General features: G+C 64.5%; 106 protein-coding genes and 1 pseudogene (2 of these 107 running past the window's edge). 50 read left to right on the forward strand and 57 right to left on the reverse strand.

All coding sequences use genetic code 11. The features are described from left to right. The 3 genes in view from P5W99_RS20855 to P5W99_RS20865 are tightly spaced (each overlapping or abutting the next) and all read left to right on the forward strand, a layout consistent with a single transcriptional unit that may run on beyond the window. Positions 1 to 1,617, forward strand: partial view of a xanthine dehydrogenase family protein molybdopterin-binding subunit gene (locus tag P5W99_RS20855; RefSeq protein WP_421025313.1) — the 3' portion only. Its footprint begins 1,248 nt before the window's first position; the window shows 1,617 of its 2,865 coding nt (coding positions 1,249-2,865); its start codon lies beyond the left edge, outside the window; the stop codon is at positions 1,615 to 1,617. Beyond that, the gene (locus tag P5W99_RS20860) at positions 1,614 to 2,327 is read left to right on the forward strand and encodes a (2Fe-2S)-binding protein (protein WP_421025314.1); all 714 of its coding nucleotides are present in this window, start codon (positions 1,614 to 1,616) and stop codon (positions 2,325 to 2,327) included. Before P5W99_RS20855 ends, P5W99_RS20860 begins: the two co-directional genes overlap by 4 nt. Then, positions 2,324 to 3,583: a cytochrome c gene (locus P5W99_RS20865; RefSeq protein ID WP_434662743.1), complete on the forward strand. Its 1,260-nt coding sequence runs from the start codon at positions 2,324 to 2,326 to the stop codon at positions 3,581 to 3,583. The genes P5W99_RS20860 and P5W99_RS20865 overlap by 4 nt, the downstream gene beginning before the upstream one ends. A 76-nt stretch (positions 3,584 to 3,659) precedes the next feature. Here the strand turns inward: P5W99_RS20865 and P5W99_RS20870 are convergent, their stop codons facing one another. From P5W99_RS20870 to P5W99_RS20885, 4 genes are read right to left on the reverse strand one after another with little or no spacing between them, the layout of a single operon-like run. Then, positions 3,660 to 4,412, reverse strand: coding sequence for an aspartate/glutamate racemase family protein (locus P5W99_RS20870; RefSeq protein ID WP_421025316.1), 753 nt, complete (start codon positions 4,410 to 4,412; stop codon positions 3,660 to 3,662). A 28-nt stretch (positions 4,413 to 4,440) separates the two neighbouring features. Next, a complete protein-coding gene (gene hydA, locus P5W99_RS20875; protein ID WP_421025317.1) occupies positions 4,441 to 5,856 on the reverse strand; it encodes a dihydropyrimidinase in 1,416 nt (471 codons plus the stop codon). A 20-nt stretch (positions 5,857 to 5,876) separates the two neighbouring features. Then, on the reverse strand, positions 5,877 to 6,605 hold the full coding sequence (locus P5W99_RS20880) for a maleate cis-trans isomerase family protein (protein WP_421025318.1): 729 nt from the start codon (positions 6,603 to 6,605) through the stop codon (positions 5,877 to 5,879). Positions 6,606 to 6,646: 41 nt separating this feature from the next. After that, positions 6,647 to 7,942 (reverse strand): MFS transporter, encoded by a 1,296-nt coding sequence (locus P5W99_RS20885; RefSeq protein WP_421025319.1) that lies wholly within the window; start codon positions 7,940 to 7,942, stop codon positions 6,647 to 6,649. A gap of 234 nt (positions 7,943 to 8,176) precedes the next feature. On the opposite strand from P5W99_RS20885, the gene P5W99_RS20890 reads away from it, so the two are divergent. After that, positions 8,177 to 8,887 (forward strand): GntR family transcriptional regulator, encoded by a 711-nt coding sequence (locus P5W99_RS20890; RefSeq protein ID WP_421025320.1) that lies wholly within the window; start codon positions 8,177 to 8,179, stop codon positions 8,885 to 8,887. A 7-nt stretch (positions 8,888 to 8,894) separates the two neighbouring features. Here the strand turns inward: P5W99_RS20890 and P5W99_RS20895 are convergent, their stop codons facing one another. Beyond that, positions 8,895 to 9,323 carry a DUF3830 family protein gene (locus tag P5W99_RS20895; RefSeq protein WP_421025321.1) on the reverse strand — a complete coding sequence of 143 codons (429 nt, stop codon included), beginning with the start codon at positions 9,321 to 9,323 and terminating at the stop codon, positions 8,895 to 8,897. Between the two features lie 158 nt (positions 9,324 to 9,481). Between P5W99_RS20895 and P5W99_RS20900 the strand changes: the two genes are divergently transcribed. Then, entirely contained in the window at positions 9,482 to 10,186 is a 705-nt protein-coding gene (locus tag P5W99_RS20900; RefSeq protein ID WP_421025322.1) for an NnrU family protein, read from the forward strand. A 71-nt stretch (positions 10,187 to 10,257) separates the two neighbouring features. On the opposite strand, the gene P5W99_RS20905 is transcribed toward P5W99_RS20900, so the two are convergent. From P5W99_RS20905 to P5W99_RS20920, 4 genes are all read right to left on the reverse strand, one after another. Further along, entirely contained in the window at positions 10,258 to 11,454 is a 1,197-nt protein-coding gene (locus P5W99_RS20905; protein ID WP_434664456.1) for a serine hydrolase domain-containing protein, read from the reverse strand. Positions 11,455 to 11,558: 104 nt separating this feature from the next. Then, positions 11,559 to 12,767, reverse strand: coding sequence for a serine hydrolase domain-containing protein (locus P5W99_RS20910; protein ID WP_421025323.1), 1,209 nt, complete (start codon positions 12,765 to 12,767; stop codon positions 11,559 to 11,561). 51 nt (positions 12,768 to 12,818) lie between these two features. After that, on the reverse strand, positions 12,819 to 13,547 hold the full coding sequence (locus P5W99_RS20915) for a maleate cis-trans isomerase family protein (protein ID WP_434662752.1): 729 nt from the start codon (positions 13,545 to 13,547) through the stop codon (positions 12,819 to 12,821). Positions 13,548 to 13,602: 55 nt separating this feature from the next. Then, the gene (locus tag P5W99_RS20920) at positions 13,603 to 14,901 is read right to left on the reverse strand and encodes an MFS transporter (RefSeq protein ID WP_421025325.1); all 1,299 of its coding nucleotides are present in this window, start codon (positions 14,899 to 14,901) and stop codon (positions 13,603 to 13,605) included. Between the two features lie 207 nt (positions 14,902 to 15,108). Between P5W99_RS20920 and P5W99_RS20925 the strand changes: the two genes are divergently transcribed. Continuing rightward, the gene (locus tag P5W99_RS20925) at positions 15,109 to 15,786 is read left to right on the forward strand and encodes a GntR family transcriptional regulator (RefSeq protein WP_421025326.1); all 678 of its coding nucleotides are present in this window, start codon (positions 15,109 to 15,111) and stop codon (positions 15,784 to 15,786) included. On the opposite strand, the gene P5W99_RS20930 is transcribed toward P5W99_RS20925, so the two are convergent. Continuing rightward, on the reverse strand, positions 15,767 to 16,021 hold the full coding sequence (locus tag P5W99_RS20930) for a hypothetical protein (RefSeq protein ID WP_421025327.1): 255 nt from the start codon (positions 16,019 to 16,021) through the stop codon (positions 15,767 to 15,769). The two genes, P5W99_RS20925 and P5W99_RS20930, sit on opposite strands and share 20 nt — an antisense overlap. 198 nt (positions 16,022 to 16,219) lie before the next feature. Here P5W99_RS20930 and P5W99_RS20935 point away from each other — a divergent pair, with 198 nt between their 5' ends. Both P5W99_RS20935 and P5W99_RS20940 read left to right on the forward strand, forming a co-directional pair. Beyond that, positions 16,220 to 16,489 carry a MoaD/ThiS family protein gene (locus tag P5W99_RS20935; protein WP_421025328.1) on the forward strand — a complete coding sequence of 90 codons (270 nt, stop codon included), beginning with the start codon at positions 16,220 to 16,222 and terminating at the stop codon, positions 16,487 to 16,489. Between the two features lie 24 nt (positions 16,490 to 16,513). Beyond that, positions 16,514 to 17,641: a WD40/YVTN/BNR-like repeat-containing protein gene (locus P5W99_RS20940; RefSeq protein WP_421025329.1), complete on the forward strand. Its 1,128-nt coding sequence runs from the start codon at positions 16,514 to 16,516 to the stop codon at positions 17,639 to 17,641. A gap of 120 nt (positions 17,642 to 17,761) precedes the next feature. On the opposite strand, the gene P5W99_RS20945 is transcribed toward P5W99_RS20940, so the two are convergent. The 3 genes from P5W99_RS20945 to P5W99_RS20955 form a co-directional block, all read right to left on the reverse strand. Then, positions 17,762 to 18,859, reverse strand: coding sequence for a branched-chain amino acid aminotransferase (locus P5W99_RS20945; protein ID WP_421025330.1), 1,098 nt, complete (start codon positions 18,857 to 18,859; stop codon positions 17,762 to 17,764). Positions 18,860 to 19,029: 170 nt separating this feature from the next. Continuing rightward, the gene (locus P5W99_RS20950; protein WP_421025331.1) at positions 19,030 to 20,310 is read right to left on the reverse strand and encodes an MFS transporter; all 1,281 of its coding nucleotides are present in this window, start codon (positions 20,308 to 20,310) and stop codon (positions 19,030 to 19,032) included. A gap of 17 nt (positions 20,311 to 20,327) precedes the next feature. After that, entirely contained in the window at positions 20,328 to 21,794 is a 1,467-nt protein-coding gene (locus P5W99_RS20955) for a M20 family metallopeptidase (RefSeq protein ID WP_421025332.1), read from the reverse strand. Positions 21,795 to 21,948: 154 nt separating this feature from the next. Here P5W99_RS20955 and P5W99_RS20960 point away from each other — a divergent pair, with 154 nt between their 5' ends. The 4 genes from P5W99_RS20960 (at position 21,949) to P5W99_RS20975 (ending at position 25,281) form a co-directional block, all read left to right on the forward strand. After that, positions 21,949 to 22,854 (forward strand): LysR family transcriptional regulator, encoded by a 906-nt coding sequence (locus tag P5W99_RS20960; protein WP_421025333.1) that lies wholly within the window; start codon positions 21,949 to 21,951, stop codon positions 22,852 to 22,854. A gap of 81 nt (positions 22,855 to 22,935) precedes the next feature. Beyond that, the gene (locus P5W99_RS20965; RefSeq protein ID WP_421025334.1) at positions 22,936 to 23,640 is read left to right on the forward strand and encodes an SDR family oxidoreductase; all 705 of its coding nucleotides are present in this window, start codon (positions 22,936 to 22,938) and stop codon (positions 23,638 to 23,640) included. A 199-nt stretch (positions 23,641 to 23,839) separates the two neighbouring features. After that, positions 23,840 to 24,484 (forward strand): DUF1326 domain-containing protein, encoded by a 645-nt coding sequence (locus P5W99_RS20970; RefSeq protein WP_421025335.1) that lies wholly within the window; start codon positions 23,840 to 23,842, stop codon positions 24,482 to 24,484. Continuing rightward, complete coding sequence (locus P5W99_RS20975) at positions 24,481 to 25,281, forward strand: DUF2182 domain-containing protein (protein ID WP_421025336.1); 801 nt, start codon at positions 24,481 to 24,483, stop codon at positions 25,279 to 25,281. Before P5W99_RS20970 ends, P5W99_RS20975 begins: the two co-directional genes overlap by 4 nt. An 18-nt stretch (positions 25,282 to 25,299) precedes the next feature. Here P5W99_RS20975 and P5W99_RS20980 read toward each other — a convergent pair whose 3' ends face one another. Both P5W99_RS20980 and P5W99_RS20985 read right to left on the reverse strand, forming a co-directional pair. Continuing rightward, positions 25,300 to 25,710: a response regulator gene (locus tag P5W99_RS20980; RefSeq protein WP_421025337.1), complete on the reverse strand. Its 411-nt coding sequence runs from the start codon at positions 25,708 to 25,710 to the stop codon at positions 25,300 to 25,302. 128 nt (positions 25,711 to 25,838) lie between these two features. Next, positions 25,839 to 26,486 (reverse strand): response regulator, encoded by a 648-nt coding sequence (locus P5W99_RS20985; RefSeq protein ID WP_421025338.1) that lies wholly within the window; start codon positions 26,484 to 26,486, stop codon positions 25,839 to 25,841. Between the two features lie 179 nt (positions 26,487 to 26,665). Here P5W99_RS20985 and P5W99_RS20990 point away from each other — a divergent pair, with 179 nt between their 5' ends. Then, on the forward strand, positions 26,666 to 28,270 hold the full coding sequence (locus tag P5W99_RS20990; protein WP_421025339.1) for a sensor histidine kinase: 1,605 nt from the start codon (positions 26,666 to 26,668) through the stop codon (positions 28,268 to 28,270). On the opposite strand, the gene flhC is transcribed toward P5W99_RS20990, so the two are convergent. From flhC to P5W99_RS21005, 3 genes are all read right to left on the reverse strand, one after another. Then, on the reverse strand, positions 28,227 to 28,799 hold the full coding sequence (flhC, locus tag P5W99_RS20995; RefSeq protein ID WP_421025340.1) for a flagellar transcriptional regulator FlhC: 573 nt from the start codon (positions 28,797 to 28,799) through the stop codon (positions 28,227 to 28,229). The two genes, P5W99_RS20990 and flhC, sit on opposite strands and share 44 nt — an antisense overlap. A 17-nt stretch (positions 28,800 to 28,816) precedes the next feature. Then, positions 28,817 to 29,149 carry a flagellar transcriptional regulator FlhD gene (flhD, locus tag P5W99_RS21000; protein ID WP_421026992.1) on the reverse strand — a complete coding sequence of 111 codons (333 nt, stop codon included), beginning with the start codon at positions 29,147 to 29,149 and terminating at the stop codon, positions 28,817 to 28,819. A gap of 181 nt (positions 29,150 to 29,330) precedes the next feature. Beyond that, positions 29,331 to 31,268, reverse strand: a complete 1,938-nt coding sequence (locus tag P5W99_RS21005) for an SMP-30/gluconolactonase/LRE family protein (protein WP_434662763.1) — start codon at positions 31,266 to 31,268, stop codon at positions 29,331 to 29,333. Positions 31,269 to 31,679: 411 nt separating this feature from the next. On the opposite strand from P5W99_RS21005, the gene P5W99_RS21010 reads away from it, so the two are divergent. Continuing rightward, positions 31,680 to 31,970, forward strand: coding sequence for a hypothetical protein (locus P5W99_RS21010; protein WP_421074000.1), 291 nt, complete (start codon positions 31,680 to 31,682; stop codon positions 31,968 to 31,970). Positions 31,971 to 32,058: 88 nt separating this feature from the next. Here P5W99_RS21010 and P5W99_RS21015 read toward each other — a convergent pair. The 3 genes and pseudogenes from P5W99_RS21015 to P5W99_RS21025 all read right to left on the reverse strand — a co-directional run. Next, positions 32,059 to 33,343 (reverse strand): annotated as a pseudogene (locus tag P5W99_RS21015) (SUMF1/EgtB/PvdO family nonheme iron enzyme); the annotation flags it as partial. A gap of 160 nt (positions 33,344 to 33,503) precedes the next feature. Then, entirely contained in the window at positions 33,504 to 34,259 is a 756-nt protein-coding gene (locus tag P5W99_RS21020) for a helix-turn-helix domain-containing protein (RefSeq protein ID WP_421025343.1), read from the reverse strand. Between the two features lie 224 nt (positions 34,260 to 34,483). Beyond that, on the reverse strand, positions 34,484 to 34,954 hold the full coding sequence (locus P5W99_RS21025; RefSeq protein WP_421025344.1) for a universal stress protein: 471 nt from the start codon (positions 34,952 to 34,954) through the stop codon (positions 34,484 to 34,486). A gap of 357 nt (positions 34,955 to 35,311) precedes the next feature. On the opposite strand from P5W99_RS21025, the gene P5W99_RS21030 reads away from it, so the two are divergent. Further along, positions 35,312 to 36,862 (forward strand): MFS transporter, encoded by a 1,551-nt coding sequence (locus P5W99_RS21030; RefSeq protein ID WP_421026993.1) that lies wholly within the window; start codon positions 35,312 to 35,314, stop codon positions 36,860 to 36,862. Between the two features lie 132 nt (positions 36,863 to 36,994). Here P5W99_RS21030 and P5W99_RS21035 read toward each other — a convergent pair whose 3' ends face one another. After that, complete coding sequence (locus P5W99_RS21035) at positions 36,995 to 37,585, reverse strand: acyl-homoserine-lactone synthase (RefSeq protein ID WP_421025345.1); 591 nt, start codon at positions 37,583 to 37,585, stop codon at positions 36,995 to 36,997. A 169-nt stretch (positions 37,586 to 37,754) separates the two neighbouring features. Between P5W99_RS21035 and P5W99_RS21040 the strand changes: the two genes are divergently transcribed. Further along, positions 37,755 to 38,072 (forward strand): XRE family transcriptional regulator, encoded by a 318-nt coding sequence (locus tag P5W99_RS21040; RefSeq protein ID WP_421025346.1) that lies wholly within the window; start codon positions 37,755 to 37,757, stop codon positions 38,070 to 38,072. On the opposite strand, the gene P5W99_RS21045 is transcribed toward P5W99_RS21040, so the two are convergent. Both P5W99_RS21045 and P5W99_RS21050 read right to left on the reverse strand, forming a co-directional pair. After that, positions 38,056 to 38,760: a helix-turn-helix transcriptional regulator gene (locus P5W99_RS21045; RefSeq protein WP_421026994.1), complete on the reverse strand. Its 705-nt coding sequence runs from the start codon at positions 38,758 to 38,760 to the stop codon at positions 38,056 to 38,058. The genes P5W99_RS21040 and P5W99_RS21045 overlap by 17 nt on opposite strands. A 528-nt stretch (positions 38,761 to 39,288) precedes the next feature. Continuing rightward, complete coding sequence (locus tag P5W99_RS21050) at positions 39,289 to 39,603, reverse strand: DUF3005 domain-containing protein (RefSeq protein WP_421025347.1); 315 nt, start codon at positions 39,601 to 39,603, stop codon at positions 39,289 to 39,291. Between the two features lie 320 nt (positions 39,604 to 39,923). Between P5W99_RS21050 and P5W99_RS21055 the strand changes: the two genes are divergently transcribed. Further along, a complete protein-coding gene (locus P5W99_RS21055; RefSeq protein WP_028222781.1) occupies positions 39,924 to 40,157 on the forward strand; it encodes a hypothetical protein in 234 nt (77 codons plus the stop codon). A gap of 92 nt (positions 40,158 to 40,249) precedes the next feature. After that, positions 40,250 to 41,173, forward strand: a complete 924-nt coding sequence (gene epsC / locus P5W99_RS21060) for a serine O-acetyltransferase EpsC (protein ID WP_421025348.1) — start codon at positions 40,250 to 40,252, stop codon at positions 41,171 to 41,173. 57 nt (positions 41,174 to 41,230) lie between these two features. Here the strand turns inward: epsC and folE are convergent, their stop codons facing one another. After that, positions 41,231 to 41,881 (reverse strand): GTP cyclohydrolase I FolE, encoded by a 651-nt coding sequence (gene folE, locus P5W99_RS21065; RefSeq protein ID WP_421025349.1) that lies wholly within the window; start codon positions 41,879 to 41,881, stop codon positions 41,231 to 41,233. A 133-nt stretch (positions 41,882 to 42,014) separates the two neighbouring features. Continuing rightward, positions 42,015 to 42,938 carry a LysR family transcriptional regulator gene (locus tag P5W99_RS21070; protein ID WP_421025350.1) on the reverse strand — a complete coding sequence of 308 codons (924 nt, stop codon included), beginning with the start codon at positions 42,936 to 42,938 and terminating at the stop codon, positions 42,015 to 42,017. A 258-nt stretch (positions 42,939 to 43,196) separates the two neighbouring features. Here P5W99_RS21070 and P5W99_RS21075 point away from each other — a divergent pair, with 258 nt between their 5' ends. The 5 genes from P5W99_RS21075 to pcaC all read left to right on the forward strand — a co-directional run bounded on the left by P5W99_RS21075 (position 43,197) and on the right by pcaC (position 47,294). Further along, the gene (locus tag P5W99_RS21075) at positions 43,197 to 43,898 is read left to right on the forward strand and encodes a 3-oxoacid CoA-transferase subunit A (protein ID WP_434662771.1); all 702 of its coding nucleotides are present in this window, start codon (positions 43,197 to 43,199) and stop codon (positions 43,896 to 43,898) included. Between the two features lie 15 nt (positions 43,899 to 43,913). Further along, the gene (locus P5W99_RS21080) at positions 43,914 to 44,573 is read left to right on the forward strand and encodes a 3-oxoacid CoA-transferase subunit B (protein WP_421045994.1); all 660 of its coding nucleotides are present in this window, start codon (positions 43,914 to 43,916) and stop codon (positions 44,571 to 44,573) included. A gap of 117 nt (positions 44,574 to 44,690) precedes the next feature. Next, the gene (locus P5W99_RS21085; protein WP_421025353.1) at positions 44,691 to 46,070 is read left to right on the forward strand and encodes a 3-carboxy-cis,cis-muconate cycloisomerase; all 1,380 of its coding nucleotides are present in this window, start codon (positions 44,691 to 44,693) and stop codon (positions 46,068 to 46,070) included. 4 nt (positions 46,071 to 46,074) lie between these two features. Continuing rightward, a complete protein-coding gene (gene pcaD, locus P5W99_RS21090; protein ID WP_434662774.1) occupies positions 46,075 to 46,866 on the forward strand; it encodes a 3-oxoadipate enol-lactonase in 792 nt (263 codons plus the stop codon). Beyond that, positions 46,863 to 47,294, forward strand: a complete 432-nt coding sequence (gene pcaC, locus P5W99_RS21095) for a 4-carboxymuconolactone decarboxylase (protein ID WP_434662776.1) — start codon at positions 46,863 to 46,865, stop codon at positions 47,292 to 47,294. The genes pcaD and pcaC overlap by 4 nt, the downstream gene beginning before the upstream one ends. A 44-nt stretch (positions 47,295 to 47,338) precedes the next feature. Here the strand turns inward: pcaC and P5W99_RS21100 are convergent, their stop codons facing one another. After that, a complete protein-coding gene (locus P5W99_RS21100; RefSeq protein ID WP_421025356.1) occupies positions 47,339 to 47,587 on the reverse strand; it encodes a hypothetical protein in 249 nt (82 codons plus the stop codon). A 192-nt stretch (positions 47,588 to 47,779) separates the two neighbouring features. Next, the gene (locus P5W99_RS21105) at positions 47,780 to 49,108 is read right to left on the reverse strand and encodes an aspartate aminotransferase family protein (RefSeq protein WP_434662779.1); all 1,329 of its coding nucleotides are present in this window, start codon (positions 49,106 to 49,108) and stop codon (positions 47,780 to 47,782) included. A gap of 196 nt (positions 49,109 to 49,304) precedes the next feature. Here P5W99_RS21105 and P5W99_RS21110 point away from each other — a divergent pair, with 196 nt between their 5' ends. Beyond that, positions 49,305 to 50,717, forward strand: coding sequence for a PLP-dependent aminotransferase family protein (locus P5W99_RS21110; protein ID WP_421025358.1), 1,413 nt, complete (start codon positions 49,305 to 49,307; stop codon positions 50,715 to 50,717). Here the strand turns inward: P5W99_RS21110 and P5W99_RS21115 are convergent. The 3 genes from P5W99_RS21115 to P5W99_RS21125 form a co-directional block, all read right to left on the reverse strand. Further along, the gene (locus P5W99_RS21115) at positions 50,686 to 50,988 is read right to left on the reverse strand and encodes a hypothetical protein (RefSeq protein ID WP_421025359.1); all 303 of its coding nucleotides are present in this window, start codon (positions 50,986 to 50,988) and stop codon (positions 50,686 to 50,688) included. The genes P5W99_RS21110 and P5W99_RS21115 overlap by 32 nt on opposite strands. 55 nt (positions 50,989 to 51,043) lie before the next feature. Continuing rightward, entirely contained in the window at positions 51,044 to 51,661 is a 618-nt protein-coding gene (locus P5W99_RS21120; protein WP_421025360.1) for a LysE family translocator, read from the reverse strand. Between the two features lie 241 nt (positions 51,662 to 51,902). After that, complete coding sequence (locus P5W99_RS21125) at positions 51,903 to 52,781, reverse strand: hypothetical protein (RefSeq protein ID WP_421026995.1); 879 nt, start codon at positions 52,779 to 52,781, stop codon at positions 51,903 to 51,905. A 359-nt stretch (positions 52,782 to 53,140) separates the two neighbouring features. Between P5W99_RS21125 and P5W99_RS21130 the strand changes: the two genes are divergently transcribed. After that, positions 53,141 to 54,217 (forward strand): M23 family metallopeptidase, encoded by a 1,077-nt coding sequence (locus tag P5W99_RS21130; protein WP_434662783.1) that lies wholly within the window; start codon positions 53,141 to 53,143, stop codon positions 54,215 to 54,217. Positions 54,218 to 54,341: 124 nt separating this feature from the next. Continuing rightward, positions 54,342 to 54,746, forward strand: a complete 405-nt coding sequence (locus tag P5W99_RS21135) for a DUF302 domain-containing protein (protein WP_421025362.1) — start codon at positions 54,342 to 54,344, stop codon at positions 54,744 to 54,746. A gap of 125 nt (positions 54,747 to 54,871) precedes the next feature. On the opposite strand, the gene P5W99_RS21140 is transcribed toward P5W99_RS21135, so the two are convergent. Beyond that, positions 54,872 to 55,138 carry a hypothetical protein gene (locus P5W99_RS21140; protein ID WP_434662786.1) on the reverse strand — a complete coding sequence of 89 codons (267 nt, stop codon included), beginning with the start codon at positions 55,136 to 55,138 and terminating at the stop codon, positions 54,872 to 54,874. A gap of 437 nt (positions 55,139 to 55,575) precedes the next feature. Between P5W99_RS21140 and P5W99_RS21145 the strand changes: the two genes are divergently transcribed. Next, a complete protein-coding gene (locus P5W99_RS21145; RefSeq protein WP_434664460.1) occupies positions 55,576 to 57,249 on the forward strand; it encodes a phospholipase C in 1,674 nt (557 codons plus the stop codon). Positions 57,250 to 57,361: 112 nt separating this feature from the next. Continuing rightward, entirely contained in the window at positions 57,362 to 58,810 is a 1,449-nt protein-coding gene (locus tag P5W99_RS21150; protein ID WP_434662788.1) for a cytochrome-c peroxidase, read from the forward strand. Here P5W99_RS21150 and P5W99_RS21155 read toward each other — a convergent pair. The 8 genes from P5W99_RS21155 to P5W99_RS21190 form a co-directional block, all read right to left on the reverse strand. After that, the gene (locus P5W99_RS21155) at positions 58,782 to 60,377 is read right to left on the reverse strand and encodes a diguanylate cyclase (RefSeq protein WP_434662790.1); all 1,596 of its coding nucleotides are present in this window, start codon (positions 60,375 to 60,377) and stop codon (positions 58,782 to 58,784) included. The two genes, P5W99_RS21150 and P5W99_RS21155, sit on opposite strands and share 29 nt — an antisense overlap. Positions 60,378 to 60,412: 35 nt before the next feature. After that, positions 60,413 to 60,787, reverse strand: coding sequence for a cupin domain-containing protein (locus P5W99_RS21160; protein WP_434662793.1), 375 nt, complete (start codon positions 60,785 to 60,787; stop codon positions 60,413 to 60,415). 87 nt (positions 60,788 to 60,874) lie between these two features. Continuing rightward, positions 60,875 to 61,663: a c-type cytochrome gene (locus tag P5W99_RS21165; protein ID WP_434662795.1), complete on the reverse strand. Its 789-nt coding sequence runs from the start codon at positions 61,661 to 61,663 to the stop codon at positions 60,875 to 60,877. Beyond that, a complete protein-coding gene (locus P5W99_RS21170) occupies positions 61,660 to 63,285 on the reverse strand; it encodes a b(o/a)3-type cytochrome-c oxidase subunit 1 (RefSeq protein WP_434662797.1) in 1,626 nt (541 codons plus the stop codon). Before P5W99_RS21170 ends, P5W99_RS21165 begins: the two co-directional genes overlap by 4 nt. Beyond that, on the reverse strand, positions 63,275 to 63,853 hold the full coding sequence (locus P5W99_RS21175) for a cytochrome C oxidase subunit II (RefSeq protein WP_421025369.1): 579 nt from the start codon (positions 63,851 to 63,853) through the stop codon (positions 63,275 to 63,277). The genes P5W99_RS21170 and P5W99_RS21175 overlap by 11 nt, the downstream gene beginning before the upstream one ends. A 77-nt stretch (positions 63,854 to 63,930) precedes the next feature. Then, positions 63,931 to 64,113: a hypothetical protein gene (locus tag P5W99_RS21180; protein ID WP_245004715.1), complete on the reverse strand. Its 183-nt coding sequence runs from the start codon at positions 64,111 to 64,113 to the stop codon at positions 63,931 to 63,933. 43 nt (positions 64,114 to 64,156) lie between these two features. After that, the gene (locus tag P5W99_RS21185; protein WP_434664461.1) at positions 64,157 to 65,521 is read right to left on the reverse strand and encodes a c-type cytochrome; all 1,365 of its coding nucleotides are present in this window, start codon (positions 65,519 to 65,521) and stop codon (positions 64,157 to 64,159) included. Between the two features lie 52 nt (positions 65,522 to 65,573). Then, the gene (locus P5W99_RS21190; RefSeq protein ID WP_421026998.1) at positions 65,574 to 66,245 is read right to left on the reverse strand and encodes a c-type cytochrome; all 672 of its coding nucleotides are present in this window, start codon (positions 66,243 to 66,245) and stop codon (positions 65,574 to 65,576) included. A 510-nt stretch (positions 66,246 to 66,755) separates the two neighbouring features. On the opposite strand from P5W99_RS21190, the gene P5W99_RS21195 reads away from it, so the two are divergent. The 3 genes from P5W99_RS21195 to gudD all read left to right on the forward strand — a co-directional run bounded on the left by P5W99_RS21195 (position 66,756) and on the right by gudD (position 70,594). After that, the gene (locus tag P5W99_RS21195) at positions 66,756 to 67,484 is read left to right on the forward strand and encodes a FadR/GntR family transcriptional regulator (protein WP_434662800.1); all 729 of its coding nucleotides are present in this window, start codon (positions 66,756 to 66,758) and stop codon (positions 67,482 to 67,484) included. A gap of 279 nt (positions 67,485 to 67,763) precedes the next feature. Further along, on the forward strand, positions 67,764 to 69,098 hold the full coding sequence (locus P5W99_RS21200; RefSeq protein WP_421025371.1) for an MFS transporter: 1,335 nt from the start codon (positions 67,764 to 67,766) through the stop codon (positions 69,096 to 69,098). 134 nt (positions 69,099 to 69,232) lie between these two features. Continuing rightward, positions 69,233 to 70,594, forward strand: coding sequence for a glucarate dehydratase (gene gudD, locus P5W99_RS21205; RefSeq protein WP_421025372.1), 1,362 nt, complete (start codon positions 69,233 to 69,235; stop codon positions 70,592 to 70,594). Positions 70,595 to 70,619: 25 nt separating this feature from the next. On the opposite strand, the gene P5W99_RS21210 is transcribed toward gudD, so the two are convergent. Continuing rightward, the gene (locus P5W99_RS21210) at positions 70,620 to 70,895 is read right to left on the reverse strand and encodes an H-NS histone family protein (protein ID WP_421025373.1); all 276 of its coding nucleotides are present in this window, start codon (positions 70,893 to 70,895) and stop codon (positions 70,620 to 70,622) included. A gap of 133 nt (positions 70,896 to 71,028) precedes the next feature. Between P5W99_RS21210 and P5W99_RS21215 the strand changes: the two genes are divergently transcribed. Further along, positions 71,029 to 72,102: a hypothetical protein gene (locus P5W99_RS21215; RefSeq protein WP_421026999.1), complete on the forward strand. Its 1,074-nt coding sequence runs from the start codon at positions 71,029 to 71,031 to the stop codon at positions 72,100 to 72,102. Positions 72,103 to 72,137: 35 nt separating this feature from the next. Here the strand turns inward: P5W99_RS21215 and P5W99_RS21220 are convergent, their stop codons facing one another. Next, on the reverse strand, positions 72,138 to 72,833 hold the full coding sequence (locus tag P5W99_RS21220) for a cytochrome b/b6 domain-containing protein (protein ID WP_421025374.1): 696 nt from the start codon (positions 72,831 to 72,833) through the stop codon (positions 72,138 to 72,140). An 87-nt stretch (positions 72,834 to 72,920) separates the two neighbouring features. Here P5W99_RS21220 and P5W99_RS21225 point away from each other — a divergent pair, with 87 nt between their 5' ends. After that, positions 72,921 to 73,520, forward strand: coding sequence for a TMEM175 family protein (locus P5W99_RS21225; RefSeq protein WP_421025375.1), 600 nt, complete (start codon positions 72,921 to 72,923; stop codon positions 73,518 to 73,520). A 58-nt stretch (positions 73,521 to 73,578) separates the two neighbouring features. Here the strand turns inward: P5W99_RS21225 and P5W99_RS21230 are convergent, their stop codons facing one another. The 4 genes from P5W99_RS21230 to tssJ form a co-directional block, all read right to left on the reverse strand. Next, positions 73,579 to 74,211 (reverse strand): DUF4142 domain-containing protein, encoded by a 633-nt coding sequence (locus P5W99_RS21230; RefSeq protein WP_421025376.1) that lies wholly within the window; start codon positions 74,209 to 74,211, stop codon positions 73,579 to 73,581. A gap of 283 nt (positions 74,212 to 74,494) precedes the next feature. Further along, positions 74,495 to 75,289 (reverse strand): type IVB secretion system protein IcmH/DotU, encoded by a 795-nt coding sequence (icmH, locus tag P5W99_RS21235; RefSeq protein WP_421025377.1) that lies wholly within the window; start codon positions 75,287 to 75,289, stop codon positions 74,495 to 74,497. Next, positions 75,286 to 76,632: a type VI secretion system baseplate subunit TssK gene (gene tssK / locus P5W99_RS21240; protein ID WP_421025378.1), complete on the reverse strand. Its 1,347-nt coding sequence runs from the start codon at positions 76,630 to 76,632 to the stop codon at positions 75,286 to 75,288. Before tssK ends, icmH begins: the two co-directional genes overlap by 4 nt. Positions 76,633 to 76,801: 169 nt before the next feature. After that, entirely contained in the window at positions 76,802 to 77,428 is a 627-nt protein-coding gene (gene tssJ, locus P5W99_RS21245) for a type VI secretion system lipoprotein TssJ (protein ID WP_421027000.1), read from the reverse strand. Positions 77,429 to 77,790: 362 nt separating this feature from the next. On the opposite strand from tssJ, the gene P5W99_RS21250 reads away from it, so the two are divergent. The 9 genes from P5W99_RS21250 to tssA all read left to right on the forward strand — a co-directional run bounded on the left by P5W99_RS21250 (position 77,791) and on the right by tssA (position 88,601). Beyond that, a complete protein-coding gene (locus P5W99_RS21250; protein WP_421025379.1) occupies positions 77,791 to 78,450 on the forward strand; it encodes a hypothetical protein in 660 nt (219 codons plus the stop codon). A 66-nt stretch (positions 78,451 to 78,516) separates the two neighbouring features. Continuing rightward, a complete protein-coding gene (gene tssB, locus P5W99_RS21255; protein ID WP_434662808.1) occupies positions 78,517 to 79,047 on the forward strand; it encodes a type VI secretion system contractile sheath small subunit in 531 nt (176 codons plus the stop codon). Positions 79,048 to 79,060: 13 nt separating this feature from the next. After that, on the forward strand, positions 79,061 to 80,560 hold the full coding sequence (tssC, locus tag P5W99_RS21260; RefSeq protein ID WP_421025381.1) for a type VI secretion system contractile sheath large subunit: 1,500 nt from the start codon (positions 79,061 to 79,063) through the stop codon (positions 80,558 to 80,560). A gap of 81 nt (positions 80,561 to 80,641) precedes the next feature. Next, entirely contained in the window at positions 80,642 to 81,145 is a 504-nt protein-coding gene (locus P5W99_RS21265) for an Hcp family type VI secretion system effector (protein WP_175196036.1), read from the forward strand. 107 nt (positions 81,146 to 81,252) lie between these two features. Then, positions 81,253 to 81,732 (forward strand): type VI secretion system baseplate subunit TssE, encoded by a 480-nt coding sequence (tssE, locus tag P5W99_RS21270; protein ID WP_421025382.1) that lies wholly within the window; start codon positions 81,253 to 81,255, stop codon positions 81,730 to 81,732. A 63-nt stretch (positions 81,733 to 81,795) separates the two neighbouring features. Next, positions 81,796 to 83,634, forward strand: a complete 1,839-nt coding sequence (gene tssF, locus P5W99_RS21275) for a type VI secretion system baseplate subunit TssF (RefSeq protein WP_434662813.1) — start codon at positions 81,796 to 81,798, stop codon at positions 83,632 to 83,634. Next, on the forward strand, positions 83,598 to 84,692 hold the full coding sequence (gene tssG, locus P5W99_RS21280; protein WP_421025384.1) for a type VI secretion system baseplate subunit TssG: 1,095 nt from the start codon (positions 83,598 to 83,600) through the stop codon (positions 84,690 to 84,692). The genes tssF and tssG overlap by 37 nt, the downstream gene beginning before the upstream one ends. 37 nt (positions 84,693 to 84,729) lie before the next feature. Further along, positions 84,730 to 87,429 (forward strand): type VI secretion system ATPase TssH, encoded by a 2,700-nt coding sequence (tssH, locus tag P5W99_RS21285; protein ID WP_421025385.1) that lies wholly within the window; start codon positions 84,730 to 84,732, stop codon positions 87,427 to 87,429. A gap of 2 nt (positions 87,430 to 87,431) precedes the next feature. Next, positions 87,432 to 88,601, forward strand: a complete 1,170-nt coding sequence (gene tssA / locus P5W99_RS21290; protein ID WP_421042688.1) for a type VI secretion system protein TssA — start codon at positions 87,432 to 87,434, stop codon at positions 88,599 to 88,601. A gap of 81 nt (positions 88,602 to 88,682) precedes the next feature. Here tssA and P5W99_RS21295 read toward each other — a convergent pair whose 3' ends face one another. Genes P5W99_RS21295 through P5W99_RS21315 form a run of 5 tightly spaced genes read right to left on the reverse strand, consistent with a single transcriptional unit; the run spans position 88,683 to position 95,647 of the window. Beyond that, entirely contained in the window at positions 88,683 to 89,672 is a 990-nt protein-coding gene (locus P5W99_RS21295; protein ID WP_421027001.1) for an OmpA family protein, read from the reverse strand. Position 89,673: 1 nt separating this feature from the next. After that, on the reverse strand, positions 89,674 to 90,684 hold the full coding sequence (tagF, locus tag P5W99_RS21300) for a type VI secretion system-associated protein TagF (RefSeq protein WP_421025387.1): 1,011 nt from the start codon (positions 90,682 to 90,684) through the stop codon (positions 89,674 to 89,676). Then, entirely contained in the window at positions 90,681 to 94,574 is a 3,894-nt protein-coding gene (tssM, locus tag P5W99_RS21305) for a type VI secretion system membrane subunit TssM (RefSeq protein WP_434662818.1), read from the reverse strand. The genes tagF and tssM overlap by 4 nt, the downstream gene beginning before the upstream one ends. 7 nt (positions 94,575 to 94,581) lie before the next feature. Beyond that, entirely contained in the window at positions 94,582 to 94,773 is a 192-nt protein-coding gene (locus tag P5W99_RS21310; protein WP_434662821.1) for a hypothetical protein, read from the reverse strand. 7 nt (positions 94,774 to 94,780) lie between these two features. Beyond that, positions 94,781 to 95,647, reverse strand: a complete 867-nt coding sequence (locus P5W99_RS21315; protein WP_434662823.1) for a M15 family metallopeptidase — start codon at positions 95,645 to 95,647, stop codon at positions 94,781 to 94,783. Positions 95,648 to 95,784: 137 nt separating this feature from the next. Here P5W99_RS21315 and P5W99_RS21320 point away from each other — a divergent pair, with 137 nt between their 5' ends. Further along, a complete protein-coding gene (locus tag P5W99_RS21320) occupies positions 95,785 to 96,747 on the forward strand; it encodes a hypothetical protein (RefSeq protein WP_434662826.1) in 963 nt (320 codons plus the stop codon). Positions 96,748 to 96,779: 32 nt separating this feature from the next. On the opposite strand, the gene P5W99_RS21325 is transcribed toward P5W99_RS21320, so the two are convergent. The 4 genes from P5W99_RS21325 to P5W99_RS21340 all read right to left on the reverse strand — a co-directional run bounded on the left by P5W99_RS21325 (position 96,780) and on the right by P5W99_RS21340 (position 101,430). Continuing rightward, positions 96,780 to 97,952, reverse strand: a complete 1,173-nt coding sequence (locus P5W99_RS21325) for an alpha-hydroxy acid oxidase (protein ID WP_434662829.1) — start codon at positions 97,950 to 97,952, stop codon at positions 96,780 to 96,782. A 39-nt stretch (positions 97,953 to 97,991) separates the two neighbouring features. After that, entirely contained in the window at positions 97,992 to 99,416 is a 1,425-nt protein-coding gene (locus tag P5W99_RS21330) for an FAD-binding oxidoreductase (RefSeq protein WP_421025393.1), read from the reverse strand. 3 nt (positions 99,417 to 99,419) lie between these two features. Continuing rightward, positions 99,420 to 100,199: an ABC transporter substrate-binding protein gene (locus P5W99_RS21335; RefSeq protein WP_434662833.1), complete on the reverse strand. Its 780-nt coding sequence runs from the start codon at positions 100,197 to 100,199 to the stop codon at positions 99,420 to 99,422. Between the two features lie 76 nt (positions 100,200 to 100,275). Further along, on the reverse strand, positions 100,276 to 101,430 hold the full coding sequence (locus P5W99_RS21340) for a pyridoxal phosphate-dependent aminotransferase (RefSeq protein WP_421025395.1): 1,155 nt from the start codon (positions 101,428 to 101,430) through the stop codon (positions 100,276 to 100,278). Between the two features lie 343 nt (positions 101,431 to 101,773). On the opposite strand from P5W99_RS21340, the gene P5W99_RS21345 reads away from it, so the two are divergent. Then, entirely contained in the window at positions 101,774 to 103,084 is a 1,311-nt protein-coding gene (locus tag P5W99_RS21345; RefSeq protein WP_434662836.1) for a tyrosine-type recombinase/integrase, read from the forward strand. Positions 103,085 to 103,172: 88 nt separating this feature from the next. Here P5W99_RS21345 and P5W99_RS21350 read toward each other — a convergent pair whose 3' ends face one another. Beyond that, on the reverse strand, positions 103,173 to 103,934 hold the full coding sequence (locus tag P5W99_RS21350) for an ABC transporter substrate-binding protein (RefSeq protein ID WP_434662839.1): 762 nt from the start codon (positions 103,932 to 103,934) through the stop codon (positions 103,173 to 103,175). A 110-nt stretch (positions 103,935 to 104,044) separates the two neighbouring features. Next, entirely contained in the window at positions 104,045 to 104,848 is an 804-nt protein-coding gene (locus P5W99_RS21355; protein WP_421025398.1) for an aspartate/glutamate racemase family protein, read from the reverse strand. Positions 104,849 to 104,963: 115 nt separating this feature from the next. Between P5W99_RS21355 and P5W99_RS21360 the strand changes: the two genes are divergently transcribed. From P5W99_RS21360 to gsiD, 6 genes are all read left to right on the forward strand, one after another. Then, entirely contained in the window at positions 104,964 to 105,839 is an 876-nt protein-coding gene (locus tag P5W99_RS21360; protein ID WP_421025399.1) for a MurR/RpiR family transcriptional regulator, read from the forward strand. After that, positions 105,836 to 106,867, forward strand: coding sequence for an isoaspartyl peptidase/L-asparaginase family protein (locus tag P5W99_RS21365; RefSeq protein ID WP_421025400.1), 1,032 nt, complete (start codon positions 105,836 to 105,838; stop codon positions 106,865 to 106,867). The genes P5W99_RS21360 and P5W99_RS21365 overlap by 4 nt, the downstream gene beginning before the upstream one ends. A 50-nt stretch (positions 106,868 to 106,917) precedes the next feature. Continuing rightward, positions 106,918 to 108,855 (forward strand): dipeptide ABC transporter ATP-binding protein, encoded by a 1,938-nt coding sequence (locus P5W99_RS21370; RefSeq protein WP_421025401.1) that lies wholly within the window; start codon positions 106,918 to 106,920, stop codon positions 108,853 to 108,855. Positions 108,856 to 108,885: 30 nt separating this feature from the next. Continuing rightward, positions 108,886 to 110,433 (forward strand): glutathione ABC transporter substrate-binding protein GsiB, encoded by a 1,548-nt coding sequence (gsiB, locus tag P5W99_RS21375; RefSeq protein WP_421025402.1) that lies wholly within the window; start codon positions 108,886 to 108,888, stop codon positions 110,431 to 110,433. Between the two features lie 70 nt (positions 110,434 to 110,503). Then, positions 110,504 to 111,424, forward strand: a complete 921-nt coding sequence (gsiC, locus tag P5W99_RS21380) for a glutathione ABC transporter permease GsiC (protein WP_421025403.1) — start codon at positions 110,504 to 110,506, stop codon at positions 111,422 to 111,424. A gap of 11 nt (positions 111,425 to 111,435) precedes the next feature. After that, on the forward strand, positions 111,436 to 112,300 hold the 5' portion of the coding sequence (gsiD, locus tag P5W99_RS21385) for a glutathione ABC transporter permease GsiD (protein WP_421025404.1). It continues 35 nt past the right edge of the window; the window shows 865 of its 900 coding nt (coding positions 1-865); the start codon lies at positions 111,436 to 111,438; its stop codon lies off the right edge, out of view.

Genomic DNA, 112,300 nt, shown 5'->3' on the forward strand with positions numbered 1-112,300 from the left:
GTGGGCGCGACGGCCGCGCAATCGATCTACTACTTCCCGAAGAACGACTTCGCCTCGGTGGCGATCGCCTCGCGCGCGATCGACGCGGGCTCGGCGCGCGGCTACGGCACGCTGCAGAGCATGGCGGCGACCGAGATGGCCATCGACGAAATCGCTGCGCAGCTCGGCGTCGATCCGATCGATTTCCGTTTGAAGAATGCGCTGCGCTCGGGCATGAAGAACACCCAGGGCGCGATTCCCGCCGGCGCGATCCGCGTGGACGAGGTGCTGGAGCGCGCGAAGGTGCATCCGCTGTGGACGCAGCGCGCGAAGCGCAAGGCCGAATACGAGGCTGCGAACCCGGGCAAGCGCTATGGCGTGGGCTTCGCCTGCGTGCAGAAGGACTTTGGTACGGGCTCCGAAGCATCGTTCGCAAAGGTCGAAATCGACGAGAATGGCGTCATCACGCTCCATCATACGGGCGCGGAGATCGGCACGGGCATGTCGACCACCCAGGCCGTGGCCGTGGCGAAGTGGCTCGGCAAGCCGGCGGCGGATATCCGCGTGGCCGTGACCGACTGGCCCGATCTGGCGATGGTCTCGAGCGGCGACCCCTACCTCATGAGCCAGGCCGATCAGGACCGCCTGAGCGCGAACCCGCGCTGGACGCCGAACATCGCGTCGCCGTCGAGCGCTACGAACTCGGCGTTCTACTTCACGCACAGCACGCGCGAAGCCGCGCGCGCGGTGTTCCGCTACGGCCTGTGGCCGGCGGCCATGTCGATCTGGACGCAAGGTCTGGGCGGCGGGCAGGCCGCGCCGCTCGTCGTGCGCATCGAGGATGCGCGCTGGGTGGACGGCAAGCTGACCGCAGCGGGCCTCGAGCCGCTGCCGCTCGAACGGCTCGCAAAGCAGGCGCATGCGATGGGCCTCGCGACCGGCGCGGTCGTGCACGTGTTCAATCGCTGGCAATGGGCCGAAGCCGAATTCGATGTGGGCGGCGCGGTCGAGCGTCTGCCGATCGACGGTCTCTCGCTGCGCTATGCCAAGGCCAGCGCGGGCGAGAACGGCAAGCCCGCGGCGTCGCTGACGCCGGCTGCGCACGCCGCGCTGCCGTCGACGGCGAACGGCTATCGCGTGCTGGACCGCAAGCGCGCGTTCATCCCGCCGATGAGCCGCAACAATGCGGCGGTGACCTATTACAGCGCGGTCGGCACACTGGTCGAGCTGGCCGTGCATGAAGCCACCGGCAAGGTGGAGCTGCTCACGCACCACTCGATCATGGAGTGCGGCAACCAGATCTCGCCGCAGCTCGTCTCGGGCCAGTTGCAGGGCGGCCTTGCGATGGGCATCGGCCATGCGCTGCACGAGTATCTGCCGCTCTACGAGGATGGCCCGGGCAACGGCACGTGGAACTTCAACCGTTACCACCTGCCGCGCGCGTCCGATGTCGCCGTCTGGACGCAAACCGGCGAAGTGCTGCCGGCGCTTTCGGAAACCGATCCGCCCAAGGGCATCGCCGAAGTGGTGATGATTCCCGTGGTGGGCGCGGTCGTGAACGGCGTCGCGCACGCCATCGGCCATCGCTTCACCGACTTGCCGGTGACCCCGCAAAAAATCCTGGAGGTGCTCGCATGACGCTCGCCCAATCTGCTGCATCCGCGGCCAGCGCCAGCGCCGCCGTGGCTGCTTCGCAGTCAAGTTCACAGCCGGCTTCACAACCGACCGCGCAGCCGACTTCGCAGCAGACCTCGCGGCAGACCTCGCGGCAGCCCGCACCCGTCGAGCGCCCGCTCGTGCAGTACAAGCCGAAAGCGCTCTCGCTCACCATCAACGGCAAGGCCGTCGGTCCGATGCAGGTGCCCGAGGGCATCATGATGATCGAGTTCCTGCACGAGTACGCGGGCCTGACGGGCTCGCGCCTCGGCTGCGGGCAGGGCGTGTGCCACGCGTGCGTGGTGATCCTCGACAAGCCGGACGGTTCGAGCGAGGAAATGCGCACCTGCATCACCGGCGCGCACTTCTTCAACGGCCGCACGATCCGCACGGTCGAAGGCCACGCTAAGCGCAACGAGGCCGGCGAGGTGGTGGAGCTGTCGCCCATCCAGCAGAAGTTCCTCGATCACTTCAGCTTCCAGTGCGGCTACTGCACGCCGGGCTTCGTCAACGCGGCCACGGTGCTGCTCGAGCGCCTCAAGCGCGAGCCCATCAAGAAGGCCGATGTGGAAAGCACGATCATGGCCGCGCTCGACGGCCACATTTGCCGCTGCACGGGCTACGTGCGCTACTACGAAGCGGTCAAGGACGTGGTGATGAGCACGCCCGGTCTCGTGAAGGACGCGGCATGAAGCGCGCGTTCCTGAACCGCCTCGCGCACGGCGTGTTGCTCGCCGCCTGTGCGCTCACGCTCGCGGCCTGCGGCCGCGAAGAATCGTCCACTTCGGGCGCGGCGTTCACGCCCACGCCCGGGCAGGTCGCGCGTGGCCGCTACCTCGTGAAGGCCGCCGACTGCGCCGCGTGCCACACCGCCAAGGACGGCGCGCCGTTCGCGGGCGGCGCGCCGCTGGCCTCGCCGTACGGCACCTTCTACGGCTCGAACGTCACGCCCGACAAGGATCACGGCATCGGCAAGTGGAGTGCCGACGACTTCTACGCCGCACTGCACGACGGCAACGCGCGCGGCAAGCGGCTCTATCCGTCGATGCCGTATACGTCGTACCGTCAGTTGTCGCGTGCCGACGCCGACGCGATGTACGCCTACCTGATGACCGTGAAGCCGGTCGCGGCAGACCCGCCGGCCAACGATCTGAAGTTCCCGTACAGCATGCGCTTCGGCATGGCGCTGTGGGACATGCTGTTCCTGAAAGACACGTTGCCCGACGCCTCCGCGGGGCAATCGGCCGATTGGCAGCGCGGCCGCTATCTCGCCAACGCGCTCGGTCACTGCGCCGAATGCCATACGCCGCGCGACTTGTTCGGCAGGCTCGTGGGTGCGAAGCCGCTCTCGGGCGCAGCACTGGGCCGCGTGGTCGCGCCGGACATCACGCCTGCGGGTCTTGCTGGCCGCGGCTGGAACGGCGCCGACCTGCAGACGTTCTTCAGCGTCGGCATTGGGCCGCAAGGCTCGGCGTTCGGCGAGATGTATCCGGTCGTGCACCTGAGCACGCAGTACCTGAACAAGGACGATGCGCGCGCGCTGTCCGTCTATCTGCTCGGCGACACGCCGCCCGCACCGCAGCCGGTGAAGACCGTGGCCGCTGACGCCGCGCAGCTGGCGGCGGGCCGCTCGGTCTATGTGGCCGTGTGCGCGGGTTGTCACGGGCTGGCGGGCGAGGGCAAGCCGCACGTGGCGGTGCCGATGAACGGCAACTCGACGGTGCGTCAGGCCGATCCGCACAATCTGCTCGTGGCGATGCTCGACGGCATCGACACGCAGCACTTCGCGGGTCTCGAAAGCATGCAGGCGATGCCGGCGTTCGCGTCGACGCTGAGCGACGACGAGCTCTCGCAACTGTCGAACTACCTGCGCGCGACGTGGGGCGGGCAGAGTGCCAATGTGACCGCTACTGATGTGAAGGCGCTGCGCGAGCTGTCGCCACATTAAGCGCGGTACAGGCGCTGCACGCGCCAGCCGAAAAAAAGCGGGCCTCGAAATTTCGAGGCCCGCTTTTTTGTGCGCGTCAGTCCGTGTTCCTTGCGCTCAACAACCGCTCCAGCGGTTCAGGCAGGCCACGGTTCGGCTTGACCGGCGGCCGGGCGAAACTGCCGTTGGTCGCCTTTTTCGGGTTCAGGCGGACCAGGCCCTCAAGCTGGGTAATCGAGCTCGACACGCCATCGACCACCGGCACCGGCAGTTCGTGGCGGATCTCGCGCGCGAGCCCTGCGAGCGGCGCACCCGCGATGATGATGACATCGGCGCCGTCGTTCTCGACCACCTCGTTGCACAGCGCCTTCAGTCGCTGCGCGTAGTCCTCCTGCACGCTGCCGATATCGCGCAGCGGCTCCTCGAGCGAGCGGATGCTGGCGAGCCGGCTGCCCAGATGGCTGCGTTCAACCGTCTCGCGATACCACGCCTTGATGCGCGGCGAAATCGCGATGATCGAGAAGCGCTGCCCCAGCGTGGCGGCGGTCATCAGCGAGGCTTCGGTCAGCCCGACCACTGGCACGTCGAGCAGCTCCTTGATGCCCTGCAGGCCCGGGTCGCCGAATGCCGCGACCACGACGCCATCGTAAGTGCCCGCACGCTCGGCCGCCACGCACGAGGTCGCGTACGCGCCCACCAGCGACTCGAAGCGCGTCTCGATGTACGCGACGCCGAACGGCGCGGTCGCCACTTCGATCTCGGTGCCGGGCGAGGCGCTGCGTTGCGCCTCTGCCTCGATCAGCGACGAAACGCTCTCGGAAATATTGGGGTTGATCACGAGGATCTTCATGGCGAGCTCCAGGTTCAGAGGCCGAGATTCAGAGGTCTAGATACTGCGGCTTGCCGGCCGGGAGAAACTGGCCGCGGCCCGCTGCGGGCTCGAGATAGCGGCCGTCCTCGACCAGCAGTTCGCCGCGCGACAGACAGTGCTTCGGCCAGCCATGCACGGTGCGGCCTTCGTACGGCGTGTAGTCGACGTTGTGGTGCAGGGCGTCGTTCGCGATAGCGACTTGCTTGTTCGGGTCCCATAGCACGATGTCGGCGTCGGCGCCCACCGCGATGGTGCCCTTGCGCGGATACAGGCCGTACAGCTTCGCGGGATTCAGCGACGTTAGCTCGACGAACTTGTGCAGCGATAGCTTGCCGTGGCTCACGCCGTCGAACAGCAGCGCGAGCCGGGTCTCGATGCCAGGGATGCCGTTCGGAATGTGCTCGAACGAGACTTCTTCGCCGCCGGGCTTCTTGCCCTGGGGATCGTCGAACGAGAACGGTGCGTGGTCGGACGAGAACACGCTGAAAGTGCCGCGCTTCAGCGCGCCCCACACGGCCTTCTGGCTCGACGTGTCGCGCGGCGGCGGGCTGCAAACGCACTTTGCGCCGTGATAGCCGTCGTCATGGCCGAGGTCTTCGGCAGTCAGATACAGATACTGCGGGCAGGTCTCGGCGTAGATGTGGAGGCCGCGCCGCTGCGCCCATTCGATCTGCTCGATCGCATCCTGGCCCGACACGTGAACGATCAGGATCGGCACGTCGACGAGTTCGGAGAAGGCAATCGCGCGATGCGTCGCTTCGCGCTCGACGGCGGCGGGGCGCGAGAGCGCGTGATACTTCGGCGCGTGCTTGCCCGCTTCGGTGAGCTTGTCGGTCAGCCACGCTATGCAGTCCGAATTTTCTGCGTGCACCATGACCAGCGCCTGGTTGCGGCGCGCCACGTCCATCACTTCGAGGATCTCGCGGTCGCTGAGCTTGAGGTCGTCGTAGGTCATATAGATCTTGAACGACGTATAGCCGGCGGCGATCAGTTCCGGCAGCTCGCGCTCCAGCACCTCGGGCGTGGGATCGGAGACGATCAGGTGGAACGCGTAGTCGGCGACCGCGCGGCCGTCGGCGCGGCGGTGATAGTCGGCCACCGCGGCCTTCAGCGATTGGCCCTTTTCCTGCGCGGCGAACGGGATCACCGTGGTGGTGCCGCCGCACACGGCGGCGCGCGTGCCGCTCAGGAAGTCGTCGGCCATCTTCAGCCCTTCGGGCATGGGCTGATCGAGATGGCAGTGCGCGTCGATGCCGCCGGGCAGCGCCAGCAGGCCGGTCGCGTCGATCTCGCGCGCGCCTGCGCCCAGCTCGCGGGCCAGCGCCACGACGACGCCGTTCTTCACGCCGATATCGCAGTTGAAACGCTCGGACGCGGTCACCACGTCGGCATTGCGGATGACGAGGTCGTATCCGGTTGTCATGGTTGATGTCATGGAATCCCTCACGCAACTTCGGTAAACAGGCGGCCCCAGCCCTCGAGCCGGGTCGTGTCGTAGCCCGCGAGCTTCAGCGACTTCCACACCACGGTGGAGATCGTGTCATAGAGCGGAATGCCGTGCTGCCGCTCCACTTCGTCGGCCAGATGCGCGGCGTGCAGATTGGTGCAGTAGGTGACGATCGCATCGGGGCCCTGGGCCGCGACTTCGCGAATCTGCGCGAGCAGGGTTTCTTGAGTGACTTCGGAGAACTGGAAATTCACCTTCAGCCCGAGATGGCTTTCGGACGAGCAGTCGATGCCATTCTCGCGGTAATTGGCCACAATCTTCTGCTGGACTTCCTCGATATACGGGCTGACCAGGCCGAACTTGTTCACGCCGGTCTGCACCAGAATTTCGTTCAGCGCCAGAATCGAAGTGGTCGCGGGAACGCCGGTCGCTTCTTCGATTTCGCGGCACAGGCGGCGATCGCTCTCGAAGCCGAGCCAGCCCGACGAGGTGCCGTTCCATGCGATCACATCGACCTTGGCGTCGGCCAGCAGGCGCGCGGCCTGAATGATGTTGGTGGTGTCGAACTGACCGAGCGCCTGCTCGGACAGCGAAATCTCGGTCACGGTGAAGCGCGAGAAATGGGCGCTGACGCCGGGCAGTTGGGCCACCATCGCGCTTGTAATGGGTTCGAGCGCGGTGTTGGACGACGGGGTCAGCATGCCGAGCAGGACGCGTTTGCTCATGATGAAGTCTGCAATCAGTCAGTTACTAAATTAGGGAAAGCTCAAACAGGCAGCTTGCGTTCGTAGTCGATCAGGGTCGAGCAGACGAACAGGCCAGCGCCCGCGGCGGCGAAGAACATCAGGGCCAGGAAGTAGGAGCCGGTCGTCTGCACGATCAGGCCGACGATGATCGGCACGAGCACGCCGCCGATATTGCCGCCGAGATTCATGAAGCCGCCGAGAAAGCCGACCTTGTTGCGGGTGCCGAGGATCGAGGGCAGGCACCAGTACAGGCCGCACCAGCGCAGGAAAAACAGCGTGGAGGCGAGCAGCACCACCACCGTGACCGGATCGCGCACATAGGCGACCGAGAAGATCGACGCGGTGGCCAACACAGCGGCAATGCCGAACAGCGTGCGCATCACGCGATTGGGCGAGCCGCCCGCGGCCTTCCATTTGTCGGCGATCCAGCCGCCCACGAGTTCACCCACGAAGCCGCTGAAGAAGATCGCGAAGCTCGCGCCGCCCATCTGCTGGATGTTGAAGCCGTACGACTTGTTCAGATAGTTCGGCATCCAGGTGAGCAGGCCGTAGAACAGCGAATTGAAGCACATCCAGCCGAAGAACATGCCCCACACCGAGCGGTAGCGGAAAAAGTCGAGGCTGCGGCCGCTCGCATCGATCGGCTCTTCCGCATGCTCTTCCCGCAGCGCCGCTTCGAGATAGTCGGCTTCGGCCTCGTTCACGGCCGGATGCTCGCGCGGGTTGTTGCGAATGTAGTACCACGCGAACAGGCCGGCCAGCATGGTGCCCACACCGGCCACCACAAACGAGGTGCGCCACGAGCCGAACTCGCTGATCAAGCCGGAAATGATCACTGCGCCAAGCGCCGCGCCCAGCGGCGCGCCGCCGTCGAGCAGGGTCGCGCCGCGGCCGCGTTCGTGGCGCGTCATCCACATGGTGTTGAGCTTGCCGCCGGCCGGGTAGATCGGCGCTTCCGCCGCGCCCAGGCCCAGACGGGTGAGGATCAGCGCAGGGGCCGTCGTGCAGATGGCAGCGATGCCCTGGAAAAAGCCCCAGAACAGCGTGGCGAACGCGATCACGATGCGCGGCTTGAAACGGTCAGCGAGCATGCCGCCGGGAATCTGCATGAACGCGTAGGTCCAGAAGAACGAGCTGAGAATCAGCCCCTGCACGCCAGGGGCGATGTTGAATTCCTTGGCGATCAGCGGCATGGCGACGGACAGCGAGGCCCGGTCCACATAGTTGATCGAAATAAGCATCAACATGATCAGAAAGATTCGCCAGCGTACGCCGGTCTTCGCCTCGGCCTGGACGGCCGCATTTGCGGTTCGCATCGATGTCTCCTCCGTACGCCTGGTCACGGCCTTCGGGTTTCATGTGTGTGGCCGGACCGCTTCCGGCCCGGTGCGCTGTCTGCGCAAACGCAGTATATGATTTCTAATTATAAATTACAAGCGACGTAAGTTTATGATTTTATTGTGTTTTAATTTTTGTGGATAGTCGATTGGGAGTGTAGGAAAATTAAGCAAAGACGGAAGACACACGCAAGCAAGCGAGACGCAAACAACATGGACACGAAGTCACTACCGGCGGACACACGCAAGCGCATCAGCCTGCGCGGCACGGGGATGTACGCGGCGATCGCGGAGCGGTTGCGCGAGATGATTCTGGAAGGGGAGTTGCCGCCAGGCGAACATATCGACGAGAAAGCGCTATGCGAGCAGTTCGACATCTCCAGAACGCCGTTGCGCGAAGCGCTCAAGACCCTCGTGACCGAGGGGCACGTGACGCACCGGCAGCACATGGGCTTTCAGGTCGCGCCGATCAACAAGGACGAGATCGCCGCGATCTTCGAAGTCCTGCACGGGCTGGAGGAGATCGCTGGGCGGCTCGCCGCGCAGCGCATCGACGACAAGCAGATGAAGGTGCTGCTGGAGCGCCATCACGCGATGGAAGCGTTTCACCGCGAAGGCAAACGCACGGCTTACTATCGCGCCAACCAGAAAGTGCACCAGCAGATCGTCGATGTCGCGAGTAATCCAGTGCTATCCGATTTGTACGCTTCGCTGATGAGCAAGATTCACCGCGCGCGCGGCGCGGCCAACGCCGATGTGTTCCGCTGGGCCGAATCGCTCGGCGAACACGGCGCGATCCTGGAAGCGCTCGGCAAGCGCGACGGCGCGAGCCTCGCGCGGCTGCTGCGCGAGCATTCCGAGCACACGGCAGCGGAAGTCATGAAAGTGCTGCAGCCCGCGGGCGAGACGGGCCGGCGCCGGTAATCGTCAGTCATTGGTCGTTCGCGTCGGCAAGCGTAAGCTCGATGTCCTGCGCACCTTCCCACAGCACGAGTTTGCCGAACGCCTCGAGATGCTCGTGGCCTTCGAGCAGGGTAAAGAAGTGGTTGCCGGCAAGTTGCCCCATCTTGCTCGCAAAGCTCGAACTGCCATAGACGAACAGGAATTCGGTTTCGCTGAAGCCGCCGGGGTACAGCAGAATATCGCCGCGCGATGCGTGGCTGGTGTGGTTCTCGAACGTGAGGCCGGTATCGAAGTCGCCCAGCGGGATCCACACGGCTTCGCCGCTCCAGCGCGAATGGATGACCTTGTTCCTGAGTGGCAGCAATTGGAGGAAGCGCTCGCAGGTGCGCGGCGCGCGTTCTTCTTCCAGCCGGCCGACGAAGCGGTACGGGCCGGCGTTCACGATGATCTTTTTCATGTTGTCCTCGAAAGTTGGGAGTAGTCTTCGATACGCCACGTGAGGGCGCTAATCTTGCCGGGTCTGCGCACGCGCATACGTTCGCGTACGTTCGTATGCGCGTGCATCGAACCCTGACGAATTGCTGACGATATGACCTGACCTGAGGAGCCACGCTCATGCCAAGCCCTGACGGAAGCATCACCGCAGTCGTGGCGGCGGCCGCCGCCTTCGTGGGCAGCCACTTCATCCTGTCCCATCCATTGCGCAAGCCATTGGTGGGCGCGCTCGGCGAGACCGTGTTCCAGGGCATCTACTCGCTGGTCTCGTTCGCGACGCTCGGCTGGATGATCGTGGCCTACCGGCGCGCGCCGCTGACCGAGCCGCTCTGGGCGGTCGGCAACGGCCTCTGGGCCGTGGTGACGGTGCTGATGCTGATCGCCTCGATCCTGCTGATGGGCTCGCTGGTCCGCAATCCCGCGCTGCCCACGGGCGGCCGGCCCGGCGCGTTTCCCGAGGCGGCGCGCGGCGTCTACGCGGTCACGCGGCATCCGATGATGTGGGCGTTCGCCCTCTGGGGGCTGTGTCATATCGCGGTGTATCCGGTCGGGAAGAACATCGTGGTTGCAGTGGCGATGATCGTGCTCGCGCTCGTGGGTTCCGCCTTGCAGGACCGCAAGAAGGAGCGCCTGCAGCCCGAGCAATGGCCCGCCTGGGAAGCGAAAACGAGCTACTTGCCGTTCGCGGCCATCGTGGCGGGCCGTGCGCGGCTGGGCGGCTTCGGCATGCACGCGCTGGCGGGCGGCCTCGTCGTCTGGCTCGTCGCTACCTGGGCCCATAGGCCGATTGCCGGCATGGCTGCGGGCATCTGGCGCTGGTTCTAGCACTCGCGCCAGCGCTAGCGCGAGTTCCAGCGTGGCCGCGCGAGCGCGTCGCGCGGCGGTGCGTCAGCAACTTATAGCTTCGGCTTGTCGGTCGGGTCCATCGAAGTGCCCGGAATGCCTTGCGTGCGCGCGCTCACCTCGATCTCTTGCGCGAGCGCCGCGCGTCGCGCGTCGCTGGGCTTCGCGTGCTGCGTATTGTCGAGCGCCGGCACGATATAGCCGCTTACCATCTGCCGGAACATTTGCACGTTCTTCGCGTCGCGCAGGCCGCCCTCGATCGGCAGCATGCTCGTCATCACGATCACCGTGTTGCGCTTGGGCAGCACCGTGATGAATTGCCCCTTGAAGCCCATCGCGTCATATTCGGGCTCGTTCTGCACGATGTTGTTGACCCACCAGTAGTAGCCGAAGTGAGGCGACACCGCCGGCGTCGTCATCTGCGCGATCCACTGCTGCGGCACCACCTGGCGGCCCTGCCATCGGCCGTGATCGAGCACGAGCATGCCGATCTTCGCCATGTCCACCGCGCGCAGCCGCAAGCCCCATCCTGCCGAGACCAGCTCCTTCTGGTCGGCGCGTTCCCACGCCGCGTGCTGCATGCCGAGCGGCTCGAACAGGTGCGCCTGGGCATACCGTTCGACCGGCTCGCGCGCCGCTGCGCTCAACATGGCCGAAGTCAGGATCGGATTGATGTCCGTGTATTCGAACGCCGTGCCGGGCGCGGCCTTCGGACTTGTTGTGGCCGCAAGCTTCAGGCGGTCGGGCGCCGTGTAGTAGATGGGATCGTCCTTGGGGCGGAAGTCGTAGTGCAGGCCGCTCGACATCGACAGCACATGGCGCAGCTCGATGTCGCGCTTGTCTGCGAAATCCGCGCGCAAGTCGGGACGCCATGCGCTCAGCTTGTCGCCCACCGAATCGTCCAGGCCGATCTTGCCCTCGTCGATCAGGATGCCCGCGACCAGCGACGTCACCGACTTGGTCACGGAATACAGTTCGTAGTTGGCGTTGCGCGACGCGCCCGCGCCATAGCGCTCGAAAATCAGCTTGCCGTCTTTCACCACGAGCAGGCTGTAGACGTCGAGCTTCTGATCGCGGATCCATTGCGAGAGCCGCACGAGTTCGCTCGAATCGACGCCCACGTCCTCGGGCATCGCGGCTTCGATGCCGGCTTCGTGGAGCGGGGCGCTCGTGGTGCTTGTGGCACTCGCTTGCTGTGCGCTAGCCGCGAACGGCACGAGCGCGCATACGCCGAACACGAGCGGCGCCATGCGCGCGAGCAGCGCGCACAGGACCGGCGATGCGCGCCGCGAGCGGGGCGGCGAAAACACGGGGAGCGGCGGGACCGGCAGGGTTGTCATCGTCGCGGTTTCCTTCATGTTTCAGGGGCGTCGTTGAATGCGGCGGCCGTGCCAGGAATCCCCTGGGTCCGGCGGCTCTTTTCGAGTTCCTCGTGCAGCGCCTGGGTTTTCGCGGCGGTCTGCGCCGGTTTGCTCGCGGGCGAGAGCGCGGGAAGAATGTAGTCGTTGACTATGCGCCGATACTGCTGGAGGTAGGTCGCGTCGCGCAGCCCGCCTTCGGTCGGCAGCAGGCTCGTCATCACGACCACCGCGTGCTGCGCGGGCAGCACCGTGATGAATTGCCCCTTGAAGCCCATCGCGCCGTATTCGGGCTGGCCCTTCTCGACCACGTGCTGAATCCAGCAGTAATAGCCGTAGTCGGCGGCAGCGGGCGAGGGCGTCGCCATCTGCTTGATCCATGCGGCGGGCACGATCTGCTTGCCGCGCCAGCGTCCGCCGTCGAGCAGCAGCATGCCGATCTTGGCCATGTCCACGGCGCGCAGGCGCAGTCCCCAGCCACCCGAAACCGCGCCGGTTTTGTCCGCGCCGCTCCAGCGGTAATGCGACATGCCGAGCGGCCCGAACAGCTTCTCGCGCGCGAACTGGTCCTCGGGCGCTTGCGCGGCGATCGAGACGGCCGTGCCGGTGAGCACGGGATTCACGTCGATATAGTCGAAGCGCGTTCCGGGCAGCGCATCGGTGGCGTGGCTCGTGACCGCGACGCGCAGCCGGTCGGGCGCTTCGTAGTAGAGCGGGTCCGTGCCTTCGCGGGTCTGATAGCTGAGGCCGCTCGACATCGACATCAGGTGGCGCAGCTCGATGTTCTGCTTGTCGGTGAGTTCGCCCGCGAGGTCGGGCCGCGCCTGCGCGATCATAGGCGCGACTTTCGTCGAGGGGTTGAGCTTGCCTTCGCCCACCAGGATGCCGGTGAGCAGCGCGGTAATCGTCTTCGTGACCGAGTACAGCTCGTAGTTGTTCTCGCGCGTGAGGCCGTCGCCATAGCGCTCGAACACGATCTTGCCGTCCTTCACGACCACGAGGCTGCGCACGTCCATCTTGTCGTTGCGCAGCCATTGCGACATGCGCACGAGCGGCGCCGAATCGACGCCGACTGATTCCGGCACGACGGCAGGCATGTCTGGCGATGCCGCACTGGCGGCGCCGGCAGCATGCACAGCGTGCGCCGCCGAGCCGGCGACGATCGCTGCAGCGGCCATTCTGCACAACGTATGAGGCACTCTCATCGATTGCTCCTTGTTCGTTTTGCTGGATAACGCAGCGCGTTTGCCCGGTCCTTAAACGACTTCGCTGAACAACCGCCCCCAACCCTTGACCTGGCGGGTGTCATAGCCCGCGATCTGAAGCGACTTCCAGACCACCGTGGAGATCGTGTCGTAGACGGGAATGCCGGTCTCTTCCTCAAGCGCCCGCACGAGATGCGCAGCCTTGAGATTCGTGCAGAACGTCGTGATCGCGCGCGGCTTGGCCGCCGCCACCGCGAGCACCATCTCGCGGATCTGGTCGGCCGTGACCTCGGAAAACGAAAAATTGACCTTCAGGTCCAGGTGCTGCTCGGCGATGCAGTTCAGGCCTTCGCTGCGGTAGTTGGCGACGATCTTTTCCTGCACCTCTTCGAGGTAGGGCGTGACGAGGCCGAAATTTTCGGCGCCGGTCTTGCGGAGGATCTCGTTGAGCGCGAGCACGGAGGTCGTGGCGGGGATGCCGGTGGCCTCGGTGATGCGGCGGCACAGGCGCTCGTCGGCTTCGAAGCCGAGCCAGCCCGAGGACGTGCCGTTCCAGCCGATCACATCGACTTTGGCGTCGGCGAGCAATTCGGCGGCTTGCAGGATTTTCGTGTCGTCGAACTGGCCGAGTGCCTGGTCCGAGAGTGAAATCTCCGTCACGGGAAAGCGTGCGAAGTGTGCGGAGACATCGGGCAGGCCCCCGACCATCGCGCTCGTGAGCGGCTCGAGCGCGGTATTGGACGACGGCGTGAGCATGCCGAGAAGAGTGCGCTTGTTCATGTCGATATCTAAAGATGAATGGCTGAATAAATGAAGCGGCATGCAGCGGATCGCGTCAGACCGGAATCTTCTTTTCGTAGTCGATCACGCTCGAGCACACCAGCAAGCCGACACCGGCCGCCGCGAAGAACATCAGCGCGAGGAAGTACGAGTGCGTGAGCTGGACGATCGCGCCGACGATGATCGGCACCGAAATGCCGCCGATATTGCCGCCGAGATTCATGAAGCCGCCGAGGAAGCCGATCTTGCTGCGCGTGCCGAGCGAAGACGGGATGCACCAGTAAAGACCGCACCAGCGCAGGAAGAACAGCGTGGTCGAGAGCAGCGCGACCACCGCGACCGCATTGGTCACGTAGGCGACCGAAAAGATCGACACGGTGGCGATCACCGCCGCGACGCCGAACAGCGTGCGCATCACGACATTCGGACGGCCGCCCGCCGCCTTCCACTTGTCGGCGATCCAGCCGCCGATCAGCTCGCCGATGAAGCCGCTGAAAAAGATGATGAAGCTCGAACCGCCCATCTGCTTGATGTCGAAGCCGTGCACCATGTGCAGATAGTTTGGCATCCAGGTCAGGAGTCCGTAGAAAACCGTATTGAAGCACATCCAGCCGAAGAACATGCCCCACACCGAGCGGTATTTGAAGAAGTCGCTCGTGCGGCCCGAGAGCGAGGCCGGTTCGAGCGCCGCGTCTTGTGCGTGCGATTCCTCGATATAGGCGGCTTCCAGTTCGTTCACGCCCGGATGTTCGCGCGGCGTGTTGCGCACATAGAACCACGCGAGGATGCCGGCGAGCACGGTGCCGATGCCCGCGACCGCGAAGGCCAGACGCCACGAGCCGAGCATGGCGATGAGCCCGGTGATCAGGATCGCGCCGAGCGCCGCGCCAAGCGGCGCGCCGCCGTCGAGCAGGGTGGCGCCGCGGCCGCGTTCGGTCTGCGTCATCCAGATGGCGTTGAGCTTGCCGCCCGCGGGCATGATCGGCGCTTCGGATGCGCCAAGGCCCAGACGCGTGAGCAGCAGGGCCGGGGCGTTCGTGCAGAGCGCGGCGATGGCCTGGAAGAAGCCCCAGAAGACCGTGGCGCAGGCGATCACGATGCGCGGCTTGAAACGGTCGGCCAGCATGCCGCCCGGAATCTGCATGAACGCATAGGTCCAGAAAAACGAGCTGAGGATGAGGCCCTCCATGGCCGGTCCGACGTCGAACTCCTTCGAGATCAGCGGCATGGCAACCGACAGCGACGCGCGGTCGATGTAGTTGATCGAAATGAGGCTCAGCATGACCAGAAAAATCTTCCAGCGCACGCTGGACTTGTGGGCCGCCATGGCGGCCACACCGGATGTTGTTGACATGAACAGCTCCTGGGAGAGGCGGATGTTTTCATGGCGTCGCGCAACGTCCGACAGAGTATAGGATTAAGAATCTATAATTACAAATACACTAACGTATTGATTTATATAAGATTGATTAGATATTCAGGGTATGTACCAGGGGCATGTTAAGCTATTGCCATGAATAGTCAGTCGAATAGCTCCCCCCTGTTGTTGCGCACCCGCGGCATGGCTGCGGAGGTCGCTGCGCGCTTGCGCGTCATGATCGATGAAGGCGAGATGCCGCCGGGCGCGCGCATCGACGAAAAGGAAATGTGCCAGGCATTCGACGTGTCGAAAACGCCCTTGCGCGAGGCGCTCAAGGTGCTGGTGTCGGAAGGGCGCGTGACGCACCGGCAGTACATCGGTTACCGCGTGGCGGCGATCGACCTCGAGGACCTTGCCAGCACCTTCGAGATGCTGCACGGGCTCGAAGCGATGGCGGGGGCGTTGTTGCAGCAGCGCATGAGCATCACCCAGGTGGCCGCCATCGGCGCGAAGCACCGGCGCATGGTGGAGTGCCACCATGCGGGCAAGCGGCTGGAGTATTTCCGGCTGAATCAGCAGGTGCATCAGATGATCGTGGATGCGGCCGGGAATCCGGTGCTTTCGAATATCTACGCGACGCTGATGTCGAAAGTGCATCGCGCGCGTGGCGCGGCGAATACCGACGTATTGCGCTGGTCCGAATCGATGGATGAGCACGACGCGATTCTGGCTGCGCTTGAAGATCCTGCGCACGCTGATTTACCGCGGATTTTGCGCGAGCATTCGGAGAATACGGCGAGCGAGGTGCTCGCGGTGTTGAATCGGGCGCGCGCCAGTGCGCCTGCTGCGCGGGATGAAGTCATCGCCTCATGCGCTTGAGCACGAGCAGGCATAGCGCCGGCACGTGAACGATGCCCATGCCGCATGCGATCACGGCCCACGGCGGCGCAGCCGGGCCAGTCAGCATCGCGCTGACTACACCGAACCCCAAACCCACGAGCAGCAGCGATGCATGCGCGATGAGCCGCTTCGGCCCTCGGGGCGTGACGCGAGGAAGGCTCACGTGGACAAAGACGACGATCAATAGAGCGAGTGTGGCGACCAGCGGGGCCATGGGGGTCCTGGGTTTGGGGCGTTTCTTGAGCTTGCGGTGATGAACCGTTCGTGAGTGCGTACATCATGTGTGATTGTGCCAGGTTTGGCGGCGGGCGCGTACCGCGCATGCTTCACGGGTTGCCTGCATGGACTCGCCCGGCAAATCGCCTAAACTACAAAACCGGCGGCGACGGCCTTTCCGCGCCGCCGGTCCGCCATGGCCCATATATTCTTCGCTGCCTCGATTCAGCGGCACGTCGCAACGCCCGAGCGTGAGATCGACGCGCGCACGCTGGGCGAAGCGTTCGCGGCCGTTTTCGCCGCGCAGCCGAGGCTGCGCGGTTACATTCTCGACGATCAAGGCGCACTGCGGCGGCATCTGTCCGTGTTCGTGGATGGCCACCCCGTGCGCGACCGGCAACATCTTTCCGACACCTTGAGCGAGGCAAGCCGCGTCTACGTCGTTCAAGCGTTGTCGGGCGGGTAGCTATCCGCCCAGGAGACATTCCACATGAGCGATCGATTATTTGTCGCCACGCGCAAGGGTCTATTCATACTGCAACACGATGGCGCGGGCGGCTGGACGTACGGCGCGCCGCATTTCGCGGGCGAGCCGGTGAGCATGGTGCTACCGGACTCGCGCGACGGGACGCTTTACGCCGCGCTCAATCTCGGTCATTTCGGCGTGAAGCTGCACCGGATGCGCGCGGGCATGACCGAATGGGAAGAATGCGCGGTTCCGGTCTACCCGCCGCAGCCGCCCGAGGAGGCGCGCGCGAGCAACGGCGCGAGCGACGCAGAGCCCCGCCCGCCATCGCCACCCTGGACGCTGCAGCAAATCTGGTCGCTAGAGACGGGGGGCCCGGACGAGCGGGGCGTGCTGTGGGCCGGCACGATTCCCGGAGGACTGTTCCGCTCCGGCGACGGCGGCGACAGCTGGGAACTCAACCGCGCGCTGTGGGAGCGTCCGGAGCGTCCCGAATGGTTCGGCGGCGGCTACGACGCGCCGGGCATCCATTCCGTGATGGTCGATCCGCGCGACAGCCGTCACGTGACAATCGGCATCTCGTGTGGCGGCGTCTGGCAGACCGTCGATGGCGGCGCGAACTGGCAACTGAGTTCCGAGGGCATGGAAGCCGACTACATGCCGCCCGAGCGGCGCGGCGAAGCCAATGTGCAGGACCCCCACCGCGTCGTGCAATGTGCGTCGAACCCCGATGTGCTGTGGACTCAGCATCACTGCGCGATCTTCCGCTCGACCGATGGCGCCGAGCACTGGCAGCGCATCGAAGCGCAGCCGTCGAGCTTTGGCTTCGCGGTGGCCGTGCATCCGCGCGAGCCCGACATCGCATGGTTCGTGCCGGCCGTGAAGGACGCCTGCCGGATCCCGGTCGACGGCAAGTTCGTGGTCACGCGCACGCGCGATGGTGGCCGCACGTTCGAGCGTTTCTCCAACGGTTTGCCGCCCGCGCCGGCCTATGACCTCGTGTATCGGCACGGCCTCGTCGTGGACGACTCGGGCACGCGTCTCGCGATGGGGTCCACCACCGGCGCACTCTGGACTTCCAGCGATAGTGGCGAAAACTGGCACCAGGTTTCCGCGCATTTTCCGCCGATTTATTGCGTGCGGTTTGGGTGAGGATTCCTGATCAAAATCCTGATGCGATGGCCGTAATGGACATGCGTGTGATGCAGTTGCGTGCTTGATCGAGCAGGGGCGTTCGGCAATTCGGTGTGCACGAGCGCCCCCGAAAAGGGATTACCCCTTCACATTCCACACCCAGCCCGCCGGATCCGCGACCTTGCCGCGCTGAATCCCCGTAAGCAGCGTGCGCAGCTTGCGCGTGACTTCGCCTTCGCCGCCGTCCCCGATCGAGAACTCGCCGCCCGCATGGCGCACCGTGCCGATCGCCGTGACGACCGCCGCCGTGCCGCACGCGAACGTTTCCTTGACGCGGCCCGATGCGGCGCCGTCGCGCCAGTCATCGAACGAAATGGGCGTTTCGTTGACGGTCAGACCTTCCTTGCGTGCCAGCTCGATGATCGACGCGCGCGTGATGCCCGGCAGGATCGTGCCGGAAAGCGGCGGCGTGACGAGCGAGCCGTCGTCTAGCACGAAGAACACGTTCATGCCGCCGAGTTCTTCGATCCAGCGATGCTGCGCGGCATCGAGGAAGACCACCTGATCGCAGCCATGCGCCGACGCCTCGGTCTGCGCGATCAAGCTGGCCGCATAGTTGCCGCCGCACTTGGCTGCGCCTGTGCCGCCCGGCGCCGCGCGCGTGTACTGGTCCGAAACCCAGACCGTGACCGCCGATTTGCCCGACTTGAAATAGGGACCGACCGGGCAGGCGATCACGCAGAAGATGTATTCGCTGGCGGCGCGCACGCCGAGGAAGCTCTCGTTGGCGAACATGAAGGGGCGCAGGTAGAGGCTGCCGTCGCCGCCCGGCACCCAGGCGCGGTCGATGTCGACAAGTGCCTCGACGGCGCGCAGGAACAGCTCTTCGGGCAAGTCGGCCATCGACATGCGCGCGGCCGAGTTGCGGAAGCGCTTGGCGTTTTCCTGCGGGCGGAACAGCGAAATCTGGCCATTTTCGCCGCGATATGCCTTCATGCCTTCGAAAATTTCCTGTGCATAGTGCAGCACCGCGCAGGCCGGGTCGATCTGGAACGGGCGGCGCGCTTCCACCTTGGCGTCGTGCCAGCCAATGCCTTCCGTCCAGCGGATCGTGACCATGTGATCCGTGAAAACGCGTCCGAACACCGGATTGGTCAGCCGGGCGGCGATTTCATCGGCCGGCGTGGGATTCGGGTGCCGTTCCACGGCGATTTCAAGGGGACGGGGGGTGTTCATTTGCGTCGTCTCTCGCGGTTATTGATCGAAAAAGCCCAGGCCGATGTTCTACCAGATATCGCGGGGTTCGGCGAATATTCGGCAGTCCGGCGTCTGGGTTTCCCGCAATTATCGCAGTTCGAGCGATGCCGGCTCCGCGGGGCGGGCACGGTAAGCGCCCTCGAGCGCTTTTAAGCTGCCGCCTGCGGCGAGACCGGGGCCGCGACGCTCACCCGGCTCACGTAGGCCAGCGCGGCGAGGCTGATCATGGCGGTGACGATCAGCCAGTAGCCCGGCGCGCTCTTGTCGCCCGTCGCGCTGAGCATCCATGTGACGATGGCCGGCGTAAAGCCGCCGAACACGGTAACGCCGATGTTGTAGCCGATCGACATGCCCGTCGCACGCGTCGCGGCCGGGAAGATCTCGGCCATGAGCGCGGGCAGCGCGCCGAAATAGATCGATTTCAAAAGCGCGAGCCATGCGATCAGCACGAACAGCGGCAGCGCGCTCGAATAGCTCGTCGCCCACGCAAAGCCGGGGTACGCACTGACGAGTAACAGCACCGCCACGCAGGTCATTTGCGTGCGGCGGCCGATGCGGTCCGACAAATGCCCCGCGAACGGCGTGACGACCGTGAGAATCACGCCGCCCACCATGGTCGCCGCGAAACCGGTCGCCGCCGGCAGATGGAGCTGGCGGATCGCGAAGGTCGGAATGTACTGGAGCAGGTAGTTGACTGCCGTGGAGACGGTCAGCAGGCCGATGGCCGTGAGCAGGAGGCGCTTTTGCCTGGCCATCACGTCGCGCACGGGTGTCTCGGTGCGCTCGGCGCGCTTGAAGTCCTCGGCGTCGTCGATGTAGCTGCGCAGATAGAGACCCACCGGACCAATCAGCAATCCGAAGAAAAACGGCAGACGCCAGCCCCATGCCGCGAGATCGGCGGGCGTCAGGATGCGCGCGAGCCCAAAGCCGAACGAGGCCGCGAGCAGCGTCGCGAGGCCCTGAGTCGCGAACTGCCAGCTCGCGAAGAAGCCGCGCCGATGCGGGGCGTGCTCGATCAGCATGGCGGTGGACGCGCCGAACTCGCCGCCCGCCGAAAAGCCCTGGATGAGCCGCGCGGCGAACACCGCGAGCGGCGCGGCTACGCCGATCGCCGCGTAGTCGGGAATCAGCGCGATGATCGCCGTGCCCACCATCATGAGGACCACCGAGAGCATCATCGCCGCCTTGCGTCCGCGCCGGTCGGCATAGGCGCCCAGCACCGCGCCGCCGATCGGCCGCACGAGATATGACGCGCCGAAGGTGCCGAACGTGAGCAGCATCGAAACGGTTTCGTTGACGGCCGGAAAGAAGTGCTTGCCGATGTACACCGCGAAAAACCCGTAAATGGCGATGTCGAACCATTCGAGCGCGTTGCCGGCGGAGGTGGCGATGACAAGCCTGACGAGGCTCACGGGTTTCCTGGCGGACATGTTGGCGGGCCTTTTTCTCAGAGCAGGGCGCCGGAGGATTGCGGCGCTTGCGGTTTCGTTTTTGCTTGCGGACTTGTTGCGGTTGTACCGGCGGCGAGGCGCGCGGCGTCGTCGCCGAGGTCCCACCAGAGTCCTGCCATCACGGCGAGCGCTTCGCGCGCGACCGAGCCGAGCAGATGCTCGTTCGGCGCGTGCTGCGCGCAAGCGGGATACGAGTGCGGGACCCAGAGCGTCGGCAGGCCGAGCGTGTACGCGAATACGTCGTTGGGCACGGTGCCGCCGAGGTTCGGCAGCAGCGCGGGCTTCTTGCCCGTGGATGTGCGCAGCGATTCGAGCGCCCAGCGCACCCAGGCGTCGTCGGGGTCGAGGCGCGTGGCCGCCGAAGTCTGCGTGACGCGCACTTGCACGTCGCTGAAGCCGAGCCGCGCAAAATGCGCTTCGAGGTGTTCGCCCGCGCGCGCGGCGTCCGTGCCGACCACGAAGCGCAGCTGGCAGGTCGCTTTGGCCATGGGCGGAATCGCGTTGACGGGCGCGTCGGGATTGCCGGACTTGAACGCGAGCACTTCGAGCGTGTTCCAGGCGATCACGCGCTCGGTGGGCGTGAGGCCGGGCTCGCCCCAGTCCGGGTCGATCGCGGGGGCGTCTTCGTCGCCGCCGAGCACGATGTCGGAGAGTGCCTCGCGCACGCTCGCCGGAATCGGCGGCGGGCGCAGGCCGTCCACGGCGATGGCGCCGCGCTTGTCGACGACGCTCGCGATCGCGTGCGCGAGCACGATGGCCGGATTGCGCAGCGCGCCGCCCCAGTTGCCCGAGTGATGCGCGCCTTTGCGCAGGTCGACGAGCAGCTCGAAAGTCACGCCGCCGCGCGAGCCGAGGAACAGCGTGGGCCGCTCGGCCAGCACGCGTGGGCCGTCCGAGGCGATGAACACGTCCGCCGCGAGGGCGTCCCGGTGCGCGGCGCAAACGTCGTCGAGGCCCGGCGAGCCGATTTCCTCGCCGGTTTCGAAGATCAGCTTCACGTTGTAGCCGAGCTTGCCGCCGCGTGCGCCGAGCACGGCGGCGAGCGCCGCGAAGTTCACGGAGTGCTGCCCCTTGTTGTCGGCGGTGCCGCGTCCGTACCAGCGGTCGCCTTCCACGGTGATCGTCCATGGCGCGAGGCCTTCGCGCCACTGTTCGTCGTAGCCGCGCACGACGTCGCCGTGGCCGTAGGTCAGCACGGTCGGCAAGGCCGGGTCTTCGATGCGTTCCGCGATCAGCATCGGCGCGCGCGCGGCTGCCGGATTTTCGACGATGCGGCTCGTGAAGCCGAGCGGGGCGAGTGCGGGCGTGACCTCTTCGGCGAGATAGGCGCGCACGGCGGCGGCCTGCGCGGGATTCTGGCTTTCCGTGCGAAAACCGATACGGCGCTGGAGATCGGCGAGAAACGCGCCGCTGTCATAGATGCGCAGCGCGCGGTCGATGGCGATTTGTCGGGATTCGGTCAAAGGGGCTCCTCTCTGGCGCTCGCGCGGGAAACTGCAATAAATTGCACGCAATGCAGCCAGTCTAGGAAGATCAAAAATTCGCAACAATTTCAATATTTGCAGTTAGCATTGCCGAAATGGCAACGCGCTCGATGCGCATTGAACGGATCAGCCCATGCTTCATGGAATTGCTTTGCGCTACTTCGTCGAGGTCGCGCGCACGGGGTCGCTGGCGGCGGCGTCGGAAAACCTGCACGTGGCCGTCTCGGCCATCAGCCGGCAGATCAGCAAGCTTGAGGAGGACGTGGGCACGGCGCTGTTCGAGCGCATGCCGCGCGGCATGGTGTTGACCGAGTCAGGCGAGCGGCTGGCCGGGCACGCGCGGCGCGCGCTGCTCGAAGGCGACGCGGTGCTCGCCGAGATCGCCACGGCGCAAGCGCTAGGGAGCGGCATCGTGCGCATCGGCTGCACGGAGGGGTTCACGCGCTCGTTCCTGCCGCATGTGCTGGCCGAGCATCATGCCGTTGCGCCGCAGGTGCATTTCCATATGCGCTCGGGCACCCCTTCGCAGGTCGAGCAGTGGGTGGCCACCGGCGAAGTCGATCTGGGGCTGTCGTTTTCGAGCGGAGACCCCGCGAAGGTCCATGTGGAATACAGCGCCGAGTCGCCAGTTTGCGCGCTGGTCGCGCCGGGGCATCCGCTGGCGCGCCACGCGTCGATCACGCTTGCGGATCTGCGCGACTATCCGATCGCGCTGCTAGCGCGCGGCAATACTGCTCGCCAGTTGTTCGACGAGTGCTGTGCGCGCCATGGCATTACGCTCGAACCCATCCTCACGAGCAACAGTTCGAGCGCCTTGCATGCATTTGCTTCGCTGGCCGGCGCGATCACGCTGGGCAGCAAGCTCTCGCTCGCGGGGCTCGGCAGCGATCTCTCGCTGATCGCAAAGCGCTTCGACGAACCGCTGCTCAATCAGCGCAATCTCTGCGTGACGACGATGCGCGAACGGCGGCTTTCCCGGCCGATCGAGGGGGTGCTGAAGGCGTTGATCGCGGAGATCGAAAGCGCGTCATTGGCGTGACCAGATTTTGGGTTCTTTTCGGTACGCAGCGCATTGTGTGCGCATATTCTGGGCGTGGTCCAACATTCGGAGATCAACACCATGACAGTAGAAAAAGTGGCAGTGGTTACCGCGGGCGGCAGTGGCATGGGCGCGGCCGCCGCGCGGCGCCTGGCTGCCGACGGCTTCAAGATTGCGATTCTTTCGTCCTCGGGCAAGGGCGAGGCGCTGGCGGCGGAACTCGGCGGCGTGGGCGTGACGGGCTCGAATCAGTCGAACGACGACCTTCGCAAGCTCGTCGACCTGACCGTGTCGCGCTGGGGCCGCGTCGACGTGCTGGTGAACAGCGCGGGCCATGGTCCGCGCGGCCCGCTTCTCGATATCTCCGACGAAGACTGGCATCGCGGCATGGACACCTACCTGATGAACGTGATTCGGCCGACGCGGCTCGTTGCGCCCATCATGCAGAAGCAGCACGGCGGCGTCGTGATCAATATCTCCACCGCCTGGGCCTTCGAGCCGAGCGAGATGTTTCCCACCTCGACTGTGTTCCGCGCCGGCCTGGCGTCGTACACAAAGCTCTTCGCGGATACGCAGGCCAAGTACAACATTCGCATGAATAATGTGCTGCCGGGCTGGATCGACAGCCTGCCCGCGCAGGAAGCGCGCCGCGAAACCGTGCCGCTGCAGCGCTATGGAACGAGCGAGGAAATCGCTGCCACTGTTGCGTTCCTGGCCTCCGATGGCGCGGCCTACATTACCGGCCAGAATATCCGCGTCGATGGCGGCGTGACCAAATCGGTTTGAAAACGTCGGTTTGAAAACGTCGGTTTGAAAACGTCGGTCTGAACCCGTCGGTTTGAACTCGTGGCGCGTGGAAAATAACCGCGCGCCACGGCTTTGACTTTGCCTGGGGCGTCCACTAGATTCAAATCACGCAGCCCGGCGTGCCGAGGTTTTCATCAAGCAAATCAAAGGGCAAGGCGCCGATGACAGGAGAACGACCGTGATTTCCTGGGAAATCCAGGGCACCGAGTTGATCAGTTGCAATTGCTCATATGGTTGCCCTTGCCAGTTCAATGCGCTGCCGACTCGTGGCTGGTGCGAGGCCATGGGAGCGATATCCATCGCCCAGGGCTTCTACGGCGACGTGCGGCTCGACGGCATCAATATCGCAGTGGTATTTCAATGGCCCGGAGCGGTTCACGAAGGCAGGGGAAAGTGCCAGCCGATCGTCGACGAGCGGGCCAGCCCTGAACAACGCGACGCTATCCTGAAGATCATGACAGGTCAGGATACCGAACCATTCGCCACGATGTTCGCAGTCTACTCATCGACGATCGAGCAGGCGTTCGAGCCGATCTTCACGAAGATCGATTTCGAAGCCGATGTCGATGCGAGGCGCGGCCGGGTTCATGTCGAAGGTGTCTTCGACGTCGTCGGCGAGCCGATTCGCAATCCGGCGACCGGCGCCGAGCATCGCGTGCGCATCGACCTGCCGAACGGTTTCGAATACGAGCTTGCCGAAATCGGCTCCGGCTCGGGCAGCTCGCAAGGCAACATCGCGCTGCAACTGGACGGCACCTATGCGCAGTTCGCGCGCCTGCATCTGAACAACCAGGGGCCGATCCGGCATCGCGCCGCGGTATGAACACGGTCGTTCGCTGGCGTGGTCATGCGCTGACGGCGCCCGGCATTGCTGGCTGTGCCGGCGTTGCCGGCGTGGTGGCGGCGTCGTGGTATTACGTGTGGACAGGGGCGGGAACCGGCATGTCGGCGCTGGCCATGACAGCGGCGGCGCTGTTCCCGCATCGGCTCGCCAGCGGCGGCGGCATGGCGATGTCGCTGCCCGCCGTGATCGTCATGTGGTGGATCATGATGATCGCGATGATGACGCCCAGCGCGTTGCCGCTGATCCTGCTGTATCGCCGTGTCATCCGGCATCGCGGCGCATCGGAATCGTATGCCGCAGTGCTTTCGCTAGGGCTTCTGGCCGGCTATCTCTGCGCGTGGCTCGCGTTTTCGATTGGCGCGTCGTGGTTGCAGATGACCCTGCAACCACGCGGTCTCATTTCGGCAATGATGCTGTGGTCGAAGAGTGCGGCGCTTTCCGCGATCATTCTCGCGGCGGCCGGCATCTATCAGTTCACGCCGCTCAAGCGCGCTTGTCTCCACCAGTGCCGCTCGCCGGTCAATTTCCTGATCGGGCATGGGCGCTCCGGTGTCGCGGGTGGTTTCCTGCTCGGCGTGCGGCACGGGATGTACTGCGTCGGCTGCTGCTGGCTGCTGATGGCGCTGCTATTTGTCGGCGGTGTCATGAACGTGCTGTGGATCGCGGCGCTTTCGCTGATCGTTTTCGTGGAAAAGATCCTGCCCGGCGGCGAGCGCATCGGTCACGCGCTGGGCGTGGTATTGATCGTGTGGGCGGGCGCGACGCTGCTCGTGTAAGCGATGCGCGGAGCGAGGCTACAGCACCGCACGCCGGCGGTGCGCCTCGGCCAGGCGCTCGATGGCCCTGCGGGCCTTGTCGATCTCCTGGGTTTTGTCGAAGAAGTAATGTGCGCCAGCCGCCTGGCAGGCTTCGCGAAAGGGCTGGCTCGACTGATTGGTCAGCACCATCGTGACCACCGGCGGTCCGCGGCGGGCGAGTGCCGATATCAATTCGAGCCCGCTTGCGCCGGGCAAGCGCAAGTCGGTAATCACGACAGCGGGGCGGCACGCGGCGATGCACCTTAGTGCAGTCTGGATGTCCTCCGCTTCGCCGACCACGCGGACGCCGTCGACCATATGGAGCAATGCCGCGATCCGGCGCCGCAACGATGCCGAGTCTTCGACGAGGAAGACGGTCAATTCAGTCAATTTGGCGTTCGCGTCCATGTGCCGAAGTATCGGGCCCGCCGTCGCGCAAGGGAATCGGCGACGGTTGAACTTCGGGTAGGCGAAACGGAAGCCGTGTAGGCGGATTCCTACCCAATCGGCATGGAGGCGCGCCAGACCGGGTCGCGCTAGACCTCGTCGTTATCTTCGAAGAGCTTGTGGCGCATCGCATAGCGCACGAGCGCGGCCTCGTGCGGTACACGCATTTTTTCCAGGATGCGCGTTTTGTAAGTGCTGACCGTTTTCGCACTCACGCAGAGCGCCTGGGCGATTTCGGTGATGGTCTCGCCGGCGGCCAGGCGCCGGAACACGTCGAACTCGCGGTCGGAGAGACGCTGGTGAGGCAGTGCGTCGGCCGGTTCGTTCAGGCTCTGCGCGAACTGCTCGGCCATTGCCAGGCTCACGTACACGCCGCCCGCCGCCACCTTGGTGACGGCCGAGACCAGTTCCGCGCCAGCGCTTTCCTTGGTCAGGTAGCCGGATGCGCCGGCCTTGAACGCCCGCACTGCGTATTGCTGCTCGGCGTGCATGGTCAGCACGAGGATGCGCAGTTCGGGCTTTTCCTCCTTGATCTGCTTGATCAACTCAACGCCGTTGCGTCCCGGCATCGACAGATCGAGCAGCAGCACGCGCGCCGGCGTCGAGCGGATCAGCGCGATTGTGCTCGCGCCGTCGCGCGCCTCGCCGACCACGTCGAATCCGCTGGCGTTCTGCAGGATATGGCGTAGACCGTCACGCACGAGCGCGTGGTCGTCGGCGATCAAAACTTGGATCATGAGTGAGTGTCCTCCAGCTGTGCCGCTGGTCGCGGGAAAGTCATGCGATGGCTACGGCGAGTCGCTGTGGGTCATCCCGCTGCGGGTAATCCTGTTGCCAGGAGCCAGTATGCAATAGTTGCCTTCGACATGCATCCTCTGCTCAAATGCCTTTTCCCGATTCTTTTCCAGGCAGGCGCATGGGTCGCGATCGAGACGACGGCAACCAGATGTTTCTTTCGACCTTGCCCGCGGGGCGCAGCGAGCGGCGGCTCGCGCTCACGGTCATTCTCGCGAGTTGCGCGCTATTCGCGGTATTTGCGCCGTTTGCGAAGCGTCCGCTGCCGGTGGTGGGGGCATTCATCCCGATCTACGAATCGGCGCTGGTGATGAACGACCTGATTACGGCCATGCTGCTGTTCGGCCAGTTCAGTTCGCTGCGCTCGCGTGCGCTGCTCGCGCTCGGCAGCGGCTATCTCTTCACCGCCGGCATGACCATTGTGCATGGCCTCACGTTCCCGGGCTTGTTCGCGCCCGCCGGCTTGCTAGGCGCCGGCTCGCAGAGCACCGCGTGGATCTATATGTTCTGGCACGCCGGTTTTCCCTGCTTCGTCACGGCCTATGTGCTGCTCGGCAAGGCCGCTCACGGTGAACGTCGCGCCATGCCGCGGCGTTCCGCGCGCGCATCGATCGCATGGTGCGTGCTGGCTGCGGCGGCGCTCGTCTGCGTCCTGACCGCCTTCGCCACGATGGGCAAGGCGCTGCTGCCCGATCTGCTCGTGAACGGGCGCTTTACCTGGGCGTACCGCTGGGTGATCGGCGCGGTGTGGCTGGCGAGCCCGTTCGCGCTCGCCATGCTGTGGCGGCACGGCAAGCGCACGGCGCTCGACATGTGGCTGATGGTCGTGATGGTGGCGTGGATGATCGACATCGCGCTCGCCGCGATGCTCAACCATGGCCGCTTCGATCTCGGGTTTTATGCGGGGCGGATATATGGCCTGCTGGCGGCGAGCTTCGTGCTGATCGTGCTGCTGGTCGAGAGCGGCACGCTCTATGCGCGGCTCGTCGCGCTCACGCGCCGCGACATGCGCCGGGACATGCGCGAGCGCATGCGCGTGAAGGAACTCGAGCATCTGGGGCATCTCTCGGCGGGTATCCAGGCGGCGCGCGAGGAGGAGCAAAAGCGCATCGCGCGCGAGCTGCACGACGATCTCGGTCAGCGGCTGACCGCGCTGAAGATCGACCTGACGATGCTCGAAAGCGATCTCGACGACCGCACGATGGCGCCCGCGCTGCGCGGCCGGGCGCGCTCGATGATGACGCTGATCGACGAAACCGTGAGATCGGTGCGCCATATCGCGGCGGGGCTGCGCCCGACCGTGCTCGACGACCTCGGGCTTGTGCCGGCGCTCGAATGGCTCGCCGGCGATTTCGAAAGCCGCAATGGGATCGTGGTGGATCTGCTCATCGACATCGACGATCTGAATATCGATTCGGCGGCGGCCACGGCGGTGTACCGGATCGTCCAAGAGGCGCTCACGAACATTGCCAAGCATTCGGAAGCCACCGAAGTGCAGGTCGAGGTCGTGCTGGACGGCGATGCGTGCCGGGTCGGGGTGGCCGACAACGGGCGCGGTTCGGCGGTTAGCGCGATGCACAAGGAGCAGTCGTTCGGTTTGCTCGGCATTCGCGAGCGGGTCCGGCAATTGAACGGCGCGGTGTCGGTCGATACGGCGCCGGGTGAGGGATTCCGCTTGTCGGTCAGCCTGCCGGCGAGCGCTCTGAATCGAGAGGAACCGGTGTAGGGAGGGGCCGCTTGGCCTTCGCGGGCTTGCCCGCGCGTGAAGGCGGCTGGCAAATCGCACAGACCTTGCCCTCCGGTGCATCGTATTTGTGGATCACGAACTTGCCCGCGCAGCGGCGGCATGAAGTTAACTGCAGGATTCCGCCGTTGAAGAAGCGCACCAGCGTCCAGGCGCGGGTCAGATCGAGCTGCATCTCGAGACTGTTGTGCATGCAGTGTTCCCGATACAGGCGAAATCCCTTGGTGAGTGCGTCGAGATGCGAGCAGCCCGCCGAGTCCTTGAGGAACACATACGTGTTGTAGAACAGCGAGGCGTGGATGTTGGCCTGCCACGTCATGTACCAGTCGGCGGAAGACGGCAGCATGCCTTTTGGCGGCGACTCCCCTTTGATCTCGTGGTAGAGCCGGATCAACCGGTCGCGCGGCAGTGCCAGCTCGCTTTCGAGCACCTGCATCCGTGCGCCGAGTTCGATCAATGCGCTTGCGCGCACCACTTCCCTTGCGTCTTCGATAATGCTGATCCTGGCCATGGCTCGCCTCAGTCCGGTCACGCGAATTGTTCGGCGGGCTGGCCCGCGAGCAGCACGGCTGCATGTGTGTGAGCAATATCGATGTGCTTGTTGGCGTCCTTTCCGGGCGTCGCCAGCACGGACAGCATTTGATGGTCGTTGATCCGGAAGAAGCACAGCAACTGATTGCAGGCCGAGAGCTTGACGATTTGCGCCAGCGTCAGCCCGGCCAGCAGGTCGGCCACCTGCTCGGACAGGCCGAGCCGGAACATGCCCGCCGGGCGGTCGTCGCGCAGCAGGCGCTGCGCAAGCGCGAGGTAGGACAGATTGAGTTCCTGAATGGACTGCAGAGTGTCGGCGCTATTCATGATGTTCCCCCGCTCAAGGGCCACTTCGATGTTTCCCGGCGACCGGCTGGCGCTGGCGCGATCGTGTGTCGCTCGAGTGACGGAAGTATTGCTTTGGCGGGGGGTAAATGAAATCAGCGGCCAGCGAACTTGATGTAGTCGCAACAGTAGGGCTGTCAGCGTTTTCCTACATAGCCAGACGAATTCAGGGCGTCCAGCGATACACCGTGACGCTGTTACCCTTGACATTGTTCTTCGTGACGACGTACTCGCCGGTCGAGCGAAGGTAGGCCCGGATGCCGTACATCGAATCGATGGCGCTGCTGGCGTCCACGGTCGTGGGACGGGGGTTGACCAGCGTGGCGTCGAGCTTGCCGGTCGTCAGGCTGAAGGCGTCGATGTTTGGCCTGGCCGGTCCGCTGATGCTGCTGAACCAATAGCCGACGAACAGATAGTTGCCGGCCGCATCGATCGCCTTGGCGCCGGTGCTGGGCAGCTCGATCACTGGATTGGGCACGGTGGTGTTGCCCGCGAGCCAGCCGTGATACACCTCGATGCGCGTGCCGATCGCCGTCCAGTCGGTGCTGCCGATGATGCCCTGGGCGAGGATCATGGTGTCGCTGTCGGCGAGGTAGACGATGCGCGTGAGCGGCTCGACGCTGGCGGGAATGCGAAAGGGGACGCCGGCTCGCCAACTGGGCTTGCCGCTGGCGTCGAAGCCGGCGAGCGGATAGTGGTAGATATTGCCGGTCTTGTCCAGGCCGGCCCACACGCCGCCTTTGCTGTCGAGGCTGAAGCCGTGGGTGACCCGCAGGCTGGTCTGGAACACCGGGCCGGGAATCGATGCATCGGGAATGGCGATATAGCCGTTCGCCGCGTTGAAGTGGAAAAAGTAGAAAATCGGCGGATTCTGGCCGGACGCCACGAGAATCCGGTTCGCACCGACGGCGACGAGCTGGCCGAAATGCTCGTCGCGCTGGGTGTCGTTGACGTTGATGCGCGGATCCGACGGATACGCAACGGGATCGACCGTGTTCGCGACGAAGGTGCCTCCCGCGCTGCCCGAATAAATGTTGGTGCCGCCATAGAACAGGGCGCCGTCCGTGGCCGGGTCCGGGGCCGCGACGCCCTCGAAGTTCAGCGACTGGAGCGTCCAGCGCAGGGCGCCGGCCGGGTCATACGCATGAACGTCGGTGCCGCCGTCGCGGCCCAGATCCCAACTGCCGCCCCACGGGTTGTTGAGCACATAGAGGTTGCCCGCAGTGTCCTTGCCGATGCCTGCAACGCGGGTGAAGCGCTGCGCGCCGACTTGGCCCTTGATGCCCTTCGTGGTGTCGAGATAGCCGCCCCGCACGCCGAAAGTGCCCGCCAGCGTGGGCGTGCGCGAAAGGGTGTAGCGCTTGATGTTCATGTCGGGGCCTTCGTCCCCGACCATGAGTTGCCCCAACGACGCATCGAAATAGAGCGCCGACGGCCGCGAACCGCTCGGCAACCGGATGGTGTTCAGTAGCGCGCCGGATGGGCTGAAGCCGACGACCGCGCCTTCGCTTTTCTGTGCGACCCAGACATTGCCGGCGCGATCGAGCGCGAGCGCGCCTGGACTTTGGACCGAGATGTCCCGCTGCCAGACCCCGTTGGTGGTGAAGACCCGCACGCGATTGCCATAGAAGTCGCTTGCATAGAGGAGCGAGCCCGCCGTGGCGAGCCCGGTGACTACATCGACCCGGGGCTGGTTGTTCGCTGCGCTGACCTGAATGAGCAGGTCGCGCGTCTTGGTGGCGCGGTTGTATCGTCCGACCGCGCCGCTTCCGTACGACTTGCTGTATTGCAGCGCCGCGAAGATCGAAGTGGCGTTGCCCGTGATCGCGGTGCCCTGGAATTCGCCATGCGAGCCGATCGAGCCGAAGCTCTTGCCATCCTGATAGATCGCCACGCCACCCTCGTACTCGTCCCACATGGACGACGTATAGATGACACCTTCGGGCGCAACCCACATGGAACGCGCGGTGTTACCCACATGGGCGGCGAGGGTGCCATAGGTATTGGCAATCCAGTCAATGGCGTTTTGCGCCTGGGCGGAAGGCGCGACGGCCGCGATCGTAGCGACGAAGAGCGCAGCATGAATGCGTGTTCTTTCGAGCATGAGCATGCTCTCCTGAATAGGGCAGCCCTTGGCTATGCGCTGGAGCTTCGCACGGGCACGGTGACGCAGTTATGAACATAGGCAGCGCATTACGTCTTTACAAGCCACGCAATTTTTTTATGCCGCCTGGATTCGAATAAAAATAAGGATAACGAATAATTAGCCTTGCAATTAAATGAAGAGGAAATCTTCGCGCGTGCGATACTTTCGTCTAAATTTCATATTATGAAATGATGTCGCGTATGCCAGAAAAATCTGCGGCGATGCAATATGTGTGCATTGCATATGGGCGAATGTAATTTCACATTGCAATATATTTTTCCTATCTCATTGAAATTAATGAATTTTATTTCTACTAATTTCTGTCGGATATGGAGCCGCGAGCGATGTTTATCCCGATACGCTTTAGCCATGGCGAACGTTCGCGCGTTCCGGAATTTTCTAAACCTGTGGAGAGACGAGATGTTGCATGTTTATATAGAACCCGTGCCGAAGGGCCAGTGGGGCCCCATCGATGGATACCGCATTGAAACCCAGGATGGGACGAAGCTCTCGGCGGAACTGCTCCGTTCCGAGAGACTGGCGGTGAGCGAAGCAAGGCTGCATGGCTACGTGCCGCTGCTTGCCACGGTGCGCATACCTGACAAGGCCGTTGCGGAGCACTGGAAACCCGCCGTCGATAAAACATTCGTATCGGTTTGATCTTCGATGCGGACACGACTTACTCGCGCGCACTGCCCGCCCGCATGGGTGCGAAGTGCGCGTTTCGCGTCAACCTATGTTTTCATGGCTACACGTTGCGTGCACAACGAAATCCCGCATAAACATACTGATAGTGCGGCTGAAACCAGTTGCGGAACGTAGGGCGCATCATGCAGCCCGCGGTGCGCGCGGAACCGCCTTTCATCGAATAATGCTGGCCGTCGAAGAAATTCGCCGAATAGCCTTCGTAGAACGGAAATGCCTCGAATCCGGGCAGCGGGCCGAATGGCGTCGAGGTCCATTCCCAGCCGTTGCCGTATAGCCCTTCCACGCCCCATGTGCTCGCGCTGTCCGGTGTCGCGTCCACGGCGACAGGGTTCCAGTTCCGGAAGTCGAAGTTGTCGGTGGCGCCTGGCAATGCGCCGTGCGCCGCGCGCTGCCATTCGGCCTCGGTCGGCAACCGGGCGCCGCGCCAGCGCGCGAACGCGCTGGCTTCCGCGTGGCTCACATAGACCGGCCATGCACGCGGCAGCGCAACATCCTCGAACATCGTGCGCAGGCGCCAGCCGTCGTCGGTGCGCACCCAGAAGACCGGGTGTTCGATGCCTTCGGCTTCCCTCCACGCCCAATCGTCGTCGTTCCACAACGCCTTGTGCCGATAGCCGCCATCGACGATGAATTCGAGCCACGCGCCGTTGGTCACCATGTAGCGATCGATCTCGAACGCAGCCACCTCCACCTGCTCCTCGCCGAACTCGTTGTCCCAGCCGAAGACACCGCGCTCATGCGTCATGCCGAGCTCGATGCGGCCCGCCGGCACGCGCACCATCGACGGCGTCGCAACGTAGAGGTGATCGGCGATTTCGCGTGCCGAGGCGGGGGCGACCTTCTGCGCGAACGGCAATTGATGAAGCATGTAGGAGAGGGTTTCGACGTGCATCAGGCGATGCTCGATGGCCACATTCAGCAATTGAGCGCCGATATCGTGCTGGGACACAGTGGGCGGCAAGTCGAGCGTGGCGAGCTGCGCATCGATGCGCGCGCGAGCGTCGCGAGCATAGTCGCGCACTTCGGCACGGCTGGGCCAATCTGCGGGGGTGTCGGTGGGCAGCGCGCCGTCGACGGGGTCGATGCCGAACGCGAATAACTGGTCCAGGCGCGGATCGGCGGACGGCAGGTCGAACAGGCGTTTGTCGAACAGATTACGGTCGAACGCCTCGAGATGGCCGATGTAAAACACGATGCGGTGGCGCTCGCGGATCGGGCGTTCGTAGAGGAATTCGGGCTTGACGACGGCAAAGAGCGCGTCGCTGGCGGCGCGCGCTTGGGCGAGCCGTGCGGCGAGTGTGGGCGGGGACGGGAGCTGCATTGCGGCGAGTCTCCTGACTGGGGCGGTGAACGAACTTTACCGCTGCGCAGGAGCCGTGCCAACGCTGTTACACGCGCCCGGGCGGGGGCGCGTAAATGGGAGATTCTGGAGACGTAACCGGCCACACGCCGCAAACCGGGGCGGCGCGCGTGAGGGACCTTCGTTTACAGATGGCGCAGGCCTTCGATGTCGATGATGCGGATGAGCTTGCCCTGCGTGTCGATCAGGCCACGCTTTTGAAATCTTGACAGGGTTCGGCTGACCGTTTCGAGCGTCATGCCGAGATAGCTGCCCATGTCTTCCCGCGTCATGCGCAGGTTGAATTCCGCGTGCGAGTAGCCGCGCTGGCCGTTGCGCTCTGAGACGTCGAGCAGGAAGGCTGCCACGCGTTCGTCGGCGGAAAGCGAGCCCAGCACCATCATCTGCGACGATTCTCGAATGAGTTGCTCGCTCATGAGCCGGTGCAGGCGGTCCTGCATGGCGCCGGTTTCGCGGCACAGGTGCTTGAGCGCCGAATAGGGGATGATGCACACCGAACTGTCTTCGAGCGCCACGGCACTGCAAGTGTGGAAATCGGTGCTGATGCCGTCGATGCCTAGCGGGTCGCCGGCCAGGCGCAGGCCCGTGACCTGCTCGCGGCCGTCGCGGTGTGCCATGACGGTTTTCAGCGATCCGGAGCGAACCGCATAGAGTGTGTCGAACGGGTCGCCGGCGCGATAGAGCGCTTCGCCGCGCCGCACACTGCGCGCATTGCAGATGAGCGCTTCGAGCTTCGGCAGATCATCGGCGGCTAGCCCTTGAGGCATACACAGATGACGCATGGCGCAACTCGAGCAACGCGCGGAAGTGCGAGGGCTCGTTGGGGAATTACGGCTGGCACGGCGCACAGTGGTGTGCGATACGACGGTAGGGGTCAGCATTGGCTTGCTCCTGTAATCGATTTTTGGAGCATTGTCACACCGCGCTTAAATCTTAAAATGGCGGCAAAACGCCGCGCATATGAGATAGATCCGCTTGCGCCTTGTCAGAAGCCGGTTTCGCGGCAAGTGATCGGGCTCAAGCGGATTCAAAAAGGTGGGAATTCGAGCGTTATCTTTTAATTCGTGGCCATTCGGCGCTTCCTATCCGGATGGCTATCCAGTGGCTATTCGGTATCCGTCGCGGATACACCTGCGGCAGAAGGAATCAACAGGACCGGCAGGGTCGATTGGCGCACGCAGCGCTCGGCCACGCTGCCGAGAATCAGCCGCTGAAAACCGCGCCGCCCATGCGTGCCCATCACGATCAGGTCGGCGCCGTTCGCCTTCGCCGCGTTGAGCACGAGCGTGGGCACGTCGTCGAGCGAGGATGCCTCGCCGGTCAGCATCTCGCCCTGCACGCCGCGCTCGCGCAGCACCTTGTTCATGTGGTCCGCGAGTTCCTTGCCCTGAGCGATCATTTGATTGCGCAGGATGGAAGGATCGTAGCCCGGCGCATCGAAATACATCGGCGTGTTTTCGATCACGTAGAACGGTTGCAGCGTCGACCCCATAGCCTTCGCCAGTTCGAGCGCGGCGTCGAATGCGCGGCGCGACGTTTCGCTGCCGTCGACCGCTACCAGAATGCGTTGATACATGGAGCCTCCGCTAGAGTGGGACTGCACGGATTCGGGGCATGCCCGCCCGTGATCTTGTGCTGTGTCTCGTTAACTCTAAAAAGCTTAAATGATTGCTCAGAAAATTGCAGTGCCGCAGTATGAAAAATGGAATGTGCCAGAAGGAATATCAAAAAAATCGCGTCGGAGTGTGGCGTGTTGTCCGTCTTGGGTCGCTTCGGCGCTGTCAGTAGGTAGGACGGTGCTCTGCCATCTGCCCGGTTGCGCATGTCCTGCCAGCCCGTTATCTTTGCCTCTCTTTCGTACCGGCGCGCCGCAGCATTCCAATCAGTGACTTCCGCACACACCCCCTTGCCGTTTCGCGACGCGCTATTGGCCATGCTCGGCATCGGCCTCGTGAACATGCTGGTCGCGCTCGATCAAACCGTTGTCAGTACCGCATTGCCGTCGATCGTCGCCGAATTGCACGGCTTCGAGTATTACGCGTGGATCGCGAGCGCCTATTTGCTGGCGTCGGTCGTGACCGTGCCGGTGTTCGGGCGTCTGGGCGACTACTTCGGGCGCAAGCGTTTCGTGATTGCCGCCGTGATCGTGTTTACCGTCGCCTCGACGCTATGCGGGCTCGCCACCGACATGCGATTTCTGGCAGCGGCACGCGCGTTGCAAGGGGTGGGCGGGGGGATGATGGTAGGCACCGCGTTCGCCTCGATTCCCGATCTCTTTCCCGACCCGCGTGCGCGGGTGCGCTGGCAGGTGGTCATGGCGGCGGCTTACGGCATCGGCACGGCAGCGGGGCCTTCGTCGGGCGGCTGGCTCTCCGAGCATTTCGGATGGCGCTCCACCTTCATGGTGAATCTGCCGGTCGGTGTACTGGCACTTTATTTCATTTGGGCGCATCTGCCCGCGTACCGCCATGGGCGGACCGGCGAAGTCCGCATCGATTGGACTGGTGCGGCGCTGGTCGCGCTTGTGCTGGGCGCGTTCCAGGCCGTCATCGAGGCCGTGCCGAAAGACGGCCCCACACCCACCAATCTCGCGCTGATTGCTGTCGTGGCGGTTGGGGCCGTGGCCCTGCTGGTTTGCGAGCGGCGCGCGACGCATCCGATCATTCCGCTCGATCTCTTCCGCGATCCGCAACTGGTCACGCTGTTTACCCTCTCGACGCTCTCGGGCTTCGTGATGTTCTCGCTGATCTTTTTCGCACCGTTGCTGCTGCAGGGCGGGTTCGGTCTTTCGCCTCAGGAGGCCGGCCTGCTGGCGACGCCGATCGCGGCGTGCATTGCGCTCGGCAGTCTCGTCAACACGCGCATCGTGATCCATCTGAAGAAGCCGACGGGCATTTTGAGCGTCGGTTTTGGGCTGCTCGTGTGTGCTTCGTCGGGGCTCGCATTCGCTACGCGCGCGACGCCGCATCCGTGGCTGGAGCTTGCGATGGCGGCGGTGGGCATCGGGCTCGGTTTCATCCTCAACAATCTCAATGTGTTCGCGCAGGAGATTGCCGGGCGCGAGCGCTTCGGCATCACGACGGCGTTGCTGCAATCCACGCGCATGGTGGGCGGCATGCTCGGCACGAGCATCGTGGCGACGATCGTGAACCATCGCTATGCGTCGGGCGTCGGCGACGCGCTCGCGGTACTGGGGGCGCCCGGCGCCGCGCGCTGGCAGCCGCAACTCGCGGATCCGCGTGTGCTGATCGACCCGGCGCTGCACCGCGCGCTGACGACCCACATGAAGGACGCTGGCCTTGACGGTGCCGCGCTCATCGAAGCTGTGCGGCACGTGCTGGTTGACGCCATTCATCTAGGCATCGGCCTGACCGGTTTCGCGGCGCTGGTGGCGGCGCTGTGCGTGCGCCGCATCGCGCATATTCGCTTTAGCCGCGTCGCCGCGGTAGCCGCTGCACCGGCATCGGTTCGGGTGAGTGAGTGACAGCGTCGCCGGACTGGACCTGACATTTGCTTGGGCGGCTCGCCCAATGCAGCGGCGTTTGGCCACCCTTCGCGTTATTCGTCAGACAAAATAAAAAATCGTCTGACTCGATGCCGTAAGCCGTGGCGGATCTCAGGCTGCGGCGGCCATCGGCCCGAAAAGGGCATTGCGGGTCTGTGCGCCCACGGCGATTTCCAGCGCGACAGCGTTTTCGACGCCAATGCGCACGGGCGCGCCGAGCCGCGCGACCTCGATGCCGGTGCGGCGCAGGAGCCGCTCGATCGGCGTGGTGGTGACGGTCACATAGCGCGAAATGCCCATGCGGTCGGCAAACGAGACCAGCGAATGGATCGCATGCATGGTGACGTCGGCAAAGCCAAACGCGTGGTCATTGCCCGACTCGATGGCAAACCGGCTGAGCTCCCAGATATGCCGGCCCGCCGGCGCCGCCTGGCCGTGCAGCAGCTGCGGGAACGTGTCGCGCAGCATGTTTGGCCCTTCGGTCGGCATCAGGCGCCAGCAGCCGCGCACCTTGCCGTCATTGTCCTGGATCAGCATATAGTGGGGCCCGAGCGCGTCGTATCCGTCGATTTCCATTCCCGCGATGGTGGGAATATCCCAGCCCATGCGGTCGCGAAATACGCGCGCGCGCAGCCGGTACATCTCGTTGATATCTTCGTTGTCGAATTCTTGGCGTAGTCCGATCCGAATCGCAGCTTGCATGACAACTCTCCCGTTTGCGTGTGGGGGTAGCGGTATGGATCGAAGCTATGCGTTATGAATATAAAAAAACACCTATCAAGATAGGTAGGTGCGCGGGGAGGGTCAGTTCTGGAGAATGGCTGGGCGGCAGTCACTCATCAGGCATATCTCTGACACAGCGAGAGTCAAAATGGAACTTCTGGACAATCATCAATGGCAGGCGGGCGCGAATTCCTCTCACACTGGAGGGGACCTGTCGTCGGTAATCGACCGTGTCCTGATCATCGCGTATCGGAAGAAGAAGAAAGAGAGCCAGCGCCGCTTCTGGGCGCGGTTCGGCGTGACGCAGTCACGCGGCAGCCGGTTTGAGTCGGGCGCGGAGATTCCGCCGCCGGTATCGATCCTGCTGGGTCTGTACTTCAACAAAACGATTTCGGATGGCGATCTGGGCCGTGCGGAACGTGTGCTTCGACGCACCGATACGCCCATGCTCAGCCCGGGTCAATAAGGCCCATCTGGGTTGCAATCACGGCTGCCGCCCGCCGTGAATTTACGCCGAACTTCCCGCGAATGTTCTTCATGTGGAAGTTCACCACGGCTTCGGAGCAATTCAGGATGTGAGAAATCTCCCAAGTGGACTTGCCCAGCGCGGTCCACTTGAGGCATTCCTTTTCGCGCGGCGTAAGCTTGGGAATCAGCGACTGGGCGTGATCGTTCAGGTGCCGCTGGCTCGTGTCGAGCACGAGATCCCGAAGCAACACGAGATTCGGCAGCGCACGGTCCACGTCCTGCCAGAACGAGTCAGACGGATTGGCGTCGTTGACGAAGCACAGCATGCCCGACTCCTGACGCGGGCCATGGATCGGCAATGTAATGCCGGCACGTAGCCCGTGCGAGCGCGCCTCTTCATACATCGATTGCTGCTGTTCGGTGGCGAAGAGTTCAGGTGACCAGATAAGCGGCGCCGAGCGCGTCGTGCAATGCGCGACCACCGGGTCGAAATATGCCATGCCGTGGTCGTTATAGGCTTGCCGCCAGACGGCGGAGTAATTGGTCCGGATGAACGCGTCCTCGAGCCGCATGCCCGGACGCGGCAGGATGGCCAGCATGACTTGGCCGAAACCCCATGAGGCGGCGAGCCGAGACACCGCCTCGAACCACGCCGCATCTTCGGGCGCGTCGAGCACGGATGACATCTGCTCAATGTAATGTAGAGGCACGTCAACACTCTCCATCGGCGGTGGGCCAGACCGCAAGCGGCGCCTGGGCAGGCTGCCGCCTTGCTTCTTCTGATGTAACAATTTATCACTAAATTCCGCAGGGCTCGTCTTTTTCTCCCCGCAGCAAAGGTCTTCCGCCTTGAGTTTCCGCTCGCGCATCGCGCGCGTCCGCGTGCTTATTCTGCAAATACAGAACAAAAACTACTGTTTTTTCGCCATAAAATTCCGGCGGCAGGCGCGCAGAATAGGTTTTTGCGGTTTATTGCTTATTCGATAGATGACTTGATCTAAATGAGCAATAACGCTGGGCAATATGCGTCGCGTGAACTTGAAAGATTGTTAATGCGCATGAGCGAATTTTTGTGCCTGCAATATTGAACCGGCGTTGTAGCGACGCACTGCACCTGGGATATGCAGATCGAATGACCTGACAAGTTCACGGGCACGTTGCGGCTCGCCTGGCGAGACGCGTCCGCCAGGCGTTTCAGTGCATGTTTGGGCAGCTCAGGGTTTGCGATGCAGTTCGACCACGCGCGTCGGGCGCATATGGTTGATGGCGAAGTGAATGCGTCCCGGGCTGCGGCGCTGGCCCAGCTCGCGCGGGTCGTCGAACTGTCCGTCGAGGTCGTACGCCGGCGGCGCGGCCATGCCCATGTCGACGGCCTCGAAGCCTGTTTGGAGCGCAAACGGCATGCGATGCGCGAGGCTGCGGCTATCGAAGCCCGCGAAACCGTCGGGCGCTTCCGGCACGCTGTTGTCGAGCGACGCGTTGCTGGTAGTGGCTTCGTCGGGGTGATTGCTGCGGTCGGAGCCGTTCATGGTGTGTCCTCCGTAGGAAAGCCAATGAAGAACCGGATGCACCAAACAGATGCATCAAACTGCATCACGAAGTGTTCCAAAAATACTGGAAGCGAACCCGGAATCCAGCGGAAATGCAAGTCTGTGCGCCAGGAGAACGCCTCCAGCGATCCAGGATTTTTTTCGTTGGATCGGCGTATTTACTGGGAGTATGATCCTCTTTCAACGAGTTGGCGCGCATAAGAATTAACGGCTTAAGCGATAGCCGGGCTGTGGCTTTGCCGCACGATCCTGTACGCGCTCACAAAAACGGACAAAGCAGTCAGGGGCGGATGAGACACATGCACTTCGACGCTGCATTCACGCATCGCGGTTATTTGCTCAATTGTGCGCCGGCGCGTGCCGGCGACGGCACATATCAGCCTTATGTGGTGATCTCGCGCTCGAGCGATGGCGAACTCGTTGCCAATCGTTTCTTTCCAGCCGACTTGCGCTTCTCCGACGAAGCCGCCGCCATTGCCCATGCGCGCGACTGGGCGGTGCGTTGGATCGACGCTAGCAGCGTCACTCTCTGAGGCGGCGCTCGGGACGCCCGGCGGACTATCGCGAAAAGCGGTAATCTCTGGGGTCGATACACTTACTGGCGGCGCCGTCCCGCAGCTTCATCATGTCCAATGCCGCTTACCCCGACTGGGGCCTCGAACAGATCGTCACCGATCTGCGCGCTTCGCGCGAAGAGCTTCACCGCACCCGCCACCCGCTCGGCATTCGCGAACTGCCGTCGCGTGACGGCGTGATCAACATTGTCGCCGGCCTGCGTGCCGCGCTGTTCCCCACGCACTATGGTGCGCCCGATTTGACGGACGAAAGCGTCGACTATTACGTCGGTCATACGCTCGAAAGCACGCTGCGCCTGCTTGCCGAGCAGATTCGCCGCGCGCTGCGCTTTTTGCCCGAAAACGCCGGAGCCGGCGACGAGGTGCTGCGCAAGCGCGCCTTCGACATTGCCCGCGAATTCGGTCACCAGCTCCCCGGCATTCGCGCGCTGCTCGTGAGCGACATTCAGGCCGCGTTCACGGGCGACCCGGCTGCGCAGCACATCACCGAAATCCTGCTCTGCTATCCCGGCGTCTGGGCCATGACGCATCATCGGCTTGCGCATGCATTGCACCGGCTCGGTGTGCCGCTGCTCGCGCGTTTCATCAACGAAATCGCGCACTCGGCAACAGGCATCGACATTCACCCGGGCGCGCAGATCGGTCCGAGCTTCTTCATCGACCACGGCACGGGCGTCGTGATCGGCGAGACGGCGATCATCGGCGAGCGCGTGCGTGTGTACCAGGCGGTGACGCTGGGTGCGAAGAGCTTCGCTGCCGATATCGATGGCACGCTCGTGAAGGGCAATGCGCGCCATCCGATCGTCGAGGACGACGTGGTGATCTACGCCGGCGCGACCATTCTGGGCCGGGTGACGATCGGGCGGGGCTCGGTGATCGGCGGCAATGTATGGCTCACGCACAGCGTGCCACCGGGCAGCAGCGTGCGCCAGGGCAAGATCCGCGAAATCGCCAGTGACAGCGGCGCGTCCTGAGTGCCGCTGAAGCGCCACTGAACGTCTGTCGGCGCCGGCCCGGGCGTGTCTAGGGCCTCAGGTATTGGGCACGCTCATTACGCCCGGATTGCCGACGATGGCCAGGAATTCCCGGCGCGTGGACGGGTCGCTGCGGAACGTGCCGAGCATGCGCGACGTCACCATCGTCACGCCCGCCTTGTGCACGCCGCGCGTCGACATGCATTGGTGTGCCGCTTCGAGAATCACGCCCACGCCTTTGGGTTGGAGTACCTCGTTGAGCGTGTCGGCAATCTGCGCGGTCATCTTTTCCTGAATCTGCAGGCGCTTGGCGAAAGCGTCGACGAGCCGCGCAAGCTTCGAAATGCCCACTACGCGATGCTCGGGCAGATACGCCACGTGCGCGCGGCCGATGATCGGCACCATGTGGTGTTCACAGTAGCTCTCGAAGCGAATGTCCTTCAGCACGATCATTTCGTCGTAGCCGTCCACTTCCGAGAAGGTGCGCGACAGGATCTCGCGCGGGTCGTGGTTGTAGCCCGCGAAGAATTCCTCATAGGCGCGCACGACGCGCGCCGGCGTATCGATCAGGCCTTCGCGTGCGGGGTCGTCGCCGGCCCAGCGCAGCAGCACGCGCACGGCTTCTTCCGCCTGCTCGCGCGATGGCCGGCCCGCGCCGGTCTTCGGTTTTTTTCGAGTGTTTTTTTCTGCGTTCTTTGCGTCGCTCATGCATTGGCTCCTGTCATGTGGGCCACGCCGCGGCGACGCGTACCACCGGCGACCATTGTTTCATGATTCGCGCGCATCCGTGCATGATGGCGCATATTGCAATGGCTTGCGCCGTCGTGTGCGGGTGCGCGCTTCATTTGGGCCATTCGTCCATCGCGTCATTGAACAGTTCGGCCACCACGCCGCGCAGCCATTCTCCGCGCGGTGCATTGTGATACTTGCGGTGCCAGTGCTGCTTGAGGTCGAAGCGGGGCAAGGGCAGCGGCGGCTCCACCAGCGCGATCGAGGCGTGCTCCGAGACATAGGCGAAGCCGATTGCATGCGGCACGGTGGCGATCAGGTCGGTGCGCGTGAGAATGAACGGCAGGCTCATGAAGTGAGGGGTTTCGAGCACGGCGCGCCGGTGCAGGCGCTTCTTCTCCAGGAAGCGTTCGAGCACTTCCTGGCTGCGGCCCTCGGCGCGCACGACGGCGTGGCCGAGTGCAAGAAACTGCTCGAGGGTCAGGGGCTTGCCGGCGAGCGGATGGCTGCTGCGCATCAGGCAGATGAACCGATGCGTAAAAAGGCGCTGCTGGAAAAAGTTGTTGCCGCCGAGGTCGGGGAAGTAGCCGACGGCCAAATCGATGTCGCCCGACTCGAGGCCGCGCTCCACCTGGTTGTGCGGTAGCGAAACTGAACGCAGATTCGCGTTGGGCGCCCGTTCGGCAAACATTTGCAACAGGCGCGGCAGGAACACGATCTCGCCCACGTCCGAGAGCGCGATCGAAAACGTATGTGTGCTGGTGGCCGGGTCGAAGTCGTGGGCCTCGAGCATGCCTTTCTCGATCCGGATGAGGGCGTCGCGCGCGGCGGGGATGAGGCCGAGCGCGCGCGGCGTGGGCTCCATGCCGTGCGAGGTGCGCACGAACAGCGGGTCGCCGAAATATTCCCGCAGCTTGCCGAGCGCCGTGCTTACGCGCGGCTGGCTAACGCCCAGCCGCTCGGCGGCGCGGCTCACGTTGCGGGTTTCGTCCATCGCCACGAGGTAGGGGATTAGATTGAGGTCGAGCTCTTGCATGGGGCGGGCGCGCGTAGGCAGTCAGATGCACTATATCGAAATCGAATAAACATAAGTACAAGAATTTGATTGCGCGATACTCGCGCGTCCCGACATGCACTCGACTGCCGCGTCAGGAACTCCCGCCTTGACAAGTCCACATTTAGGCTCCGATAATGCGCTGAACGTTCGCTAAACGAATCAGTGTTCGTATATAGAACTTTTTCGCGATCAAGTGGCGTGGACTCTCCGCGGTGCGCATCGCTTTCAGGAACAGGCATGATCAACAAGATTTTCGATTCGCTTCAAGCCGCCGTCGCCGACGTGCACGACGGCGCCACGGTGATGATCGGCGGCTTCGGCACGGCCGGCATGCCCGCGGAACTGATCGACGCGCTGATCGCGCAAGGTGCGCGCGAGCTCACGATCGTGAACAACAACGCGGGCAATGGCGATACCGGCCTTGCCGCGCTGCTCAAGGCCAAACGGGTGCGCAAGATCATTTGCTCGTTCCCGCGCCAGACCGACTCGTATGTGTTCGACGCGCTTTATCGCGCCGGCGAAATCGAACTCGAACTCGTGCCGCAGGGCAATCTGGCCGAGCGCATCCGCGCGGCGGGCGCCGGCATCGGCGGTTTCTTCACGCCCACGGGCTATGGCACGAAACTGGCCGACGGCAAGGAAACGCGCCTCATCGACGGCCGTCATTACGTGCTGGAGTCGCCGCTGCATGCCGACTTCGCGCTCATCAAGGCTTATAAGGGCGATCGCTGGGGCAACCTGGTCTATCGCAAGACCGCGCGCAATTTCGGCCCGATCATGGCGAGTGCGGCCAAGGTCGCTATTGCGCAGGTTTCGGAGGTCGTCGAACTCGGCGCGCTCGATCCGGAAAACATCGTGACGCCCGGCATTTTCGTGCAGCGCGTCGTGGCAGTGCCGCAGACGGCGCATCAATCGCTGCAAGCCGGCCAGGCCGCCTGAGTGAGGAGTCAAGAAATGAAACGGTTGAATCGCGACGAAATGGCTCAACGCGTGGCTCAGGACATTCCTGAGGGCGCTTATGTGAATCTCGGCATTGGCGTGCCGACGCTGGTGGCCAACCACCTCGACCCGAGCAAGGAAATTTTCCTGCACAGCGAAAACGGTCTGCTCGGCATGGGCCCCGCGCCTGCGCCCGGCCAGGAAGACGACGAACTCATCAACGCCGGCAAGCAGCACGTCACGCTGCTTACGGGCGGCGCATTTTTCCATCACGCGGATTCGTTCGCGATGATGCGCGGCGGCCATCTCGACTACTGCGTGCTCGGTGCGTTCCAGGTGTCGGTGAAGGGCGATCTCGCGAACTGGCACACCGGCGCGCCCGATGCCATTCCGGCCGTGGGCGGCGCGATGGACCTCGCGCTCGGCGCGAAGCAAGTGTTCGTCATGATGGAGTTGCTCACGAAGCAGGGTGAAAGCAAGCTCGTGAGCGAATGCTCGTACCCGGTGACGGGCGTGGGCTGCGTGGGCCGCATCTATACGGATCTCGCCGCGTTCGATGTGACGCCCGAAGGCCTCGCGGTGCGCGAGATCTATTCGGATATCGACTTCGATGCACTGCAAAAGCTCGCCGGGGTGCCGTTGATCGACGCGACGCAGAATCGCCGCGCGGCTTAAACTGCTGCAATGCAGTTTATTGCATGAAGCCCCGCGTGGCGCGATGTCCGGCTGCATAGTGGCCAAGCGTCGCGCCATCTGTGTTTGCGCGCATTCCTAATCGATTCATACCGATCCATGATTGAACGCTTGACGAGCCTGATCTGCGGCACCGAGCCGATGAACGCCGTGTGGTCTCCCGCAGCCACGCTGCAGCGCATGCTCGACGTGGAGGCGGCGCTGGCGCGGGCGTCGGCCACGCACGGCGTGATTCCGCGCACTGCCATTGCGGCAATTGTCGCGGCGTGCGAGGCGAACCAGCTCGATGCCGATGCGCTGGCGCGCGACGCCGCCTTGGGCGGCAATCTGGCGATTCCGCTCGTCAAGCAACTGACTGCGCGCGTGAAGGCCGCCGACCCCGAAGCTGCGAAATACGTGCATTGGGGCGCGACGAGCCAGGACATCATCGATACGGCGACCGTGCTGCAATTGCGCGATGCACTCGCGCTGATCGAAACCGGCATCGACGCGACCTGCGCGAAGCTCGCCGATCTGGCGCGCGTGCATCGCGCGACGCCCGCAGTGGGACGCACCTGGCTTCAGCAAGCGCTGCCGATCACGCTCGGCCTGAAGTTCGCGCAATGGCTCGACGCGATGCTGCGTCACCGCGAACGTCTGGCGGCGTTGCGCGAACGCGCGCTCGTGCTGCAATTCGGCGGCGCGGCGGGCACGCTCGCGAGCCTGCGCGAAGCGGCGCCTCAGGTGAGCGCGGAGCTCGCGAGGGAGCTCGGGCTTGCCGCGCCCGCGCTGCCCTGGCATACGCAACGCGACCGCATTGCCGAGGCCGCTTCTTTCTTCGGCATGCTGATCGGCACGCTCGGAAAAATCGCGCGCGACATCTCGCTGCAGATGCAAACCGAGGTCGGCGAACTGGGCGAGCCCGCGGCGGCGGGCAAGGGCGGTTCCTCGACCATGCCGCACAAGCGCAATCCCGTGGGTTGTGCAGCAGTCCTGACGGCTGCCGCGCGCGCGCCGGGTCTTGTCGCCACGGTTTTTTCGGGCATGGTTCAGGAGCACGAACGCGCGCTCGGCGGCTGGCAGGCCGAGTGGGATGCGCTGCCGGATCTTGCGCGTCTCGCGGGCGGTGCGCTCGCGCAGATCGAGCAGATCGCCGGCGGCCTGGAAGTGCGGCCCGAGCGTCTCGCCGCCAACCTGGGCGTCACGCACGGCCTGATTCTAGGCGAGGCGGTGATGCTCGCGCTCGGCGATCACATCGGCCGGCTCGATGCGCACCATCTCGTTGAGCACGCATCGAAAGCGGCGGTGCAAACCGGGCGTACGCTTTACGACGTACTCGCGGCCGACCCCGCCGTTACCCAACATCTGGACCAAGCGCGCCTGAGAGCGCTGCTCGATCCCGCCAATTATGTGGGGCAGGCGCATGCCTTTGTCGATGCGGTGCTCGCGTCGTATGTGCAGCGCGCTTCCCATTCACCATCGCAGATTCATCAGGAGTAACCGCATGCCTCATGCAGCCGTCAACGACACCCAGTTGTTTTACCGCATCGACGGTGCGTGGAACGCCACCGCGCCGTGGCTCGTTCTGTCGAATTCGCTTGGCAGCGACGTGTCGATGTGGACGCCCCAGCTTGCTGCATTTTCGAAGCATTTCCGCGTGCTGCGCTACGATACGCGTGGCCACGGCCATTCGGCGGCGCCGGCGGGCCCGTACACCATCGAGCAACTGACCGGCGACGTGATCGGCCTGCTCGATCACCTCGGTATCGAACGCGCGCATTTCGCTGGCGTTTCGATGGGCGGCCTCACGGGCGTGGGTCTCGGCGCGCGCTTTGGCAATCGCATTGACCGCCTCGCGCTGTGCAACACCGCGGCGAAGATCGGCACGCCCGAAGTGTGGCTGCCGCGCGCGGCGAAGGCACGCAACGAAGGCATGCGCGCGCTCGCCGATGCTGTGTTGCCGCGCTGGTACACGGCCGAATTCATGGCGCGCAATCCGCTCGTGATCGACCAGGCTCGCGACGTGTTCGTGCATACCGACGCGGATGGCTATGCTTCGAACTGCGAAGCGATCAATGCCGCCGATCTGCGTGGCGAGGCGGCGTCGATCAAGGCGCCGACGCTCGTGATCTCGGGCACCCACGACGTGGCCGCCACGCCCGCGCAAGGCCACGAACTCGCGGAATCGGTGCCGGGCGCGTGTTACGTCGAACTGAACGCGTCGCACATTTCGAACGTCGAACTGGCGGACGAGTTCAACCAGACCGTGCTGGGCTTCCTGCAGGAGTCGAAATGAACGAAGACGAGCGCTACGAAGCGGGGATGAAGGTGCGTCGCGCGGTGCTGGGCGACGCGCACGTCGACCGTTCCATCGCCAACCGCAATGAGGTGACCGAGGAGTTCCAGAAGTTCATCACGCGCTATGCGTGGGGCGAGATCTGGACGCGCGAGGACTTGCCGCGCCACACGCGCAGCCTGCTTACGATCGCCATGATGGTGGCGCTCAATCGCAGCGAGGAGTTGGCGCTTCATCTGCGCGCCGCGAAGAACAATGGCGTGACGCGCGATGAGATCAAGGAGGTCTTGCTGCAGACGGCCATATACTGCGGCGTGCCTGCCGCCAATTCGGCGTTCCATCTCGCCGATCGCATCTTCCGCGAGGAAGACGGAGCGCCCTCCGGCGGCGCGCCCTCCGGCGGAGCGCCCTCCGGCGGCGCGGGCTGATTCCGCATCACGTGGCGCGCAGCATGCGCGCCACACTCATCTCCTCACTCTTCGGCATTGAGTTCGGCCACATAGCGCCGCAGGATTGCGAGCACGGCAGCGTCTTCGGCACGGCTCGCTTCATCGCTGGCCGATCCCGCATCGTCCTCTTCACCCAGCAGTGCGGCCGGCGCGGAGAACGTGTCGATTTCGCGGCCATCGCGGAACACACGGATTTCATGCGTCGATGCGAGATATTCCGCCACCCAGTGGACGCCTTCGATATGCGCGCCCATACGGATCGGTGTCTTCATTGCCCTTCCTCCGGCCGCCGCCCGCGAGCGGCATCGCAGTGTCGATATACAAACGATACGCCGATGCCGCACGCCGTGCGCGTGCGCGTAAAAAAAGCAAACTGAAAGGTCAGGCGAAAAAAACGGCCCGCGAGGGTCATGCCGCGGGCCGTCTGGCTGCACGCATGGTTTGCGCGCGCGAGTTGCCTTTCGTTACTGGACCTTCGCCAGCACTTCGCGCACCGTGCCGAAGAGACGCTCGATCTCTTCTTCGGTGACGATGAGCGGCGGCGAGAACGCGAGGATGTCGCCCGTGAAGCGGATCAGCACGCCCGCCTCGAAGCACTTCACGAACACTTCATAGGCGCGCGCGCCCGGTGCGCCGTCGCGCGAATCGAGTTCGATGCCCGCGACGAGGCCGAGATTGCGGATGTCCTTCACATGCTTCGCATCGCGCAGCGCGTGGGCCGCCGCTTCGAACTTCGGCGCGAGGCTGTGCGCGCGCTCGAAGAGCCCCTCGCGGCGATACAGGTCCTGCGTTGCGATCAGGGATGCGGCGGCGAGCGGGTGCGCCGAATAGGTGTAGCCGTGGAACAGTTCGATTGCGCCAGGCGCGCCGCTGTTCACCACCGTGTCGTGGATCGTGCGGCTCACGGCGACGCCGCCCATCGGCACGGCTGCGTTGTTGATCGCCTTGGCCATCGTGATGATGTCGGGCGTCACGCCGAAATATTCGCTCGCCGTGGCCTTGCCGAGGCGGCCGAAGCCCGTGATGACCTCGTCGAAAATCAGCAGGATGCCGTGCTTGGTGCAGATGTCGCGCAGGCGTTGCAAATAACCTTGCGGAGGAATCAGCACGCCGGTTGAACCCGCCACCGGCTCCACGATGACGGCCGCGATGGTCGAGGCGTCGTGCAGCGCCACGATGCGTTCGAGGTCGTCGGCGAGATGGGCACCCCATGCCGGCTGGCCCTTCGAGAACGCGTTGTGTTCGAGGTCGTGGGTGTGCGGCAGATGATCGACAGCGGGGAGCAACTGGCTCGACCAGGTCTTGCGGTTGCCGCCGATGCCGCCCACCGAAATGCCGCCGAAGCCCACGCCGTGATAGCCGCGCTCCCGGCCGATGAGCTTGGTGCGCTGGCCTTCGCCGCGCGAGCGATGGTAGGCGAGGGCGATCTTGAGCGCCGTGTCGACGGACTCCGAGCCCGAGTTCGTGAAGAAGATGCGGTCGAGCCCGGCAGGCATGATGTCGGCGATCCGGCGCGCGGCTTCGAAGGCAAGCGGGTGGCCCATCTGGAAGGTGGGCGCGTAGTCGAGCGTGCTGGCTTGCTGCGTAATGGCAGCGACGATTTCGTCGCGCGCATGGCCGGCGTTCACGCACCACAGGCCCGCGCTGCCGTCGAGCACCTCGCGGCCGTCGCTCGTGCGGTAGTACATGCCCTTGGCTGATTCGAGCAGGCGCGGCGCGGCCTTGTACTGGCGGTTGGCGGTGAACGGCATCCAGAACGACGACAGGTCGTCGATGACGGGGCGCGAAGTCATTGTTTCCTCCAGTGTCGACCGGCGTTGGCGCGTGTGCGCATGCTCCGGTTCCATGCAACAGGGTTGCGGTTGTGATTTCACAAACTCTAGCCTCCGGATTTGGACGACGGCATATACAGTCTCTATACTGCGCTGATAACCGTGCTGGACAATTTGCCGCAACTGTATTGGTCGGCGTGCGCCACCCCCTTTCCCGATGATCGAACTTGAACTGCAACGCGGCCGCGCCGCTCCCACGCTCGTCGAGCAGATCGTGCACGGTTTTGCTCACGCCATCGAAGCGAATGCACTGCGCTCGGGCGCGCTGCTGCCTTCGGTGCGGCAACTGGCGCAGTCGCATGCGCTTTCCACCTATACGGTGACCGAGGCGTACAACCGGCTCGTCTCGATGGGGCTCGTGGTGGCGCGGCGCGGCTCGGGCTACCGCGTGGCGCCGCGCGAGACCGCGCCGCGCCCGAGCGCGGCGGTCTGGCAGCCGCCCACGCTCACGGCCAACTGGCTGCTCTCGGATGTGTTCGCCGATCATTCCGTGCCGATCAAGGCGGGCTGCGGCTGGATGCCGAGCGAGTGGATCAACGAGACGGGGCTGCATCACGCGCTACGCGCGACGAGCCGCGTGCCGGCGGTGCGGCTGGGCGACTATGGGCACCCATACGGCTTCGCGCCGCTGCGCGAGCGCATTGCCGCGCAACTGGATCGCCAGGGGCTGCCGGTGGAGGTCGGCAACGTGCTGCTCACGCAGGGCGCGACCCAGGGGCTCGATCTGATCGTGCGCACTTTGCTGCGTACGGGCGACGCGGTGCTGGTGGAGGATCCGGGCTACTGCAATTTATTGCAGATTCTCAAGCTCGCAGGGCTCACGGTGCATGGCGTGCCGCGCACGCCGGCCGGGATCGATCTCGAGGTGCTGGAGCAGCAGGTGGCGGCGCATCGACCCAAGGCGATTTTCGTAAACACGACGCTGCAAAATCCTACCGGCGCGACCTACTCAATGGCGAATGCATTCCGCTTGCTGCAGATCGCCGAGCGCGAGCGCATCTGGGTAGTGGAAGACGACGTGAGCCGCGAACTCGCGCCGCCCGGCGCACCGCTGCTGGCGGCAATGGAAGGGTTGCGGCGCGTGGTCTACGTGGGCGGCTTTTCCAAAACGGTGACGCCTTCGCTGCGCTGCGGCTACGTGGTTGCCGAGCGCGACGTGCTGCGCGAGCTGGCGCGCGCGAAGATGGCGGTGGGGCTCACGTCGTCGGAGACGATCGAGCGCATCGTCGACAAGGTGCTGGTCGAAGGGCGTTACGCGCATCACGTCGAGATCGTGAACGAGCGCCTGAAGGTCGCGCATGCAACGCTGGAGGATCGGCTCGACGCGCTGGGGCTGGAATCGTTCTGCCGGCCGCGCGCGGGGCTGTTCATATGGGTGCGCCTGCCGGTGGAGGCCGCGCGCGCCGGCGCGATTGCCACGGCGGCGCTGGCCGACGGCATCTGGCTCGCGCCCGGCTCCTATTTCCGCGCCGATGACGCGGCCAGCGCCTGGTTCCGCTTCAACGCGCCGTATTCGCTCGACGACGCGCTGTGGCGCTTCATCGAGCGGGTGGACCATCACGCGTCGTAAAGCGCCATGCGCCCCACGCAGCACCCAACCCTGGATCGTCCCGAATAGCTCCGGTGGCCGGTCGCGCAGCGTGCGCGCGAGTATCTGCAAGGCCGTGCGCCAACTGCTCGCGCGAACTCGCGTCGGCGCGCTTGATGCGCACGCCGTGCCAGGTGGTCGAGCGATCGACGGCAACCGCCGCGGCGGGCATCGTGCTCGCGTCGCGCGCCTGAGTGGTGGCGGCAAAATCGTTGAAGCGATACGGCCCGGGCACGCGCAACCAGACGAACATGCACGTGGGGTCGCTGTTGAGCAGTTCCTGCAGCCGCGTTCAGCGCCAGACCGCCTCAGCGCTGCAGCAGGTGCGCGAACAGCGGATACATCGAAGCGACGAGCGCCAGCGCCATGGCGATATTGAACAGGCGCAGGCGGCGTGAGTCGCCGAGAAAGCGGCGCATGCCGGTGCCGAAGGCGGCCCACACGCAAATGCAGGGCAGGCCGATTACATAGAACAGCGCGGCCATCACGACGGTGTTGACGCCGAAGTCCGCCGAGAGGCGGATCGTGGTGGCGGCAGTGAGCACCATCATCCACGCCTTCGGGTTGATCCACTGGAACGCGATGGCTTCGTGAAAGCGCATGGGGCGGCGTTCGCCGCCCCTTTCCTTGAGCATGCCCGAGGTGCCGATCTTCCATGCGAGCCACAGCAGATAGGCGACGCTCGCGGCTTCGAGCGCCGTGTAAAGCCAGGGCACGTGACGGAAGATTTCGCCGAGGCCGAATCCCACTGACAGCATCAGTACGACGACGCCCGCGCTGATGCCTAGAATGTGCGGCACCGTGCGCTTGAAGCCGAAGTTGACGCCGGAGGCGAGCAGCATGGTGTTGTTGGGGCCGGGCGTGATGGTTGTGACCACCACGAAGAGCATGCCGGCGGGCAAGGCGCTGAGCATTTCGGGCAGCATGGTGCGATGGCTCCAGGGGCAGGGCGGCGACCGCTGATCGTTGTCAGCGATCGCCGCAATTGACTGGCAGCCAGTTTAGCGGGGGCAATCGGTACAGTACCGATACAGATGCGCGCACGAAAACCGGTACGGAACGCCCTGATAACCCGCCGACACGCTCCTGACGGCGGCGCGATCGTGTCCGGCCGCGTGAACGGCGATGTCCCCATGGCGCCGCCGCGCCGGCGGACGACCTGGCAGACTACTGGGCCGTTTGCTGACGCAGATATTCGTCGTGCTTCATTTGCATATAGTCGGCGCGGCTGACCTCGTGCAATTGCCGCGGATACTGCTCCGTCGCGTCGAACCAGTCAGCGAGCCGTTTGTCGAGCCGGGCGTTGGATGGGCTGGAGAGCGCGCCAAGATAAGCCTCGATGGCGAGGTAATAGCGCATGGTATTGCGCTCCACCAGGCCGCGCATCCCCCCGATGTATCGCGGCTCGTTCGTCGATGGATCGCTGGTGGAGGAGAATCCAACCTTGTCGCTCGCGATCGTCCCCAGATAGGCTTTCATCGCGATCCGTCCCGCCGTGCCATAACCGTAGGCGTAGGTCAGATGGATAAAGGTACGGCTATTGTCCACGGGTATCGCCTCGAGCACGATCCGGTAATCTTTCGTGCCAAATGGCCCCGTGGCGGCGGTGAGTTCCACGCGAAAATAATCTGTCGTGCTGACTACCGGGCGATAGTCGAATTGCACCCGGTAGGACGAGGAAAGCGATTCCGCGGTTTTCTTGCCGATATTCACGGCCAGAACCGTACCGTTGGCGCCGGTCGACGCGTGGCAGTACTTGGTGTTCAGGTGCAGGATCAATACGTCGCACCAGTTGGCGGGGCCTTGAGCCGGGTCGTTGAGCGTGCCGTCGACCGTCGTGAAAGGATAATTGACCACGCCGTAAATCTCGCCGTTGAGTGCTGACGGCAACTCCTTGGATTCGAGGTACAAGGGCCGCTGAAACGGGTTGTGTGCGAGTTGTTGCGTCAGGCTCCGATATTTGCTGCGCAGGCTCGCGGCGCGGCCATCTGCCTCGGCGAAGGCGCTCTGACACAGAAAGCAGATCACCACCGTCATCACGATCATCCACCACGGTCGGATTCGCCGGTTGTCCGCTGAAAGTTGGGCGCGCTTGTTCATGGCCCCCATCCTACCTCGACCGGGGTTCCGGCGCGCCGAACGCGGGGCCGGCCGGGTCGAACCGCGCGCCATGCAATGAACCGGGTTCGAGTCGTCTACAGCGTGCAATTGCCATCGAATTACTGCGAACCATCCGTTAAAAATGGGGAATTGATACTATTTGTTATTTTTAAGATTCGTTTAAGAAATCTGTCATACGCTCGCCCACTCGCCCATCGGTGCTGCAATGGCGCCGATGTCGTTGCGAAAGCGGCGCGTCGCGCGCGGCTTTCCGCCAGCCATCCGTACTCAGTTTGTTTCCGTAGATGTCCAAATTCGTATCGACGACGCCGCAGGGAGTCGCGGGCAAAGCGATGCTCGTGGCTGCGCTCAGCACCGCGTGCACGGCGTGGCTGTCGCATCAGTTGCCCCGGCCGGCCGCCGAGGTTTCGCTGCACGCGTCGGACGAAATCCCCGATCGCGCCGAGCGCGAACCGGCCCCGACCCTGGCCCCGGCCGCCGCCGCGCCGGTGTTTGTCGGCCCGCCGGTTCCCGCTTTCCGTGTCGCATCCGCCGAGGTTACGCAGAACTTCGCGGCGACGGCGGACCAGTTGGGCGTCGGCGCTGCCGTGGCCGCGCGGCTCGCCCACGCGCTCTCGGGGCAACTCGATGTCGAACACGATCTGAAGCCGGGCAGCGAGATGCGCCTCGTGTTCCGCAACGGCGCGGCGAACGCCGTGCACACATTCACCGAAGCCGCGCCGGCCGCCGGCCCCGCGACCCAGGGCGCGGCGGCCGACTCCGCCGCGCAGGACGACCGGCCTGTTGCTGTGCGCATTGCCAGCGGCCACGACACGCACGATGTGTTCCTCTATCGCAAGCTGGACGGCAAGGCGTTCTACTACAACGCCGACGGCCAGCCGGCGTCGCCGACCTTCCTGCGCTACCCGGTTGAGTACACACGCATCTCGTCGGACTTTTCGCCGGATCGGCTCGATCCTGTCACGCACCGTTGGGCGCCGCACGAAGGCGTCGATTTCGCTGCGCCCATGGGCACGCCCGTGCATGCGACTGCGCAGGGCACCGTGACGTTCGTGGGCTGGCAGACCGGCTATGGCCGCGTTATCCAGATCAAGAATTTCGGCGATTTTTCGACGACCTTCGCGCATCTCTCGCGCTTCGCGAAAGCGTTGCGCGTGGGCAGCGAAATCCGCCAGGGCCAGGTGATCGGGTACGTGGGCAGGACGGGCTGGGCGACCGGTCCGCATCTGCACTATGAGGTCCACGTGGCCGACGTGCCGCAAGACCCGCTCACGGTCGATCTGCCGACCCGCACGGCTTTGAACGGCGAAGACATGGTGCACTTCGCGCAGCAGGTCCAGAAACTGACGCCGATGCTGTGAGCGCCCCGGGGCGGCCCTGGCGGGCCGCGTTCATGCTGGGCCCGGAGCGTGCGTCTTATGGGCTACAGTTCGAGCTCAAGCCGAGTTAAAACCGACACGCGGTTTCGTTCCCCGGAGTCTCGCCATGACCGAACATGGGCAGCATCCCTCATCCGTTCTGACTTACACGAGCGCGCACGATTTCGACACCACGATCGCACGCCTCAAGGCGGTGCTCGAGCGCGCAGGCGCCAGAGTGTTCGCCGATGTGGACCAGCGCGAGGCCGCGGTGCTCGCGGGGCTCGAGTTGCGTCGAACGCGGCTCCTCATGTTCGGCAACCCGACGGCGGGCACGCCGGTTATGCTGGCCAATCCGCACACGGCGCTCGAATTGCCGCTGCGGCTCGTGGTTTGGGAGGACGACGAAGGCCGCGTGCAGGTCGACTATCGCGACGTCGCGCAAACCCTCGGCCCGCTCTACGGCATCGCGCCCGAACTGCTTGTGCCGCTGCAGCGCGTGGCGGAACTGCTGCGGGCCACGGTGCAGTGAAGCGCGCCGCGCGGGCGCGTGCAGGAAAAGCCGGCACCCCAGCAGCGGCGGCGCTAACCGATATTCGAAGGCGCAGCCGCAGGGCGGCTCGGGCGGCACGCGCGCCGGCTGCGCGTCAGCACGGCTCAATGGCCGGAAAATAGATCGCACTCCGAACGGGTCAAGCAGGCTTTACCGGTGCGATGGCCGGCGGCGCTGTGCGTGTCGGGCGTGCCGCCGTACGACATGTCGGTGGCGGCCTGTGCCGAAGCATCCGCGTCACGGATCATCATTTGATGCGCGCGCTGCTGCGAGGTGGGCTCGTCGTTCGTCTGCGCCGTGGCAGGCGCGCCAGCCGCGAGGGCCGCAAGGGCGGTCAAGCAGGCGGCGATCGACGCCAAACGGATCTTCATCTCCACACTCCTTCCTGAACGCGATGTCAGGACGGCCCGGCGCGCACACGGCGCTGCGCCATGCGCGCTTCGAGCATAAGCCGGGATGCCGGCGCTGGGACCGGGCTGCCGGACGTGTTATCGAACCTGTCATCGACGGGAACAGGTCCTGACTGCCTTGCTCGGCAGGCAAGCCTCCGCGGGCTCGGGAGGCGGCGCAGCGTGGCGCGGCGCAACAAGGAGGAGAAGGCGGGCGCGCAGAGAACATCCGCGCTGCACTTTCTGTTATAGCTCGCGCGCGAAAGAGTGCAACGGCAGCGGCGATGCTTTCAGTATCGAAATGAAACGAAAGCTTGAAGAAATGAGATGGTCGTTTTGGGGTCATGTTCGGGTGGTGTAATGCGCACGCCGAAGCAAACTCAATTCAGAATTCGATAGAGCCCCACACCATGGATCGCATGTACCGCCGGGCATTACTCGCCGCGCCGTGCGTTGGACTTGCCGCCACCCTGTTCGCCTGCGGCAGCAGCAATTCGTCGAACTCGCCGGCCGTGTCCGCGCAGGACGCGCTCGCGACGGCCACGCCGATCAAGCACCTCGTAGTGATCTACGGCGAAAACGTTTCGTTCGACCACTATTTTGCGACCTATCCGAGCGCCACGAATCCGGCGGGCGAACCGGCTTTCACGGCTGCCGCGGGCACGCCGGCAGTCAACAGCCTCACGGGCGCGCTGCTTACGGCTAACCCCAACTTCACGAACACCGCCAACGGCGCGGACGCCGCGAACCCGTTCCGCCTCGACCGCACCCAGGCGGCCACCGCCGACCAGAACCATGCCTACACGGCCGAGCAGCAAGCCGCCGACAACGGCGCGCTCGACCTGTTCCCGAAGTACACCGGCCACGCCACGAGCGGCGGCGCGGGCGCGTTCGGCACGAAGGGCCAGGTGATGGGCTACTTCGACGGCAACACGGTCACGGCGCTATGGAACTATGCGCAGAAGTTCGCGATGAGCGACAACGCGTGGACCACGACGTATGGCCCGTCCACGCCCGGCGCGCTCGAAGTGGTGGCGGGCCAGACCAACGGGTTCCAGATCGTGGTCTCGTCGAAGCAGCCGGCCACGGCAACTACTTCGTCCTACTACATTAACGACGGCGCGGGCGGGCTCACCATGATCAACGACGTCGACCCCGGCTACGACGTGTGCTCCAGCACCACCGACACGGGCATGATCAACGCGAAGAACATCGGTGATCTGCTGAACGCGAAGCAGATCACCTGGGGCGGCTTCATGGGCGGCTTCAATCTGCAGACGGCCAACCCGAACGGCACTACGGGCTGCAAGCGCAGCACGGTCGCAACCGCCGTGAATGCCGCCGCGGCCGACTACATTCCGCACCACAACTGGTTCCAATACTTCAAATCGACCTCGAACCCGCAGCACACGCGCCCGAGCTCGACGGCCGCGATCGGCTCGAGCCTGGAAACGGACGGCAAGACGGCCGAGCCTGCGAACCACCAGTACGACACCGACGACTTCTTCGCCGCCGTGAAAGCCGGCAACTATCCGTCGGTGAGCTTCCTGAAGGCACCGGCCGCACAGGACGCGCACGCGGGCTACTCGGACCCGCTCGACGAGCAGCAGTTCGTCACGAAGGTCGTGAACTTTCTGATGCAGCAGCCCGACTGGCAGAACACCGCCGTGGTCGTGACCTATGACGACTCGGATGGCTGGTACGACCATCAATACATGCCGCCGGTGCATTCGTCGATGGCCTCGGCCGACCAGCTCAACGGCAATGGCGTGTGCGGCAGCGGCACCCAGCCCACGGGCGTCGCGGGCGCGCCGGTCAATGGCCGCTGCGGCCCTGGCACGCGCATTCCGTTCGTGGTGATTTCGCCGTGGGCAAAGGCGAACTACGTGGATCACACCTTCATCGACCAGGCCTCGGTGGTGCGCTTCATCGAAGACAACTGGCTGGGCGGCGCGCGTCTTGGCGGCGGATCGTTCGATGCCGTGGCGGGCGACATGCGCGGCATGTTCGATTTCGCGGGCAAGGGCATCCTGCCGGTTCTGTATCTCGACGGCACGCAAGGCACGCAATTGAGCGCCGCGCCGGCGATGTAACCGGCGCTCGAAGTCCGCAAGGGCGTGCGCAGCGCGCCCTGACGCCGTGTGGCGCATCCTCGCGATCGCCCACGGCTTTTTGGTTTTCTGGTTCCGTAAGGAACAAGGCAATATGTCCGAGTTTTCGTCGTCTGCTTCTTCGTCTGCTTCTTCCGCATCGTCGTCGGCCAGCGTCAAGGCGAAGCCCGCGCGCCGTGGGCTCACACTACCGCGCGCCGCTGCCGCTTTAGCGGTTACCGCACTCGGCTTCGGTGCTTACGCCGTCGTCTTTCCCGCCAATGTGCCCGCGCCCGTGGGCGTCATCGTCGAGAACCTCACCGGCGTCAATCCGCATCCGGTCGTGTTGCAGCGTCCGCCCGTGGCGCCGCTTTCGGCCATGGCGCAGCTCGGCAAGCAGCTCTTTTTCGATCCGGCGCTGTCGGCCTCGGGCAAACAGTCGTGCGCCTCGTGCCACAGTCCCGCGCATGCCTATAGCCCGCCCAACGGGCTCGACGTGCAGCAAGGCGGACTCGCGATGACGCAGCAGGGCTATCGTCCGCCCCCGTCGCTCATGTATCTGTATCGCCAGCCGAATTTCAGCATCGGGCCCGATGCGGGCGAAAGCGACGATGCGCCCACGGTCGCCGAGCAGGCCGCGGCCGCCGCGGGCGTGGTCAAGTCGCAAAAGACCGCGGGCGGTCCGTCGACCTCCACGGAGAAGGTGCCGCAAGGCGGCCTGTTCTGGGACGGCCGCGCCGATACGCTGCAACAACAGGCCTACGGCCCGCTGCTCAACCCGGTGGAAATGGGGAACACGAGCGTCGATCAGGTGGCCGGAAAACTCGATCAGGCGCCATACGCGAAGCGCTTCACGGAATTATTCGGACCACGAATTTTCAGCAACGGCAAGCTGCTGGTTTCCGAAGCGATGTTCGCGATCTCGCGCTACCAGGTGGAGGATCCGTCGTTCCATCCGTACAACAGCAAGTACGACCGCTGGCTCGAAGGACGCGCGCGTCTCACACGCGCCGAACTGCGCGGTCTGCGCCTCTTCAACGATCCGGGCCGGGCGAACTGCGCGGGCTGCCACCTCTCGAAGCCGGGCAGGGATGGCCTGCCGCCGATGTTCACCGACTACCAGTACGAGGCGCTCGGCGTGCCGCGCAACCGCAAGCTTGCGCAGAACCGCGATCCGCGCTTTTACGATCTGGGCGTGTGCGGGCCGTTCCGTGCGGATTTGCGAGACCAGACGCAGTACTGCGGGATGTTCCTCACGCCCACATTGCGTAATGCGGCCACGCGCACGGTGTTCTTCCACAACGGCATCTATCACGACCTCGACCACGTCATGGCGTTCTACAACGAGCGCAACACCGACCCGGGCAAGTTCTATCCGCGCGATGCGAAGGGCAAGATCGACAAATACGACGATATCCCGCCGCAATACCGAAACAATGTGGACGTGACCGACGCGCCATTCGACCGCAAGTTCGGCGACAAGCCCGCGATGTCCGGCGATGAGATCCGCGACATCGTCGCGTTCCTGAAGACCCTCAACGACGATCCGCTGCCGTCGAACTAGCCGGGCCGACAGGGGCCGCCCGCGGCGCGCCGTCGTCGGCCAGCGCGTGGCGCGGATCGGGCGGCGGCCCGTCGAAGGCCTTCGCCTTGACCTGATTGCGGCCGGCCTGCTTCGCCGCGTATAGCTCCTCGTCGGCGGCGCGCAGCAGTGCATGCGCGCCGGTGCCTTCGCGCGGCATGCAGGTTGCGCAGCCCACGCTCACCGTGACCGAGCCGTGTTCGCTGTGCCCGTGCGCGATGCCGAGGCGCTGCACGTTCGCGCGGATCTGCTCCGCGATATGCAGCGCACCATCGGGCGGCGTGTTTGCGAGCACCACCGCGAATTCTTCGCCGCCGTAGCGCGCCACCATGTCTGTCGTGCGATGCACGGCGGCCTGGATCGCGTGCGCCACGGCAGCGAGCACTTCGTCGCCCACGGCATGCCCATAGAAGTCGTTGAAGAGCTTGAAGCGGTCGATGTCGATGAACAGCACCGAAAGCGGCTCGTTTGCGCGGCGCGCGCGGTTCCATTCGTTGACGATATGCAGGTCGAGCGCGCGGCGGTTCGCGAGGCCCGTGAGTGCGTCCGTGACCGATAGCCGTTCGAGCTCCGACTCGGCGCGCAGGCGTGCGCGCAGCCCGAACGCGAGCAGCCATGAGGACAGCGCGACCACCGCGCCGAACACGAGCGACATCGGCCTGTAGATCGACACGCGCTCGTGCCAGGCCGCGAGCGCGTCGTCGAGCGCGGGCGCCACGGCCACGATCAGCGAGGTGTGCGGTACGCGCCGCCAGGTGTGGATGCGCGCCGTGCCGTCCTCGTCGTCGCGCGCGACGAAGGTGCCCGCACTCGATTTGAGCATCGGCGCGATTTGCCGCTGCGAGGCGAAGTTCATGCCCACGTCGTAGTCGGAGAACGGCTTGCGGGCGAGCAGCGTGCCGTCATCGAGCATGATGAAGAGGGCGCCGCGACTGCCCACGTCGATGCGCTCGAACAAGCGCTGAAAATACGCGAGCCGCAACGTGAGCAGTACCACGCCGCCGAACGCGCCGTCGTAGGTGCTCACGCGGCGCGAGAGGCCGATTGCGTACTGGCCTGCGTTCACGCGCGAGCGGAATGGATCGGAGATGTACATGCCCACCGAGGGGCTGCGCTCCTGGGCGCGGAAATAGTCGCGGTCGGCGAGATCCACGTTCGGGTAGTCGGCGCCGTCCAGCGATTCGACGATCTTGCCGCCGGCGTCGATATAGAGCGCGCCGTCGAGATAGGCCGCGCCCGCCACCCGGCTGAACATGAGCTGGCGGCGCAGGTCGCGCGGCAGCGCAGCCGCGCGCGGGTCGCGAATCGATTCGAGTGCTTCGGTCAGGATCAGGTCGTAGACGCCGAAACTCTCTTCGAGATGCGCGGACATCAGCGAGACGAGCGTTTCCGAGGTTTGCCGCGCGTGCGCGAGCGCCTGCTCGCGCTGCTGCGCGAAGCCCGCGAGCGCAAGCGCGACGATGGCGATGCCCACGAGCGTGCCCGCACACCCAGGCACGAACGGATGGCGCACGATCCAGCGGAACGGCGCAGCGCAGGCGTCGCGCACGGAACGCGTAAAGCGGAGGTGCAACGGTCTGGACGTTATGGGTGGACTGATGGGGCGCTCGCGGGTTTGCCGTCGCTCGCGGGATGAGCGAGATGAATCGTGACGATGACCGAGGCGTCGTCAAGCGCTTCGAGCGCATGCGGCTCGCCCGCGCCGAGCAGCATCATCTGACCCGCCTGTATCGCGCGCGGCTCGCCACGCACGAAAAAGCGGACTACCCCCTCGACGCACAGCACCGTGATCTCGCCGGGCACGCTGTGTTCGGGCAAGCGTTTGCCGGCTGGCAGCACGAGACGGATCACCTCGAGCTGCGCCGCGCGGATCAGCGTGGTCGACTTCGCGTCCTTGAGCGCGCCGCCGAGCGCACGCACGTCGAAGACTTCGCCAGGCTTGGCGTGAGCAAGGGCCATGATGTCTCCAGGCAAGAGTGTGGGGGAACGCGCGGAGCGTGCAGGCGGCGTGCCGCGCTCCGCGTGTGTCCCGTCGCGGCGGATGCGCTACGGACGCACACCGCCCGCGTACCAGGCCGCCGCGGCGTCGATTTCCGCGGGGGTCATGTTGCGCGCGATATTGCGCATCTGCTCGGAAATGTCGTTGTGCCGCGTGCCGTCCGCGAAGGCCGTGAGCTGCACCTTGGTGTAGGCCGCCGGCATGCCGTCGAGCCAGGGGGTGCCCACCTTGTGGTCGACGCCGCCATGGCACGAGGCACACGCCGGGATATTGCGCATCGGCGCGCCGAGCGCGACGATTCCCGGCGGCGTGCCGCCCACGCGCGCCGCGGGCGGCAGCGAGGCGTAGTAGGCCGCGAGATCGCGCATGTCCTGGTCGGCGAGATTTTGCGCCATCGGCGTCATGACCGCGTTCTTGCGCGCGCCGCTCTGAAAGTCGAGCAGCTCCTTGTACACCACGCTCGCGAACTGGCCCGCGAGATTCGGCAAATTGGCCTGGCTCATGCCCTGCGGGCCGTGGCACATCGTGCAGCGCAGCGAGAGCGTGGCGCCGCGCCCGATCGACAGGGTGCTGGCGCTCTCGAGCATGTGCGGCGTGAGCTCGACCGTGCTGACCTTGTAGCCCGGCGTGATGGTGGCGCCCGCCTGAGACCATTGGCGCGGCACGCCGGCCGCGCTGCAGATGGCGTTCCAGATGCCCTGGAACTGCGCATCGCGTTGCGCGGAAGGCAGCCAGACGAAGCCGATCAACGCGGCGCCGACGAACGCGAGTATCGTCGCGCCCACGCTCGCGCGGAACCACACATTGCGTAAGGTGAACAGGCGTTCTTCGCTCATCGCGGCGCTCCAATCGGAATCGCGGGCACGGCCGTGTTGGGTGCCGCGAGCAGTTGGGCGATGGGGTAGCCGTAGTTGGTGATCGTGAGCGCGATCATCAGCACGACCCACAGCGCGAAACCGTTGAGCGCGCGCGGCAACACCGGCGATTCATGCACGGGTGCGCTGAAGCGGTATTCCTCGGGCGCCTGCGCCGGACTGCGATGGCCTTGCAGCAGCACCACGAAAAACAGGATCGCGGAGATCACGAGAATCAGCCCGCCCACCGCCGAGGCGGTCACGAGGCTTGCCTGGGCGGCCAGCGCGGGGTCGCTGTAATCGAAGTAGGCCATGCGGCGCGGCATGCCCATGATGCCGACCAGGTGCCACGGAAAGGTCGTCACGATCATGCCGATGAACCAAAGCCAGAGCTGCCAGCGCATGAGCCGCCAGTTCGTGAGTGCGCGGCCCGTGAGCTGCGGCCACAGATCGTAGGCAATCGCGAAGTACATGATGACGATCGCGCCGCCGAAGATCAGGTGGAAGTGGCCCGTGATCCATTGGGTGTTGTGGACCGGCTGGTCGAGCTGGTAGCTCATGTTGATGAGCCCGCCCGCGCCGCCGAAGCCGAGCATCACGAACGAGAACGCCACGGCGAGCATCTGCGGGTTCTGCCACGGCAGCTTGGCGATCCAGCCGAACACGCCCTTGCCGCCGCGCAGCCGCCCCGCGATCTCGACCGAGGCGCAGATCGTGAAGACCGTGAGCAGCGTGGGCACCGACACCAGCGCCGTGAACACCGACTGCACGAATTTGAAGCCCGAGCCCACCTGCGGATCGGTGAAGAGATGGTGCAGGCCGATCGGCATGGCCACCACGAGGAACAGGATGAACGAGATGCGCGCCATCGAATCGCTATAGAGCCGGCCGCCGATCGCGCGCGGAATGATCGTGTAGTAGCAGATGTACGCGGGCATCAGCCAGAAGTAGACGATGGCATGCAGCGTCCATGAGAAGAACACGCGTGCGAGGCCCGCGTCGATGGTGTTGCGCCAGCCGAGCGCGACAGGCAGGATCTGGAACAGCACTTCTATGGCCGCGCCCACGGCGGTCCAGCCCCACAGATACGCGCCCGCGGTGGTCGCGAACATCGCGAGCGGCACCGGCTTGCCGGGGTTCGCGCGCTTCCACGCGGCGAAGTTCACGCCCATCAGCGCGACCCATACCCACGAGCCCACCACCACGAACACGACGCCGATGTAATAGAACGCATTGGCGATCATCGGCGGATAGAAGGTGTAGAGCACCGAGGCGCGGCCGAGCGCGACCGGTGCGGAGGCGGTGACGGCGCCGAGCGCGAGCAGGATGAACCCGAGCCACGCCCAGCGCGCACCGATGAGCGGGCGCTTGAGCGAGAGCTCGGTCACCGCGTAGCCGAAGCCCATGGCGATGAGGGTGGGGAATGCGTAGCCCATCACGGTGCCGTGCTCGGTCACCGAACGATAGTAGAGCTCGGGATCGCGCAGCCACGGATGCAGCGGGCTGCGCACGAGCATCTGCCACGCGCCGAGCAGCAGCGCGACCCCGAACAGGATGAACGCGAGCCAGAAGTGGGCGAGCACGAGTCGCTTGTTATTTAACACAGCTCAGTCTCCGCGAATGGTTCTCCGGAAGGGCGGCCATCTGCATGAAGGCGTCGCGGTCGACGACCTTCACATGCGCCCACATGCCCTGATGACCTGTCCCGCAGTACTCGTGGCACGGCATCAGATGGTCGCCGGGCTTGTCGAAGGTCGTGCGGAAGGTGGAGACATAGCCCGGCTCGACCATCGAATTGAGGTTCGTGTCGGTCACGAGAAAGCCGTGCACGACGTCGGCGCTGGTGGCGCGGAAGGTGATGGGCGCGCCCGCCGGCACCACGATGCATTGCGGGGTGAACGAGTACTGCTGCGCGATCACGCGCACCGTGACCGAGCCGTCCGGCTCGAGCGCGCTGCCGAGATTGGTTTCGACGAATTCGCCGGAGACGTGCAGCGTTTCGGGGTCGATGGTCTCGACGCGCGAAGGCGGCATCATCGCCCAGTGCAGGCCGGTGTAGACGGTCATCGCCACCAGCACGAGAACGAGCGCCACCATGAGCGTGGCCCAGCGGCGCTCCACGCGCGCGGCCACTTCGGCGCTGGCATGGGGATCGGTTGGATGCGTGGACATGAGGGCGGTTGGCGCGAGATGGAGTGGAAGGGTTGCCGGCGGATGGTCCGGTTATTCGTGGTGGTTATGCGTCGCGGTTATTGAATGACACCGCGAGGCAGAAACACCAGGAAGTAGAACGCAAACCAGATCGCGGCCACGATGGCCGTGGCAATGCCGGCGAGCGCGAGCGCGCCGCATGGCCCGCGGCGCACGATCTCGTCGACTTGCTCGTGCTGCGCGGGCGCGCCCGGTTGTTGAGGGGCGGGTGTTTCGATCATCACGGCCTCAGCTTGAAGGTTCGCAACGGCGGCTCAAAAAAGCTCAGAACAGCGGCGCCGAGCGCAGCGCGTTCACTTCGCGCCCTGAAATCGGCGTGCCATGGTTGCCCCATGCCGTGCGGATATACGTGACCACGGCAGCCACTTCCTCGTCGGACAGCAACTGCGCGAACGGCGGCATGCCATAGGGCATCGGGTTCTTCTTCGTGCCCGGCGCATAGCCGCCGTTGAGCACCATGCGGATCGGGTTTACCGCCGAATTCATCTGGATCGACTGGTTGTTCGCGAGCGGCGGGAAATGCGGCAGCTTTCCCTGGCCTTCGGACGCGTGGCACGTGGCGCACTGCGCGTCGTAGATCTTCTTGCCTAGCGGCGAGAGACGGTTGGCTTCCTCGGTCACGAACTGGCTCTTGGGCGATTTGTCGACTTCGCCCGAATGGCCCGGCAGCGACTTCAGGTAGACGGCCACGGCGCGCACGTCGTCCTCGGTGAGGTACTGGAAGCTGTCGTAGACGACCTCGGCCATCGGCCCGTACACCGCGCCGCGATTCGAGACGCCCGCATGCAGCAGATCGACGATATCGCCGATGCTCCAGTCACCGAGGCCCGCTTCCTTGTTCGAGGTGAGCGAGGGCGCGTACCAGTTCTGCAGCGGAATCAGACCGCCCTGGAATTCCTTGGACGCGGTGTTGCCGCCGAGCGCGTTGATCTCCGTGTGGCACATCGTGCAATGCCCGAGACCTTCCACCAGATACGCGCCGCGATTCCATTCCACCGACTGCTTCGGATCGGGCTTGAACTCGCCCGAGCGGAAGAACAGCGCGCGCCAGCCGATCAGGAGTTGGCGCTGGTTATACGGAAAGCGCAGCGTATGCGCGCGATTGGGCTGATTGACCGCGGGCGTGGAAAGCAGGTACGCGTAGATCGCATCGGAGTCGGCGCGCGTGACCTTGGTGTACGACGCGAACGGCATCGCGGGATAGAGCAGCGTGCCATCGCGCGACTTGCCCTCGTGCAGCATGCGATAGAACTCGTCGGCGCTCCATGCGCCGATGCCGTATTGCTTGTCCGAGGAAATGTTCGGCGTATAGAGCGTACCGAACGGTGTTTCCATCGGGCGGCCGCCGCCGAACATCTTCTGCGAAGGCACCGTGTGGCACGCGACGCAGTCGCCCGCGCGCGCAAGATATTCGCCGCGCGCGAGCAATACGGCATTGCTTGCCACGGGCTTGGCATTGGCTATTGCCGTGGCGGCGGCAGCGCTTGCCGCATCCGCCGAATTGGCTACCGGCGCGCCGCTTTGCGCATGCGCGAACCCGGCGTACAGGAGCGTGGCGCTCAGCGCCAGCGTGCGGCTCGCGCGGGCGAGGTGCGCGGCCAGCGCGGGCTTTGGCGCGGGGACCGGCATCGTCGGGAAAATGGGCAAGAGGGATCGAAGTTTGCGCACGTCGAGGCCTCGGCTAGTTGTGGGCGCTGCCGCATGCGAGCGGCAAGGGCGCGGGCGCCGCGGGCGCTGGATTGGCGGGCGCGGACTGCGAGGCGAGCCAGGCGGCGATGGCCGTGATGTCGCGTTCGGCGAGACGCGAGGCGATGTCGTGCATGCAGTCCGGGGCGGCGGCTCGGCGCGTGCCGTAACGGAACGCGCCCAACTGCGCGCTGATGTAGTCGGCGTGCAGGCCCACGAGGCCGGGAATGGCGGGCTGCATGCCGGTGAGCGAGGCGCCGTGACAGGCCGCGCACGCGGGCACCTTGCGGTTGGGCGCGCCGTTCATGACGAGCGATTTGCCGAGCGCGAGCATGGCCGCATCGACCTTGGGCGCGGCGGGCGGCGGGTAAGGCGGGCGCTCGTGCGCGAAGAACTCGGCCATCTGCTTGAGATACGCATCGGGCAGATACGCGAGCAGATAGTTCATCGGCGGATAGCTGCGGCCGCCGTCGCGAAACGCGATGAGCTGGTTGTAGAGATAGCCGGCAGGCTTGCCGGCGAGGCGCGGAAAGTAGTCGTTGTCAGTGCCTTCGCCGTGCGCGCCGTGACATGCAGCGCAGCCCATCACGCGGGCTTGCATCGTGTCAGGCGCGGGTTCCGCGGGCGGGGCCGCGAACGACGCGGCGCACGGCAGCGCGAATGCCATGGCGCAGAGGACAACGCGGACGATGCGGTTTCTCAATGATTCCCTCGTTGCGGATTGTGGACGGCATGTACGGCACAAGCGCGATGCGATTCGATATCAGTTGAGGCGTCGACCGGCGTGGCGACTTGCGTTCCGGCGCGCATCCTCTTTGGGGACATTATCGTAAAAAAGCGCAATCTGTCGAGTGAACGTGTACAAATTATTTACAGAGGTTTATTCAAGCGATTTCTATATAAAAACGTTTGCTAACGCACCGATTCGTTGGCTGCATTGCGGCATGCGCTAATAAATATGGAATCCAAATTAATTTGCGCGAGTGCTTGCTTTTCGAAGAAGCGCTCGCGGGATTGATGGGTATGCCGATCGCCGAGCTGACACACCCGGTTGTCCGATGTCTTCGGAGCGCCGGCGAACCGCACGAATCCCCGCTGCTGAACGGGGCACGGCAGCAGGCGCTTGGTTGTCCGACGACGTATAATGAAACGAAATTCGCATTCGAAGGAGAGGACGATGGCCGAGTCGAGCGCCGCGCCCATACCCGCCCGCAGTCGCAATCTTGCGGAGCATGCCGTCAATTACATCAGCGAGCAGATCGCTTCGCGCACCTTGAAGCCCGGCGACAAGCTGCCGACCGAAAGCAGTCTCATGAGCACGCTGGGCGTGAGCCGCACCGTGGTGCGCGAGGCCATCTCGCGGCTGCAGGCTATGTCGGTGATCGAAACGCGCCATGGCATCGGCAGCTTCGTGCTGGAGCCGCGCCGCGAGCCGCTCGATCTCGAAGTCGTGCCCGCGAGCACGCTCAACGATCTGCTCTCGGTGCTGGAGTTGCGCATCAGCCTGGAAACGGAATGCGCGGGACTCGCGGCGCAGCGCGCGAGCGAGCGCGACCTCGCGAATATCCGCGCGGCACTCGATGCGATTTCGGTGGCCTCGCGCGCAGGCGGTGACAGCGCCGGCGCCGATCTGCAATTCCATGTCTCGGTGGCGCGCGCCACCGGCAATCGTTATTTCGTCGACATCCTCACGCAGATGGGCGCTGCGCTGATTCCACGCCATCGCATCGATTCGGCCGGCATCGCGCACAGCGATCCCAAGGCTTATGCCGAGCTCGTGAACCGCGAGCACGAGAGCATTTTCGACGCCATTGCAAGGCACGATTCCGAAAGCGCGCGCGCCGCGATGCGCATGCATCTGTCGAGCAGCAGGGAGCGGCTGCGGCGGGCTGCGGAGGGGGCTTGATACCGGCGTCCGCTGCTGATCTATATCGCAGTTAATTTGCCCGCCATTTCATCGGTTTACCTCGTGAGATGAGTCATCGTACAACGTGGGTAATTCAGCAACGCTCCGGGCTTGGCCCATGCGTCGTAATGTACAGGTTTCGGAGGAAAGGAGGGTAAACACCCCGTTGGGGTGATCGTACAACATCGCTAGAATGTCATCAGACAACGTACCACAATGCGCCTCATCGATGCCGATTCTCCGGCCGGGGCGCGAAGCGCGAAACTGGAGACAACTTCGATGTCCACTCTGCCCGACCACAACGAGGACCTGCTGGACTCCGCCAGCGCCAAGGTCAAGCGCCACGTCCTGCCGCTGTTCCTCATCATGTTCATCGCGAACTATATCGACCGCGTGAACGTGGGTTTCGCCGGCGCGCACATGAAGGCCGATATCGGTCTTTCGGCTGCGGCATACGGGCTGGGTGCGGGGCTGTTCTTTGTCGGCTACGCGCTCTTCGAAGTGCCGTCCAATATCCTCATGCAGAAGTACGGCGCGCGCGCCTGGCTCACGCGCATCATGGGCACGTGGGGCATTGTCGCGGCGTGCATGGCTTTCGTGCGCAACGACACCTCGTTCTACGCGCTGCGCTTTTTGCTCGGCATCGCGGAGGCGGGCTTCTTTCCGGGTGTCGTCTATTACTTCGCGCAGTGGCTGCCGCAGAAGGAACGCGGCAAGGCCGTGGCGATCTTTCTCGCGGGTTCGGCATTCGCCTCGGTGCTCTCCGGGCCGGTGACGGGCGCGCTGCTTTCGGTGCGCGGCCTCGGCCTCGCGGGCTGGCAGTGGATGTTCCTGATCGAAGGCGCGTTTTCCGTCCTGCTGTGCGGCGCGAGCTGGCTCATGCTGAAGTCGCGCATCCGCGACGCGCACTGGCTCTCCAGCGCCGAGCAGAGCGCGCTCGAAACCTGCATGGCGAAAGAGCAGGCTGAGCGCGTCGCCGTGACGGGCGCGCATGTGCCGGTCATGCGCCTGTTGCGCGACCCGCAGATCGTGCTGTTCTGCTTCCTCTATTTCGCGATCCAGTTGACGATCTACGCGGCCACCTTCTGGCTGCCCACCATCATTCGCAAAATGGGCGGCCTCACGGATTTCCAGGTGGGCCTGTACAACACCATTCCGTGGATGATCGCCATCGTCGCGATGTACTGCTTCGCGCTGCTCTCGGCGAAATACCGTTTTCAGCAGGCCTGGCTCGCCGTCGCGCTGGTGATTGCCGCGTGCGGCCTGTTCGCCTCGACCTCGGCGAATCCGGTGTTCTCGTTCGTCGCGATCTGTTTTTCGGCGATCGGCTTCAAGGCGGCATCGTCGCTGTTCTGGCCGATCCCGCAGGGCTACCTCGACACGCGCGTGGCGGCCGCCGTGATTGCGCTCATCAATTCGCTCGGCAATCTGGGCGGCTTCTTCGCGCCGGCCACGTTCGGCTATTTGCAGCAGCACACCGGCTCGATCGCGGGCGGGCTTTACGGTCTCGGCGTGACTTCGCTGATCGCCGCCGCGCTCGCGTTCCTCGCGCGCAACAAACCTTCGCGTCGCGCCTTTGGCGACGAGGCGCCGGTGCAGGGCGGCGCGCGGTGAGCCGGGCTTGCCGCGCGGGCCGATTCACGGATGCAGCGAAGCGCCCGGGCGCGCCCCCGGCGGTTTCCTGATGATCCGATTTGTCATGCTTGTCAGGCGCCATGTGGCGCCGCATTTCCAGAGGTAATGCTTCCATGTCTACACAGAACGTCCGGCCGAATATCGCGCCGAGCGCCACGCCCGTCGTGATCGAATTGCGCGTCGTGCCCGTCGCGGGCCGCGATAGCATGCTGATGAATCTCTCCGGCGCGCACGGCCCGTTCTTCACGCGCAACGTCGTACTGCTGCGCGACAGCGCGGGCAACACGGGGGTGGGCGAGGTGCCGGGCGGCGAGTCGATCCGCAAGACGCTCGACGATGCGCGCGCGCTCGTGGTCGGCCAGTCGATCGGCAATCTCCAGGCCGTGCTCAACGCCGTGCGCAAGCGGTTCGCCGACCGCGACGCAGGCGGCCGCGGCCTGCAGACCTTCGACCTGCGCACGACGATCCACGCCGTGACTGCGCTCGAAGCGGCGCTGCTCGACCTGCTCGGGCAGCATCTGAACGTTCCGCTGGCTGCGCTGCTGGGCGAAGGACAGCAGCGCAGCGAAGTGGAGATGCTCGGCTACCTGTTCTTCATCGGTGATCGCAACAAGACGGATCTGCCCTATGCTAGCGGCGCCGATGGCCGCAACGACTGGGAGCGCCTGCGCACCGAAGAGGCGATGACACCCGAGGCCATCGTGCGTCTTGCGCAGGCCGCGCAACAGCGCTACGGCTTCAACGACTTCAAGCTCAAGGGCGGGGTGCTGGCGGGCGATGCGGAAATGGAGGCGGTCACGGCGTTGGCCGAGCGTTTTCCGCAGGCGCGCGTGACGCTCGATCCGAACGGGGCGTGGTCGCTCGCAGAAGCGATTCGCCTGTGCCGCGACAAGCACGACGTGCTCGCCTATGCGGAAGACCCGTGCGGCGCGGAAAACGGCTATTCGGGCCGCGAGGTGATGGCCGAATTCCGCCGCGCGACGGGCCTGCCCACGGCCACCAACATGATCGCCACCGACTGGCGCCAGATGGGCCACGCGATTCAACTGCAATCGGTGGACATTCCGCTGGCGGACCCGCACTTCTGGACCATGCAGGGTTCGGTGCGCGTCGCGCAGTTGTGCAACGACTGGGGGCTCACGTGGGGCTCGCACTCGAACAATCACTTCGATATTTCGCTCGCGATGTTCACGCATGTGGCCGCCGCTGCGCCCGGCAAGATCACGGCGATCGACACGCACTGGATCTGGCAGGACGGTCAGCGCCTCACGCGCGAACCGCTCCGGATTGTGGGCGGCAAGGTGCAGGTGCCGCAGAAGCCCGGCCTCGGCATCGAGATCGACATGGACGCGCTTGAGCAGGCGCACGCGCTCTATCAGCAGCACGGACTCGGCGCCCGCGACGACGCCATTGCCATGCAATACCTCATCCCCAACTGGACCTTCGACAACAAGCGTCCGTGTCTCGTGCGCTGAGCGCCGCGTGCTTTAAGGTTCGGCTTTAATGCCCGGCCGGGTCGCTGAACAGATCGAAGTTGGCCTGGTCGGGAGCTTGCGCCGCGGCGTCGCCTTGCGCGACGTTGCGCTTGCGCCGCGTACCTTGTCGTGAACGCTTTTGCTGGCGCGGCTTGCCGAACAAATCCTCCGGCGTGAAGCCGAATTCGGCGATGGCGGCGCGCGCGGCCGCCAGCGCTTCTTGAGCCGCCTCCGCGCGCATCGCTTCGATGCGCGCGTCCAGTGCGCGTTTTTCGGCGAGCAATTCGAGGTAGGTAGCCATCTGCGGTGTTGTCGAATGGTGTGAAAGGAGCGCCAGATTTTACGCGAAATGCGGTGCGAGGCATGGAGCTTGCTGCACGCATCGCCTTTCGTGCTCACACCATCGGACTTCCCGCATGATTGCATTGCATTTGCTGATCCGGCGCCGGCTCGTCGCCGCTGCATTGTGTCCGCTTTTCATGACAACCGGTTGCGCGTGGTTCGGCCCGCATCTGCTGCGTACCGACCAGGTCGATTACGAACGCGCGCTCGGCGACGCGAAAAAGCGCGAGATGCTCGCAACCGTCGTGGGTCTGCGCTTCGGCGATTCGCCATCGTTCGTGGCGGTGAGCCAGATCATCGCCTCGTACACGTTCGAAGCGAGCGCGGGCGTGCTCGCCGAGGGCGGATCGAGTGCCGCCGGCACGAGTTTCGGCCAGGCCAGCGCGAGCGCCTCGTATTCGAATCATCCGACCTTCACGTTCGTGCCCACCACGGGCGAGGCGCTCGCTACCGGCTATATCCGCCCCCTGCCGCCCGAGTTGCTGCTGCCGCTCGCCGATAGCGGCGTGCCCGTCGACGTGCTGCTGCGCCTTTCGGTGCAATCGATCGGCGGGCTGCAGAATGCCGCGCCGCTCGGCGGCCCCGAAAGCGACGGGAGCCCCGGCTTCTTTGCGCTGTTGCGCGCGCTGCGCCGCCTGCAACTCGCGGGGCAGCTCACCGTGAACTACAAGCAGGGCGCGCACGACCGCTCGGCGCAGGTGACGATGACGCTCGGCAGCGACGCCGCGCCGCCCGGCACGGCCAGGGACCTCGCCGAAGTGCGCCGGCTGCTGCGGCTCTTGCCTGCCATGCGCGAATATGCGGTGATGTATGGCCCCGCGTCGGGCAACGGACGCACCATCAACATGGTGACGAGATCGGTGATGGGCATCCTGACCAACCTCGGCGCTCAGATCGCGGTGCCCGAAGACGACGTCAAGCGCGGTGCCACCGTTCCGACCGTGCATCTCGTCGGCGGAGAGACGCGGCCCACCGTCGTCGTGCATGTGGGCAAGAAGCCGCCGCCCGATGCCTACGCAGCGGTCGTCTATCACAACGCCACCTACTGGATCGACAACGACGACTTCGATTCGAAGTACGCGCTGACGGTGTTGCAGAACGTCATCGCGCTCGCGCAGGCCAATCAGGATCAGAAGGCGCCGATACTCACGGTGCCGGCGGGCTAGGGGCGCGTTGCCGATATCGACGTGCGGGCGGGCGCTCACAGATACGCGGCAAGCAGCGCCGTCACGAGCGCGGCAACCGCCATCAGCAGCGCCGCGAGCCAGAACGGGCCGCGCCGGGGCGCCTGCGCCGTTGCGGGCAGGCGCTTCGCGCCCGTCACCATCGGGCCGATCAGATTGTGGCGCTTGACGAGCGCATAGGCCGCGATCGCGCAAACGTGCAGTACGATCGCCGCGGCCAGCACGTCCCATCCCCAGGCGTGGATCGCAGCGATTGCGTTCGCAACGGCGGCGGGGACGACTTCGGAGAGCGGGCCTTCGTCGGCGATATCGTTGTAGTCGTAGAGGCCGGAGAGCGTCTCGGCGAACAGCAGCGCGAGCAGTAGCAGCACCATCCAGCCGCCTGCTGCGTTGTGGCCGACCTGCACGTCGGGCTCGCGGCGCGAGAAATGACGCAAATGTCGCCACGCGGCCATCGGCGTCGCGACAAAGCGGGCAAAGCGCGCGGTCTCGCTGCCGAAGCAGCCCCAAAGCAAACGGAACAGCACGAGCGCGAGCAGCATCTCGCCCGCACGCACGTGCAGCTGCATCCAATTCATGCGCTGCGAGACATAAGCGACGGCCACGAGCAGGACGGTCAGCCAGTGAAAGAGCCGCACCGGCAGGTCCCAAACGCGAATACGGCGCGCGGGCGAAGCGCCGGGCTCAGGCGAGGCATGCGGTCCGGCATCCATGTCATTTCCTCTGCGTTGCGGCTCGCGCGCGAGGGCGCTTTCGGCCATACTTGCGCCAGCTTGACCCGACCTCGAACTGCAAAGCCGATGAACAAGAACCGACTCGAAGCGTTCAGCGATGGCGTGCTCGCCATCATCATCACCATCATGGTGCTGGAACTCAAGGTGCCGCATGGCGAGGACCTCGCGGCACTTGTGCCGCTGTGGCCGACCGTGCTCAGCTATATCCTGAGCTTCATGTATGTCGGCATCTATTGGAACAATCATCATCACATGCTGCACGCCTCGAGCAGCGTGAACGGTGCGGTGCTGTGGACGAATCTGCATCTGCTGTTCTGGCTTTCGCTGCTGCCGTTCACGACCGGGTGGATGGGCGAAAACCATTTCGGGCGCTGGCCGACCATGCTCTACGGCTTGAATTTGCTGCTCTGCGCGCTCGCCTACGTGATGCTCCAGGGCACGCTGGTGCGCCATCACGGTGCGCAAAGCGCGCTCGCGCAGGCATTGCGGCACGACCTGAAGGGCAAGGCCTCGGTGGCGGGATATGTGCTGGGGATGATACTGGCGGCGCTGGGGTGGCCGCATGTCGGCACGCTGTTCTTCGCAGCGATGGCATTGCTGTGGTTCGTGCCGGACCGCCGCATGGAGCGGCTCGTGATGGCCGCGCACGAAGCGCCGAAAGAATAAAAGAACGGGTCCGGTTCAGAAGACCGGGCCCGTTCTTTCCGCGCTGCAGGCCGATGAATTAGCTGGCCATATGCTTGCGTTGCGCGAGTTCCTTCGCCTTGGCGATGTCCGCCTGAATCACGGGCAGGCCTTCGGTCGCCACCTTCTTCAGACCCGCATCGCGGCCCTGGGCAATTTCCGCCTGGAAGGCCGACAGCGCTTTTTGCTGGCCGCCCAGCGCCACTTGCTCGATATATGCCTTGTCGAAATCGGCGCCGCGCAGATTCTTGATGCTGTCGAGCACCGCAGTATCAGGGTCGTTGCGCGGTACATCCACGCCGCGCGGGCTCGCGGCGCGCATTGCGTTAGAGAGCTTGGTGTAGTCGGCGACGATCTGATCGGCAAAGGCCTTCACTTCGCGGTCGCTCGAACGCGAATTGGCAATTCGCGCGGCGTCGCGTTGCGTGGCGACGGTTTGCGTGCCGTCCGCGATGAACGCCTTGTCGGAGCCATGGAGCTTTTCTCCGGCCGCCGCCGCATTGGTTGTAGCGGTCATAGCGGTCGTGCCGGTAGAGCTGGCCGCGGCGGCGGTGGCCGTATTGGTTGCGGCAGTGCCGGCGGGCGCCGTGGTCTGGGCCTGAGCGCCCAGCGAAAGGACAAGCAGGCCGGCAGCGGATGCAGTGGCGAGCGAAGCAAGCGAGAGGCGAGACATACGAACTCCTTTCGTGAATTATCGGTTTCGCAAACGAGGCCCAGTGCAATGCGAGGTGCATGTACTGCGCGAGGCAACGTTCGCGACCGCTGTGCGAGTGTGTTGCGCAACGGTCAGATGAATTCTAGAAAGGCTCGATGCGTACAGGTGAAACCAGGTGAAACGATGGCGTCGCTTCTGTAACGGTTGGTAAAGGCGCTGGGATTCGCGTGCAGGTAGCACGCGAATCATCGTGATGTCACAGGCATCGTGCAGGAGCCGCTTTCACATCATCGAAGCATGATCAAGGCAGCGAAATCGTGAGATTGGCCGATTGCGGCCCGAGCTTGACGATGTTCGTATAAGGCGTGAGTGCGCGCACCGTGCTATCACGCAGCCAGGTGTTGAGGCCCGTCCACGCGAGTATGCCGACGAGCGCGAACACGGCGCCGATGGCCCAGAGCGGCACCTCGCGCTTGAGGCGGTGCGCGATGAGATCGGGCAGCGCCCAATGCGGCGCGAACGCGGCGCGCTTGCCCTTCATGTGAGCGATCTCGTCGCCGATGCGCGCGGTGAGGTACGCGAGCTTCTCGGGCCCTTCGAGCATGTACTTGCCCTGGAAGCCCAGCAGCAGACACATGTGAAAGACCTCGAGCGATTGCAGCCGTGCCGCGCCCTGGGCGCGGCATTCCTCGAGGTACTGGAAGAACTTCTCGCCCGCGAGCTGCTCGCCGAATAGCGAAAGCTGCAGCGGCTTGCGCTCCCAGTCCGAGCGGATCTTGAACGGCGAGGAGAGCACCGACTCGTCCACGGCTGCGCAGAATGCGAACTTCGCTGCATACACATCTTCGGCTGCGATATTGAGCTTTTTCGCTCCGCGCTCGAAGTCGCCGAGAAACTGCTGCACGCGCGAGCCGAAGTCGCTCGCGCTGCCGGGCTCGCGGCCGTTCTTCAGCAGGAACAGCATGAAGAAGCCGTCGTACAGCAGGTCGAGCAGCGAGCGCGCCTGGTACGCAGGCTCGCTCGCGGGCATCGCAGGGGCAGGCGAGGCGGAAGACGGCGGGGTCGCGCCGCCGAACAGGGAAGGCGCGTTCGTCATGACGTCACCGCAATGAGTTCGAGTTTGAGATCGTTGATGCCCGACGGCGTGTAGACCGTGGCCGACTGTGCCTGGATCATGCGCTCATAGAGCGCGCCGCGCGACTCCAGCGCGAAGTAGCATGCGCCCGGGCGCACCGGAATGGCCGGCGGCACCTGCGGCGTATAGACGAGGCGCACGCCGGGCATGGCGGAGAGCACGAACTTGTCGACGTCGTCGGGCGCGCCCACCTTGAAGCGCGCGGGCACGGCTTCGACGAGATCGACCGCGGGCATGTCGGCGGAAACGGCCAGATAGAACGTGGTTTTATCGTCGATCTTGCCCGAATCGAGACGGCCGACGTGGAACGACGCGCGCACTTCGTCGAGCGTGATCGCAAAGTACTGCGTAGAGATTACCGTCTCCAGCAGGTCGCGCAAAATGGCGTCGAGACGTGCGAAGCCCGGGCCCGGATCGTCGTGACGATAGGCGGGCAGGTCGGCGAGCGTGTGGTTTTTCGAGAACGTGAGCAACTGGCCCGCGAGGCGCAGCAGTTCCTGGAAGAGCCGCTCAGGATGGAGGGCCGCGTGCTGGTACAGATGCGCGAGCGTCGCGAATGCGCCGCTTGCCGTATGCAACAGCCAGAACGATGCGATGTCGCCCGAGCGGAACTCGATGATGTTCTTGGTGGGCTCGCGATGAAAGCCGTAGAGCGCATTGACCTTGGCCTGCAAGGCGTCGATCAGGCGGCGCAGGCGCTGATGCAGAAGCGCCGACGCTTCGATCGCGAGGCTCGGCGGCACGAAGCTCTCGTCGGCCTCGAAACCCGAGGACGCCGTGCGCCGCACGCGCACGACCGGCACCGTCAGCAACTGGTCGCGCGGCTCGGTGTGCGCGACGAGCCTGACGTTGTTCTTGAGGAACGTGACGTCGGCCTGCGCGGCATCCGTATAGTGATCGGCCACGCTCGCCTGCTCGCTCACGTAGCGCGCCGCGAAGCCGGCGTCGCGGTCGACCGAGTAATTCGAGCCGTTCTCGCGCACCTGATGCAGCGCGAGATAGAACGTGAATTCGTTGAGCCCTTCGGGCAACGCGTCGAGCGCGACGGGCGGCGGCGGGCTGTCGGCCTGCGGCGCGGAGTACAGCGTGCCGTCGGGAAACACAAGCGAGAGTTCGTTCAGGCGCAGGATGTTGCTGCCGAGCGAATCGTGGTCGATGCGGACCGAGCGCACGCCCCAGTTATATGGCTGCATGGCCTGGATCGACTCGAAGAGCCGCGCTTCGTGATAGGCGTCTTGCCGCTGGAAGTGCTGCGGCCTCAGAAAGAGGCCTTCCCCCCATAGCACTTTCGAGGAATAGCTCATGTTGATTCAGCGTTATGCGTCGATCGAGTCTCGCCGCGTGCGTGCCGACGGACTGGATGGGTTAAGGTGGTTCGTTTCCATCGCGTTCCCTATAGCGTTCCAAATGCCCGCTATTAGAGCCGCTTGTTCTTTGCTTCCGGCACGCTTTAATGCGACCGCGGGCGCCGATTTATCCACAAGTCACCGAAGAGAGCAGATTGAGCGTTTGCGTCGATTGCCCCGCGCCCGTCGGAATTACCGTGCCGCTCGTAACCGTCATGGCACAGTTGTGCAGGCCGACCATTATGCCGGATTTCTCCGATTTCGCCGGATCAAATGCGAACTTCCAACGTTCCATTGCGGGATCGCGAAATAGCGCGACGATCCCGAATGCCTGCGCTTCACGCGAGACCTTTTCGGTCGCGCTATAGCGCTGCCCCGGGATCAGCGTGATTTCACGCACGTTCAGCAAGTCGGCGCCCAAAGTGCTTTTTTCCTTCGCGGGATCGGTAAATGTGTCAAAAGGTGCCTGCTCGAACGAGGTCGGGTCCTTCAGCGTGTAGAGGCGCACTACTAATGCAAGCGGCTTGTTGTCGTTCGCCGCATTTAGATTGCGCGCGGCATAAAGCGTGAGGCCGAGATCGCGCGGCGGCTTCTGGCTGTCCGGCACCTCAGGCTTGCCCACTCCGGCGAGTTGCAGGGCGGCCGAGGCCGCGCCGCCAATGGCGGGAATGGCCGCTGCACAACCGCCCAGCAAGACGGCAGCGGCGCACAGCGCCGCTGCATTCGATGCGAATTGAATAATATGCGAAGTCATTTTTATCGCGGGCGCTCGGCCCGTGCTCTCCTGCTGCGTTAATATGCCCGGCGCCGGTAATGCCTGGCGCATTGCGCGGCATTAACCCCGTGATGCCTCGATTATTTAATGTGCAGAAAAATTTTCCTGCGCATACCCCAGTGTCCAATGATGTGCCCGGTATTTTTTTCTCGCTTTGCACGCCGCTTATAGTCGGCGTCACAATTTCAGTGCGATTGTCAATTCCCTCGTTTTTAAAACACCGTTAAACTGCCTTGAAAATAACAAAATTGGCCTGTACTATACGGCGCGCTGGGGGATAAGTAAAACTCTGGCTTCTCTCCCTGAATTAAAATTAATCGACGAACGGCGGTGAAAGAACGATGAAAAAGCGGGTCTTTTCGAGGCTAACGGGGGTAGTGATCGCTTGCGGTGTAATCGCTGGTTGCGCTTCCCAGAGCAACTCTCTTTCGGCATCGCCCGAGGCCTTCAACAAGGCGCTTGCGGACGCGGACACGCTTTCGAAGGGGGGGAGCCAGGACCAGGCTATCGCAGCCTATCAAAAGCTCGCTGCGGCCGACCCCACGCGTGAAGAGCCGTGGTCGCGCATCGCGCAGATCCAGTTCCAGCAGCAGCATTACGGGCAGGCCATCGTCGCTGCGCAGGAAGCCCTGCAGCGCGACCAGACCGACCGCGCCGCGAAGAGCGTGCTCGCCGTGGCGGGTCTGCGCGTGGCCACGCAATCGCTGGGCGAGCTGCGCCAGGACGCCTCGCTGCAAGGCGATGCGAAGACCGACGCCCAGGCGCTCGCCAAGGAGCTGCGCGACACGCTTGGCGAGGACGCACTGTTCCCGCCCGACCAGAACGCGAAAGTCGTGAAGAAAAAGAGGTACGTCCGCCACGTTTCGAAAACCGCGCCCAAAACCGGTGTCGTGGCCGAGGTTGCAGCACCGGCGGCGACCGCGCCTGCGACGCCTGCCGCGGCAGCGGCGCCCGCCAAGGCGGCCGGCAACGGCGCGGACCCGTTCAGCGCGCTGCGCTAAACCGCCCATAACACCACTCGCTAACGCGAGCACAACGAAGCTCGTAACGGAAGCAGGGAGCCGTCGATGGCAAAGAAAGAAAGCATTCAGAAGCGCTTGGGGAAAGTGCGGCCGCCGCGCGTCCAGCTGACCTACGAGGTTGAGCGTGGCGACGCGATCGAAGTGAAGGAACTGCCGTTCGTCGTCGGGGTGATGGGCGATCTGGCCGGTCAATCGGAAATCGAGCAGCCGAAGCTGCGCGACCGCAAGTTCATCAATATCGACCGCGATAACTTCGACGACGTGATGAAGGGCATCGAGCCGCGCGCCGCGTATCAGGTGGAAAACCGCCTGAGCGGCGAGGGCGGCAAGTTCGCCGTCGACCTGCGCTTCAAATCGATGGCGGACTTCAATCCGGACGAGGTCGTCGCCCAGGTCGAGCCGCTGCGCCGCCTGCTCGAGGCGCGCTCGAAGCTCGCGGACCTGCGCAACAAGCTCGCCGGCAACGACAAGCTCGAAGACCTGCTGAGCGAAGTGCTCTCCAATACGCAGCAATTGCAGGCGCTGGCGGAGAACGCGGGCCAGCGTTCTGCAGAAGACGAGCCCAAGGGCGAATGAGGCAGGGGACAACATGAACCAGCAAAGCACAGCGGCACAGCAGTCGCAAGCGCAGTCGGCCGACGACGAAGCCTCGCCGTCGCTGCTCGACGAGATCGTCGAGAAAAGCAAGGTCGCGAAGTCCGACTCGGAGCACGCGCGCGCAAAGGATCTGATCGGCGAGCTCGTGCACCAGGTGCTCGACGGCACCGTGGTCGTGTCCGACAATCTTTCGGCCACCATCGACGCCCGCGTGGCCGAGCTCGACCGCCTCATCTCGGCGCAGTTGAGCGCCGTGATGCACGCGCCGGAATTCCAGCGCCTCGAAAGCACCTGGCGCGGCCTCGACTATCTGTGCAAGGAAAGCAACACCGGCCAGACCATCAAGATCAAGGCGCTGCACGCGCCCAAGCGCGATATCGTGCGTGACTTCAAGACCGCCGTGGAATTCGACCAGAGCGCGCTCTTCAAGAAGGTTTATGAAGAAGAGTTCGGCACCTTCGGCGGCGCGCCGTTCGGCACGCTGATCGGCGATTTCGAAATTACCCGCCAGCCCGAGGACATGTATTTCATCGAGCAGATGTCGCATGTCGCGTCGGCCGCGCACGCACCGTTCATCTGCTCGGCTTCGCCCGAGCTGATGGGCCTCGAATCGTTTGCCGACCTTGGCAAGCCGCGCGATCTCGGCAAGGTGTTCGACACCGTCGAGTACGCGAAGTGGAAGTCGTTCCGTGACGCCGAGGATTCGCGCTACGTGGGCCTCACACTGCCGCGCTTTCTGGGCCGCCTGCCGTTCAACCCGAAGGACGGCGCCACGGCCGAGGGCTTCAACTTCGTCGAAGAAGTCGATGGCACCGACCACAGCAAGTACCTCTGGTGCAATGCAGCCTGGGCCTTCGCGGCGCGCCTCACGGACGCGTTCGACGAATTCGGCTGGTGCGCGGCGATCCGCGGCGTGGAAGGCGGCGGTCTCGTGCAGGACCTGCCCACCCATACGTTCAAGACCGACGACGGCGAAATCGCGCTCAAGTGCCCGACCGAAATCGCGATCACGGACCGCCGCGAGAAGGAGCTGAGCGACCTCGGCTTCATCCCGCTCGTGCATTGCAAGAATTCCGACTACGCCGCGTTCTTTGCCGCGCAATCGGTGCAGAAGGCAAAAAAATACAGCACCGATAGTGCGAACGCGAATGCCGTGCTGTCCGCCCAGCTTCAGTACATCTTCTCGGTGTCGCGCGTGGCGCACTACCTGAAGGCGATGATGCGCGACAAGATCGGCAGCTTCGCCTCGGCACAAAATGTCGAGGTGTTCCTGAACCGCTGGATTTCGCAATACGTGCTGCTCGACGACAACGCGACGCAGGAGCAGAAGGCACAGTTCCCGTTGCGCGAAGCGTCGATCCAGGTCGCGGAAATTCCGGGGCGTCCGGGCTCGTACCGGTCGGTCGCGTTCCTGCGTCCGCATTTCCAGCTCGACGAGCTGTCGATTTCGCTGCGGCTCGTGGCAGATCTGCCGAAGCCGGCTAATTCGTAGCAGCGCGTAGAAGCACGTAAAACTGCGTAGAGCCGCGCGTAAAACTGCGGTACAAACCACCTCTATGGGGAGCGATGCGTTATGAAGGATATCTATCTAAAATTCGGAAATCCGGCGATCAAGGGCGAGTCGCAGGACAAGGACCATGCGAACTGGATCGAAATCGACACGTGGAATCACTCGATCCTGCAGCCGCGCTCGGCGACGGCTTCGACCGCAGGCGGCCACACGTCGGAGCGCTGCGAGCATGCCGACATGTGCTTCACGAAGGACATCGACGTGGTCAGCCCGCTGCTGTATCAGCACGCTTCGGGCGGCACGACGTTTGACGAAGTCACGATCGACTTCATGCGCTCGGACGGCGAAGGCAACCGCATCAAGTACCTCGAAATCAAGCTCAAGTACGTGATCATTTCGAGCATCACGCCGTCGGTTGCCGGCGAAGGGCTGCCGAGCGAAGCGTTCTCGCTCAAGTATGCCGCCGTGCAATGGAAGTACACGCAGCAGAAGATCGGCGGCAACCAGGGCGGGAATGCTCAGGGTGCGTGGAGCCTCACGAAGAACGACAAGACCTACGCGGTCTGATGTCCCGGACCAACGTCCGGATTTGATGTCCGAAAGCCCGAACGGCGTGCAGTGCGCGCCGTTCGGGCGTTGCCTTATATGACGCCGGAACGGCGTCACCCGGTTTGATGAAGCGCTTCGAACCTAGTTTCTTCGACAAGTTGTTCGACGACGAACCGCACGTGCCGGCGCCCGCCGCCATGCGGCAATTGTCGCTGGACGAGCTCAAGGCGACCGTCGCGCGCGATCTAGAGTCGATCCTGAACACGCGCATTGCATTTTCGGAGGAAGACCTCGGGCAATTTCCGGAATGCACCCGATCCTTGCTGACTTATGGGCTGAATGATTTTGCCGGGCTCAGTCTGGCGAGCCACTGCGATCGCACCTTTATTTGCGGCTCGATCCGTCGGGCCATCGAGCGGCACGAGCCGCGTTTGCAGAGTGTTAACGTGAGGCTCGAGACGAATTCGCGCTCGACCAGCTCGCTGAATTTCGTTATTCAGGCGATGCTGGTCGTTCACCCGGCCGAAGAGCCAGTCAATTTCGATGCATTGCTGCAGCCCTCCACGCTGCAGTATTCCGTAACGCGCGCACGCGCTAAGACATAAGGCAGCAATGGCCGGCGCTGCGTGATCACGCGGCAGGCATTTTTTGGGGAGCGGGGAGCCGCGATGGAAGAGTTGTTGCCATATTACGAGCGCGAGCTGTCGTTCCTGCGACGCTATTCGTGCGAATTCGCCCAGCGCTACCCGAAGATCGCAGCCCGGCTCGCGATGACGGGCGAGCACTGCGAAGACCCGCACGTCGAACGCATGATCGAGTCGTTCGCGCTGCTGGGCGCGCGCATCAACAAGCGTCTCGACGACGATTACCCCGAATTCACCGAGGCGCTGCTCGAAGTCCTTTATCCGCATTATCTGCGGCCTTTTCCCTCGTGCTCGATCGCACAGCTCGGCACCGCTGCTTCATTCGTCAATCTCACTGCGCCCACGGTGGTCGAGCGCGGCACCGAGCTCAAATCGCGGCCCTTGCGCGGCGTGCAGTGCCGCTTTCGCACCGCTTATGACGTCATGCTCGCGCCGGTGCGCATTGCCGAGGCGCGCTACATGCCCGTGGCGATGGCGCCTGCCTCCATCGTGCTGCCAGGCGACGCCAGCGGTGTCATTTCGATCACGTTCGAGTCGCTCTCGCCGCAACTCGACCTCGTCAGTTTGAACCTGCCGCAATTGCGCACCTATCTACACGGCGAGCAATCGTTCATTGCCGCGCTCGGCGACTGTCTGTTCGTGAATGCGCTGGGGGCATGGGTCGAGCCCGAGCGCAGCGGACGCTGGAGCGCGCTGCGCGAGATGCCGTTCAGCCAGGCGGGCTTTGCCGAACACGACGCGCTCATCGACTTTCCCGCGAGATCGCATCCGGCCTACCGCGTGCTCACCGAGTACTTCGCGTTTCCGGCCAAATTCGATTTCGTCGATTTCGATCTTGCCGCCATGAGCGCCGCCACGGGCCACTGCCAGCGTCTCACGCTGCACATCGTGCTCAAGGACGTGCGTGGCGACTCGCACGAGGCGCGTCTGCTCGACACGCTCGCGGCCCATCATCTGCGGCTCTTCTGCACGCCGGTCGTGAATCTCTTCAAGCAGCCCGGCGAGCCGATTCGCCTGAGCCATCAGGCGATTGCATATCCGGTGATTGCCGAGGGGCGCCGCGCGTTCGCCTACGAGGTTTATTCGATCGATTCCGTGAAGCTCGTGCAGCAGCGCGCCAATGAGGAATCGGTCGTGGAATTCCGGCCATTCTATTCGCTGCGCCACGGCGAGGCCGCGCGCGCGGGCCATTACTGGTTCGCGCGCCGCGACGAATGGGTAGCGCAAAAGAGTCCAGGTTACGAAACCGAAATATCGATCGTCGACATCGACTTCGATCCGTCGGCGGAGCAGACTGACACGCTGAGCCTGGCGCTCACCTGCACCAACCGCGATCTGCCCGGGGGCCTCGCGGTGGGGCTCGAAGGCGGGGACCTGTTTCAAGAGGGCGGCTCGCAAACGAGCCCGATCACGCTGCTCGCGCGACCCACGCCATGCGTGCGCTTCGAACGCCGCCAGGCCGCGCACTGGCGTCTGATCTCGCATCTTTCGCTCAGTCACGTGTCGCTCGCGAGCGAGGGTGCCACCACGCTCAAGGAAATGCTCACGCTCTACGACATGCGCCGTTCGGCGGTTTCGTCGCGGCACATCGACGGCATCGTGAACGTAGAGCAGCGCGCTGCCGTGCAATGGCTACCCGGCAAGCCGTTCGCCACCTTCGTGCGCGGCGTGGAAATTCGCGTGACCGTGCAGGAGGAGCATTTCGTCGGCACGAGCCTCGGCACCTTCGCACGCGTGCTCGACGTATTTTTCGGGCTCTATGTGCATATCAACAGCTTTATTCAACTGGTGGTGATTTCGGAACTCACCGGCGAGGAGATCCTGCGATGCAAGCCCCGCAGCGGCGAATCGATCCTGGTGTAATCGAGCGTCTGCTCGACGAGCCGCACCGCTTCGAGTTTTTCCAGGCGGTGCGCCTGCTCGAACGCTGGTTTGCCGACAAGGCGCAAGACCGCCAGCGCGACGTGCTCGGGCAGCGCGTGACGTTTCGCAATACGCTCTCACTCGGCTTTCCGCCCAGCGAGATCGAGCAGGCCATGTCGTACGACGAAGCGGGGCGTCCTCTCGCGGAAAAAGCCGCGCGCACGGCAGCGCTCGAGGAAGGCAAGCTGGAGCAGGTCGCCATCACACCTGCGTTTTTTGGCCTGCTGGGCGCGCACGGTGCGCTGCCGCTCCATTACACGGAGCAGATCGTTGCGCGCGAGCAGGTCAAGCGCGAGCGCGCCGCGCGCGAGTTCTTCGACGTATTTTCCAATCGCGCGACGGCACTCTTTTACGCAGCGTGGAAAAAGTACCGTCTGCCGTTTCATTACGAACTCGACCGCGACGAGCGCTATTTGCCGTTGCTGCTCGCGCTCGCGGGCGTGGCCAACGGAGACTCGCGCGACAGTCTGCGCGACGGCCATGATGGCCCAGGCGCGCTATTCGACGAGGCCATTGCCGGGCACGCGATTGCCGCGCGCCATCGGCCTGTGTCGGCGGCGTATCTGCAGAACACGCTCTCCGATTATTTCAATGCGCCGGTTCGCGTCGAGCAGTTCGTCGGCAAATGGTACGACGTGCCGCCCGAGCAGCTTTCCTCACTCGGCACAAGCAATGTCGTGCTCGGTGCGACCGCGCTCGCTGGCGAGCGCGTCTGGCAGCGCGACATGCGCGCGCGTCTCGTGATCGGGCCGCTGACAAAAAAGGATTACGAAGCATTCTTGCCTGGCGGCGAGCGTGCCATGGCGCTCGAACGCATGCTCATGCTGCTCGGGCGCATGACCCTCGAGTACGAAGTGCAGCTGGTGCTGCGCCGCTCGGACGTGGGCGCGAGCCAGCTAGGCGCGGGCTCGCGGCTGGGCTGGGACGCGTTCCTCTGCACCCACGAAGCCGATCGCGACCGCAGCGATGCACACTACGAATTGCATGTCACCCAATGACGATTGACCGGAATCACGCCTCCTCCGACTTCACGACATGAGCACGCCCCTTAAAACCCTGATTACCAAGCTCAACACGACTAGCCGCCTGGCGGCCGAGCGGGCGGCCAGTTCATGCCTGTCTCGCGGGCATTACGAAGTCGATCTCGAGCATCTGTTTTTGGCGCTGCTCGAAGAGCCTGCGTCCGATCTCGTGCGTGCGTTGCGAGCGTCGCGCATCGATCCGCATGCGGTGCGCGCCGATCTTGAGCGCGAATTGCAGCGCTTCAAGACGGGCAATGCGCGCACACCGGTGTTCTCGCCGCATCTGGTTGCGTTGTTCGAGCAGGCGTGGTTGATTGCTTCGCTCGATACGCAAATCGGCCGCATCCGCTCGGGCCATTTGCTGCTCGCGCTGTTGAGCGCGCCGGATCTCGCGCAATTCGCGCAACGCATGTCCACGCGCCTTGCCGGCGTGCCGGGGGCCGAACTCAAGCATCGCTTCGACGAGTTGACCGAAGGGTCGGTGGAAGGTGTGCCGCGAGATGCCGAACGCAACACGGCGCAAGACGCCGCCGCATCGGGCGATGCCCCGGCGCAGGCGAGTGCCGGCCCCTCGAAGACGCCGGCGCTCGACACCTATACGACCGATCTCACGCAGCGTGCGCGAGACGGCCATGTGGATCCGGTGATCGGCCGCGAAGGCGAGATCCGCCAGACCATCGACATCCTGATGCGCCGCCGCCAGAACAATCCGATCCTCACGGGCGAGCCGGGCGTCGGCAAGACCGCGGTGGTCGAAGGGCTCGCGCTGCGCATCGCCGAGGGTGACGTGCCGGAGCCATTGCGCAAGGTTGCGCTGCGCATGCTCGACATGGGCCTGTTGCAGGCTGGCGCGAGCGTGAAGGGCGAGTTCGAAAACCGCCTGAAAAGCGTGATCGACGAGGTGAAAAGGAGCTCGCAGCCCATCGTGCTGTTCATCGACGAAGCGCACACGATCATCGGCGCGGGCGGCCAGGCGGGCCAGAACGATGCGGCCAACCTGCTGAAGCCCGCGCTCGCGCGCGGCGAATTGCGCACGATCGCGGCCACGACCTGGAGCGAGTACAAGAAGTACTTCGAAAAGGATGCGGCGCTTGCGCGGCGCTTCCAGGTGGTGAAGATCGAAGAGCCCGGCGAGGCGCTCGCGGCGGCGATGCTGCGCGGCATGACGAGTCTCATGGAGCGCCACTTCAACGTGCACATTCTCGACGAGGCCATTACCGAAGCCGTGCGCCTTTCTCATCGCTACATCAGCGCCCGCCAATTGCCCGACAAGGCCGTGAGCGTGCTCGACACCGCGTGCGCGAAGGTCGCGCTCGCGCATAGCTCGACACCCGGCGCGATCGACGACGGCAAGCGCCGCATCGAACGCATCGAGGCCGAGATCGCGGCGCTCGAACGCGAAGCGGCCAACGGTGCCGAGCACGACGAACGCCTCGGCGAATTGCGCGCGCAGCGCGACGAGGCCGCGGCTGCCGTTGCCGAGGATGAGGCGCGCTACGCGAAGGAGCGCGAACTGGTCGCGCGGATCTCGGCGCTGCGCGGCCGCATCGACGCGACACGGGAAGCGGGCGCTCAAGACAATGCAAACGACAGCGTCGCGGACCTCGGCCGCGACGCCGATGCCGCACGCGCGGATCTGCCCGCGCTCGTCGAGCAGTTGCATACGCTGCAGGGCGACGGACCGATGGTGCCGCTCCAGGTGGACGCGCACGTGGTGGCCGAAGTGGTGGCGTCGTGGACCGGCATTCCGCTGGGCCGCATGGTGAAGGACGAAATCAAGACCGTGCTCAACCTGAGCCCGCTGCTCGGCGAGCGCGTGATCGGCCAGGACCACGCGCTCGAGGCGATCGCACAGCGCGTGCGCACGGCGAACGCGAACCTCGAAGACCCCAACAAGCCGCGCGGCGTGTTCATGTTCGTGGGTCCCTCCGGTGTGGGCAAGACCGAAACCGCGCTCGCGCTCGCCGATATCCTCTATGGCGGCGAACGCAAGCTCGTGACCATCAACATGAGCGAGTACCAGGAGGCCCATAGCGTCTCGGGCCTGAAGGGCTCGCCGCCGGGCTATGTGGGTTACGGCGAAGGCGGCGTGCTCACCGAGGCCGTGCGCCGCAATCCGTATTCGGTCGTGCTGCTCGACGAGGTCGAGAAGGCGCACCCCGACGTGCTGGAAATGTTCTTCCAGATCTTCGACAAAGGCACGATGGACGACGCTGAAGGGCGCGCCATAGATTTCCGCAATACGCTCATCATCCTGACTTCGAACGTGGGCTCGACCGCCGTGATGCAGGCATGCCTGAACAAGCCAGCCGAGGAATTGCCGGACGCCGATGCGCTCGCCGAATTGTTGCGGCCGCAACTTTACAAGACGTTCAAGTCCGCGTTCCTCGGGCGCATGAAAGTCGTTCCGTACTATCCAATCTCCGACGACGTTCTCGCCGAGATCATCGAACTCAAGCTCGAACGCATTCGCCGGCGCATCGAGGTCAATCACGGCGCCGCCTTCGAGTGGGACGACTCGCTCGTGGAAGCGGTGCTGGCCCGCTGCACCGAAGTGGACTCGGGAGCGCGCAATGTCGACCACATCCTGAACGGCACGCTGCTGCCCGAGCTGGCGCAGCACGTGCTCGAACGCATTGCGCAGGGTACCGCACTCGCGAGCGTGGCAGTGCGCGCGAATGAGGCCGGCGAATTCGAATACACCGTGAATTGACCATGTCGACCGACTACACCACGCAACTCGCACCAATCTTCGCGCCTATCAACGAAAGCTCGCCGTGCGGCGAGGACCTGCTCTTTTCCGCGGATTTCGACGCGATTTCGCATGCGCGCCGTTTCGACGATCCCTCGCTTGATCAGGGCGAATGGGTCACGGAGATCAAGGAGGCGGACTGGGGCTTCGTCGCGGAACGCTGCACGGCGCTGCTTGCCGCGCAAACCAAGGATCTGCGCGTGGCCGTGTGGCTCACCGAGGCCCTGGCGATCCAGGACGGCATGCCCGGTCTCACCCAGGGCTATGCGGTGCTCACCGGGCTCGTCGAGCGTTTCTGGGATCATCTGCATCCACTGCCCGAAGGCGACGACATCGAGTCGCGCCTCGGCAACGTCGCGTGGCTAGCGGGGCGTTCGGCCGAACTGCTGCGCGCCGTGCCGCTCACGCAGTCGGGCACGCCGTTCAGCGCGCTCGACTGGGAGGTCGCGCAGCATGTCGCGCAGGCCATCAAGCGCGATCCCGACAACGCGGCTGACATTGCGCGCGGCAAACCGTCGGTCGAGCAGATCGACGCCTCGCGGCGCGCTACCGCGCCTGCGTTCTATGATGCGCTGCTCTCGCAATTCAGGGCGTTCCAGACGGCGCTTGCGGCGCTCGACTACGAGCTGGAGAGCCGTGCGGGCGACGCCGCGCCGAGCTTCCGGCAGACGCGCGATGCATTCGAGAGCGTTTACGGTCTGGTGACGCGTTTTGCGCGCGACGTCGGTGTCGATCTCGACGCGGCGGCGAAGCAGGCGGAATCACCGCATCCCGCAGATGCCCAGCAGCATGCCTCACAAGCAGTCCAAAACGATGCGCGCGCCACGCCGGAGCGCACAGAACCGAGCTTCAAGACAGCCTTGCCTCACGAGGAACCCGTGCAGCAGACCGCCCATCGTATTCATGGCCACGCGCATGGCGGCATTCAGAGCCGTGCCGATGCTGTCGCGCAACTGCGCGCAGTGGCCGATTATTTCCGCGCCACGGAGCCGCACAGCCCGGTGGCCTATCTCGCCGACAAGGCCGCCGAATGGGCCGGCATGCCACTGCATCAGTGGTTGGCGACGGTGGTGAAGGACGACGGCACGCTCTCGCATATCCGCGAGATGCTGGGCGTGAAGAACGAAGAGTGATGCGGCGTCTACCGGGGGAAACGCACACCCGGTCGACCGCGTTGAGGCGGCGCGGGCGAAGCCTCGAAGGCTTCAAAGGACTCAAAGCCCCGCGCGGAACTCGATTCGGCGATTGCGCGCGCGCCCTTCGGACGTGTCGTTCGAAGCCACTGGCTGGTCGGGGCCGACGCCATCCGTCGTGAGCTGTTGTGGCGAGATGCCCTTGCCGACGAGGTAGCCCTTTACCGTATCCGCGCGCGCCTGGCTCAGCGCGATATTCGACGCGCGGTTACCCGAATTGTCGGTGTGGCCGATGATCTCGACAGTGCGCGTGTTCATCTTCGCGAGCACGGCCGCCATCTGGTCGAGAATCGCCCGGCCCTGGGGCGCGAGCGTGGCGCTGCCGGTTTCGAATTCGATCGTGCGGTTCGCCAGCGTCTGGTCGAGCAGCCCTTGCTCGGACGCGCTCACGCGCAGGCCGTTGCGAATGGTGTAAGTGGGATTGAGCGCATTGGCCATGTCGCTCGCGATCTGTTGGCGTTGCGCTTCGTTGCCCACTTCGCCGCGCACTTCGATCTGCGTGCCGTCGATCTTCAGTTGTCCTTTGTGCACCCGCTTGAGCTGAGCGTTGATCAGCTTCTGCACGTTCGCCGACCAGTTGGGCGGCGTGGCCACGTCGCCCACTTCGATCTGGTCGACCACATTCGCCGCTCCATAGGTGTCGCGCAGGCGTTGCAGCACGGCGGAATGAGTCGCTTCATCTGGCACCTTGCCGCCCACCACGACCTGGCCCGGCACCGTATTCGCGGGCGCCGGGCTCGCGGCGCCGCGCGCGCCGAAAGCGGAGGGCGGATTTACCGGATTGCCAGGATTGCCAGCACCATCCGCGAGGCCAGTTGCACTGGCGACATCGCCCGAGGATGCCGTGGCGAGCAGCGCCGTGGTGCGGATCTGTGCGCCGCTGGTGTCCACGGGCGTAACGCGCGCGGGGCTGGCCTCATCGGCAACCGCGGGCGCGCTGAATGCGTCGAGCGCGCCGAAGGTTCCAAGCGCCAGCGCGACGGCTGCGGCAAGCGCGCCGCGCTTATGCATCTCAAGCACGGCGGCCATCGGGCGTCTCCCCGATGAACGCCTCGCGGAACGTGTCGATCGAGACGCGCAGCGACAGTTGCGGCTGGTCGAGGTAGCTGACGAGTTTGCTGATGCCATGGTCGTTCTGTGCATGTTCGTCGACCCACTCGGGATCGTCGATATCGATGTTATGGGCGGCGTAGGTTTGCGGATCGACCACGCTGTGCAGGGTTTTCGGGGACGCGCCGTTAAAGCCGACGATAAGCCGTTCGCGCTGCGCGATGGTGCCCATGAAAATGGCCAGTTCGAAATCGGCCCCGGAGACGAACGGCGCGATCAGCTCGAGCCAGAACGCCGCCACGAGGCTGCGATAGAACGGATCGACGGGCAAGGGCAGCGTGAGGCCGCGTTCGAGATGCGCGGTGCCGCTCGTCATCACGGGGCGCAGCAGCGAGCCGAGCGCGAGCATCGCGCCGCGCAGGCGCACCGGATGACCACTCGCGAGCAGCATTTGCTCGAGTCCCGAGAGCGTCTGATGGTCGACGAAATCGGCGAAGGTGCCGTCGTGCGGATTGCCTGCGCCACCCACGTCCACCGGCACGTGCATTTCGCCGAGCGCCTGCAGCGCGCCGGACGGCTCGCTCGTGCCCAGCAGCGGCTGCATCTGCGCGGAGACGCGCGACCACAGGCGCGCGAGCGCGAGCGGGCTGCGCGCGAGAAACGCGAGCGGCTGCTCGACTTCGAGCGCCGTGGCCGCGAGAAACGGAAAGCGCCGCGACGACTGGTCGTGGCTCGCCACCATATGCCCCGCGATCGCGAGCTTGCTCTGCGAGCCGAGGAAGGCGAAGTGCATCGGCTGCGCTTCTTCGTAGACGATCTTCCAGCGCGGATCGTCGGTGAGCATGTCCATGGCTTCGGCAATCCAGCGGTCGAGCGTTTGCAGAAGCTGCGGATTGTGCGGGCTCTTCACGAAGTCGCCGCGCGACGGGATCTTGCCGAAGTAGGCGATCTGCGCCTGAACGGTTTGCGTCATTGCGCCTCTCCCGCGTTATTGTTGGCGCCTGTGGCGTTGGCCGTCGTGACCGCGCCGCCGGACGCGTTGTTGTTCTGCGCGTTGCCGGAGCCGGGCACGCCAGGCGCACCCTGCGCATTGGGGTTGCCGCCCGCCGGGCCTACGTTCGCGATCGAGGACGGCAGCTGCACGCCGCTCAGTCCCTGCGGTTGGGGCGCATTGCCGGCCGAGGCCGTGGGCTGCGAGGTGCTGATGATGCGCATGCTCACCGAAACCGTCACGCTGCCCTGCGTCCACGTGAGGTCGAAGGTGCCGTCCGGCTTGCGGCTGCGCTGCGCCGAATTGATCAACTTCTCGAGGCCGTAGCGGCCCGGCTCGTTCACGAGCTGGATCGTGCGGCCGTCGAAGGTGGTCGCGGAAAGCGTCGCGCCCGGCGTGCCCTGCGGGTTCGGCCACACGAAGTTGGCCCATTGCGGCGGCGTGTTGCGGTAGCGCAGTTGCTGGCCGTCGATCGCAATCGTGTATTCGGTCGTGCCGCTCGAAGGCTGCGGCAGGATCTGGAACACGGTCTGCGGCTCGCTCGAGCCCGCGCTCGTGCTTGCCGCGCCGCCCGCGAGCGGCGCGACCCAGCGCGCGAAGCCGTTGGTGAAGTCGGGCATGAGCGTGAGACCCATGTCGCCCCATGTGCGCGCGGTGAGCGTGTCGCCGCGGCGCACCGCGAGCGGCCCGAGCGTGGTGCTCACGAACTTCGAGATCGCGCCGTCCGGGCCGAAGGTCTGGGCGATTTCGCTGGAGCCCGCCTCGATCTTCGCCGTGCTGGAGAACGGATACTTGCTCGCGAGCGACGCCTGGAAGGGCTGATACACCTGCGCGTTCCAAACCTTGTTCACTTCGGCGCTGGCCGGCTGGATCACCACGGCATACGCCTGCATGAGCGGGCGCACGAGCAGCGGGCGCAGCGCCTTGCGCTGGTCGTCGGTGAGGCCGGTGAGCATCTGTTCGTCGACGAACTTCAGCGAATCGGCGAGTTCCGAGCCGCTGCCGTCGAGCGTCTGCTGCATCAGCTGGCGCGCGCCCGGCCCCGGATCGCCCTGGTTCTTGATGGTGTTAAAGCGTGTGCGCACCTTCGAGAGCGAGTCCATATAGCCCTTGAGCATCGAGCCGTTGTCGTGCGTGACGACAATGCGCCCAAGCCCCGCGAACGCCTGGCCGACCGGCCCCATCGGCATCTGGACTGGATTGCCGTTGATGTCGATGTTGGCCTGGATCGGGCCGCTCGTGGCGCGCGAGAACAGATTCTTGAACCAGCCCGTGACGCCACTTTGCGCTTGCTTCAGCGTGGTGTTGACGAGCGAGGGGTTGTCCCACGAGGTCTGGTCGTACGCGGTTTCGAGGATCTTGCGGATCGGCGAATCCTGCGGGTCGCCGAGGCGGTTCATTGCGTCCACGGCCTGGCCGAAGCTGCCGAAATCCTGCACGGCAATGCCTTGCATGAACTTCTGCCAGTGCTGCGCGTACTCGGTCTTGTACATACCGACCAAGGTTTTCTGGATCTGCTCGGGGCTGCCTTCGAGCGTGAGGTCGTCGCTGGCCGAGGTGTTGAGCACCCAGTCCTTCGCCTGCAGTTCCTTCGTGGCGGCTTCGCGAATCGCGGGCTGCACATACTGGAACCACGCTTCGCGCGTGAAGGTGCCCGGGATCGCGTAGCTGCCCGCCACGAGCGACGAGTTGCCGTCGCCGACGATGCGCGCCACCGTCATGGGCGCGAACCGCGTGGAGGCGCGCGCCTTGACTTCTTCATAGACGCGCTGGCGCGCCGGCATGCCGCGCACCACGTGGCGCAAGTCTTCGCGCGTCTGGTCGACGATCGCGAGATTCGCGTTGATCATCGGCCAGTCGTCGTCGGACACGCGCGAGAGATAGAACGTGATCATGCGCTCCGCGCTCTTGATCATTTCATCGCGGGGCATGTTGCCGCGATTCTGCTCCAGCCATCCGCGCCAGAAGCGCGCGATCTGGTCGGTGAGGTGAGCGGCTTCCACGTGACGCTTGTCGGAGAGCATCAGATAGGTCTTGAGCGCGTTGTACGCGTCTTCGACGCTGGTGGGCGACGCGTCGCTATAGAGGCCGCCCTGGTTCGGGTTCGCCATGGCTGCACGCGCGGAAACCGGCGCCACGCCCGAATCGGGCGCGCGCGTCATGGGCGCGAGCTGGTCGGGATGCGCGTCGACTTCCTTGAGGAAGCCTTCGACATTCTGCGAGACCGGCGCGAGCAGGATCTGGCGAACGCCGTTGTAGTATTCCTGCAGCAAATGCTGCTCGACCCGGTCGCCCTGATACAGACCCAGCGACACCGCGAGCGGCTTGCTGCGGCGGAACTGCTCGAGCTGCTCGATGCGGTCTTCGAGGATGTCCATCGCCTGCAGGCGCGATTGCAGGTCGTTGCGGTTGCGCTGCAGCTTTTCGACGTTGTCGAGATCGGCCTGCACGTTGGCCACCAGTTGCTGGTTGTTGATCGCCGACCACGTCCAGCCGCCGAGCGCCAGCGCGAGCGCGGCCACCACACCGAAGAAAGTGGCGTAGCGCAGGCGCGTCCTGGCGGGACTCATGAATTGGCGGACCGTTTGCTTGTCGGCGAAAATCACCTTGGAAAACAGGTCTTTCAGGAAGAAGCCGTTCTTCGAGAACGCGGCTTGCGGCTTCGGCAGGCTATCGGTCGAGAGCGTGAAGCGATTGGCGATGCGCTGCGCGGCGGCGCTATTGGTCTCGCCTTCCTGCAATGCGCTCGTGAAGTAGAAGCCCCGGAAAATGGGCTTGTACTGGAAGGGATTGTTCTCGAACAGCGTAGCGAGAAACGCGCGCAGCGCGGGTTTGATGGTGGAAAACTCGAGCGGGAAGCTCAATTGACCCGGCGTGAGCGCGTTGCCGCAGCTGATCGACATCTGCGCGATGCTGATTTCCTTGAGGCCGTCATAGAGCTCCTCGAAGCGCTCGTCGAACAGCGTGACGACGTCGCGCTGTTCGTCGGGCTCGTAGGGCAGGGTGGCGCCCCAGACGCGGTCATATTCGTTGCGGTCGCTGCCGCTGAAGAATTCGGTGAAGCCCGTGATGAGGTCGACCTTCGTGAACATCACGTAGACAGGCGCGAACACTTCAAGCTTTTCGGTGAGCTCCTGTACGCGCTGGCGCAGGTTCTTTGCGAGATTGATCGCGAACTCGGGGCGGTTGCCCGTGAGCTCGGCAATGCTGGCCGTCACGATGATGCCGTTGATGGGCGCCTTCGGGCGATAGCGCTTGAGCAGACCGAGAAAGCCGAGCCATTCGCCGCGGTCTTCCTCGTGCACCGAGTAGCGGCCCGCCGTATCGAGCAGAATGCCTTCGGTCGTAAAGAACCAGTCGCAATTACGCGTGCCGCCGATGCCGTGCACGATGGCGTCTTTCTTGTCGGCGAACGGAAATTGCAGGCCCGAATTGAGCACGGCGCTGCTCTTGCCCGCCGCCGGATTGCCGATCACGATGTACCACGGCAGTTCGTAGAGCGCCGAGCCGCCCGAAAGCTGGCCGATCTTCGACGTCTTGATGGTCTTGACCGTGTCAACGAGGCGCGTGCGCAGCACGTCGAGTTCGGCCTCTTTGCCGCTCGCGGCGGCGGTGGCGGCGCTGCTGGGGCTCTCGGCCTGGGCCTGCTGCTCGAGCATGTTGCCGAGATTGTCATTGGCGCGGCGCACGCGGACGCGGCGCACGATCCACACGAGCAGCCACAGGACGAGCACCGCGCCGAGCACGACCCCGACCCACGCGTATGAGATTTGCCCCGACTCGGCGAAAAAGGACAGGATCGCGGCCAGCGCAATGAAGCCGAGAATGGAAATCGTGCGCTTGTCGGTCAGCCCGTTGAGGAAGCGTTGCATAAGCCGGTCAGGTCCTGGTGCTTTGAATGCTGTTCTGATGATCCGCGGCGGCGGGCCGCATGAGCTTATCGGCGTTCGGTTGCGAAACCGTGTCGCGCGTGTTGGCGGATTGAGCGAATTCGGTGAAATGGGTCGTGAAACGAGCCGCGAAGTAGGCCATGAAGCGGGCAATAATAAGGCGTGTCAATGGCATTTTCATTGGCGCGCTATTGGACTTTTTGAAGAGCCGCGGCCTTGCGCCCGAGCACGAAACCGGGCTTGTGATATTCGACGTGCCCGAGATCCATCATTTTCCACCGGCCACCCCACGTTAGCCCGACTTGCTCGGCAACCTGTCCATATAACTGATAGCCGCGCATGGCCCAAGGATCTTTTTCTGAAATGACGAGTTTTCCGTCACGTAAAAATGCATTATCCGCCGCGAGACCATATTGGTGATAGCTCTGAAATGCCGCGGCATTGGTCACGTTGCTTCCCATTTTCGCCAGCCGGTCCTGCCGGTTGGGGCTCCGATAACCTTCCAGCAAGGCCATTTGATAACCGTATTGCTCGTGCATGATTTTATAAGCGAGCAATAGACGCGTACGGAAGTCGGGATCGAGCAGATTCCAGTCGCGGCTCGCATCCACCAATGCGGGGCGAACCTGTTCGACCTCCCGTGAGGCGAACGCTTCGGGCGGTAATGGCGGCGGCGGGACGAGCTGCTCGCCATTGAGCAACGCCGCGATTTTCTCATCGGGCGCACGAAGCGTGTCATCGTATTGGAATAACTGGTGGCCGCGAAGCGCAATAGCAATCAGCGGCGGCATCGCAAGAATACCCGTCGTCGACAAAATCAGCAAGCGCCGTTTAATCAGCAAATTTTGCATGCCGGCTACAGTTGATTGGGAATATTTTGCCGACTTTGAAATTCCTTTACGCGCATGCGTGGCGCTTGCTGAAGCGCGTCGTGCAATATGGCTATGCAGATTGAATATTGTCTCAGTAAACGCGGCCCGCACGTCCGGGAAAAGCAGTATTGCTGCCAGGGGAACGGTAACGACGAAATAGACAACGAGTGCAATGGCGACCAAAAGCAACCCCGTGAACTAGAGGTAATTGTTTTTTGTAATGCTTGATTTTAGAATCAGGCCTGCCCGAAGTCGGGCCGACACGTATTATCACGGCGAAACAGGCCCGATTCAATGTGCACGATTCGAATGAGACTCTAATGAGTGTGCCGGACAACTCCCGCCCTAAAGCTTCATCCAGCGCTCCCCCCAGCCTGCTAGCCGACAGCGCCGCCAAAGCGTCCAGTGCGCCTGCCAACGGCGCACCCAATGGCTCGCGCATTCTGGCGAACCTCGAAGGGCGCGTCGTGCCGCCTGCTGCGCCGGCAGGCAAGACGTCGCGTTCCTCGAAGACCGGCGCGCTCGTCGCGCTGCTCGTGGTCGGCGCCGGCGCATTCGGCGCATGGCATCTAATGACGCGCGCGCCATCCACGGCAGCGAGTGTGGCCGCGCCGGCAAGCGCCACGCTTGCCGTTGCGGACGCAACTGCATCGCGGGTAGTCGTTGCGAGCGCACAGGCGGGCGCGCCCGATGCGGGCTCGGCGTCGCAAGCGGCAAAGATCGTCGCCGACGACGATGCGGCCAATGCCAGGTCGGCTGCCGACAGCTCGGCGTCCGCTGCGCCGGCTAGCGATGCGGACAGGCTTTCGCGCGCACTGGCCAATGGGGCGGGCAACGCGAGCGGCGCCACGGTTGCGGCAGCAACGTCTAAAGCGGCGCAGGCGCAGGTGCCCCGGGCGCAGGTGCAGTCACGCGCGCAGTCACACGCGCAGTCACACGAGAAGGGCGCAAAGCAGCAGACGCCCTCCGCCCGTCGTGCAGAAAGCAAGAGCACGGTTGCGCAATCGAAGAAGCCGGGCAATGCCGTGAAGAAGGACGATTCCGATGTCGATCTGCTGGCCGTGCTCGTTGCGCGCACCAAGCCGGCCGATACGAAGTCGGCCGCGCGCGCGCAGAAGGCTGGAGCCAAGGCCGACAGCACCGCATCGCTTGCGCAGCAAGTGAAGGCATGCGGCGAGCGCGGCTTCTTCGAAGACCAGTTGTGCCGCTGGCGCGTGTGCGATGGTCACTGGGGTCTGGATCCAGCATGCCCCTCGGCGGCGCGGGCAAGTAACGAGCATTGAGGTTGCAGCGGCGCGCGCCCCACCCAGGGGCGTTACGCTATTGCAATATCGGCGAGCCGATCCAGACTCGCACATCCGAGTTGCGCGAGCCCGTTGTCGATTTCATCGCGAAGAATCTGCAGCGCGCGCAACGCGCCCGCTTCGCCCGCCGCTGCCACGCCGTAAAGCGTGGCGCGCCCGAGCAGCACGCCCTGCGCGCCAAGACGGCGCGCCTTGAGCGCATCCATTCCGCGCCGGACCCCGGAGTCGAGCAGAATCTCGGCACGCCCGCCGAGCGCATCGGCAATGACGGGCAGCGCCGCGATGCTCGGGATCGCCGCATCGAGTTGCCGGCCGCCGTGGTTCGTCACCACGATCGAGTCCACGCCGCAGCGCACGGCCTGCGCCGCGTCGTCGGCGTTGAGGATGCCTTTCAGGATCAGCGTGCCGTCCCAGCGCTCACGCAGCCATGCGACGTCGCGCCACGCGAGCGTCGTGTCCATCTGACGCTCGATCCACTCGGCCGCGTCTAGGGCGCTTGCGCGCTTGCCGATGAAGCCGTCGAGATTCTCGAAGCGCGGCAGTCCTGGTGCGTACACGTTGGCGAGCCAGCGCCAGCGCGTTGCGGTATTGAGCAGGTTCCGGAAGTCCGGTTTCTTGAAGCCGCGGTAATTGCGCGCCTCCCAGTTGCGATTGCCGTACACGGTTGCGTCGGTGGTCAGCACGAGCGACGTGTATCCCGCATCACGGGCACGCTGCATCAGTTCCAGCGTACATTGCCGGTCCTGGAACATGTAGAGCTGAAGCCAGCGGGGCATATCGGGCCACTCGCGCGTGGCTGCGGCAACGCGCTCGATGCTCGCGCTCGCAAGCGTCGCCAGGCAGAACGGCACGCCGCTTCGAGCGGCGGCTCGCGCCAATGCGATATCGGCATCGCGCCACAGCATGCCGTTGAAACCGGTCGGGCCGACCGCCATCGGCGCGGCCGAATGGCCGCCCTTGAACTGCGTTTCGATCGAACGAACCGAGACGTCGCGCAGCGTGCGAGGCACGAGCCGAAGCGACTCGAACGCCGCGCGATTCGCGTGGACCCCAAGTTCGTCCTCGGCACCGCATTCGAGGTATTCGAGCGCGAAGTGGGGCAGACGCCGGCGCGCCATCGCCTGAAGATCGGCAATCGCGACCGCGCGGGCCGGATTCCGTCCGCCATAGAGCTTGCGTTTCATTTCGGTGTACGTCCTGATCGCGTCAAGCGCTACTGCCGCTCAAAGGACCTTCCCCGGATTCAGGATCTGCAGCGGATCGAGCGCCGCTTTCAAGCGACGCATCAGGCCGATTTCGGCGTCGCTGCGCGTGCAGGCCAGGTATCGCCGCTTCAATACGCCGATCCCGTGCTCCGCAGAAATCGATCCATCCATTTCCTGCACGACACCGTAGACCGTGCGATCGATTTCGTGCGCGAGCGCCTCGTCGAGTTTGGCGAGCGACACACCGATATGCACGTTGCCATCGCCGACGTGCCCGAAGAACAGGCACACGGCCTCCGGCCAGCGCGCATGCAGTGCCGCCTCGCAACGCCGCGCGAACTCGCCGAGTTCTCCGGTCGGCAGGCTCACGTCGAAATTCATGAGGTTCGGCAGCGCGTCGATTGCGAGACCCTCGCGCAGCAGCCACATGTCGCGCATTTGCCGCTCCGACGTCGCGAGCGCCGCATCGTCGACGAGCCCCGCGTCGAAGCAGTCGGCAAGGCACGTTTCGAGCGTCTGTGCCGCATCGCCGCCCGGCGCGCTCGTGGCGCACTCGATTAGCACAGCGAAACCCTCCTCGCCGGAAAAGGGCGCGGTGACATCGGGCGTATGGCTGCCGACATACCGATAGAACGACGGCCACATCGCCTCGAAGCTGACGACCTCCGGCTCCGCGCGCATCCGGTCCCAGAGCCGCACGACGGCGTCGTAATCGGCGACGCGGCACATCGCGGTGGCAGGGGGCGCGAGCTTCGGGCGCAGCCGCAGCACCGCGCGAGTGATGATCCCGAGCGTGCCCTCGCTGCCGACGAACAACTGCTTGAGGTCGTAGCCGGTGTTGTTCTTCAGCACCCGGCTCATCGATGAAACGACCGTGCCGTCGGCGAGCACGGCTTCGAGCCCGAGCACCTGCTCGCGCATCACGCCATAGCGGATCGCGCGCGTGCCGCCCGCGTTGGTGGCGATGGCGCCGCCGACCTGGCATGAGCCGCGCGCGCCGAGATCGACGCCGAACGTGAAGCCGGCTGCTTCCGCGGCTTCCTGAACCACTTGCAGCGGCGTGCCGGCGCGCACCGTGATCGTGCCGGCCGCGGCATCGATCGACTCGATGCCGGCAAAGCGCTCCATCGACAGCACGATCTCGCCGCCGAGCGCGACCGCACCGCGCGCGAGGCCGGTCAGCCCGCCCTGGGGCACCACGGGTTGGTTGAGCTTGGTGCACAGCGCGAGCGTGCGCGAGACGTCGTCGACGCTGCGCGGCCGCACCAGCGCGCGCGGCCGCGCGCCGGGCGCTTCGTTATACGCGGTGAAGTAGTGCGGATCGATATCGGCCGATCGCGTGACGATGTCCGCGCCGAGTTCGGCAATGAGCGCGCCGTCGAGCGCGTCCGTTGCCGCGTGGCCCGGTACACCGCACGTGGCCGCCATATCGTGAATCGGCATGCATTACTCCGCGGAGATATCCATGCTGCCGAAATACTTCTGGCCGAGCGACTTCACGGTACCGTCGGCCTTCAGCTTGTCGATTGCCGCGTTGAGCTTGTCCTTCAGCGTCGTGTCGCCCTTGCGCAGGCCGAACGCGATGCCGGCGCCGAGGATCTTGTCGTCGCGCACCGCGCCGCCGGCGAACGCGAAACCCTTGCCCTCGGGGCGGTCGAGGAAGCCGGACTGGCCCGACGGCGCCTGCACGAGGGTGGCGTCCACACGGCCGGCGGCCAGATCGGCGTAGGCCTGGTTCTGGTCCTGGTAAGACACGACCGAAACGCCCGCCGACTCCCAGTGAACCTTCGCATAGGTTTCCTGGACCGACGCCTGCAGCACGCCGACGCGCTTGCCCTTCAGCGATGCTGACGTCGGCTGCAGGCCGCTGCCGGCGCGCGCGATCAGCATCGTCGGCACGCGGTAGATGACGTGCGTGAAGTCGATGGCTTCGCGGCGCTTGTCGGTCGCGTTCATGCCCGAGTTGATCGCGTCGAACTTGCGGCCGTTCAGGGCAGGGATCAGGCCGTCGAACGACGTCTCGACCCACGTGCATTTGAGCTGCGCGGTCTTGCATACGGCGTTGCCGACGTCGATGTCCATGCCGACCAGTTGGCCGCTCGGCGACTTCGATTCGAACGGAGCATATTCGGCTTCAAGGCCGTAGCGCAGCGTATCCGAACCGGCGAGCGCCGCGCCGGAACCGAACGTACAAGCGAGGGCGAGGCAAATTTTCAGGTGTCTCATTGTGATTTACTCTTCCAGGTCCAGGGAATATCAGTGACCGGCGCATGGTTGCCCCGCCGGTGCTTCAACCGTCACATCAAATGCTGCAAAGCCGCCGCGCGCCTTCCACCAGCGTCGCATCGTCCTTCGAGAAGCTGAGCCGGATTACACCATTGTCGGTGCCGTCCGTATAGAACGCGGATAGCGGAATCGTTGCGACGCGCGCATCGCGGATCAGGCGCAGCACGAAGTCGCTGTCGTGCTCGTCGGAGAAATGACGGAAACGGGCGAGCATGAAAAACGAGCCTTCGCTCGGCAGCAACTCGAAGCGCGAGCCTGCGAGCTCGCGCGCGAGCAGGTCGCGCTTGCTTTGATAAAACGCGGCCAGGCCGAGATAACTGGCGGGCTGCGCGAGCATTTCCGCGAACGCGACCTGCATCGGCGTGTCGGCCGCGAACACCATGAACTGGTGAACCTTGCGGATCTCGTTCATCAGTTCGGCGGGCGCGAGCATATGGCCGACGCGCCAGCCGGTCACGTGGAACGACTTGCCGAACGACGACACGATCACGCTGCGCTCCGCGATCTCGCGGTGCCGCGCCATGCTTTCGTGCCGCGCGCCGTCGAACACGACATGCTCGTACACCTCGTCGGACAGGATCACGATGTCGGTCTGGCGGGTGAGGCGGGTGAGCTGGGCGATGTCTTCGGCGGAGAAAACCGTGGCGGTCGGGTTATGCGGCGTATTCACGATGATCATGCGCGTGCGCGGCGTGATCGCGGCGGCAACCGCGTTCCAGTCGACGCGGAACTGCGGCGCCACGAGCTTGATCGGAACCGGAGTCGCGCCCTGCATCCGCACGATCGGCGCGTAGCTGTCGAACGAGGGCTCGAAGTAGATCACTTCGTCGCCGGGGTGCACGAGGGCGCTGATCGATGCATAGAGGCCTTCGCTCGCGCTCGCGATCACCGTGATTTCGGTGGACGGGTCGTAGCGCGTGCCGTACAGGCGCTCGGTCTTCTCGGCAAGCGCGTCGCGCAGCGCGCCGACGCCGGCCATCGGAGCGTACTGATTGTGGCCGTCGCGCATCGCGCGCGCGACGCCTTCGACGAGCGCCGGATCGGGTGCGAAGTTCGGTGCGCCTTGCGAGAGGTTCAGCGCGTCGTGCTCGGCCGCGAGCTGCCCGATCACGGTGAAGATCGTGGTGCCGACATCGGGCAGCTTGGAACGGGGTACGGTGGCGCTTCGCATGAATTCTCCTTCTGGGATCGGGTGTGGCTCGATGCGCGTGCGCACGATCACGACACTGTATTCGGAGCGGTATTCGACGCCAATCGACTAATTTGCATGGTGGGCATGAGTTAAATGCATGCCGCGGGCGTTGGTTGGATGCGCAATGCCCATATAGGCCAAAATAGTTGATAATCCAACGTAATACGGCAAAAATACAACCACACGTTCAATTTAATTCACATTATGCATATAATGGGGAATTGAAGGAATGGAAGCAGGAGATACAATATTCAAGCCGCCGAGCCTCGTCCGGCGCAGCTAGACGCACACCAAAACGCACCCAAACAGATCAGGAAGCTCGATGAGCGCGGAAAACTCCTTGCCCGTTTTGCCTTTGCGATACGCCTCGGCGCTCCAGCTACGCGCAGCCGGGACTGGCGGCGCCGGCGCGAACCTGGGCGACGCCGCGCGCCGGCAGATTCGCGCGGAGACCGATCTGGAAGCCATTTCCCTGTGGCTGGCCAACTATGTCGACAGCCCGGCCACGCACGCGAACTACCGCAAGGAAGCCGACCGTCTGCTGCTCTGGGCGCTCGCGCAGGCGCTCAGCGGACCCGGCATGATCGCGCAGGAAGACCTGCGTCTGTTCCGTGAATTCCTCGCGGCGCCCGACCGGCGCAATCCCATTTGGACGGTGATCGCCGAGCTCAAGCCGGTGTCGTCACTGACACACGAGGACCTCGCGCGTTACCGTCAATTCCTCGCCGATCCCCAGCCGGCCTCCACGTGGGTCACGCAAGGCGGCGCCCGGTACGCCACGGACGATCCGCGTTGGCGCCCGTTCGCGGGCCGGCTCGAGCCGGCCAGCATCAAACAGGCCGTGGTGATCCTCGACAGCATGTTCGGCTGGCTGGTCGAGGCCGGTTACCTGCGCGGCAATCCGCTCGGCCTGCTGCGGCAGCGCCGGCGCCGTCCGGCCCAGCGGATCACGCGCTATCTCCCGGCAGTCATGTGGCAGCACGTCAAGGACTACGTGGCCGCCATGCCTGAGCAGGATCCGCGGCAACAGCGCGAAAAGGCGCGTGCGCGGTGGCTCACCACCCTGTTCTATCTGCTCGGTCTGCGGATTTCGGAAGTTGCCGCGGGCACGATGGGCAACTTTGTGCGCGAAATCGGCACCGACGGTACGCCGCGCTGGTGGCTGGAGGTGGTGGGCAAAGGCCTGAAGTACCGGCGCATCCCGGTTTCCCACGAACTGCTCGCCGAACTGATGCGCTATCGCGAAGCGCATGGCCTGGGGCCGTTGCCGGCGCGCAATGAACTGACGCCCCTGCTGCTGCCGTTTCGCCAGCGTGCCGGCAATGTTTCAGGCGAAGGCGTCGATCGCAAGACCGTGCATAACGCGATCAAGGCGGTGTTCGCCAAAGCGGCGGACTGGACCGAAACCCGGGGCGGCGAGTATGCGGATCACGCGGACCACATTCGCCAGGCGTCCGCCCACTGGCTTCGACATACGGCGGCGTCGCACATGCTGGACAACGATCTGGATCTGCGCACGGTGCGCGACAACCTCGGGCACGACTCGATCAACACCACCAGCCAGTACGCGCATGAAGAGGACGATCGCCGTCACGATGAAACGACCGGGAACCACCGGATGAACTGGCGCTGATGGCGCGGCCATACGAGCCGCGCCGGCGTGATGACTCGCCAATCCTGCGAGACGTCACGCCGGCAACGGGACATCGAAAACCCGCGGCTTATTTCCCGTAGATGTCGAAATCGAAATACTTCCGGGCAACCTTGTCGTACGTGCCATCCTTGTGCATGTCGGCAAGCGCCTGATCGACCTTCTCCCGCAGATCCGCATCTTCCTTGCGCATGCCAATGGCCGTGCCGTTGCCGAGAATCTTCGGGTCGTCGAGCGTCGTGCCGACGAACGCGAAGTCCTTGCCGCGCGCAGTGTTGAGGAAACCGAGATTGGCATGCACCTGGTCCTGCACGGACGCGTCGAGCCGGCCCGAAACCAGATCCGCATAAACCAGATCCTGGTTCTGGTAAGGGACAATCGTCGCACCAGCCGGCTCCCAGTGCACGCGCGCGTAGGTCTCCTGAATCGAGCCCTGCTCCACGCCGATCCGCTTGCCCTTCACGCCTTCTGGCGTGGGCAGGATCGTTGCCCCCTTTCTCGCGACCATGCGATCAGGCGAATGAGCGACTTTTGTCGAGAAAGCGATCTGTTGCTCTCGTGCAGCAGTTTTCGACATCGTGGACAGAATGGCGTCGAATTTGCGCGCCTTCAGCGCAGGAATCATGCTGTCGAAATCCTGCTCGACCCATACGCACTTTGCATGCAGATGATGGCAAATTTCGTTGCCGAGATCGATGTCGAAGCCAACGAGTTGGCCATCGGGCGCTTTCGATTCATATGGCGGATAGCTCGCGTCAACGCCGAAGCGGATGGTCGACCAGGTTTTCGCCTGCACACCCGTTGCCGACGCGGCGAACAGGGTAACGATCAAGGCTGCGGAAAGTCTTTTAACTTCAACTCCTCGTAGAGATAGGGAAATTGCGTTTTGCTGCACACTTGACTTCGGTATCCTGAGCATTGGCGGCGCCACTCCAACGCCTCTCAACCATTGACTCCATAGGCGCGCCGCGCCAGCGCACGCGCCAGCACGTCCGCCGGATCGACCAGCGTCCACTCGCGCGCCTCCTCCACGAAAGGCAGCGCGAGCGGGATTTCCGTGCAGGCCATGACGAGGGGCAGCGCACCATGCCGCCGATGCAGCGCGTCCGCCACCGCGCCGAAGCGCTCACGTGCGATGTCGGGCCTGCCGGCTTTCACACCTTCGTAGATCCCTTGCATCAGCGTCTTCCGCTCCTCGGGCAGCGGCAGCACGCACTGGATACCGCATTCATCGAAGGCGTCCTGATACAGCCGCATCCGGTAAGTGCCCTGGGTAGCCAGCAAGACCGCTGCGTCCACGCCGCCGGCTCGCAAATGCGCAGCCGTCTCCTTGGCGATATGCAGCAGTTCCACGCCGTGCCGGCCGCGCTGCAACGCGGCGTGCCAGGCATGCGCGGTATTGCAGGCAATCGCGATCGTTTGCGCACCAACGGCGGCCAGTTGCGCGATTGCGCGCTCCATGCCTTCGAGCGGCTGCGGCGCGTCGCGCTCCAGCAAGGCGCGGCTGCGGTCCACCACCGGGACCTGCACGAGCCAGTGCTCCGGAAACGACTGATCGACGATAGGCGCACCGGCCGCGCGCAGATGCCTTTCGCACGCCTCCAGGAAAAGCCTGACGAAATCGACGCCGGCGGCAGGCCCCATGCCGCCGAGTATGCCGACCGGATGGACTTGCCTTGACCGCCGGCCTTGGTGCGCCGCGGTTGCGGGACAATGGCCTCCGGGTGAAAAGGGAGCGGTATTCATCGTTTGTCTCCGGCGCTGCTCCAGGGTTACCCCTAATGAAAATCAATTTTCTATATATATATTCTGGCGAAAATTTACTTACATGCGCAAGCCCCCAACCGATCCATTGCCGCCGATGAGCCAGTCCGACCTTTCCGTCGTCGAGCGAATTTCCGAGATGCTGCCGGCCTTGAGCGACGCTCACCGGCGCCTCGCCGACTACGTGCTCGCCAAGCCGTTCAAGGTTGCCGTCATGACGATCGACGAGTTCGCGAGCGCGTGCGAGGTATCCAACGCGACGGCCAACCGCTTCGTGCGCCGGCTGGGCCTGCCAGGCTATCCGCAGTTCCGGGCGCTGCTCGCGCAAGGGTTCGAGGATGCGCTCGCGCCCGTCGAGCGTCTGCGGCTGGAGCGTTCCCGAACCGCGTCGGCCGCGGACATTTTTGCGGCCTCGCTGTACGAGGATCAGCGCAATTTCGAACTCACCCGCATGTCGCTCAGTGCTGAGCAGTGCGAAAAAGCCGTGCAGGCCGTGATCGGGGCGCAACGCATTTTCATCATCGGTTTTGGTTCGAGCGGCTACCTCGCGGGCCTCCTGCAGCGCAACCTCGCGGTGCACTGCGATCTGGTCCAGAGCCTCGCCACGCTCGGCGGCGTATCGGAAACGGCGCGCCAGGCGTCGCGGCTGCGCAAGGGCGATCTCGTCATCGCCATCTGCTTTCCGCGCTATCTGGCCGACACGGTCGCGCTGGTGAAAAACGTGCGCGCCAACGGCATCAGTGTGCTTGCGATGACCGACAAGCCCACCTCGCCGCTCGCCACGCACGCGGACATCTGCCTGTACGCGCGCAGCGAACGCCAGTACCTGTCGAACTCGGAAACGGCCGTGCTCGGTCTGATCGAGGCCTTGTCGGCGGCGGTCGCGCACCGTTGCGCCGATTCACTCAAGGACGTGGCTCAACTGACCGAATCGGTCATGCCATGGCTCATTCATAGGGACGACAAAGCATGACCCAGGCGGCACAAGCGGTACTCGCGATTCATGGCGGCGCCGGCGCAATCGCGCGCGCCGAAGCCTCGGACGAGGTGCGCACCAATTACGAAACGGCGCTGGCCGGGATCCTCACGAAAGCCGGTCGCATTCTGGAGCAAGGCGGCAGCGCGCTCGATGCGGTGACCGAAGCAGTGCGGCTGCTCGAGGAGTGTCCGCTCTTTAACGCCGGTCACGGCGCGGTGTTGACGAGCGCCGCCACGCATGAACTCGACGCCTCGATCATGGACGGCCGCAACCTCAAAAGCGGTGCCGTGGCGGGCCTGAAAACCGTGCGCAATCCGGTGCTCGCCGCGCGCGCGGTCATGGAGCGCAGTCAGCACGTGATGTTCGTCGCCGAGGGCGCGGAGGCGTTCGCCCAAGCTCAAGGACTCGAGCGCGTGGCGCCCGATTTCTTCTCGACGCCGCTGCGCCGCGAACAGCTCGAGCGCGTGCAACGCGCGGAGGACGGCCAAACCGCGCTCGATCACGACGCCGGTGCGAACGGCGCAGGCGGCACGAGCGGCGCAAGCGGCGGCGTGCCGCTCTCGTTCCCTGCGGACCGCCAGAAGGACGCGCCGCTCGAAGAAGACCGCAAGCTCGGCACAGTGGGCGCCGTGGCGCTCGACGCGCACGGCAATCTGGCCGCCGCCACCTCGACCGGCGGCATGACCAACAAGCAGCCCGGCCGCGTGGGCGACTCGCCCATCATCGGCGCGGGCTGCTATGCGAACAACCGCACCTGCGCGGTTTCCACTACCGGCACCGGCGAAATGTTCATCCGCATGGTCGTGGCGCACGACATCTCGGCGCGCATGGAGTACGCCGGCGCCTCGCTCGAAGAAGCGGCGCATACGGTGGTGCACGAAAAACTCCCGCAAATCGACGGACGCGGCGGCCTCGTCGCTGTCGATGCACAGGGCAATGTCGCCATGCCCTTCAACACCGAGGGCATGTATCGCGGCTTCATCCGCGCCGGGCAGGCCCCCGTCGTCGCGATCTACGCATAAATCGAACGCCGACTTTCAACCGTCCCCAGCTTTCCGGCAGAAGCCCTACGATGAGTCTCACAGTCGCCCCATTCGCGGACATGCCGCGCAACCGCGTCGTTCAGGTCAACGAATTGAACGTCGAGTTCCGGGGATCCGAACGCACGGTCCACGCGGTCAAGCATCTTTCCTTCCATGTCGATAGCGGCGAGACGCTCGCCATCGTCGGCGAGTCGGGCTCGGGAAAGTCGGTCACGTCGCTCGCGCTCATGCGGCTCGTGGAATATGGCGGCGGCTGCATCACGGGCGGCCAGATGGCGCTGCGCCGTCGCAACGGCCAGCTCGTCGATCTCGCGCAATGCCCGGCGCAGCAGATGCGCTCGCTGCGCGGCGCCGACCTCGCGATGATCTTCCAGGAGCCGATGACGTCGCTGAACCCGGTGTTTCCGGTTGGCGAGCAGATTGCCGAGTCGATCCGCCTGCATCAGGGCCTCTCCGGCCGCGAGGCGCGCGCCGAGGCCCTGCGCATGCTCGACCAGGTGCGCATTCCCGACGCGGGCAACGTGCTCGGGCGCTTCCCGCATCAGTTGTCGGGCGGCATGCGTCAGCGCGTGATGATCGCCATGGCGCTGGCCTGCAAGCCTGCGCTGCTGATCGCCGACGAGCCCACCACGGCGCTCGACGTGACGGTGCAGGCGCAGATTCTCCAGCTGATTCGCGAATTGCAGCGCGAGATGAACATGGGCGTGATGTTCATCACGCACGATATGGGCGTCGTGGCCGAGATGGCCGACCGCGTGCTCGTGATGCTGCGGGGCGAACCCGTGGAAGCGGGCGACGTGCAGCAAGTGTTCGACCAGCCCGCGCACCCCTACACGCGCGCCCTGCTGGCCGCCGTGCCGCGCCTTGGCTCGATGCGCGGCACGGACCAGCCCGCGCGCTTCACCCTGCTCGACAGCGGCAATCCTGTGACCAAGACGGCGCAGCCGGCTACCGTGGCCGCCGAGGTGGGCCCCGAAGTGGCCCCCGAAGTGGCCCCCGAAGCGGCCGCAGCGCCCAGCGACGCCAAAACCGCCGGGCCGATTCTGAGCGTGCGCGACCTGACCACGCGCTTCGATATCCGCACCGGCGTGTTCAGCCGGGTGACGCGCCGCGTGCATGCTGTGGAAAAGGTCAGCTTCGATCTGTATCGCGGCGAAACGCTCTCGCTGGTTGGCGAGTCGGGTTGCGGCAAGTCCACCACGGGCCGCTCGCTGCTCCAGCTCGTGCAAAGCCAGGCGGGCCGCATCGTCTTCGAGGGGCAGGAAATCAGCGGCCTGCGCGGCACGCAACTGCGCAACCTGCGCCGCAATATCCAGTTCGTCTTTCAGGACCCGCTTGCCTCGCTGGATCCGCGCCTGAGCGTCGGCTACTCGATCATGGAGCCCATGCGCATCCACGGCGTGTACCCGGGCGACGAGGCCGAAAAGCGCATGCGCTATCTGCTCGAACGCGTGGGCCTGCCCGCGGATTCGGCACAGCGCTATCCGCACGAGTTCTCGGGCGGTCAGCGCCAACGCATCTGCATTGCGCGTGCGCTCGCCACGAATCCGAAAGTCGTGATCGCCGACGAATCGGTGTCGGCACTCGACGTGTCGATCCAGGCGCAGATCGTGAACCTGCTGATCGACCTGCAACGCGAAATGGGCATGGCCCTGCTCTTCATCTCGCACGACATGGCCGTGGTCGAGCGCATCAGCCACCGCGTGGCCGTCATGTACCTGGGGCAGATCGTCGAAATCGGCTCGCGCCGCGACATCTTCGAAAATCCTCAGCATGCCTACACGAAACGGCTGATGAGCGCCGTTCCGGTCGCGGACCCGCGCCGGCGCCATCTCGACCGCAAACTGTCGTCGGGCGAGATTCCGAGCCCCATCCGCAAGGTGGGCGACGAGCCTGTCGTCGCACCGCTCAAGCGGGTCGGCGAGAACCACTATGTCGCGCAGCACGCGATTGCCGCGCAGTTTTGATACACCATCCCGTTACGAGGAGCAAAAAAGATGCGAACCTTTCGCACGAAACAATGGGTCGGGGCCGTCGCGCTGGCCTTCGGTGTTTTCACGGCGCCGCTGGCGATGGCCGCGAAGGACGTGACGATCGCCGTGCCGATCACCATCGATTCGCTGGACCCCTACAACACCAACTCGACGCTCGCCCAGGCGGTGGGCAAGGCCTACTACGAAGGGCTGTTCGCATTCGACAAGGATCTCAAGGCCCAGCCGCTGCTCGCGCAAAGCTATACCACCAGCCCCGATGGGCTCGTGTATACCTTCAAGCTGCGCCAGGGCGTGAAGTTCCAGGATGGCACCGACTTCAACGCCGAAGCGGTGAAGGTCAACCTGGAGCGTGTGCTCAACAAGTCCAACGGGCTCGCGCGCTATAACCAGTTCAACCGCATCAAGTCGGTGGACGTGGTGGACCCGTACACCGTCAAGATCACGCTGACCGAGCCGTTCTCGGCGCTCATCAACGCACTCGCGCATCCTTCGGCGATGATGATCTCACCGGCCGCGCTCAAGAAGTGGGGCAAGGACATCGCTTTCCACCCGGTGGGCACGGGCCCGTTCGAGTTCGTCGAGTGGAAGCCTGCCGAATATCTGAAGGTCAGGAAGTTCTCCGGCTACTGGCGCCAGGGCTACCCGAAGGTCGATGCGCTCACCTTCCGCACGGTGACCGACAACAATACGCGTGCGGTGGTCGTGCAAACGGGCGAGGCGCAGTTCGCCTTTCCGGTTCCGTATGAGCAGGCGCCGATCCTGAAGGCGAACGCGAAGCTCAATCTGATCGTCAATCCGTCGATCTTTGCGAACTACGTGTCGATGAACGTGCAGCAAAAGCCGTTCAACGATGCTCGCGTGCGCCAGGCCATCAACTATGCAATCAACAAGGACGCGCTCTCGAAGGTGGCCTTCGCCGGATATGCGTTCCCCTCGCAGGGCGTGGTGCCGCAAGGCGTGGCGTTCGCCGACAAGATGGCGCCGTGGCCCTACGACCCCGCCAAGGCGCGCGCCTTGCTGAAAGAAGCGGGCTACCCGGACGGCTTCACCACGACGCTGTGGTCGGGCTATAACGACGGCACCTCCGCCAAGGTCGTGCAGTTCCTGCAGCAACAGCTCGCGCAGGTCGGCATCAAGACGTCGATCGAGATGCTGGAGTCGGGCCAGCGCGTGCAGCGCGTGCAGCAGGTGAAGGACGCGAAAACGGCGCCCGTGCGCATGTACTACGGCGCCTGGTCGGCGTCGACGGGCGAGGCCGACTGGGCACTGCGTCCGCTCCTCACGACCAATGCGTGGCCGCCCGTTTTCTACAACACGGCCTACTACTCCAACCCGGCCGTCGACAAGGACGTGGCCGATGCATTGCTGACGACCGACGCCGGCAGGCGCCAGCAGCTCTATGCGGACGCGCAGCAGCGCGTCTGGAAGGACGCGCCGTGGGTGTTCCTGACCACCCAGCGCAACCTGTCCGTGGAGAACAAGAACCTGAGCGGCTTCTATGTGATGCCCGACGGCTCGTTCAATTACGGCGACATCGATCTGAAGCAGTAAGCCGCTCGCCTCCCCTGTCGCGAAGCGCTGGCGGCTCAGGCCGCCTGCGCTTCGCCCATCCGATCTAGCCATGCTTGCCTATATCGTCAAACGGACCCTGGGCGCCATCCCCACTCTGGTGCTCGTCACGATCGCCGTTTTCCTGTTCGTCCACGTGCTGCCCGGCGACCCTGCGCGTCTCGCAGCCGGCGCGGAAGCGGACGAAGCAACCGTGACCCTCGTGCGCCACCAGCTTGGCCTGGACCTGCCGCTGCCCGAGCAGTTCGTGCGCTATTTCGACAACATGGTGCATGGCGATCTCGGCGAATCGCTGCGCACGCGGCGTCCCGTGTCGCGCGAAATCGCCGAGCGCTTCATGCCCACTTTCGTGCTCACGCTGACCAGCATGGTGTGGTCCGTGCTGGTTGGACTCGTGATCGGCGTGATCTCGGCGGTCTGGCGCAATCGCGCGCCAGACGCGATCGGCATGACGCTCGCGGTGTCCGGCATTTCTTTTCCGGCTTTCGCGCTCGGCATGGTGCTGATGCAGATCTTCTCGGTGCAGCTCGGCTGGCTGCCCTCCATCGGCGCGGGCTCCTGGCGCAACTACATCCTGCCCTCGATCACGCTCGGCGCCGGCGTGGCGGCCGTCATGGCGCGCTTCACGCGGGCCGCGTTCGTCGAGGTGATGAAAGAAGACTACGTGCGCACCGCGCGGGCCAAGGGGCTCTCCGAGCGCATCGTGGTCGTCAAGCACACCTTCCGCAACGCGCTGATTCCCGTCGTCACGATGATGGGGCTGCAGTTCGGCTTTCTGCTCGGCGGCTCGATCGTCGTCGAATCGGTGTTTGCCTGGCCGGGCATGGGCAGCCTGCTGGTCGACTCCGTGAACATGCGCGATTACCCCGTGATTCAAGGGCTGATTTTGCTCTTCTCGATCGAATTCATCGTAATCAATATCGTGGTGGATGTGCTGTACGGACTCATCAATCCGGCCATCCATTACAAGTAAAGGATGCGAACATGAGTCAAGTCCAAACCCCGGCGCTTGCCGCGACCGCCGTGCCGGCTGGCCGCGTGCGCACCCCTTCGCGCGAATTCTGGCGCAAGTTCCGCAAGCAGAAGCTCGCCCTCGCTGCGGGCGCTTTCGTGCTGCTGCTGCTCGCCATTGCGATTCTCGCGCCCTGGATCGTGCCGTTCGATCCGGAGAACTACTTCGACTACGATGCGCTGAACGCGACGCCCTCGTGGGTCCACTGGATGGGCGTGGACGCGCTCGGGCGCGACGAGCTGAGCCGCATCATCATGGGCTCGCGCATCTCGCTCGCGGCGGGCTTCGTGTCGGTCGCGCTCGGCGCGGTGGCGGGCACCGTCATGGGTCTGCTGGCCGGCTACTACGAGGGCTGGTGGGACCGCATCGCCATGCGCATTTGCGACGTGCTGCTCGCCTTCCCCGGGATCCTGCTCGCCATCGGCGTGGTGGCCGTGCTGGGCTCCAGCATGGCCAACGTGATCATCGCCGTGGCGGTGTTCAGCGTGCCCGCCTTCGCGCGGCTCGTGCGCGCGAGCACGCTGTCGATCAAGCACATGACCTATATCGAGGCCATGCGCAGCGTGGGCGCGTCCGACTGGGTCATCCTCTTTCGGCACATACTCCCCGGCACGATCTCGCCGATCGTGGTGTACGGCACCATGCGCATCGGCACGTCGATCATCACGGCGGCCAGCCTCTCGTTTCTCGGCATGGGCGCGCAGCCGCCCACGCCCGAGTGGGGGGCGATGCTCAACGACGCGCGCGCGGATATGATGCTCGCGCCGCACGTGGCGATTTTTCCGGCGCTCGCGATCTTCATGACCGTGCTTGCGTTCAACCTGCTCGGCGACGGCC

This window comes from Paraburkholderia sp. A3BS-1L, assembly GCF_051125215.1.
Lineage (GTDB): Bacteria > Pseudomonadota > Gammaproteobacteria > Burkholderiales > Burkholderiaceae > Paraburkholderia.

Coding starts and splice junctions, on each gene's coding strand:
- P5W99_RS21365 (WP_421025400.1), top strand. CDS start 105,836: ATGACCCAGGCGGCACAAGCGGTACTCGCGATTCATGGCGGCGCCGGC.
- P5W99_RS20975 (WP_421025336.1), top strand. CDS start 24,481: ATGAACACGGTCGTTCGCTGGCGTGGTCATGCGCTGACGGCGCCCGGC.
- P5W99_RS20910 (WP_421025323.1), bottom strand. CDS start 12,767: ATGAGAGTGCCTCATACGTTGTGCAGAATGGCCGCTGCAGCGATCGTC.
- P5W99_RS20870 (WP_421025316.1), bottom strand. CDS start 4,412: ATGAAGATCCTCGTGATCAACCCCAATATTTCCGAGAGCGTTTCGTCG.
- P5W99_RS21295 (WP_421027001.1), bottom strand. CDS start 89,672: ATGCATAAGCGCGGCGCGCTTGCCGCAGCCGTCGCGCTGGCGCTTGGA.
- P5W99_RS21345 (WP_434662836.1), top strand. CDS start 101,774: ATGAGCGCGGAAAACTCCTTGCCCGTTTTGCCTTTGCGATACGCCTCG.
- P5W99_RS21335 (WP_434662833.1), bottom strand. CDS start 100,199: ATGAGACACCTGAAAATTTGCCTCGCCCTCGCTTGTACGTTCGGTTCC.
- tssG (WP_421025384.1), top strand. CDS start 83,598: ATGCAAGCCCCGCAGCGGCGAATCGATCCTGGTGTAATCGAGCGTCTG.
- flhC (WP_421025340.1), bottom strand. CDS start 28,799: ATGGCCAGGATCAGCATTATCGAAGACGCAAGGGAAGTGGTGCGCGCA.
- pcaC (WP_434662776.1), top strand. CDS start 46,863: ATGAACGAAGACGAGCGCTACGAAGCGGGGATGAAGGTGCGTCGCGCG.
- P5W99_RS21340 (WP_421025395.1), bottom strand. CDS start 101,430: ATGCGAAGCGCCACCGTACCCCGTTCCAAGCTGCCCGATGTCGGCACC.
- P5W99_RS20900 (WP_421025322.1), top strand. CDS start 9,482: ATGCCAAGCCCTGACGGAAGCATCACCGCAGTCGTGGCGGCGGCCGCC.
- P5W99_RS21130 (WP_434662783.1), top strand. CDS start 53,141: ATGTCCAAATTCGTATCGACGACGCCGCAGGGAGTCGCGGGCAAAGCG.
- P5W99_RS20950 (WP_421025331.1), bottom strand. CDS start 20,310: ATGTCCGCCAGGAAACCCGTGAGCCTCGTCAGGCTTGTCATCGCCACC.
- P5W99_RS20990 (WP_421025339.1), top strand. CDS start 26,666: ATGGGTCGCGATCGAGACGACGGCAACCAGATGTTTCTTTCGACCTTG.
- tssB (WP_434662808.1), top strand. CDS start 78,517: ATGGCAAAGAAAGAAAGCATTCAGAAGCGCTTGGGGAAAGTGCGGCCG.
- P5W99_RS21325 (WP_434662829.1), bottom strand. CDS start 97,952: ATGAAACGCAAGCTCTATGGCGGACGGAATCCGGCCCGCGCGGTCGCG.
- tssE (WP_421025382.1), top strand. CDS start 81,253: ATGAAGCGCTTCGAACCTAGTTTCTTCGACAAGTTGTTCGACGACGAA.
- P5W99_RS20960 (WP_421025333.1), top strand. CDS start 21,949: ATGCTTCATGGAATTGCTTTGCGCTACTTCGTCGAGGTCGCGCGCACG.
- P5W99_RS21150 (WP_434662788.1), top strand. CDS start 57,362: ATGTCCGAGTTTTCGTCGTCTGCTTCTTCGTCTGCTTCTTCCGCATCG.
- P5W99_RS20920 (WP_421025325.1), bottom strand. CDS start 14,901: ATGTCAACAACATCCGGTGTGGCCGCCATGGCGGCCCACAAGTCCAGC.
- P5W99_RS21145 (WP_434664460.1), top strand. CDS start 55,576: ATGTACCGCCGGGCATTACTCGCCGCGCCGTGCGTTGGACTTGCCGCC.
- tssC (WP_421025381.1), top strand. CDS start 79,061: ATGAACCAGCAAAGCACAGCGGCACAGCAGTCGCAAGCGCAGTCGGCC.
- P5W99_RS21355 (WP_421025398.1), bottom strand. CDS start 104,848: ATGAATACCGCTCCCTTTTCACCCGGAGGCCATTGTCCCGCAACCGCG.
- pcaD (WP_434662774.1), top strand. CDS start 46,075: ATGCCTCATGCAGCCGTCAACGACACCCAGTTGTTTTACCGCATCGAC.
- P5W99_RS21115 (WP_421025359.1), bottom strand. CDS start 50,988: ATGTTCGTCTGGTTGCGCGTGCCCGGGCCGTATCGCTTCAACGATTTT.
- P5W99_RS21370 (WP_421025401.1), top strand. CDS start 106,918: ATGAGTCTCACAGTCGCCCCATTCGCGGACATGCCGCGCAACCGCGTC.
- tssM (WP_434662818.1), bottom strand. CDS start 94,574: ATGCAACGCTTCCTCAACGGGCTGACCGACAAGCGCACGATTTCCATT.
- P5W99_RS21220 (WP_421025374.1), bottom strand. CDS start 72,833: ATGGATGCCGGACCGCATGCCTCGCCTGAGCCCGGCGCTTCGCCCGCG.
- P5W99_RS21100 (WP_421025356.1), bottom strand. CDS start 47,587: ATGAAGACACCGATCCGTATGGGCGCGCATATCGAAGGCGTCCACTGG.
- P5W99_RS20965 (WP_421025334.1), top strand. CDS start 22,936: ATGACAGTAGAAAAAGTGGCAGTGGTTACCGCGGGCGGCAGTGGCATG.
- tssK (WP_421025378.1), bottom strand. CDS start 76,632: ATGAGCTATTCCTCGAAAGTGCTATGGGGGGAAGGCCTCTTTCTGAGG.
- P5W99_RS20925 (WP_421025326.1), top strand. CDS start 15,109: ATGGCTGCGGAGGTCGCTGCGCGCTTGCGCGTCATGATCGATGAAGGC.
- gsiC (WP_421025403.1), top strand. CDS start 110,504: ATGCTTGCCTATATCGTCAAACGGACCCTGGGCGCCATCCCCACTCTG.
- P5W99_RS21310 (WP_434662821.1), bottom strand. CDS start 94,773: ATGAAAATGCCATTGACACGCCTTATTATTGCCCGCTTCATGGCCTAC.
- P5W99_RS21040 (WP_421025346.1), top strand. CDS start 37,755: ATGGAACTTCTGGACAATCATCAATGGCAGGCGGGCGCGAATTCCTCT.
- P5W99_RS21250 (WP_421025379.1), top strand. CDS start 77,791: ATGAAAAAGCGGGTCTTTTCGAGGCTAACGGGGGTAGTGATCGCTTGC.
- tssJ (WP_421027000.1), bottom strand. CDS start 77,428: ATGACTTCGCATATTATTCAATTCGCATCGAATGCAGCGGCGCTGTGC.
- P5W99_RS21120 (WP_421025360.1), bottom strand. CDS start 51,661: ATGCTGCCCGAAATGCTCAGCGCCTTGCCCGCCGGCATGCTCTTCGTG.
- P5W99_RS21075 (WP_434662771.1), top strand. CDS start 43,197: ATGATCAACAAGATTTTCGATTCGCTTCAAGCCGCCGTCGCCGACGTG.
- P5W99_RS20940 (WP_421025329.1), top strand. CDS start 16,514: ATGAGCGATCGATTATTTGTCGCCACGCGCAAGGGTCTATTCATACTG.
- P5W99_RS21175 (WP_421025369.1), bottom strand. CDS start 63,853: ATGTCCACGCATCCAACCGATCCCCATGCCAGCGCCGAAGTGGCCGCG.
- P5W99_RS20980 (WP_421025337.1), bottom strand. CDS start 25,710: ATGGACGCGAACGCCAAATTGACTGAATTGACCGTCTTCCTCGTCGAA.
- P5W99_RS20945 (WP_421025330.1), bottom strand. CDS start 18,859: ATGAACACCCCCCGTCCCCTTGAAATCGCCGTGGAACGGCACCCGAAT.
- P5W99_RS21265 (WP_175196036.1), top strand. CDS start 80,642: ATGAAGGATATCTATCTAAAATTCGGAAATCCGGCGATCAAGGGCGAG.
- epsC (WP_421025348.1), top strand. CDS start 40,250: ATGTCCAATGCCGCTTACCCCGACTGGGGCCTCGAACAGATCGTCACC.
- P5W99_RS21185 (WP_434664461.1), bottom strand. CDS start 65,521: ATGCCGGTCCCCGCGCCAAAGCCCGCGCTGGCCGCGCACCTCGCCCGC.
- tagF (WP_421025387.1), bottom strand. CDS start 90,684: ATGACGCAAACCGTTCAGGCGCAGATCGCCTACTTCGGCAAGATCCCG.
- P5W99_RS21210 (WP_421025373.1), bottom strand. CDS start 70,895: ATGGCTACCTACCTCGAATTGCTCGCCGAAAAACGCGCACTGGACGCG.
- P5W99_RS20895 (WP_421025321.1), bottom strand. CDS start 9,323: ATGAAAAAGATCATCGTGAACGCCGGCCCGTACCGCTTCGTCGGCCGG.
- P5W99_RS21010 (WP_421074000.1), top strand. CDS start 31,680: ATGGCGAACGTTCGCGCGTTCCGGAATTTTCTAAACCTGTGGAGAGAC.
- P5W99_RS20885 (WP_421025319.1), bottom strand. CDS start 7,942: ATGCGAACCGCAAATGCGGCCGTCCAGGCCGAGGCGAAGACCGGCGTA.
- P5W99_RS20905 (WP_434664456.1), bottom strand. CDS start 11,454: ATGGCGCCGCTCGTGTTCGGCGTATGCGCGCTCGTGCCGTTCGCGGCT.
- P5W99_RS21230 (WP_421025376.1), bottom strand. CDS start 74,211: ATGTCTCGCCTCTCGCTTGCTTCGCTCGCCACTGCATCCGCTGCCGGC.
- P5W99_RS21180 (WP_245004715.1), bottom strand. CDS start 64,113: ATGATCGAAACACCCGCCCCTCAACAACCGGGCGCGCCCGCGCAGCAC.
- P5W99_RS20860 (WP_421025314.1), top strand. CDS start 1,614: ATGACGCTCGCCCAATCTGCTGCATCCGCGGCCAGCGCCAGCGCCGCC.
- P5W99_RS21025 (WP_421025344.1), bottom strand. CDS start 34,954: ATGTATCAACGCATTCTGGTAGCGGTCGACGGCAGCGAAACGTCGCGC.
- hydA (WP_421025317.1), bottom strand. CDS start 5,856: ATGACAACCGGATACGACCTCGTCATCCGCAATGCCGACGTGGTGACC.
- P5W99_RS21005 (WP_434662763.1), bottom strand. CDS start 31,268: ATGCTCGAAAGAACACGCATTCATGCTGCGCTCTTCGTCGCTACGATC.
- P5W99_RS21030 (WP_421026993.1), top strand. CDS start 35,312: ATGCTCGGCATCGGCCTCGTGAACATGCTGGTCGCGCTCGATCAAACC.
- gudD (WP_421025372.1), top strand. CDS start 69,233: ATGTCTACACAGAACGTCCGGCCGAATATCGCGCCGAGCGCCACGCCC.
- P5W99_RS21225 (WP_421025375.1), top strand. CDS start 72,921: ATGAACAAGAACCGACTCGAAGCGTTCAGCGATGGCGTGCTCGCCATC.
- P5W99_RS20930 (WP_421025327.1), bottom strand. CDS start 16,021: ATGGCCCCGCTGGTCGCCACACTCGCTCTATTGATCGTCGTCTTTGTC.
- P5W99_RS20865 (WP_434662743.1), top strand. CDS start 2,324: ATGAAGCGCGCGTTCCTGAACCGCCTCGCGCACGGCGTGTTGCTCGCC.
- tssH (WP_421025385.1), top strand. CDS start 84,730: ATGAGCACGCCCCTTAAAACCCTGATTACCAAGCTCAACACGACTAGC.
- P5W99_RS21105 (WP_434662779.1), bottom strand. CDS start 49,108: ATGACTTCGCGCCCCGTCATCGACGACCTGTCGTCGTTCTGGATGCCG.
- P5W99_RS21125 (WP_421026995.1), bottom strand. CDS start 52,781: ATGATCGTGATGACGGTGGTGATCTGCTTTCTGTGTCAGAGCGCCTTC.
- tssF (WP_434662813.1), top strand. CDS start 81,796: ATGGAAGAGTTGTTGCCATATTACGAGCGCGAGCTGTCGTTCCTGCGA.
- P5W99_RS20915 (WP_434662752.1), bottom strand. CDS start 13,547: ATGAACAAGCGCACTCTTCTCGGCATGCTCACGCCGTCGTCCAATACC.
- P5W99_RS21020 (WP_421025343.1), bottom strand. CDS start 34,259: ATGCTGACCCCTACCGTCGTATCGCACACCACTGTGCGCCGTGCCAGC.
- gsiB (WP_421025402.1), top strand. CDS start 108,886: ATGCGAACCTTTCGCACGAAACAATGGGTCGGGGCCGTCGCGCTGGCC.
- P5W99_RS20890 (WP_421025320.1), top strand. CDS start 8,177: ATGGACACGAAGTCACTACCGGCGGACACACGCAAGCGCATCAGCCTG.
- P5W99_RS21135 (WP_421025362.1), top strand. CDS start 54,342: ATGACCGAACATGGGCAGCATCCCTCATCCGTTCTGACTTACACGAGC.
- P5W99_RS20935 (WP_421025328.1), top strand. CDS start 16,220: ATGGCCCATATATTCTTCGCTGCCTCGATTCAGCGGCACGTCGCAACG.
- P5W99_RS21055 (WP_028222781.1), top strand. CDS start 39,924: ATGCACTTCGACGCTGCATTCACGCATCGCGGTTATTTGCTCAATTGT.
- P5W99_RS21085 (WP_421025353.1), top strand. CDS start 44,691: ATGATTGAACGCTTGACGAGCCTGATCTGCGGCACCGAGCCGATGAAC.
- P5W99_RS21190 (WP_421026998.1), bottom strand. CDS start 66,245: ATGGCATTCGCGCTGCCGTGCGCCGCGTCGTTCGCGGCCCCGCCCGCG.
- P5W99_RS21200 (WP_421025371.1), top strand. CDS start 67,764: ATGTCCACTCTGCCCGACCACAACGAGGACCTGCTGGACTCCGCCAGC.
- P5W99_RS21165 (WP_434662795.1), bottom strand. CDS start 61,663: ATGAGCGAAGAACGCCTGTTCACCTTACGCAATGTGTGGTTCCGCGCG.
- P5W99_RS20985 (WP_421025338.1), bottom strand. CDS start 26,486: ATGATCCAAGTTTTGATCGCCGACGACCACGCGCTCGTGCGTGACGGT.
- P5W99_RS21320 (WP_434662826.1), top strand. CDS start 95,785: ATGAGTGTGCCGGACAACTCCCGCCCTAAAGCTTCATCCAGCGCTCCC.
- P5W99_RS21140 (WP_434662786.1), bottom strand. CDS start 55,138: ATGAAGATCCGTTTGGCGTCGATCGCCGCCTGCTTGACCGCCCTTGCG.
- P5W99_RS21110 (WP_421025358.1), top strand. CDS start 49,305: ATGATCGAACTTGAACTGCAACGCGGCCGCGCCGCTCCCACGCTCGTC.
- P5W99_RS21195 (WP_434662800.1), top strand. CDS start 66,756: ATGGCCGAGTCGAGCGCCGCGCCCATACCCGCCCGCAGTCGCAATCTT.
- P5W99_RS21070 (WP_421025350.1), bottom strand. CDS start 42,938: ATGCAAGAGCTCGACCTCAATCTAATCCCCTACCTCGTGGCGATGGAC.
- P5W99_RS21050 (WP_421025347.1), bottom strand. CDS start 39,603: ATGAACGGCTCCGACCGCAGCAATCACCCCGACGAAGCCACTACCAGC.
- tssA (WP_421042688.1), top strand. CDS start 87,432: ATGTCGACCGACTACACCACGCAACTCGCACCAATCTTCGCGCCTATC.
- P5W99_RS21160 (WP_434662793.1), bottom strand. CDS start 60,787: ATGGCCCTTGCTCACGCCAAGCCTGGCGAAGTCTTCGACGTGCGTGCG.
- folE (WP_421025349.1), bottom strand. CDS start 41,881: ATGAGCGACGCAAAGAACGCAGAAAAAAACACTCGAAAAAAACCGAAG.
- P5W99_RS21080 (WP_421045994.1), top strand. CDS start 43,914: ATGAAACGGTTGAATCGCGACGAAATGGCTCAACGCGTGGCTCAGGAC.
- icmH (WP_421025377.1), bottom strand. CDS start 75,289: ATGACGAACGCGCCTTCCCTGTTCGGCGGCGCGACCCCGCCGTCTTCC.
- P5W99_RS21035 (WP_421025345.1), bottom strand. CDS start 37,585: ATGCAAGCTGCGATTCGGATCGGACTACGCCAAGAATTCGACAACGAA.
- P5W99_RS20880 (WP_421025318.1), bottom strand. CDS start 6,605: ATGAGCAAACGCGTCCTGCTCGGCATGCTGACCCCGTCGTCCAACACC.
- P5W99_RS21360 (WP_421025399.1), top strand. CDS start 104,964: ATGAGCCAGTCCGACCTTTCCGTCGTCGAGCGAATTTCCGAGATGCTG.
- P5W99_RS21330 (WP_421025393.1), bottom strand. CDS start 99,416: ATGCCGATTCACGATATGGCGGCCACGTGCGGTGTACCGGGCCACGCG.
- P5W99_RS21045 (WP_421026994.1), bottom strand. CDS start 38,760: ATGTCATCCGTGCTCGACGCGCCCGAAGATGCGGCGTGGTTCGAGGCG.